This is a genomic window from Novosphingobium sp. KA1 (genome assembly GCF_017309955.1).
GTDB lineage: Bacteria > Pseudomonadota > Alphaproteobacteria > Sphingomonadales > Sphingomonadaceae > Novosphingobium.
Genome location: NZ_CP021247.1, coordinates 2,811,481 through 2,926,823, shown reverse-complemented (window position 1 = coordinate 2,926,823; position 115,343 = coordinate 2,811,481). Strand labels below are relative to the sequence as shown.

101 protein-coding genes, 3 tRNA genes and 1 other RNA gene (2 of these 105 only partly in view) are annotated in these 115,343 nt (G+C 64.7%); 46 read left to right on the top strand and 59 right to left on the bottom strand.

The genetic code is table 11. The features are described 5' to 3' along the window. Both dprA and plsY read right to left on the bottom strand, forming a co-directional pair. On the bottom strand, window positions 1-605 hold the 5' portion of the coding sequence (dprA, locus tag CA833_RS13950) for a DNA-processing protein DprA (RefSeq protein ID WP_207078361.1). The gene continues 514 nt to the left of window position 1, outside the view; the window shows 605 of its 1,119 coding nt (coding positions 1-605); it begins with the start codon at window positions 603-605; its stop codon lies off the left edge, out of view. Further along, complete coding sequence (plsY, locus tag CA833_RS13945; RefSeq protein ID WP_207078360.1) at window positions 602-1,189, bottom strand: glycerol-3-phosphate 1-O-acyltransferase PlsY; 588 nt, start codon at window positions 1,187-1,189, stop codon at window positions 602-604. Before plsY ends, dprA begins: the two co-directional genes overlap by 4 nt. A gap of 109 nt (window positions 1,190-1,298) precedes the next feature. Here plsY and murI point away from each other — a divergent pair, with 109 nt between their 5' ends. From murI to CA833_RS13925, 4 genes are all read left to right on the top strand, one after another. After that, window positions 1,299-2,132, top strand: a complete 834-nt coding sequence (gene murI, locus CA833_RS13940) for a glutamate racemase (RefSeq protein WP_142634397.1) — start codon at window positions 1,299-1,301, stop codon at window positions 2,130-2,132. Continuing rightward, the gene (locus CA833_RS13935; protein WP_207078359.1) at window positions 2,129-2,944 is read left to right on the top strand and encodes a hypothetical protein; all 816 of its coding nucleotides are present in this window, start codon (window positions 2,129-2,131) and stop codon (window positions 2,942-2,944) included. Before murI ends, CA833_RS13935 begins: the two co-directional genes overlap by 4 nt. A 173-nt stretch (window positions 2,945-3,117) precedes the next feature. Then, the gene (hemA, locus tag CA833_RS13930; protein ID WP_142634401.1) at window positions 3,118-4,332 is read left to right on the top strand and encodes a 5-aminolevulinate synthase; all 1,215 of its coding nucleotides are present in this window, start codon (window positions 3,118-3,120) and stop codon (window positions 4,330-4,332) included. Window positions 4,333-4,491: 159 nt separating this feature from the next. Continuing rightward, window positions 4,492-5,595 (top strand): NADH:flavin oxidoreductase/NADH oxidase, encoded by a 1,104-nt coding sequence (locus tag CA833_RS13925; RefSeq protein WP_207078358.1) that lies wholly within the window; start codon window positions 4,492-4,494, stop codon window positions 5,593-5,595. 75 nt (window positions 5,596-5,670) lie between these two features. Here CA833_RS13925 and CA833_RS13920 read toward each other — a convergent pair whose 3' ends face one another. From CA833_RS13920 to CA833_RS13900, 5 genes are all read right to left on the bottom strand, one after another. After that, on the bottom strand, window positions 5,671-6,882 hold the full coding sequence (locus CA833_RS13920) for a type III PLP-dependent enzyme (protein WP_142634405.1): 1,212 nt from the start codon (window positions 6,880-6,882) through the stop codon (window positions 5,671-5,673). Window positions 6,883-7,266: 384 nt separating this feature from the next. After that, entirely contained in the window at window positions 7,267-8,445 is a 1,179-nt protein-coding gene (locus CA833_RS13915) for a carboxynorspermidine decarboxylase (protein WP_142634407.1), read from the bottom strand. A 31-nt stretch (window positions 8,446-8,476) separates the two neighbouring features. Further along, entirely contained in the window at window positions 8,477-8,827 is a 351-nt protein-coding gene (locus tag CA833_RS13910; RefSeq protein WP_142634409.1) for a DMT family protein, read from the bottom strand. A gap of 10 nt (window positions 8,828-8,837) precedes the next feature. After that, window positions 8,838-9,260, bottom strand: a complete 423-nt coding sequence (locus tag CA833_RS13905; RefSeq protein ID WP_207078357.1) for a hypothetical protein — start codon at window positions 9,258-9,260, stop codon at window positions 8,838-8,840. Further along, window positions 9,260-10,471 (bottom strand): saccharopine dehydrogenase family protein, encoded by a 1,212-nt coding sequence (locus CA833_RS13900; protein WP_207078356.1) that lies wholly within the window; start codon window positions 10,469-10,471, stop codon window positions 9,260-9,262. Before CA833_RS13900 ends, CA833_RS13905 begins: the two co-directional genes overlap by 1 nt. Window positions 10,472-10,796: 325 nt before the next feature. On the opposite strand from CA833_RS13900, the gene CA833_RS13895 reads away from it, so the two are divergent. The 6 genes from CA833_RS13895 to CA833_RS13870 all read left to right on the top strand — a co-directional run bounded on the left by CA833_RS13895 (window position 10,797) and on the right by CA833_RS13870 (window position 14,991). Next, window positions 10,797-12,017 (top strand): DUF3419 family protein, encoded by a 1,221-nt coding sequence (locus CA833_RS13895; RefSeq protein WP_207078355.1) that lies wholly within the window; start codon window positions 10,797-10,799, stop codon window positions 12,015-12,017. A 41-nt stretch (window positions 12,018-12,058) separates the two neighbouring features. Beyond that, window positions 12,059-12,664 (top strand): class I SAM-dependent methyltransferase, encoded by a 606-nt coding sequence (locus tag CA833_RS13890; RefSeq protein WP_207080106.1) that lies wholly within the window; start codon window positions 12,059-12,061, stop codon window positions 12,662-12,664. Window positions 12,665-12,680: 16 nt separating this feature from the next. Beyond that, window positions 12,681-13,658: a threonine/serine dehydratase gene (locus CA833_RS13885; RefSeq protein ID WP_207078354.1), complete on the top strand. Its 978-nt coding sequence runs from the start codon at window positions 12,681-12,683 to the stop codon at window positions 13,656-13,658. A 63-nt stretch (window positions 13,659-13,721) separates the two neighbouring features. After that, entirely contained in the window at window positions 13,722-14,144 is a 423-nt protein-coding gene (locus CA833_RS13880) for an MAPEG family protein (RefSeq protein ID WP_142634419.1), read from the top strand. Window positions 14,145-14,472: 328 nt separating this feature from the next. Then, on the top strand, window positions 14,473-14,709 hold the full coding sequence (locus tag CA833_RS13875) for a hypothetical protein (RefSeq protein WP_142634421.1): 237 nt from the start codon (window positions 14,473-14,475) through the stop codon (window positions 14,707-14,709). An 18-nt stretch (window positions 14,710-14,727) separates the two neighbouring features. After that, complete coding sequence (locus CA833_RS13870; protein WP_142634423.1) at window positions 14,728-14,991, top strand: hypothetical protein; 264 nt, start codon at window positions 14,728-14,730, stop codon at window positions 14,989-14,991. A gap of 24 nt (window positions 14,992-15,015) precedes the next feature. Here the strand turns inward: CA833_RS13870 and CA833_RS13865 are convergent, their stop codons facing one another. From CA833_RS13865 to CA833_RS13855, 3 genes are read right to left on the bottom strand one after another with little or no spacing between them, the layout of a single operon-like run. Further along, window positions 15,016-16,275, bottom strand: a complete 1,260-nt coding sequence (locus CA833_RS13865; protein WP_242526113.1) for a class I SAM-dependent RNA methyltransferase — start codon at window positions 16,273-16,275, stop codon at window positions 15,016-15,018. After that, on the bottom strand, window positions 16,272-17,684 hold the full coding sequence (locus tag CA833_RS13860; RefSeq protein WP_242526112.1) for a bifunctional ADP-dependent NAD(P)H-hydrate dehydratase/NAD(P)H-hydrate epimerase: 1,413 nt from the start codon (window positions 17,682-17,684) through the stop codon (window positions 16,272-16,274). The genes CA833_RS13865 and CA833_RS13860 overlap by 4 nt, the downstream gene beginning before the upstream one ends. Beyond that, the gene (locus tag CA833_RS13855; protein WP_207078353.1) at window positions 17,656-18,033 is read right to left on the bottom strand and encodes a hypothetical protein; all 378 of its coding nucleotides are present in this window, start codon (window positions 18,031-18,033) and stop codon (window positions 17,656-17,658) included. Before CA833_RS13855 ends, CA833_RS13860 begins: the two co-directional genes overlap by 29 nt. A 128-nt stretch (window positions 18,034-18,161) precedes the next feature. Between CA833_RS13855 and CA833_RS13850 the strand changes: the two genes are divergently transcribed. Next, complete coding sequence (locus CA833_RS13850; protein ID WP_142634429.1) at window positions 18,162-18,437, top strand: hypothetical protein; 276 nt, start codon at window positions 18,162-18,164, stop codon at window positions 18,435-18,437. A 61-nt stretch (window positions 18,438-18,498) separates the two neighbouring features. On the opposite strand, the gene ilvD is transcribed toward CA833_RS13850, so the two are convergent. From ilvD to CA833_RS13825, 5 genes are all read right to left on the bottom strand, one after another. After that, window positions 18,499-20,355: a dihydroxy-acid dehydratase gene (gene ilvD / locus CA833_RS13845; RefSeq protein ID WP_207078352.1), complete on the bottom strand. Its 1,857-nt coding sequence runs from the start codon at window positions 20,353-20,355 to the stop codon at window positions 18,499-18,501. 136 nt (window positions 20,356-20,491) lie between these two features. Beyond that, window positions 20,492-21,058 (bottom strand): DUF805 domain-containing protein, encoded by a 567-nt coding sequence (locus CA833_RS13840; RefSeq protein ID WP_207078351.1) that lies wholly within the window; start codon window positions 21,056-21,058, stop codon window positions 20,492-20,494. 53 nt (window positions 21,059-21,111) lie between these two features. Beyond that, window positions 21,112-21,849 carry an N-formylglutamate amidohydrolase gene (locus CA833_RS13835; RefSeq protein WP_207078350.1) on the bottom strand — a complete coding sequence of 246 codons (738 nt, stop codon included), beginning with the start codon at window positions 21,847-21,849 and terminating at the stop codon, window positions 21,112-21,114. Then, entirely contained in the window at window positions 21,846-22,667 is an 822-nt protein-coding gene (locus CA833_RS13830) for a 4-(cytidine 5'-diphospho)-2-C-methyl-D-erythritol kinase (protein WP_207078349.1), read from the bottom strand. Before CA833_RS13830 ends, CA833_RS13835 begins: the two co-directional genes overlap by 4 nt. Before the next feature lie 69 nt (window positions 22,668-22,736). After that, complete coding sequence (locus tag CA833_RS13825; protein WP_207078348.1) at window positions 22,737-24,386, bottom strand: electron transfer flavoprotein-ubiquinone oxidoreductase; 1,650 nt, start codon at window positions 24,384-24,386, stop codon at window positions 22,737-22,739. Between the two features lie 113 nt (window positions 24,387-24,499). Between CA833_RS13825 and CA833_RS13820 the strand changes: the two genes are divergently transcribed. The 3 genes from CA833_RS13820 (at window position 24,500) to moaB (ending at window position 27,641) form a co-directional block, all read left to right on the top strand. Beyond that, a complete protein-coding gene (locus CA833_RS13820; protein ID WP_242526110.1) occupies window positions 24,500-25,273 on the top strand; it encodes a uracil-DNA glycosylase family protein in 774 nt (257 codons plus the stop codon). 99 nt (window positions 25,274-25,372) lie between these two features. Beyond that, window positions 25,373-27,124, top strand: coding sequence for a transglycosylase SLT domain-containing protein (locus CA833_RS13815; protein ID WP_370584581.1), 1,752 nt, complete (start codon window positions 25,373-25,375; stop codon window positions 27,122-27,124). Further along, complete coding sequence (moaB, locus tag CA833_RS13810) at window positions 27,114-27,641, top strand: molybdenum cofactor biosynthesis protein B (RefSeq protein ID WP_142634443.1); 528 nt, start codon at window positions 27,114-27,116, stop codon at window positions 27,639-27,641. The genes CA833_RS13815 and moaB overlap by 11 nt, the downstream gene beginning before the upstream one ends. A 15-nt stretch (window positions 27,642-27,656) precedes the next feature. Here moaB and CA833_RS13805 read toward each other — a convergent pair whose 3' ends face one another. The 7 genes from CA833_RS13805 to CA833_RS13780 all read right to left on the bottom strand — a co-directional run bounded on the left by CA833_RS13805 (window position 27,657) and on the right by CA833_RS13780 (window position 33,686). Then, complete coding sequence (locus CA833_RS13805) at window positions 27,657-28,505, bottom strand: arylamine N-acetyltransferase (RefSeq protein WP_207078346.1); 849 nt, start codon at window positions 28,503-28,505, stop codon at window positions 27,657-27,659. A gap of 184 nt (window positions 28,506-28,689) precedes the next feature. Then, window positions 28,690-29,556 (bottom strand): alpha/beta fold hydrolase, encoded by an 867-nt coding sequence (locus CA833_RS13800; RefSeq protein WP_207078345.1) that lies wholly within the window; start codon window positions 29,554-29,556, stop codon window positions 28,690-28,692. Between the two features lie 106 nt (window positions 29,557-29,662). Further along, window positions 29,663-31,297 (bottom strand): alpha-D-glucose phosphate-specific phosphoglucomutase, encoded by a 1,635-nt coding sequence (locus tag CA833_RS13795; RefSeq protein WP_207078344.1) that lies wholly within the window; start codon window positions 31,295-31,297, stop codon window positions 29,663-29,665. Between the two features lie 226 nt (window positions 31,298-31,523). Beyond that, window positions 31,524-31,970 carry a JAB domain-containing protein gene (locus CA833_RS26965; RefSeq protein ID WP_242526109.1) on the bottom strand — a complete coding sequence of 149 codons (447 nt, stop codon included), beginning with the start codon at window positions 31,968-31,970 and terminating at the stop codon, window positions 31,524-31,526. Between the two features lie 89 nt (window positions 31,971-32,059). After that, window positions 32,060-32,569 (bottom strand): hypothetical protein, encoded by a 510-nt coding sequence (locus tag CA833_RS26960; RefSeq protein WP_242526108.1) that lies wholly within the window; start codon window positions 32,567-32,569, stop codon window positions 32,060-32,062. Between the two features lie 61 nt (window positions 32,570-32,630). Then, complete coding sequence (locus CA833_RS13785; protein ID WP_142634452.1) at window positions 32,631-32,969, bottom strand: hypothetical protein; 339 nt, start codon at window positions 32,967-32,969, stop codon at window positions 32,631-32,633. Between the two features lie 66 nt (window positions 32,970-33,035). Then, a complete protein-coding gene (locus CA833_RS13780) occupies window positions 33,036-33,686 on the bottom strand; it encodes a helix-turn-helix transcriptional regulator (RefSeq protein ID WP_207078342.1) in 651 nt (216 codons plus the stop codon). Window positions 33,687-34,166: 480 nt separating this feature from the next. Here CA833_RS13780 and CA833_RS13775 point away from each other — a divergent pair, with 480 nt between their 5' ends. Beyond that, on the top strand, window positions 34,167-36,992 hold the full coding sequence (locus tag CA833_RS13775) for a TonB-dependent receptor (protein ID WP_207078341.1): 2,826 nt from the start codon (window positions 34,167-34,169) through the stop codon (window positions 36,990-36,992). 119 nt (window positions 36,993-37,111) lie between these two features. Here the strand turns inward: CA833_RS13775 and lepA are convergent, their stop codons facing one another. Further along, window positions 37,112-38,914, bottom strand: a complete 1,803-nt coding sequence (gene lepA / locus CA833_RS13770) for a translation elongation factor 4 (protein WP_142634457.1) — start codon at window positions 38,912-38,914, stop codon at window positions 37,112-37,114. Between the two features lie 66 nt (window positions 38,915-38,980). Then, a complete protein-coding gene (locus CA833_RS13765) occupies window positions 38,981-41,752 on the bottom strand; it encodes an EAL domain-containing protein (protein WP_242526107.1) in 2,772 nt (923 codons plus the stop codon). A gap of 227 nt (window positions 41,753-41,979) precedes the next feature. Here CA833_RS13765 and CA833_RS13760 point away from each other — a divergent pair, with 227 nt between their 5' ends. From CA833_RS13760 to CA833_RS13750, 3 genes are all read left to right on the top strand, one after another. Further along, window positions 41,980-43,299, top strand: a complete 1,320-nt coding sequence (locus CA833_RS13760) for an FAD-dependent oxidoreductase (RefSeq protein WP_207078340.1) — start codon at window positions 41,980-41,982, stop codon at window positions 43,297-43,299. A gap of 47 nt (window positions 43,300-43,346) precedes the next feature. After that, the gene (locus tag CA833_RS13755; protein WP_370584517.1) at window positions 43,347-43,610 is read left to right on the top strand and encodes a TlpA family protein disulfide reductase; all 264 of its coding nucleotides are present in this window, start codon (window positions 43,347-43,349) and stop codon (window positions 43,608-43,610) included. A 168-nt stretch (window positions 43,611-43,778) separates the two neighbouring features. Continuing rightward, complete coding sequence (locus CA833_RS13750) at window positions 43,779-45,848, top strand: bifunctional diguanylate cyclase/phosphodiesterase (RefSeq protein WP_207078339.1); 2,070 nt, start codon at window positions 43,779-43,781, stop codon at window positions 45,846-45,848. Window positions 45,849-45,936: 88 nt separating this feature from the next. Here CA833_RS13750 and dnaN read toward each other — a convergent pair whose 3' ends face one another. Beyond that, complete coding sequence (gene dnaN / locus CA833_RS13745; RefSeq protein WP_142634463.1) at window positions 45,937-47,055, bottom strand: DNA polymerase III subunit beta; 1,119 nt, start codon at window positions 47,053-47,055, stop codon at window positions 45,937-45,939. A gap of 299 nt (window positions 47,056-47,354) precedes the next feature. On the opposite strand from dnaN, the gene CA833_RS13740 reads away from it, so the two are divergent. Next, entirely contained in the window at window positions 47,355-47,720 is a 366-nt protein-coding gene (locus CA833_RS13740) for a hypothetical protein (RefSeq protein ID WP_142634465.1), read from the top strand. Here the strand turns inward: CA833_RS13740 and CA833_RS13735 are convergent. From CA833_RS13735 to CA833_RS13720, 4 genes are all read right to left on the bottom strand, one after another. Further along, complete coding sequence (locus tag CA833_RS13735) at window positions 47,717-48,181, bottom strand: GNAT family N-acetyltransferase (RefSeq protein WP_207078338.1); 465 nt, start codon at window positions 48,179-48,181, stop codon at window positions 47,717-47,719. The genes CA833_RS13740 and CA833_RS13735 overlap by 4 nt on opposite strands. A gap of 4 nt (window positions 48,182-48,185) precedes the next feature. Further along, a complete protein-coding gene (fabG, locus tag CA833_RS13730; protein ID WP_142634469.1) occupies window positions 48,186-48,950 on the bottom strand; it encodes a 3-oxoacyl-[acyl-carrier-protein] reductase in 765 nt (254 codons plus the stop codon). 117 nt (window positions 48,951-49,067) lie between these two features. After that, window positions 49,068-50,003, bottom strand: a complete 936-nt coding sequence (fabD, locus tag CA833_RS13725) for an ACP S-malonyltransferase (RefSeq protein ID WP_207078337.1) — start codon at window positions 50,001-50,003, stop codon at window positions 49,068-49,070. Between the two features lie 77 nt (window positions 50,004-50,080). Next, window positions 50,081-50,908, bottom strand: a complete 828-nt coding sequence (locus tag CA833_RS13720; protein ID WP_207078336.1) for an LD-carboxypeptidase — start codon at window positions 50,906-50,908, stop codon at window positions 50,081-50,083. A 53-nt stretch (window positions 50,909-50,961) separates the two neighbouring features. Here CA833_RS13720 and CA833_RS13715 point away from each other — a divergent pair, with 53 nt between their 5' ends. From CA833_RS13715 to CA833_RS13705, 3 genes are all read left to right on the top strand, one after another. Then, a complete protein-coding gene (locus CA833_RS13715; protein ID WP_207078335.1) occupies window positions 50,962-52,374 on the top strand; it encodes a Mur ligase family protein in 1,413 nt (470 codons plus the stop codon). Between the two features lie 100 nt (window positions 52,375-52,474). After that, the gene (locus tag CA833_RS13710) at window positions 52,475-52,690 is read left to right on the top strand and encodes a hypothetical protein (protein ID WP_142634477.1); all 216 of its coding nucleotides are present in this window, start codon (window positions 52,475-52,477) and stop codon (window positions 52,688-52,690) included. Beyond that, complete coding sequence (locus tag CA833_RS13705; RefSeq protein ID WP_207078334.1) at window positions 52,662-53,681, top strand: hypothetical protein; 1,020 nt, start codon at window positions 52,662-52,664, stop codon at window positions 53,679-53,681. Before CA833_RS13710 ends, CA833_RS13705 begins: the two co-directional genes overlap by 29 nt. Before the next feature lie 89 nt (window positions 53,682-53,770). On the opposite strand, the gene CA833_RS13700 is transcribed toward CA833_RS13705, so the two are convergent. Next, window positions 53,771-54,718, bottom strand: a complete 948-nt coding sequence (locus CA833_RS13700; protein ID WP_207078333.1) for a DUF808 domain-containing protein — start codon at window positions 54,716-54,718, stop codon at window positions 53,771-53,773. A gap of 251 nt (window positions 54,719-54,969) precedes the next feature. On the opposite strand from CA833_RS13700, the gene CA833_RS13695 reads away from it, so the two are divergent. Next, window positions 54,970-55,794 (top strand): flagellin, encoded by an 825-nt coding sequence (locus tag CA833_RS13695; protein WP_142634483.1) that lies wholly within the window; start codon window positions 54,970-54,972, stop codon window positions 55,792-55,794. 82 nt (window positions 55,795-55,876) lie between these two features. Here CA833_RS13695 and CA833_RS13690 read toward each other — a convergent pair whose 3' ends face one another. Beyond that, on the bottom strand, window positions 55,877-56,560 hold the full coding sequence (locus CA833_RS13690) for a glutathione S-transferase (protein ID WP_242526106.1): 684 nt from the start codon (window positions 56,558-56,560) through the stop codon (window positions 55,877-55,879). Between the two features lie 125 nt (window positions 56,561-56,685). Here CA833_RS13690 and CA833_RS13685 point away from each other — a divergent pair, with 125 nt between their 5' ends. Continuing rightward, window positions 56,686-57,921 carry a polyhydroxyalkanoate depolymerase gene (locus CA833_RS13685; RefSeq protein WP_207078332.1) on the top strand — a complete coding sequence of 412 codons (1,236 nt, stop codon included), beginning with the start codon at window positions 56,686-56,688 and terminating at the stop codon, window positions 57,919-57,921. Between the two features lie 3 nt (window positions 57,922-57,924). Here the strand turns inward: CA833_RS13685 and CA833_RS13680 are convergent, their stop codons facing one another. Next, on the bottom strand, window positions 57,925-58,869 hold the full coding sequence (locus CA833_RS13680) for a cupin-like domain-containing protein (protein ID WP_207078331.1): 945 nt from the start codon (window positions 58,867-58,869) through the stop codon (window positions 57,925-57,927). A gap of 159 nt (window positions 58,870-59,028) precedes the next feature. Between CA833_RS13680 and CA833_RS13675 the strand changes: the two genes are divergently transcribed. The 7 genes from CA833_RS13675 (at window position 59,029) to CA833_RS13645 (ending at window position 68,853) form a co-directional block, all read left to right on the top strand. Then, window positions 59,029-61,803, top strand: a complete 2,775-nt coding sequence (locus CA833_RS13675; protein ID WP_207078330.1) for a DUF3857 domain-containing protein — start codon at window positions 59,029-59,031, stop codon at window positions 61,801-61,803. Window positions 61,804-61,964: 161 nt separating this feature from the next. After that, window positions 61,965-62,327 (top strand): 30S ribosomal protein S6, encoded by a 363-nt coding sequence (gene rpsF, locus CA833_RS13670; protein WP_142634491.1) that lies wholly within the window; start codon window positions 61,965-61,967, stop codon window positions 62,325-62,327. Between the two features lie 5 nt (window positions 62,328-62,332). Beyond that, window positions 62,333-62,557, top strand: a complete 225-nt coding sequence (gene rpsR / locus CA833_RS13665) for a 30S ribosomal protein S18 (RefSeq protein ID WP_142634493.1) — start codon at window positions 62,333-62,335, stop codon at window positions 62,555-62,557. A 14-nt stretch (window positions 62,558-62,571) separates the two neighbouring features. Beyond that, the gene (rplI, locus tag CA833_RS13660; RefSeq protein ID WP_207078329.1) at window positions 62,572-63,168 is read left to right on the top strand and encodes a 50S ribosomal protein L9; all 597 of its coding nucleotides are present in this window, start codon (window positions 62,572-62,574) and stop codon (window positions 63,166-63,168) included. Window positions 63,169-63,539: 371 nt separating this feature from the next. Continuing rightward, window positions 63,540-64,970, top strand: coding sequence for an AMP nucleosidase (locus CA833_RS13655; RefSeq protein WP_142634497.1), 1,431 nt, complete (start codon window positions 63,540-63,542; stop codon window positions 64,968-64,970). Window positions 64,971-65,425: 455 nt separating this feature from the next. Next, complete coding sequence (locus CA833_RS13650) at window positions 65,426-68,251, top strand: TonB-dependent receptor (protein ID WP_242526104.1); 2,826 nt, start codon at window positions 65,426-65,428, stop codon at window positions 68,249-68,251. A gap of 200 nt (window positions 68,252-68,451) precedes the next feature. Then, window positions 68,452-68,853 carry a hypothetical protein gene (locus tag CA833_RS13645; RefSeq protein WP_207078327.1) on the top strand — a complete coding sequence of 134 codons (402 nt, stop codon included), beginning with the start codon at window positions 68,452-68,454 and terminating at the stop codon, window positions 68,851-68,853. A gap of 169 nt (window positions 68,854-69,022) precedes the next feature. Here the strand turns inward: CA833_RS13645 and CA833_RS13640 are convergent, their stop codons facing one another. The 9 genes from CA833_RS13640 to lon form a co-directional block, all read right to left on the bottom strand. Further along, the gene (locus CA833_RS13640) at window positions 69,023-70,861 is read right to left on the bottom strand and encodes a M2 family metallopeptidase (RefSeq protein ID WP_207078326.1); all 1,839 of its coding nucleotides are present in this window, start codon (window positions 70,859-70,861) and stop codon (window positions 69,023-69,025) included. A 134-nt stretch (window positions 70,862-70,995) separates the two neighbouring features. Beyond that, window positions 70,996-71,694, bottom strand: coding sequence for an alpha/beta fold hydrolase (locus CA833_RS13635; RefSeq protein ID WP_370584580.1), 699 nt, complete (start codon window positions 71,692-71,694; stop codon window positions 70,996-70,998). A 94-nt stretch (window positions 71,695-71,788) separates the two neighbouring features. Next, window positions 71,789-72,235 (bottom strand): GFA family protein, encoded by a 447-nt coding sequence (locus tag CA833_RS13630; protein WP_142634507.1) that lies wholly within the window; start codon window positions 72,233-72,235, stop codon window positions 71,789-71,791. A gap of 69 nt (window positions 72,236-72,304) precedes the next feature. Next, the gene (locus tag CA833_RS13625; RefSeq protein ID WP_207078325.1) at window positions 72,305-72,868 is read right to left on the bottom strand and encodes a DedA family protein; all 564 of its coding nucleotides are present in this window, start codon (window positions 72,866-72,868) and stop codon (window positions 72,305-72,307) included. Between the two features lie 151 nt (window positions 72,869-73,019). Then, window positions 73,020-74,045, bottom strand: a complete 1,026-nt coding sequence (locus CA833_RS13620) for an aspartate-semialdehyde dehydrogenase (RefSeq protein ID WP_207080101.1) — start codon at window positions 74,043-74,045, stop codon at window positions 73,020-73,022. Between the two features lie 168 nt (window positions 74,046-74,213). Next, entirely contained in the window at window positions 74,214-74,783 is a 570-nt protein-coding gene (locus tag CA833_RS13615; RefSeq protein ID WP_207078324.1) for a DUF418 domain-containing protein, read from the bottom strand. Further along, window positions 74,759-75,628: a DUF418 domain-containing protein gene (locus tag CA833_RS13610; RefSeq protein WP_207078323.1), complete on the bottom strand. Its 870-nt coding sequence runs from the start codon at window positions 75,626-75,628 to the stop codon at window positions 74,759-74,761. Before CA833_RS13610 ends, CA833_RS13615 begins: the two co-directional genes overlap by 25 nt. Before the next feature lie 98 nt (window positions 75,629-75,726). After that, window positions 75,727-76,875 carry a diguanylate cyclase gene (locus tag CA833_RS13605; RefSeq protein ID WP_207078322.1) on the bottom strand — a complete coding sequence of 383 codons (1,149 nt, stop codon included), beginning with the start codon at window positions 76,873-76,875 and terminating at the stop codon, window positions 75,727-75,729. A gap of 198 nt (window positions 76,876-77,073) precedes the next feature. Next, window positions 77,074-79,488 carry an endopeptidase La gene (gene lon, locus CA833_RS13600; RefSeq protein ID WP_142634510.1) on the bottom strand — a complete coding sequence of 805 codons (2,415 nt, stop codon included), beginning with the start codon at window positions 79,486-79,488 and terminating at the stop codon, window positions 77,074-77,076. A gap of 223 nt (window positions 79,489-79,711) precedes the next feature. Between lon and CA833_RS13595 the strand changes: the two genes are divergently transcribed. Then, window positions 79,712-80,239 (top strand): GtrA family protein, encoded by a 528-nt coding sequence (locus CA833_RS13595; protein WP_207078321.1) that lies wholly within the window; start codon window positions 79,712-79,714, stop codon window positions 80,237-80,239. Window positions 80,240-80,446: 207 nt separating this feature from the next. Here the strand turns inward: CA833_RS13595 and CA833_RS13590 are convergent, their stop codons facing one another. The 5 genes from CA833_RS13590 to hrpB form a co-directional block, all read right to left on the bottom strand. Then, entirely contained in the window at window positions 80,447-80,782 is a 336-nt protein-coding gene (locus CA833_RS13590) for a YbaB/EbfC family nucleoid-associated protein (protein WP_142634514.1), read from the bottom strand. A gap of 1 nt (window position 80,783) precedes the next feature. After that, a complete protein-coding gene (locus CA833_RS13585) occupies window positions 80,784-82,751 on the bottom strand; it encodes a DNA polymerase III subunit gamma/tau (protein WP_207078320.1) in 1,968 nt (655 codons plus the stop codon). 142 nt (window positions 82,752-82,893) lie between these two features. Beyond that, window positions 82,894-82,988, bottom strand: an RNA gene (ffs, locus tag CA833_RS13580) — signal recognition particle sRNA small type. A 154-nt stretch (window positions 82,989-83,142) separates the two neighbouring features. After that, window positions 83,143-83,421, bottom strand: coding sequence for an ETC complex I subunit (locus CA833_RS13575; RefSeq protein WP_142634518.1), 279 nt, complete (start codon window positions 83,419-83,421; stop codon window positions 83,143-83,145). Between the two features lie 45 nt (window positions 83,422-83,466). Further along, entirely contained in the window at window positions 83,467-85,923 is a 2,457-nt protein-coding gene (hrpB, locus tag CA833_RS13570) for an ATP-dependent helicase HrpB (RefSeq protein ID WP_207078319.1), read from the bottom strand. Window positions 85,924-86,070: 147 nt separating this feature from the next. Here hrpB and CA833_RS13565 point away from each other — a divergent pair, with 147 nt between their 5' ends. Continuing rightward, window positions 86,071-88,023, top strand: coding sequence for a bifunctional diguanylate cyclase/phosphodiesterase (locus CA833_RS13565; protein WP_207078318.1), 1,953 nt, complete (start codon window positions 86,071-86,073; stop codon window positions 88,021-88,023). Window positions 88,024-88,041: 18 nt separating this feature from the next. On the opposite strand, the gene CA833_RS13560 is transcribed toward CA833_RS13565, so the two are convergent. From CA833_RS13560 to CA833_RS13550, 3 genes are all read right to left on the bottom strand, one after another. Next, window positions 88,042-88,803: a hypothetical protein gene (locus CA833_RS13560; protein ID WP_142634522.1), complete on the bottom strand. Its 762-nt coding sequence runs from the start codon at window positions 88,801-88,803 to the stop codon at window positions 88,042-88,044. A gap of 95 nt (window positions 88,804-88,898) precedes the next feature. Then, complete coding sequence (locus CA833_RS13555) at window positions 88,899-89,999, bottom strand: linear amide C-N hydrolase (protein ID WP_207078317.1); 1,101 nt, start codon at window positions 89,997-89,999, stop codon at window positions 88,899-88,901. Window positions 90,000-90,343: 344 nt separating this feature from the next. After that, complete coding sequence (locus CA833_RS13550; RefSeq protein ID WP_142634524.1) at window positions 90,344-91,360, bottom strand: polyprenyl synthetase family protein; 1,017 nt, start codon at window positions 91,358-91,360, stop codon at window positions 90,344-90,346. A 152-nt stretch (window positions 91,361-91,512) separates the two neighbouring features. Here CA833_RS13550 and CA833_RS13545 point away from each other — a divergent pair, with 152 nt between their 5' ends. Beyond that, on the top strand, window positions 91,513-91,812 hold the full coding sequence (locus tag CA833_RS13545; protein WP_207078316.1) for a chorismate mutase: 300 nt from the start codon (window positions 91,513-91,515) through the stop codon (window positions 91,810-91,812). Between the two features lie 67 nt (window positions 91,813-91,879). On the opposite strand, the gene CA833_RS13540 is transcribed toward CA833_RS13545, so the two are convergent. From CA833_RS13540 to CA833_RS13525, 4 genes are all read right to left on the bottom strand, one after another. Then, window positions 91,880-92,083 (bottom strand): hypothetical protein, encoded by a 204-nt coding sequence (locus CA833_RS13540; protein ID WP_142634528.1) that lies wholly within the window; start codon window positions 92,081-92,083, stop codon window positions 91,880-91,882. 186 nt (window positions 92,084-92,269) lie between these two features. Continuing rightward, window positions 92,270-93,685, bottom strand: coding sequence for a HAMP domain-containing sensor histidine kinase (locus CA833_RS13535; protein ID WP_207078315.1), 1,416 nt, complete (start codon window positions 93,683-93,685; stop codon window positions 92,270-92,272). A gap of 7 nt (window positions 93,686-93,692) precedes the next feature. After that, window positions 93,693-94,370 carry a response regulator transcription factor gene (locus CA833_RS13530; protein WP_142634532.1) on the bottom strand — a complete coding sequence of 226 codons (678 nt, stop codon included), beginning with the start codon at window positions 94,368-94,370 and terminating at the stop codon, window positions 93,693-93,695. Between the two features lie 231 nt (window positions 94,371-94,601). Next, window positions 94,602-94,898, bottom strand: coding sequence for a PepSY domain-containing protein (locus tag CA833_RS13525; RefSeq protein WP_242526103.1), 297 nt, complete (start codon window positions 94,896-94,898; stop codon window positions 94,602-94,604). Window positions 94,899-95,097: 199 nt separating this feature from the next. Here CA833_RS13525 and CA833_RS13520 point away from each other — a divergent pair, with 199 nt between their 5' ends. Beyond that, on the top strand, window positions 95,098-96,891 hold the full coding sequence (locus CA833_RS13520; RefSeq protein WP_207078313.1) for an ABC-F family ATP-binding cassette domain-containing protein: 1,794 nt from the start codon (window positions 95,098-95,100) through the stop codon (window positions 96,889-96,891). Window positions 96,892-96,894: 3 nt separating this feature from the next. Here CA833_RS13520 and CA833_RS13515 read toward each other — a convergent pair whose 3' ends face one another. Together CA833_RS13515 and CA833_RS13510 are read right to left on the bottom strand one after the other, a co-directional pair. Next, window positions 96,895-98,136, bottom strand: a complete 1,242-nt coding sequence (locus CA833_RS13515; protein WP_207078312.1) for a glycosyltransferase — start codon at window positions 98,134-98,136, stop codon at window positions 96,895-96,897. Window positions 98,137-98,159: 23 nt separating this feature from the next. Further along, window positions 98,160-98,732, bottom strand: a complete 573-nt coding sequence (locus CA833_RS13510; RefSeq protein WP_207078311.1) for a helix-turn-helix domain-containing protein — start codon at window positions 98,730-98,732, stop codon at window positions 98,160-98,162. 89 nt (window positions 98,733-98,821) lie between these two features. On the opposite strand from CA833_RS13510, the gene CA833_RS13505 reads away from it, so the two are divergent. Then, the gene (locus CA833_RS13505; protein ID WP_207078310.1) at window positions 98,822-99,292 is read left to right on the top strand and encodes a DUF6456 domain-containing protein; all 471 of its coding nucleotides are present in this window, start codon (window positions 98,822-98,824) and stop codon (window positions 99,290-99,292) included. A gap of 129 nt (window positions 99,293-99,421) precedes the next feature. Then, window positions 99,422-101,263: a DUF885 family protein gene (locus CA833_RS13500; RefSeq protein WP_207078309.1), complete on the top strand. Its 1,842-nt coding sequence runs from the start codon at window positions 99,422-99,424 to the stop codon at window positions 101,261-101,263. 110 nt (window positions 101,264-101,373) lie between these two features. On the opposite strand, the gene secF is transcribed toward CA833_RS13500, so the two are convergent. Genes secF through yajC form a run of 3 tightly spaced genes read right to left on the bottom strand, consistent with a single transcriptional unit; the run spans window position 101,374 to window position 104,379 of the window. Beyond that, a complete protein-coding gene (gene secF, locus CA833_RS13495) occupies window positions 101,374-102,360 on the bottom strand; it encodes a protein translocase subunit SecF (protein ID WP_207078308.1) in 987 nt (328 codons plus the stop codon). A 13-nt stretch (window positions 102,361-102,373) separates the two neighbouring features. Beyond that, window positions 102,374-103,990: a protein translocase subunit SecD gene (secD, locus tag CA833_RS13490; RefSeq protein ID WP_207078307.1), complete on the bottom strand. Its 1,617-nt coding sequence runs from the start codon at window positions 103,988-103,990 to the stop codon at window positions 102,374-102,376. A gap of 53 nt (window positions 103,991-104,043) precedes the next feature. Next, window positions 104,044-104,379 (bottom strand): preprotein translocase subunit YajC, encoded by a 336-nt coding sequence (yajC, locus tag CA833_RS13485; RefSeq protein ID WP_142634549.1) that lies wholly within the window; start codon window positions 104,377-104,379, stop codon window positions 104,044-104,046. A 342-nt stretch (window positions 104,380-104,721) separates the two neighbouring features. Between yajC and CA833_RS13480 the strand changes: the two genes are divergently transcribed. The 3 genes from CA833_RS13480 to aroQ all read left to right on the top strand — a co-directional run bounded on the left by CA833_RS13480 (window position 104,722) and on the right by aroQ (window position 106,029). Continuing rightward, window positions 104,722-104,798: transfer RNA gene (locus CA833_RS13480), tRNA-Pro, on the top strand. Between the two features lie 221 nt (window positions 104,799-105,019). After that, entirely contained in the window at window positions 105,020-105,433 is a 414-nt protein-coding gene (locus CA833_RS13475) for a holin family protein (RefSeq protein WP_207078306.1), read from the top strand. A gap of 158 nt (window positions 105,434-105,591) precedes the next feature. Continuing rightward, a complete protein-coding gene (gene aroQ / locus CA833_RS13470) occupies window positions 105,592-106,029 on the top strand; it encodes a type II 3-dehydroquinate dehydratase (RefSeq protein WP_142634553.1) in 438 nt (145 codons plus the stop codon). Between the two features lie 120 nt (window positions 106,030-106,149). On the opposite strand, the gene CA833_RS13465 is transcribed toward aroQ, so the two are convergent. After that, the gene (locus tag CA833_RS13465; protein WP_142634555.1) at window positions 106,150-106,617 is read right to left on the bottom strand and encodes an Lrp/AsnC family transcriptional regulator; all 468 of its coding nucleotides are present in this window, start codon (window positions 106,615-106,617) and stop codon (window positions 106,150-106,152) included. A 386-nt stretch (window positions 106,618-107,003) separates the two neighbouring features. Here CA833_RS13465 and CA833_RS13460 point away from each other — a divergent pair, with 386 nt between their 5' ends. The 6 genes from CA833_RS13460 to CA833_RS27250 form a co-directional block, all read left to right on the top strand. Continuing rightward, complete coding sequence (locus CA833_RS13460; RefSeq protein ID WP_207078305.1) at window positions 107,004-108,935, top strand: HAMP domain-containing histidine kinase; 1,932 nt, start codon at window positions 107,004-107,006, stop codon at window positions 108,933-108,935. Window positions 108,936-108,980: 45 nt separating this feature from the next. Continuing rightward, a complete protein-coding gene (locus tag CA833_RS13455; RefSeq protein ID WP_142634559.1) occupies window positions 108,981-110,003 on the top strand; it encodes a polysaccharide deacetylase family protein in 1,023 nt (340 codons plus the stop codon). Between the two features lie 45 nt (window positions 110,004-110,048). After that, window positions 110,049-110,124, top strand: a tRNA-Ile gene (locus CA833_RS13450). Between the two features lie 189 nt (window positions 110,125-110,313). Next, a tRNA-Pro gene (locus CA833_RS13445) sits at window positions 110,314-110,390 on the top strand. Window positions 110,391-111,136: 746 nt separating this feature from the next. Further along, window positions 111,137-114,151 (top strand): TonB-dependent siderophore receptor, encoded by a 3,015-nt coding sequence (locus tag CA833_RS13440; protein WP_242526102.1) that lies wholly within the window; start codon window positions 111,137-111,139, stop codon window positions 114,149-114,151. Window positions 114,152-114,900: 749 nt separating this feature from the next. After that, window positions 114,901-115,343, top strand: the 5' portion of a protein-coding gene (locus tag CA833_RS27250; protein WP_207078303.1) for a cold-shock protein. The gene runs 262 nt beyond the window's last position; 443 of the gene's 705 nt are visible here — the first part of the coding sequence; it begins with the start codon at window positions 114,901-114,903; its stop codon lies off the right edge, out of view.

Sequence of the window (115,343 nt, the reverse complement as noted above, 5' to 3'; positions counted from 1 at the left end):
GCCACCAGCAGGCCTTCGCCGGCGACACGCTGCTGCAACTCGGCATGTTCCGGCGGATAAGTCACGTCGATGCCGCTGGCGATCACGCCGATCGTTGCCCCGCCCGCCAGCGCGCCCTGATGTGCTGCGCCGTCAATGCCCCGGGCCAGCCCCGAGACAACGGCATGACCGGCCTCCGCCAACCCCTGGGCGAATTCGCGCGCGATCCGCACCGCGCCTGCCGAGGCGTTGCGCGCGCCGACGATGGCGACGCAGGGTTTGGCAAAAATCGCGAGGTTGCCGCGCACCGTCAGGATCGGCGGCGCGCCTTCACTATGGGCAAGCAGGCGCGGATAGTCCGGCGAATCGTGAAACAGGTAGCTGGCGCCCGCCTTGCGGATCCGCGCGATTTCGGCCTCGACGACCCGTTCCGGCGCCGCCGTGTAGCGCCGTCCGGCGCGGCCGGCCAGTTCCGGCAGAGCCTCCAGCGCCGCCGCCGCGCTGCCGCAGCGCGCCATCAGTTGGCGGTAGGTGACCGGGCCGACATTGGGAGAACGCAGCAAGCGGATGCGCGCAAACGCCTCGTCCTGCGAAAGCGGTGCGGTCTCCCCCCCGGCGCCGCTCACGGCTTCTTGCCGCCCCCGATCCTGGGCTCGGTGCCTGCGCGCAGGCGGGCAATGTTCTCGCGGTGCTGGAACAGCACCACGGCGGCGATCACCGCCAGCACGCCCGCGGCTTCACCGTAGCCCAGCGCCCATGCCGCGAGCGGTGCCGCCACCGCAGCGGTCATGCCCGCAACCGAGCTGATCCGCACGGTGAGCAGCAAGCCGATCCAGGTCAGCGCGTAAATCAGCCCCACCGGCCATGCGAGGCCAAGCGCGATTCCGGCCGTGGTGGCGACCCCCTTGCCGCCCTTGAAGCCGAGCCAGACCGGGAAGCAGTGACCGGCAAAGGCACCAAGCGCCGCCAGCCAGACCCAGTCGGGCAGGAAATGCCGGGCAATCAGCACCGCGGCGAGCCCCTTGAGCAGATCGAGCAGCAGCGTTGCTGCGGCAAGACCCTTGCGACCGGTGCGCAGCACGTTGGTCGCGCCGATATTGCCCGATCCGATCGAGCGCAGGTCGCCCGCCCCGGCGATCCGAGTGATGAGAAGCCCGAACGGCACCGAGCCGAGGGCGTAACCGAGGACAATTGCGAGAATCCAGTTCATGGCATGCCTCTTAGCCGCTCATGCCGGTGAGGCGAAGCGGCTTGCAGCATTCGACATTGCCCTTTGCACATCGGCGCGGTTAACAGTGTGCAAGGTACAGGGAAAAACGATGCCTTCCGAGAATTTTGCCGTGTCGACCGCGCACGACGTCGACCCCGCCGCCCCGATCCTGGTTTTCGATTCGGGCGTGGGCGGACTGTCCGTGCTGGAAGAAGTGCGAAAAGCGCTGCCCGATGCACCGATCATCTACGCCGCCGATACCGCCGGCCTGCCCTATGGCACCAAGACCGAGGCGCAGATCGCCGCCCGCGTCGCCGGGCTGCTCGGCCGGATGACCGAACGTTTTGCGCCGCGCCTTGTCTGCATCGCCTGCAACACCGCCTCGACCATCGCGCTGGGCATGGTGCGTGACGTGCTCGAGGTGCCGATCGTCGGCACCGTGCCCGCCATCAAGCCCGCGGCCGCGCTCACGCGCACCGGCACCATCGGGCTGCTCGGCACCCAGGCGACCATTCGCCAGGCCTATGTCGACCGGCTCGAACACGAATTTGCCGCCGACAAACGCCTGCTGCGCCATGGCGCGCCCGAACTGGTGGAAGCCGCCGAGGCCAAGCTGCGCGGCGAAGCCGTCGATCCCGCCGCGATCCACCGCGCCGCCGATGCCCTGCGCACGATGCCGGGGGGGACGGACATCGACACGGTGGTGCTCGCCTGCACGCATTTTCCGCTGCTGGAAGAGGAACTGCGCGCAGCGTTCGGCCCCGACGTAACCTTCGTTCACGGCGCTGCCGGCATCGCCCGCCAGATCGCCCGGCTCACGCAGGGCCAGGAATATGCTCGCCAGGGCCCCGACCGCGCGCTATTCACCGGAACCAGGGATTTGTCCGCATCCTACGCCGAGACCCTGGCACGATACGGACTCATAGGGGGCGGGCTGTTTTGACGCCGAGATTCAATATCTTCATACTCGTCGTGCTGCTGCTCGCCGGGCTTCCGATCTACTGGTTCCAGTTCGATGCCAGCGCCCGGGATGCACAGGCCAAGCGCCTCGACATAGCGGTGCTGCGCGAGCTTGCTAATGCCGTTCCCGGCGCGCATCCCGCACAGATCCGCCATGAGATCATCGGTTCGCGCATCGCCCTGTACAACCAGCTCGCCGCGGGCTCCGGCCTGCGCCCGATCCACACCGGCGTGCGCGCCTACCAACTGGTTGTTCCCGGCCAGCGCCCGATCCTGATCGATGCCGGCACCTCTGCCGAACTGGCCGAGGAAAACAAGGTCAACGACTTCGACGCCGCCGCGCAGCAGCGCGTGGACCATGTGGCCAGGGAAGCCGGCCTGCGGCTCACCCTGCTCGACCGGCCCGTCCACCGCGGCAATCCCGCCGTTTCCTCGCCCCACGCCGCCCCGCTGCCCGACCTTGGCGACGGCCGCCCCCGCGCCGTCGCGCCGGGTGTGGTTGTCATTCCCCAGGACGACCTGCCCAACCACCCCCGGATGGTCTTCGTGCAACTGGCGAACGGCGCCGAGTTCCTGTTTGCCGGCGACGTCGCCCAGGTGCCGCTGAGCTGGGAAATGACGCGCCCGCCGGCGCGCACCTTTGCCGACCTCGGACACCCGGCGCTGCGGACCGAAATCGTCTCCTGGTTGATGACGATCAATGCGCTCAAGCGCGCGGCGCCCAAGATGGAGGTTGTCGCCGGCCATGACCCGGCGGCGCCCCGGGTCATTCCCTGGGGGTTCGTCCGTAGCTGAAAGCCCCTCGAATGCGAAAAATTCGCCTGTGCGACGATTTATTTCAAGCCAATCCCGAGGCGATATCGATCACTGTATCCGGTACAAGCGACTGGTCATGCCGTCCGCGATACGGTATTGGCCCGCAGCAGAAAGTAGAAGCCGTTTTAAGGCCAGCGCAGGATAACGCCCAGGTGAACTACGAGCATATTTTCGATCAGGCGATCGACCGCCTGCATTCCGAAGGCCGTTACCGGGTCTTCATCGACATCTTGCGCAACAAGGGCGCTTATCCCAACGCACGCTGCTTTGCCGGCCACAACGGGCCCAAGCCGATCACCGTGTGGTGCTCGAACGACTATCTTTCGATGGGCCAGCACCCCAAGGTGATCGAGGCCATGGAAGAGGCGCTGCATGACGTCGGCGCCGGTTCCGGCGGCACCCGCAACATCGGCGGCAACACGCACTATCACATCGAGCTTGAGCGCGAACTGGCCGACCTTCACGGCAAGGAAGGCGCACTGCTGTTCACGTCGGGCTATGTCTCGAACGACGCCACGCTGTCGACACTCGCCAAGCTCCTGCCCGGCTGCGTGATCTTCTCGGACGAGCTCAACCACGCCTCGATGATCGCCGGCATCCGCAATTCGGGCTGCGACAAGAAGGTCTGGCGCCACAACGACCTCGAACACCTCGAGGAACTGCTGGCCGCCACCGATCCGAACCTGCCCAAGCTGATCGCCTTCGAATCGGTCTATTCGATGGACGGCGATATCGCCCCGATCCACGCGGTCTGCGACCTGGCAGAAAAGTACAACGCCCTCACCTACATCGACGAAGTCCACGCGGTCGGCATGTACGGCCCGCGCGGCGGCGGCATTACCGACCGCGACGAAGCCGCGCACCGCATCGACATCATCGAGGGCACGCTGGGCAAGGCGTTCGGCGTCATGGGCGGCTATATCGCCGCCGACCAGCGCGTGATCGACTGCATCCGCAGCTATGCGCCGGGCTTCATCTTCACCACCTCGCTCTCGCCCGTGCTGGTCGCAGGCGTGCTGGCCTCGGTGAAACACCTCAAGAGCTCCAGCGCGGAGCGTGAGGCGCAGCAGAACTCTGCCGCGACGCTCAAGCAGATGTTCCGCGACGCGGGCCTGCCGGTGATGAATTCCACCACGCACATCGTGCCACTGATGGTCGGAGATCCGGTCAAGGCCAAGAAGATCAGCGACATCCTGCTCGCCGAATACGGTGCCTATGTGCAGCCGATCAATTTCCCCACCGTGCCGCGCGGCACCGAACGGCTGCGCTTCACGCCCGGGCCGACGCATACCGAAGCGATGATGCGCGATCTGACCGACGCTCTGGTCGAGATCTGGGAACGGCTGGAGATGCGTCTCGCGGCCTGACGCTATCGCACTTGCAACATATTCTTTTTCGAGAAGGGCTCCACCGCAAGGCCGGAGCCCTTTTCATTTGGCCAAGGCACCCCACGTTGCCTGCCATCGCAGGCGCCGTTCGGCGCGCACTCTCCCCCCAACTGCGACGACATGACCGGAAGGACCCGCATGGCCAAGCTTTTCGAACCGATCTCCCTCGGCAAGCTCCCTCTCGCAAACCGCATCGTCATCGCGCCGATGTGCCAATATTCCGCCGAGGACGGCAAGATGACCGACTGGCACGTCCAGCATCTGGGCAACCTGTCGCAGTCGGGCGCCGCCATCCTCACCATCGAGGCGACTGCCGTCAGCCCCGAAGGTCGCATCTCCTACGCCGACGTCGGCCTTTGGGATGACGAGACCGAGGAGGCCATGGGCAAAGTGCTCGAATCCGTGCGCCGCTGGTCGGATATGCCCGTCGCCATCCAGCTTGCCCATGCCGGCCGCAAGGCCAGCACCGCCAAGCCCTGGGACGGCGGCGCCCAGATCGCCCCTGAGGACGCGAACGGCTGGCAGACGGTCTCCGCATCGGACATTCCCTTCCTTGCGCACGAGAACGCGCCCGAGGCGCTCGACAAGGCAGGGCTCGCCCGCATTCGCGACGCATTCGCCGATGCCGCCCGCCGCGCCGCCCGTCTGGGCATCGATGCGATCCAGATTCACGGCGCCCACGGCTACCTGCTGCACCAGTTCCTCTCGCCGCTTTCGAACACGCGTACCGACGAATACGGCGGCACCCTCGAAAACCGCATGCGCTTCCCGCTGGAAGTCTACGACGCCGTGCGCGCCGCTTTCCCGGCGGACAAGCCGGTTACCATGCGCGTCTCGGGCACCGACTGGACGCCTGGCGGCTGGGACATCGAACAGACCATCGCTTTCGCCAAGGCGCTTGAAACGCGCGGCTGCGACGGTTTCCACGTTTCCAGCGGTGGCCTTCATGCCGAGCAGAAGATCCCGGTCGGCCCGAACTACCAGGTGCCTCTGGCCCGCAAGGTGAAGGAAGCGGTGGAGGCCATGCCGGTGATCGCCGTGGGCCTCATCACCGAGCCCGAACAGGCCGAAGCCATCGTCGCCACCGGCGATGCCGACATGATCGCGATCGCCCGCACCGTGCTCTACGATCCGCGCTGGCCCTGGCATGCCGCCGCCGCCCTCGGTGCGCAGATAAAGACATCGCCGCAGTTCCTGCGCTGCCAACCGCGTGCCCTGAAGGATCTTTTCACCGCCGGCTGACCACCAACAACAAAAAAAGAGCCCCCCGGTCATCGCTGACCGGGGGGCTCTTTTTGTGTTTCTATCGGCGAACGATCAGCGCAGCGAGACGACGTTGTCCGAAACGCGCGGATCCTTGCGCTCGCCCGTGTAAAGGCTCGCCATCGGTTCGTCCGACACGGTCACCACATCGCCGGTTCCGAAGCCGTTGAACGCCGTGCGCATCGCCGCGCCATAGGCGCCCAGCATACCCACTTCGATCCAGTCGCCGGCCTTGATGTCGGCGGGAAGCAGGAACGGGCCTTCCATGAAATCGGCATCGTCGCAGGTCGGACCGTAGAACGAGAACTCCTGAAGGTCCTCCGAACGCTGACCGTCACGCGCGATGCACTTCACCGGGAAGCGCCATGCCACGTGTGCCGCATCGTAGAGCGCGCCATAGGCGCCCTCGTTGATGTAAAGCTCGTCACCGCGACGCTTCTCGACCTTGACGATCATCGAGCTGTATTCGGCGGAGAGCGCACGGCCCGGCTCGCACCACAGTTCGGCGTTGTACGCGATCGGCATCGCTTCGAAGTGGCGGTGGATGACCTGGAAGAAGTCTTCCAGCGGCGGCGGTTCCATGCCCGGATAGACCGAGGGGAAGCCACCACCGACGTCGATCATGTCGATGACCACGCCCGCATCGGCAATCGCCGCACGCGCACGCTCCAGCGCCTGCACATAGGCAAAAGGCGTCATCGCCTGCGAACCGACGTGGAAGCACACGCCCAGCCAGTCGGCAACCTGACGGGTCGCCTGCAGCAGCGGGCCGGCGTCGGCCAGATCGATACCGAACTTCGAGGCGAGGCTCAGTTCCGAATATTCGGAGCTGACACGCAGACGCACGCAGAGACGCAGGTCAGTCGCTTCATTGCCTTCGGCGTCGGTGGTCGCTTCGAGGATCTTCTCGACTTCCTCGATGGTATCGAGGCTGAAAGTGCGAACGCCATGCTCGAAATAGGCTTCGCGGATCGCGCTTGCGGTCTTGACCGGGTGCATGAAGCACAGGGTCGCATCCGGCAGGGTCTGGCGGACCATGCGGACTTCACCGATCGAGGCAACGTCGAAATGCGTGATCCCATTGTCCCACAGGATCTGGATGAGATCCGGCGAGGGGTTCGCCTTCACCGCATAGAGCGACTTGCCCGGAAACTTCGTGGCGAAGAAACGGGCAGCGCGCGCAGCCGCGTGCGGGCGATTGAGAATAACGGGTTCGTCAGGCGCGAGGGTGTGCGCTACGACCGATGCATCAAGATGTTCGAGCAACTCAAGGGACCCCCAAACGGATTGTTAGCGACAAAGCTGCCTTGCGGTTTGGAAGTCCCCATGGGGCAGCGAGGGGCCGGATATAGGGCGGGGCCGATGAATCGCAAGTGAAAAAATCCGGCCTTCATGAAAACGTCACAGAAGTTTCACGAAGGTCCGCGACGCGCGCCCTTGGTCCGAATTTAGCCTTTAAAAAACAGATGGTTAAACTACGCTCGCCACCCTCCGGAAAAACACCCCGAGAGATGCGGAAAAGCATCGCGATACACGGTTAAAACGCAGGCTCGCCCCAGGGGTTCACGCGACTCGTCGCAGCAGGGACCGGCCGGGGCAACGACAGGACGGACCGAGCCGCCCTGCCCCGCTTCATCGGCTGGAGGGCCCTCAACTCAAGCGGGCGCGGAAGTCCTCGTAATCGAAGCGGCGGATGCAATCGAGTGCATCGGTTTCCGAATCCCATAGCCAGATCGATGGCAGCGGCACGCCGTTGAAGGTCGTGGTCTTGACCATCGAATAATGGGCCTGATCGAGAAACGCGAAGCGCATGCCCGGTTCGGGCCGCTCGGGCAGCACGTAATCGCCGATCACGTCCCCCGCGAGGCACGACGGCCCGCCCAGGCGCACCGGCTGGCCATCGCCCTCTTCACGCTCGCCCAGCATCGCCGGACGATAGGGGGCCTCGATCACGTCGGGCATGTGGCACGTGGCGGAAATGTCGACCACGGCAACCGGCATGCCGTTGTGGGTGATGTCGAGCACGCTGCCGACCAGAATGCCTGCGTCGAGCGCCACGGCCTCACCCGGCTCCAGATAGACTTCGGCCCCGGTGTCTTCCTGAAGGTCGATCAGGAATTCGACCAGTTCGTCGCGCTGGTAATCGGCGCGGGTGATGTGGTGGCCGCCGCCGAGGTTGATCCACTTGAACTGGCCGAAATAGGGTTCGAGGTAGTCGAACGCCTTGTCCCAGGTGCGGCGCAGCGGCTCGAAGTCCTGCTCGCACAGGGTGTGCATGTGGATGCCGTCGATCATCTCGACATGCTCTTCGGTGAGCTGGTCGATCGGGAAACCAAGGCGCGAATGCGGCGCGCAAGGGTCGTACTTGGGCACTTCGCCCTCGGGGTGCATCGGATTGACGCGCAGCCCGATGTCGAAGTCCTCGCCGCGGGCACGGGCGGCCTCGATCTGCGACCAGAAGCGCTCGATCTGCATCGGCGAGTTGAAGATCACATGGTCCGACAGACGCAGGATCTCGTCGAGGTCCTCGGCCTTGTAGGCGGCGCAGTAAGTCGCGATCTCACCGTCGTAGAACTCGCTGGCAAGGCGCGCTTCCCACAGCCCCGAAGTGCAGACACCGTCGAGATACTCGCCGACGATCGGCGCGGTGGACCACATCGAGAAGGCCTTGAGCGCGGAGAGCACCTTGGCGCCCGACCGTTCGCCGATGTCGGCCAGCACACGCAGGTTGTCGCGCAGCTTGGCGGCATCGACCACGAAACTGGGGCTGTCGACACGCGACAGGTCGAAGTGAACGAAGGCTCCCGGATCGCCGGCGCGGGTTTCCATCACTGAAGTCCTTTGCGAAAAGGGGACGGCCTCAGCCGAACGGCCCCTTGAAGATAAACCATGCCCCGGCGCCGACCAGCGAAAAACCGATGACTTCGTTGAGCCCCGGCTTCTGGCCGAACAGCGCCCATGCCACCAGCACGAATGCCGTAAGCGAAAACGCCTCCTGAAGCACTTTCAGCTGCCCCAGCGAGTAGACCTGACTGCCGATCCGGTTGGCCGGAACGGCTAGGCAATATTCGAAAAAGGCGATGCCCCAGCTCATCAGAACCGCCACCCACAGCGCCTTGCCCGGCATCTTGAGGTGCAGATACCACGCCGTGTTCATGAACAGGTTGGAGCCCGCCAGAAGAGCAACCGGCGCCACGAAATTCCAGTTCATCGGCGAATTCTCAGTCGACGCAGATCGCGGCGGGCGCCTTGCCGCCCACGACTTCGGCATAACAGCCGTAGAGCTTGTCGTCGGCCTGACACTGTCCGGTAATGGGCCCGGCCGCCGGCTTGTCGGGCGAGACGGCGCCCGCACTGGCCACGCACTTGCCTTCGCACTGCGACGTGTCGGTGCAGGTTTTCCCGGCATCGGCGAAGCGGTGGACGCACTGCTCCATGCCGATCCGGCCGCGCCGCTGCACGGTGCCGCCGGATTGTTCGCAGGCCGCACGGTCAGCCGCGCTCATTTCCCGCGCAAAGCCGCCGGGCTGCGAAGTTTCGCCTGCCGGGGTGGCAGGCGGCTTGACGGGCGGCTGTGGACCGTCCTGCGGCGCGCAGGCGGCAAGCGCCAGTGCGCCCGCAAGAACGGTCCACAGCCCGCGCATCAGAACGCTACGGGTCCGTCGAGTTCCTCGACCGTCCAGGGCAGGCCGTGCTTGTTGAGCATGTCCATGTAGGGATCGGGATCGAACTGCTCCATGTTGAACACGCCCTCACCCGACCATGCGCCGGTCAGCACCATGGCCGCGCCGATCATCGCCGGAACGCCGGTGGTGTAGCTGACGGCCTGGTTGCCGGTCTCGGCATAGGCGTCCTCGTGGTCGCAGATGTTCTTGATGTAGAACGTCTTCTCGCCCGAACCGTCGAGCGCTTCGCCGGTCGCGATGTCGCCGATATTGGTCTTGCCCTTGGTCGTCGAGCCAAGCGAGCTGGGCTCGGGCAGCACGGCCTTCAGGAACTGGAGCGGAATGATTTCCACGCCGTTGTAGACCACCGGATCGATGCGGGTCATGCCCACGTTCTGCAGCACGGTGAGGTGCTTGATGTACTCGTCGCCGAAGGTCATCCAGAAGCGGCCGCGTTCCATCTCGGGGATGAACTTGGCGAGGCTTTCCAGTTCCTCGTGGTACATCATGTACATGTTCTTGGGGCCGACGGCCTCGAAGTCGAACTCCACCTTCTTGCCCATGGCCGGGGTCTCGACGAATTCGCCGTTCTCCCAGTGGCGGGCCGGCGCGGTGACTTCGCGGATGTTGATTTCCGGGTTGAAGTTCGTCGCGAAGGCCTGACCGTGGTCACCGCCGTTGCAGTCGAGGATGTCGAGCGTGCGGATGGTCTTGAGCTTGTGCTTCTTGAGCCACATCGCGAAGACCGAGGTGACGCCCGGATCGAAGCCCGAGCCGAGCAGCGCCATGAGGCCCGCCTGCTTGAAGCGCTCCTGATAGGCCCACTGCCAGTGGTATTCGAACTTGGCCACATCCTTGGGCTCGTAGTTCGCGGTGTCCATGTAGTGGGTGCCGGTGGCCAGGCACGCGTCCATGATCGCGAGATCCTGATAGGGCAGCGCCAGATTGACGACCAGCTTAGGGCCGATCGAGCGGATCAGCGCGGAGGTCGCCTCGACGTCGTCGGCGTCGATCGCATACGTGCTGATCGTGACGCCGGTGCGCTGCTTCACCGATTCGGCGATCGCTTCGCATTTGGAAACCGTGCGGCTGGCGAGATGAATGTCGGAAAAGATATCCGGATTCATCGCCATCTTGTGGACCGCGACCGAACCGACGCCACCTGCGCCGATCACCAGAACCTTGCTCACCAATCTATCTCCTTGAACGCGCAAGCCGCGAAAGGGCCGCATATAGTGCCCCTGTGTGACAACTCAACTCTTGGAGTCGTTTGTCCGGGCTCACGCCCGGAAGCGGCACCAGCCCCCTCCCCCACCCGACCACCCACGAGTGTATCCTGATGGGTGGTCGGGTCGGGGTGTGGGCTGGTCCCGCACAAAACGGCTGGATGGCCGTTTTGCCCGACCGCAAGGTCGGCCAGACTGTCATAAACCGCCATCGTCCCGTCATCACCCGGTCACCCCGCAGAGGCATTGCCGCCACGACACGCCGACCTGGCACCGGGGGACCACTACCATGCCGCACGCACGCCCTGCTTCCGATCTGATCGAGGGAGCGGTCGTCCGCTCGGAATCCTCCCGCGCCGCGCGCTTGCTGGACAAGGCATTCGCGCTCGCGTTCAAGGGCCTCGTCTATGCGCAGATCTGGGAAGATCCGGTGGCGGACATGGCGGCGCTGCAGATAGGGCCGGACAGCCGGGTGCTGACCATCGCCAGCGGCAGCTGCAACGCCCTCTCCTACCTCACCGCCGATCCTGCGGCGATCACTTGCGTCGATCTCAACACCGCGCATATCGCGCTGGGACGCCTGAAAATCGCGGCGATCCGGAACCTCGATTACGCCGACTTGCGCAGCTTCATCGCCGAAGCCGACAAGCCGGAGAACGCCCGCATCTACCGCGAAAAGCTGGCCCCGCATCTCGACGAGGCGACGCGCCGCTATTGGGAAGGGCGCGACCTCGTCGGCCGCCGTCGCATCCAGGGCTTCACGCGCGGCATCTACAAGCGCGGGCTGCTCGGCCACTTCATCGGTGCAGCCCACGTGCTGGCCAAGCTTTACAAGATCGACCCCAGCGAAATTCTGGGCGCGGAAACGCTGGAAGACCAGCGCCGGGTCTTCGACGAGCGTTTTGCCCCGATCTTCGAACGCAAGCTGGTGCGCTGGCTGACCGACCAGCCCGCATCGCTGTTCGGCCTAGGCATTCCGCCCGCCCAGTACGATGCCCTCGCCGGCGGCCAGCGCATGGCCGACGTGCTGCGTGCACGCCTCGAAAAGCTCGCCTGCCACTTCCCGCTCAATGACAACTACTTCGCATGGCAGGCCTTCGGGCGCGGTTATGGCCGCCAGGACAAGGCGCCATTGCCGCCCTACCTTCAGGCAGCCAACGCCGCCTGTGTGCGCGAAAGGCTGGACCGCCTGACGCTGCGCCATGCCAGCTTCACGCAGGTCCTCCAGGAAAGCGCGGAGGCTTCGCTCGACCGTTACATCCTGCTCGATGCACAGGACTGGATGAGCGACGCGCAACTCACCGAGCTGTGGAGCGAGATCACCCGCACCGCCCGCCCCGGATCGCGGGTGCTGTTCCGCACGGCCGCCGAACCCACCCTGCTTCCGGGCCGCGTGCCGGACGAAATCCTGTCGCGCTGGGATTACCGCGAGGAGGAATCCCGCGTCGCCACCGAGGGCGACCGCTCCTCGATCTACGGCGGCGTCCACCTCTATGTGCTGAAGGACTGACGGTGAGCGACACCGCCCTTCCCGCCGATCACGCCGCACTGATGGACCGCGTCTATCGTGGCCAGCGCCATATCTACGACCTGACGCGCAAGTACTACCTGTTCGGCCGAGACCGCCTGATCCGCGAACTCGATGCGGCGCCGGGCATGGCCGTGCTGGAGGTCGGCTGCGGCACGGGCCGCAATCTCGAACGGGTAGGCAAGGCCTGGCCGAGCGTCGCACTCCACGGTTTCGACATCTCCAGCGAGATGCTCAAGAACGCCGGCAAGCGGCTGGGCACCGAGGCTCAGCTTGCCCTCGGCGACGCCACCCGCTTCGATCCGAAAACGCTGTTCGGACGTGAGGGATTCGACCGGATTTTCCTCTCCTACACGCTCTCGATGATCCCCGGCTGGCAGGACGCCCTGTCGGCGGCGATAGCGGCCCTTTCCCCCGGCGGCGCGGTTCACGTCGTCGATTTCGGCGACCTCGCGGGCCTGCCTTCCCCCTTGCGGGCGGGCCTGCGGGGCTGGCTGACGAAGTTCCACGTCACGCCGCGCACGGACTTGCCGGCCGTAGCGGCACGACTTGCCAACGAACGCGGCCTGCCGGTGCGGTTCACCCGCGGGCCACTGGGCTATTACCAGATGGTGCGCATCGGCCACTGAGGCTATGCCCTTGGCCATGAACACGAATCCCCAGCGCCGCCCGACCCGTGAAGGAGTACTCGAAGCCGCCGCCAAGGTCGCCGCGATCCTGCCGCGCACGCCCTTGCTGCCGCTGGAGGTCGATGGCCGCACGATCTGGTGCAAGGCGGAGAGCCTGCAACCGGTGGGCGCCTTCAAGATTCGGGGCGCCTGGCACCGCCTTACCGCGCTTTCCGATGAGGAACGCCGACGCGGCGTCGTCGGCGTGTCCAGCGGCAACCATGCTCAGGGCGTTGCCTGGGCTGCGCGCAGGCTGGGCATCGCCGCCGCCATCGTCATGCCCACCGATGCACCGGAAGTGAAACTGGCCAACACCCGCGCACTCGGCGCCGAAGTCATCCTCTACGACCGCCCCGGCGGCGAGGACCGCGACGCCGTCTCGCAGCGCCTCTGCGCCGAGCGCGGCGCCACGCTGGTCCATGCCTTCGGCGATCCCTGGATCATCGAGGGACAAGGCAGCCTCGGCATCGAGATCGCCGCGCAGATGGCGGAAATCGGCCTTGAAGGCCCCGACCAGATCGTCACGCCCTGCGGCGGCGGCGGGCTCACCGCGGGCCTTGCGCTCGCCCTGCCCGATGCCGCCGTGGTTCCGGTCGAGCCCGAGGGCTGGGACGATGTCGGCCGCAGCCTTGCCAGCGGCGAGATCCAGCGAGTCGCCGCCGATGCGCCGCCGACCGCCTGCGATGCCCTGCAGACGCCCGCAACCTGGCCGATCAATTTCGAGGTGCTGAAGGCGCGCTGCCCCTTCGGCCTTGTTGCAACGCCCGCCGAAGTGCGCGCGGCGCAGCGACTGGCTTTCGCGAAACTGCGCCTCGTGATCGAACCCGGCGGCGCGGCGGCATTGGCAGCAGTACTGGCCGGAAAGGTGGAACTGACCGACCGGACGGCCCTGGTCCTTTCAGGCGGCAATACCGATGCCGAAGCCTTCGCCAAGGTACTGGCCGAAAACGCCTAAATCCCGGATTGACAAGCCGCCTGACCGGGCCGACGCTCCCTTCCATCAGCAAGGGAGCGTCCGATGGTTGGAATGGCAATCCTGCAACCCGTGGTCGCGCTGGCGGCCTGGACCATGGTCATGTGGTTCTGGCTCTACGGCTCGCGCCTATCCTCATTCGGCAAGGCCGATCCCGAGGAACTGATCGACGATCCCCACGTCGCGCTCGACCATATCCTGCCCCCGCAGACCGAGTGGAAAGCCCATAATTACCGGCACTTGCTGCAAGATCCGGTGATCTTTTACGCAATCTCGATCACTCTCGCCATCATCGGCCAGGGCGACGGGCTGAATGCGCAGATCGGCTGGGCCTACGTTGTCCTGCGCGTGCTCCATTCGATCGTGCAGTCCACCTTCAACCAGATGGTGCCGCGCTTCGCGCTCTATGCCCTCTCCAGCTTCTGCCTGATGTTCCTTGTCGCCCGCGCGGCACTGGTGATGTTCTAGGCGGCGTGGACAAATTCCTCGAGGTCACCACCGGAGGTAAAACCCGTCAATTCAAGGAGGCGAGGCGCAGGACTATGTCGATAGTTCAAGCCGAACCGACGCCGAAGTGGCGGGTTTTGGTCCGGCCCCTTCGGGGTAGCCCCCATTTGCCCCCCGGCAGCGTTGCACGGCCTTGAAAGAGGACCACTCTTCCCGCGTCCGCGCGCCTCGCCGGGGGGCAAATGGGGGCTATCGTGACCTCGAGGAATTTATCCACGCCGCCTATACGAACGCCCGCGCCGGGAGTAAGCTATCAGCCTAACATACGCGTGGTTCTGGGAGGTGCTGCGTGAAGACCGTGCAAAGGCAATTGGCCAGCCCGCCGATCCGGTGGTGTGTGCTGGTGCTGGAAGTGGGCTTTGTGGTCCTGACGCTGGCCGCGCTCATCAACATGATGCTTCCGGTCGGCTGGGGACTCAGCTGGTCGATGTTTTTCGTCGGCGTGATCGGCAGCGCATGGGGAGCGGTGATCTACCAGCTGCTGTCCTGCAATGCCGACGACACGGAGAGTGACGGGAACGCCTGATCGCTGTAGAGCGAGCGCATGGATTTCGACGACCAGCTCCGCCGCTATTTCGGCACCGACGACCTTGCGACCATCGCTCCCTCCACGCTGGAAACCGGGCTGGACCGCATGCGCGTGGACCTCGGCATGGAGAAGGACCGCTCCCGCCGTTTTGCGCTGTGGTCGCTGCTCACCATGTTCAACGCCGCGCCTGATCTCGACGTCGCCTTTGACAACGAGGACGACCGCAACGCCGCGCGGGACTTCATGGACATGATGGCAAGGGTACAGGAGGGCGACTGAACGCCCTCCCCTCCTGGGCCCGCTTCAAACGCGCTCGAAATAGCTCGCCAGTTCGACGTGGGTGGACCAGCGGAACTGCCCCACCGGGCGCAATTCCACCAGTCGGAAGCCCGCCTCGATCAGCCGCGCCGCATCGCGCGACCAGCTGGACGGGTTGCATGAGATATAGACCACCCGCCCCACGGTGGAATCGGCGATGCACTCCACCTGCTCTCGCGCACCGGCCCGCGGCGGGTCGAGCACGACGGCCTCGAACTTGCTGAGTTCGTCCGGCTGGAGCGGATTGCGGAACAAGTCGCGATGGGCGGAGAAAACCGGCAATTGCGCGCGGTCTGCGCCTGCCTTGCAGGACAAGTGGGCATCGCGTGCGGCCTCGGCGGCGAGCACCCTCGTCTGCGGTCCGGCCAGCGCGAGCGCAAACGTGCCGAGACCGGAAAACAGGTCCGCCACAATCGCGGCGCCATCCAGCCAACGCTTCGTCGCGCCGACCAGCGCTTCCTCGCCGTCGACCGTCGCCTGCAGGAACGAGCCCGGGGGCAGCGGCACCTGAACGCCACCTAGAGTGACCGTGACCGGCACCGGCTCCCACACGGTCTCGAAACCGTAGCCGCCGTCCATGGTCAGACGGGCGAGCTTATGTTCGCGCGAGAAATCGAGCATCGCCTCGGTTGCGGCGAGCCCCTCGGCGGTAAGCCCCTTCACGCCCAGATCGACGCCCTGATCGGTCAGCGTCATCTCGATATCGGCGGCCATGCGGGTCTGCTGGTGCTTGCTCGGCTTGCCGTGACGGCCCTTTTTCGCCGGCGCTGCCTTGCCCATGGTAATGAGCAGCTTGCGCAGCGGTCCCAGTACGGCGAACAGTTCCGGCGCCATGACCGGGCATTCTTCCAGCTCGACCAGCCGGTGCGACTTCGCCTCACGGAAGCCGATCACGACGCGCCCGCCCGAACTTTCCGCCCGCAGCGATACGCGGCGACGCGCGCCTGGCGGCGAGAGATGCGGCGGCGCGATATTTTCGGCGCCAAGTTCCTGCGAGGCCGAGGCATTGGCAACGCGCGCCTCGACAAAGGCGGTCAGCGTCTCCTCGTCGAGCTGCTGGAGCTGGCAGCCGCCGCAGCGCCCGAAATGGGTACAGGCCGGCCGGACGTGGTGCGGCCCCCATTCGAGGGTGCCGTCTTCATGCAGCAAGTCGCCCGGCGCCGCGCCCCAGGCAAAGCGGCCGGATTCGGTCACGCCATCGCCCTTGGCGGCGATGCGGATAATTTCTTCGGTTCCAATAGTCACAGGCAGGCCGCTAGCGCAGCCGGAACCATTTGTCCAAGCTGACCGGCAGTAAAGGCGGGCGGAGCGTACCGCGCTGCCTCTCCATGCAGCCAGACACCCTCGCAAGCCGCCGCGAAAGCCTCCGTACCGGCAGCAAGGCGGCTGGCGATGCATCCGGCCAGCACGTCCCCCGTTCCAGCAGTCGAGAGCCACGAACTGGCCCGCGGCGCGCAGGCAAGGCGGCCATCGGGCGCGGCAATCACGGTGTCCGGCCCCTTGGCAACCACGACCATACCACTCGCCTCCGCCAGAGCCAGAGCGCGGGCCGGTTTGCTGCCCGTGCCGTCGAGATCGAAAGCACGCTCCAGCGCCATCAGTTCGCCCTCATGCGGGGTTGCCACGGTAGCCGCCGAACGCTCCGCCAGCACGCGCGGTGCCAACAGGATCAGCGCGTCGGCATCGACCACTGCCGGCACCGGATCGGCCAGCGCCACCGCCAGCCGCTCCCGCGCGGCGGCATCGCGGCCAAGCCCCGGCCCAACCAGAACGGCCGTGTTGCGATCATCGGTCAGCACATCGCTCAAGGCGCCCTGTTCGACCACCAGATCGGCAGGCACATTGCGCTTGCTCTCGGCAAAAAGCTTCACATAGCCCGCCCCGGCGCCTTGCGCCGCAAGGCTGGCCAGAACTGCGGCGCCGGGCATCGCCCCGCCGACCACCGCCAGCAGTCCGCGCCGATACTTGTGGGCATCCGCTCCCGGCGCGCCGATCCGGGGTTTCACGACCGCAACAGCCGCTCCTTCGACCGGCGCAACGCCAATCGGAACCTGTCGAAGCGTGCCCATCGTAGCGGCTGCAGGCATCAGGAAATGCGCGAATTTCCACGCTCCCAGCGCCAGCGTCGCACCGTATTGCGGCAGCCCATGATTGAGCAGCATGCCGGTATCCGACTGCACGCCGCTGGGCAGATCGAGCGCGATGCGGTGGTGATGCGCTTTCGCCAGCCGCACCAGCAAGGCAAGATCCTCCGGCGACAACGGCCGCGTAAGGCCGCTGCCATAGAGGCAATCGACAAAGACGTCGCCGTGCACCTCGGCATCGGCTCCCAGCACGGCGCCATGATAGCGGGTCCGTGCATCGCGGGCAGCGTCCGTCTTCGGACTGACCGGAGCCACCACCGTCACCTGCCCGCCGCGTTCGCGAATGGCCTCGGCGATGACATAGCCATCGCCGCCATTGTTGCCGGGGCCGCACAGAATCGTGACGGAACGCCCGGACGAGACCCGCCAGACCCATTCGGCCGCGCCCAGCCCGGCAATCCGCATCAAGGTCTCGACCGACGCCCCCGCCGCGATCAGCACCGCTTCGGCGCAGCGCATCTGGGCAACGGTCAGGATCTGGTCATTTTGCGGCAGCAGCCTGTGGGGCATGGGACTTCCTCGTGGCCGGGAACACGTAGCGGTCGGCCCCGACTGAAACGTCGAGCTTGCCGCCTTCCAGCCTTGTTATCGCCACTTGCGCCCCATCGGCAACCTCAAGCCCGCGCCCGTCGCTGACAACGGCGAAGCGGCGAAAGCCGCCATCCGGGTGGCGAACCAGCAGCGTCAGCCCATTCGCCCCCTGATGCCGCTCCACCGCGCAGATCGGTTTGAGTTCGCCGGAACCGGAAACCGCGCAAGGGATATGGTCCTCCCCCTCGGCAACGTCAGGCGCCTCGTGCTTAGACGAGCAGGCGGCAAGCGCGAGAACAAGGGCAACAGCGGGGAGTGATCGGACCATGTCCCTTGGCTACAAGGACTTTCTCGCCGACCGCAAGCGCCCGTCTGGCGCAGACCGAGAATGGGACACTTACACAAGGCCCTGCGCGGTGTTACGCTGCCTGGATTCTGTCGAGGGAGAGCATAACGATGCCGCTTATCGAACGCGCCGCCCGGGCTCTGGCAAAAGCCGAACACGGTACCGACGACTGGAATACCCTGACCCCGCAAGATCGCGAGCAATTGAAGGAAACCGCGCGCGAAGTCGTAAAGGCGCTGCGGGTGCCGACGCCGGGCATGTGCCTCGCCGGTGAGCATCTGCTCAAGAAGGACCGCGGCCTTACTGTCAGCATCAGCGATGTGCACGACGCATGGCAAAACATGGTGGACGAGGCCGTACGCATGGCGCCTGCCGCGGACGGCTGATCCGGCCCGCAAACGGCCACGGGATGCAGGGGCACCTGCCCCTGCATTACCCCCTTGAACCTTACTTGCGCTTGAGCTGCGTGACGTCGCGCACGGCGCCCTTGGCAGCGCTGGTGGTCATCGCCGCATAGGCCTGGAGCGCGGCCGAAACCTTGCGCGGACGCGGGTGGACCGGCGACCATGCGTCGGCGCCGCGCGCCTCTTGGCTAGCGCGGCGGTGAGCCAGCACTTCATCCGAAACCATCAGATTGATGGTTCGGCCGGGGATGTCGATCTCGATGGTGTCGCCGTTCTCGACAAGTCCGATGGCGCCGCCCTCTGCTGCTTCCGGCGAAGCGTGACCGATCGAGAGGCCCGAAGTGCCGCCCGAGAAACGGCCGTCGGTCAGCAGCGCGCAGGCCTTTCCGAGCCCCTTCGACTTCAGGTAGCTGGTCGGATAGAGCATTTCCTGCATGCCCGGCCCGCCACGCGGTCCTTCATAGCGGATGACCACGACGTCACCCGCACCGACCTGTCCGCCGAGAATGCCGGCAACGGCGGCATCCTGCGATTCGTAGACGCGCGCGGTGCCGGTGAACTTCAGGATGGAATCGTCCACGCCCGCCGTCTTCACGATGCAGCCATCCTGCGCGATATTGCCGTAAAGCACAGCAAGGCCGCCGTCCTGGCTGAACGCGTGTTCCTTGCTGCGGATGACCCCGTTCTCGCGGTCGAGATCGAGTTCCTCCCAGCGGCGCGACTGGCTGAAGGCGGTCTGCGTCGGCACGCCGCCCGGGGCAGCCTTGAAGAATTCCTGCACCGAAGGCGCATTGGTACGCGAAATGTCCCAGTGGTTCAGCGCATCGCCCAGCGTCTTGGCATGGACGGTCGGCAAATCGGTGTGCAGCAGGCCCGCACGGTCGAGCTGACCGAGGATCGCCATGATGCCGCCAGCCCGGTGAACGTCTTCCATGTGCACGTCGGCCTTGGCCGGGGCGACCTTGGAGAGGCACGGAACCTTGCGGCTGAGGCGGTCGATGTCCTCCATCGTGAAGTTCACGCCCGCCTCGGCGGCCGCGGCCAGCAGGTGCAGCACGGTGTTGGTGGAGCCACCCATGGCGATGTCGAGGCTCATGGCGTTCTCGAACGCCTCGAAGCTGGCGATATTGCGCGGCAGGACACTCTCGTCTTCCTGCTCGTAATAGCGGCGGCAGAGGTCGACCGCGAGACGGCCCGCTTCAAGGAACAGGCGCTGACGGTCGGAGTGAGTCGCCAGCGTCGAACCGTTGCCCGGCAGCGAAAGCCCCAGAGCCTCGGTCAGGCAGTTCATCGAGTTGGCGGTGAACATGCCCGAGCACGAACCGCAGGTCGGGCACGCCGAACGCTCGATCGCCTTCACTTCCTCGTCGGTATAGCTCTCGTCCGCAGCCGCGACCATCGCATCGACCAGATCGAGCGCATGTTCCTTGCCGCGCAGCACGACCTTGCCCGCTTCCATCGGCCCGCCCGAGACGAAGACCACCGGAATGTTGATGCGCAGCGCGGCCATCAGCATGCCCGGCGTGATCTTGTCGCAGTTGGAGATGCAGACCATGGCGTCGGCGCAGTGGGCGTTGACCATGTATTCCACGCTGTCCGCGATCAGGTCGCGGCTGGGCAGCGAATAGAGCATGCCGTCGTGGCCCATGGCGATGCCGTCATCGACCGCGATGGTGTTGAATTCCTTGGCGACGCCGCCCGCCGCCTCGATCTCGCGCGCAACCATCTGGCCCAGGTCCTTGAGATGGACGTGGCCGGGCACGAACTGGGTGAACGAATTCACCACCGCAATGATCGGCTTGCCGAAGTCCGCATCCTTCATGCCCGTCGCGCGCCAGAGGCCACGCGCGCCCGCCATGTTGCGGCCGTGGGTGGAAGTGCGTGAACGATAGGCGGGCATTGTGCGAACTCCGGGATTGGTCATGGGCGCGGTGCGCGATGGCGACCGTCTTGCCGCGCCCCTACGCCATGTCCATGGCTTTTGCGAGGCATAAAATTTCCAGAAAGGCGGTTTTTGCTTTTCGGATCGTGCGAGATCAATCTTGCGACGCCGGCCCGTACCGGTTGTTGCCCCGGGACCCTTCCCTTGCAAGCAGCAACACCAATAGGCCGAGCGCACCCAGATAACACAGGTTGTTGAGGAACAGCAGGCCGAACAACTGCATGTCAGGCACCGCCGAAGCAAACAGCTTCGGAGTCTGGGTCAGGCCGATCGCCAGGAACGGCAAGGGCAGCAGCCCCCATGCGCCGGTGAGGCCGGTATCGTGAAGGCGCCGCGCGACGGCGGCGGAAAGCAGCACGACGGCCAACGCCGCGACAATCGCCATCGCCCCCGAAAATGCCGCAAAATCGGGCATGAGTTCAGGATGATGCCCCTCGATACTGATCTCGTAATGACCTGGCCCGGCATTCACCCTGGCCTGATCGGGATGTTCGCGCGCGAATTGCTGCATCTTGACCATGGTGTCCGCGATCATCGGACCGACCAGCACGAAACTGCACAGCAAGATCAGCCCGACCACGCCCCCGGCCCAGGGCCAGAACTGCGCCCGCGCTTCCCTTCCGGAGAATTTCACCAATCCTGCAAGATGATAACCGAACATCACACCCCGCTTCCAGGGGCCGAAGACTATCCCGGCCACGCCTGCTTCACAAGTCAGCCGAGCGCAGCGGCAACCTCGCGGCAGATGCGCGCCATGCGTTCGGCCCAGACCGTCTGACCTGCGGCATCACCGATCAGATCCTGCCGGATCTCGATGCCAAGGTAAGGGCGGCCATGCGCCTCCGCATGGCGGTTCATCGTCGCATTGAGGACCTTGCCCGAATAGGGAAGCTGGTCGCCGACCACGAGCCCCTCAGCCTGCAGCAAGGGGATCGCGATGCGGGCGGCGCGCTCATCCTCGTTGTAGAGCACACCGACATGCCAGGGACGCGGCTTGTCGCATGTCGCCAGCGCCGGGGTAAAACTGTGGAGCGAGAGGATCAAAGCCGGTTCGGCGGCCTTGAGCTGTGCTTCCAGATCGTCGTGATAGGCATGGAAGAACTGCTCCAGCCGCGCCGAACGCCCCTGCGCGCAGAGCGTGTTGCCGGGAATTTCGTGGCCGTCGGACACTTCGGGCAACAGGCCCGGCGCATCGAGGTCACGGTTGAAATCGCAGACGAGGCGGCTGACATTCGCCAGCCAAGCGGCGATTTCGCCTTGCTTGCTGGTCTCGGCCACCATCCGCTCGGCGACAGCAGCAACGCCGATGTCGATGGCGATATGCCGGTTCAGCAATTCGGGATCGATACCAAGGTCCACGCCGTCCGGTACGCGGTTGGAAGCATGATCGGCAATAATCAGGATTCCTCCGGCGGCTGGGGTTCCGAGTACTTGATAGGCTTCGGTAATCAACGCAGGCTCCCGGACAATTGCCACCAGTCGGGGTGGGATGCAGCGATCCTTGCCGCAGCCTCGCTTAAGGCTTGCTGACTTTCGTAAAGCGCAAAGCACGTCGCGCCGGAACCGGACATGCGCGCCAGGAACGGCGAAGTCTCGCCAAGCGCAGCCAGAACGTCCGCCACCACCGGGCAGATGGCAATGGCCGGCGCTTCAAGATCGTTGCGGCCATGGAGGGCGATTTCGCGCAAGCTTCCACCGGGCATGCCCCCCCGGTCGATCCGGTCCCATGCCTGGAACACGGGCCCCGTGGGCACCGGCACGCGCGGGTTGACCAGCAGAACCGGACACCCGGCCAGATCGTTCTCCGCCACTTCGGCAAGATCGGTGCCAGTGCCGGTGCCGATGCAGGGGCGCGAGAGCACGCAGGCCGGGACGTCCGCACCGAGTTTCGCCGCACGGGCGTGCCAGTCATCCGGCAAGCCGTGCGTACGCTCCACCATGCGGAACACGGCGCCCGCATCTGCAGAGCCTCCACCCAGCCCCGCCGCTACCGGCAGGCGCTTCTCGAGGTCAACTGCCCAGCCCTGACCGTGCGGCAGCGCGCCAAGCGCCTTGGCGACGATATTGCCGAAGGGATCATCGATCTTCGCGGCGAACTCGCCGTGCGTCGTCAGGCGATCCGCGTCGGCAGGGGTCGCCGCCAGTTCGTCCCCCGCATCAACGAAGGCGAACAGCGTTTCCAGTTCATGATACCCATCCTCGCGCCGACGGCGGACATGAAGCGCGAGGTTGATCTTGGCGTAGGCGGTTTCCGAAATCATCGCCGTCATCCCTGAAACGAGCGAGGCGTCGGAGCAACCCCCGACGCCTCGTCTTTTTGCTTAAATGACCGCCCGCGATCACATGTTTGGATAGTTCGGACCGCCGCCGCCTTCGGGCGTGACCCATTCGATGTTCTGGGTCGGATCCTTGATGTCGCAGGTCTTGCAGTGGACGCAGTTCTGCGCGTTGATCTGCAGCTTCATGCCCGAACCGTCCGGATCGACGAATTCGTAGACACCCGCCGGGCAATAGCGCGCCTCGGGCCCGGCATAGAGCGGCAGGTTGACCTCGGTCGGGATCTTGGGATCCTTGAGACGCAAGTGGACCGGCTGGTCTTCCTCGTGATTGGTGAACGAGTAGGACACGCTGGTCAGGCGGTCGAAACTGATCACGCCGTCCGGCTTGGGATAGGCGATCGGCTTGTAGAGATCGGCGCGCTGGGTGCACGAGGCATCGGTGTGATGCTTCATCGGCTTGGCGAGGCCGAAACCGAACAGCGTGCGGAGCCACATGTCGGCCCCTGCCAGGATCGTACCCAGCTCGCCGCCCCACTTCGCCACCATCGGCTCGGCGTTCTGCACGAGCTTCAGTTCCTTCGCGATCCAGCTTTCACGCACGGCGCTGTCGTATTCGGTCAGCGCGTCCTGCTCGCGCCCAGCCTTGATCGCAGCAGCAATCGCCTCGGCTGCCAGCATGCCGCTCTTCATTGCCGTATGCGTGCCCTTGATGCGCGGGACGTTGACGAAACCGGCCGAGCAACCCGCCAGCACGCCGCCCGGGAAGGCCAGTTGCGGCACCGACTGCCAGCCACCTTCGTTGATCGCGCGGGCACCGTAGGCGACGCGCTTGCCGCCTTCCAGAATTGCGCGGATTTCCGGGTGCTGCTTCCAGCGCTGGAATTCCTCGAACGGATAGACGTAGGGGTTCTTGTAATCGAGCGCGGTAACGAAGCCGAGCGCCACCTGGTTGTTCGCCTGATGGTAGAGGAAACCGCCGCCCCAGGCGTTGTTCTCGCTGAGCGGCCAGCCCTGCGTGTGGATCACGCGGCCGGGAACATGCTTGGCGGGATCGATGTCCCACAGTTCCTTGATGCCGAGGCCATAGATCTGCGGCTGGCAGTTCGCTTCAAGGTCGTACTTGGCCTTCAGACGCTTGGTCAGGTGGCCGCGCGCGCCTTCACAGAACACGGTGTACTTGCCCAGCAGGTTCATGCCCGGCTGGAAATCGCCCTTCGGATTGCCCTCGCGGTCGACGCCCATGTCGCCGGTCTGCACGCCGATCACGGCGCCGTTGTCGTCGTAGAGGATCTCGGCAGCGGGGAAGCCCGGGAAGATCTCGATCTCCAGCGCCTCGGCCTGTTCGGCCAGCCAGCGGCAGAGGTTGCCCAGCGATCCGGTGTAATTGCCGTCGTTCGACATGAAAGGCGGCTGGATGAAGTGCGGCAACGCGAACTTCTTCTTTTTGGTGAGGTGCCAGTGCAGGTTGTCCGTCACCGGCGTTTCCGCCAGCGGGCAACCGTCTTCGCGCCAGGTGGGCAGCAGTTCGTCGAGCGCCTTGGGATCGATGGTCGCACCCGAGAGGATGTGGGCGCCGACTTCCGAGCCTTTTTCCAGCACGCAGACCGAGAGTTCGGGATCGACCTGCTTGAGCCGGATCGCCGTGGACAGGCCCGCAGGGCCACCACCGACGATGACGACGTCATAAGGCATCTCTTCACGTTCAATCATGGCAGTCCCGACTCCTGGCCCCGTCTTTGACCCTGTTGGGTCTTTTCGCCCCAAAAATTGCGATTCACACACTTAAGCGTGCGATTAATTCGTGTTGTGCCTTGATTGGTGGAATGCGACAGGTCAAGACCCACGCGATGGATCAGGCTCCAAATCGGCAATTTCTGGACGATATCACAGCTGCGCTCGATTGGTGGCGCGGCGCCGGCGTCGACCATGACTACCTCGACGAACCGCGCGAGTGGATCGTGCCCGAGGAGGAGCAGGACGAGAACGGCGATCGCCTGCCCCCGCGCCGGGCGCCGGTGGCGGTGCAGGACGTGGTCGTGCCCACCCGCATCGATCCAGCCCTGCTGCCCGCCGACCTCCCCGCCTTCCGCGACTGGTGGCTGAGCGAGACCCTGCTCGACGACGGCGGCCCGGCCGGCCGCCTGATGCCGGAAGGCGAGGCAGGCGCCAGGCTGATGATCGTGGTCGAAACTCCGGAAGCCGAAGACCGCGACCGCCTTTTGTCGGGTCCGCAGGGCCGCTTGCTCGATGCAATGCTGGCCGCCTTCGGAACACGGCGCGAGGACATCTACCTCGCCAGCGCCCTCCCCCGCCCCGACCCGGTACCGAACTGGCGCGCCGCAGCCGAACGGGGAGTGGGCGAGGCGCTTGCCCGGCACGTCGCCCTGGCCGCTCCGGAGCGGCTGATCGTGCTCGGCGGCAACGCCCTGCCGCTGATCGGCCACGAATCACCGCAACGCGCTGCCGTTTTAAGACAATTTCAGCATGAAGGAGGAACGATACCTCTTTTGGCTGGCTGGGGGCTTGCCGCGCTGCTGCAGAATCCGCGCGCGAAGGCAAGCGTCTGGAGAGCCTGGCTGGAGTGGACAAGGCCCTAGAATGCGGGCGTCTGCCCCGGCAAAAGGATCAGGGATCAGGTCGCACGATGCGGGGATTTTGACGTGAACAAGTTTGCCAAGGCAGCGCGCGCCGCGGGGGTGGCTGCGCTCGCCGTAACAACGCTGACAGCAACGCCGGCCTTCGCCAACAGCGCCGCGGTGGACTACTTCCGCAGCCGGGCCGACAACACCTCGGTCCCATCGCTGCTGAGCCAGGACGACCGGGCCTTTTACAAGCAGGCCTTTGCCGCGGTCAACGCCAAGGACTGGGCCGCCGTCCAGAAGATGCTGGCAGACCGCCCCGACGGCCCGCTGCACCAGCAACTGCGTGCGGAATATTTCCTCGCCGCAGGTTCGCCGAAGATCGAACTGACCGACCTGCAGACCTGGCTGGCACAGGGCACAGAACTTCCCGGAGCCGACCAGATCAGCCGCCTCGCCCTGAAGCGCGGCGCCATGTCGGTCCCCAGCGTCCCCAGCGAACAGCCTTTCGCGCGCCTGCCGACGATGGCCAAGCGCGTGCGCCCGGCGTCGATCGGCGACGGCACGATGCCCGCCGCCATCGCCTCGGGCATCAACGAGCGCATCAAGAACGACGATCCCACTGGCGCGCGCCTGCTGCTGGACGGCATCGACGCCGGCCTCAGCCCTTCGGCGCAGGCCGAATGGCGCCAGAAGATCGCCTGGGCCTACTACATCGGCAACCAGGACACCTCGGCCTACCAGATGGCCCAACTCGGCGCGATGGGCAGCGGCCCATGGGTCGGCGAAGCCTGGTGGACCGCCGGCCTCGCCGCATGGCGACTGGGCGACTGTGACGGCGCTGCCGACGCTTTCGACAAGACCGCCAAGTCCTCCGAAAACGCCGAACTGTCTAGCGCGGCGCACTACTGGCGCAGCCGCGCCCTGGTTCGCTGCCGCAAGCCCGAAGCCGCTTCGGCCGAACTGCGCCTGGCCGCAGCACGCGATGAGACACTTTACGGCATGCTGGCCGCCGAACAGCTGGGCATGAAGCTGCCCGAACAACATGCCGCCGCCGACTTCACCTCGTCCGACTGGCAATCGCTGCGCAACACGCCCAACATCCGCGCCGCCGTGGAACTGGCCGAAATCGGCGAGGACGGCCTGGCCGACGAGGTGCTGCGCCATCAGGCCCGCATCGGCGATGCCTCGCAATACGCCTCGATCAGCCGCCTCGCCCGCGATCTCGGCCTGCCTTCGACGCAGTTGTGGATGGCCTACAATGCGCCCGCCGGTGGCCGCCCCGAACCGGCCAGTCGCTTCCCGACGCCCAAGTGGACCCCGGCCGGCGGCTGGAAGGTCGACCCGGCACTGGTCTATGCTCACACGCTTCAGGAATCGATCTTCCAGACCAGCGTCGTCAGCCCCGCCGGAGCGCGCGGCCTGATGCAGATCATGCCCTCCGCCGCCCGCGACCATGCCTCGCTGCTGGGCGTTTCGGGCACGGCCAGCGACCTCAACAAGCCGGAAGTGAACCTTGCCTTCGGCCAGCAGCACTTGCAGACCTTGCGCAATGCGCCGGGCACGCAGGGCCTGCTGCTCAAGGTCATGGCGGCCTACAACGCCGGACTGGTGCCGGTCACCCGCTGGAACACCCAGGTCAATTGCGACGGCGACCCGCTGCTGTGGATGGAATCGCTGCCCTACTGGGAAACCCGCGGTTATGTGAACATAGTGCTGCGCAACTACTGGATGTATGAGCGTCAGGCTGGCGGCCCTTCGGAAAGTCGCATGGCGCTTGCACAGGACATGTGGCCGACCTTCCCGGGGCTTTCCGGATCGCAGGGTGTTCACATGGCCGCAAGCGGAGCGATAATGCGTGGCCATTGATCATGAACGTCAATTCAAGCCCATCAACATCGCGCTCCTGACAGTTTCCGACACCCGCACCGCCGAGAACGACACCTCGGGCGACATTCTGGAAGGTCGCATCCGCAAGGCGGGACACCGCCTTGTTGCCCGCGCGATCGAAAAGGACGATGCCACCCGCCTGACCGTCCGCTTCAACAACTGGATCGACGACCGCGAGGTCGATGCGATCGTGGTGACCGGCGGCACCGGCCTCACCGGCCGCGACGTCACCCCCGAGGCGATCGACCGGGTGAAGGACAAGGACATTCCCGGCTTCGGCGAACTGTTCCGCTGGATCTCCTACAAGACCATCGGCACCTCCACCGTCCAGTCGCGCGCTTGCGCGGCGGTGGCGCGAGGCACCTACATCTTTGCCCTGCCCGGCTCGAACGGCGCGGTGCAGGACGGCTGGGACGGCATCCTGGCCGAGCAGCTCGACAGTCGCAATCGTCCCTGCAACTTCGTGGAACTGATGCCGCGGCTCAGGGAAGTCTGAGCGCGGCGCCGCAGATCAGCCGGCGTTCCACAGCGGCAACCCGGCCGCTTGCTCGTCCGAAAGATCGATGCCCATGACCTCACGCAAGGTTCGGGCATAATCGCCGGCGTCAGCGACTTCCCGCACCTCGGCCACGCCGTCACGGTGGATGGTAAGCTGGCGGTCGGTCATGGCTGCAAAGCCGTTTTCCAGCACGACACTGGCCACGCAAAGTGTCGTGAAGCGGGTGCCGGGACGAGTGGCGGTCCAATGGTTGCCCATTTCCAGATCGTCCTGCGCCACTTCGGCCAGATCAAACACGTATTGCGGTTGCCAGTCGCCATGGTCGGCGCTGCGCCCATCGGTGGCGCTGGCAGGTCCCGCGCGCTCCAGCCGCCATTCACCGCCAAGCGCACCACGCTCGCCGCTACGCAGCAGGCGGTGCCAGGCGCCGTCCGGGGTCTGCGCCTGAGCGCCATCCTCGAGCGGCAACGGCGGCACGTAACTGCCGCCAAAGCCCGCATCGGCAATCCACGCTGCTCCGCCGAGATTGACCAGTACCAGAGTATGCGTGCGCGGCGGCGCAGCCAGTTCGGGCAAGCCCAGCAGCACCCGCGCCAGCAGCGGCCGGTTCACCAGCCCGAGGGCCGACAACACATCGGACAGGAGCCGGTTCTGTTCAAAACAATATCCCCCGCGCCGATGCAGCACCAGCTTCTCGAACACGCTGGCACTATCGATGCGAATGCCCTCGCCCAGCGGAATGGACAGGTTCTCGAACCCGATCGCGCGGCGATGGGCACGCTGGAGAAGGGCCAGTCCCTCGGCATCCCGAGACGGCGCAGCGGTGAGGCCGATACGGGCGAAATAGCGTTCGATTTCCATGAAACGCTCTAGAGCACCCTTGGCCCGCAGCCGGCAAGACTGTGGATAACTTTGCGCATATTCTCGGGACAGACTTGGGCAAAACGAGTGAATATAGGGAGCAAAACGTGCAGGCAGTGGGAACAAGCCTGTTCATAACCACGACATATACGGAGCATAATCGGTGGAGGAACGGCGGATATCCTCAGCCCGCCGCAAACGACAGGATCGGCTCGACCAGCCGTGGCCAGGACCGGAACAGCGTATGCCCAGCCTGTCCGCCATGGGTCTCCACCGAGCGCTCGTTCCACTCGTCGTTGCCCCATGGCGGATCGATGAAGTGCGAATGCGGGATCAACCGGTGGACCCACTCCGAGGTCGCCCGCGTGTGCGACAGATCGCTGGTGCCCGACCGGAACACCAGGACCGGCATCGTCAGCCGCGCAAAATCGCGCTGGGTCATGCCGGGAACCGGGCTCAACGGCGACGGCCCATAAGCCGCGGCCCATTTCTGCATGACCGCGATGAACCTGTCCGGATCCTGGGCCAGGATGAATTCCCGAGCCTGCGGACTCTTCGCAAGGTTTTCCGCCCAACTCGTCGCCTGAAGCACGGCCTCCATGCCGCCCCGGCTGGCCAGCATCGCGGCCTCGCCGCAATAGTAGGTGGCAAGCTGCATGAGGCCGATCGGATCGCCCGAAATCCACCAGAGCACGAGGTGCGAGCAGATTTCGGGATCCCGCGCTGCCGCCAGCATCGAGACGCGGCTGCCGCCCGAACCGCCCGCGATCAGCGCCGGCCCGAGGTCCAGCCTGCGGATCAGCCCGGAGAGAGCCTCGGCCTGCATTTCCGATTCGCTCTCCCCCAAAAGGCTGGCATCCGAGGCGCCGCAATTGGGCCGGTCGTAAAGGAGTACACGCCGCCCCGCAGCAACCAGGCCTTCCGCCATTTCGCGCAGGCCCGGCACATCCATGGCGAAACGTCCGCCGGGCGTCAGCACCACGGCGGGATCACCCGCGCGCCCCAGCAATTCATAGGCAATGCCGATTCCGCCCACGTCGATCCGAGGCATCCGCTCTCCCCCGAGGCGCCATTCAGGCGTCGCGGGGAAAGGGTCGGATGCAGGGCCGCACGAAGCAAGGCGGCACCGGCGATAACGCCCGGGCGTTGGAGCCGGGTCAGGTCACCACATCAGGCGCAGTGCGCCCGGTATGGCGCACGATGCCGGCGGCCGCTTCTGCCGCAGCCACTTGCGCTTCCAGCATGACGCCGGTGTCGGCATCAAGATGCCCAGAAGGCGCCTCGTAGCGTTCGAGATAGACCCGCAGCGTCGCCCCTTGTGTGCCGGTGCCCGAGAGGCGGAACACCACGCGGCTGCCGTCCTCGAACAGAACGCGCACGCCCTGGTTGGCGCTGACCGAATGGTCGACCGGGTCGGTGTAGGCAAAGCTGTCCGCATGGGCGACCACCAGCGGGCCGAAAACCGTGCCTGGCAGGCTCGGCAGCGCAGCCAGCAGTTCGGCCATCAGCGTGTCGGCGCCCGCCTTGTCGACACCCTCGTAATCGTGCCGCGCGTAGTAATTGCGGCCGAACCGCGCCCAATGCGACTTTGCCAGTTCGTCGACGCTGATCCCGCGCACGGCCAGAATGTTGAGCCAGAGCAGCACGGCCCAGAGCCCGTCCTTCTCGCGCACATGGTCCGAACCGGTACCGGCGCTTTCTTCCCCACAGATCGTCACCTTTCCGGCATCCAGCAGGTTGCCGAAGAACTTCCAGCCAGTCGGCGTCTCGTAGCACGGCACTCCGAATGCCTCGGCCACCCGGTCGGCAGCGCCGCTGGTCGGCATCGAGCGGGCAATTCCGGCCAGTCGCCCGCGATAGGCCGGTGCGATTTCGATATTGGCCGCCAGCATGGCCAGCGAATCCGAAGGCGTTACAAAGCGTCCGCGCCCGATGATCAGGTTGCGGTCGCCATCGCCGTCCGAAGCCGCGCCGAGATCGGGCGCTTGCGGCCCCATCATGAGGTCATGGAGTTCCTTGGCGTGGATCAGGTTGGGATCGGGATGATGCCCCCCAAAATCCTCCAGCGGGGTGCCGTTGACCACCGTCCCCGGCGCAAAGCCCAGTCGCCGTTCAAGGATTTCGTGCGCATATGGCCCGGTCACCGCGCTCATCGCGTCGAAACGCATGGTGAATCCGCTGGCGACGATCCCGCGAATCCGATCGAAATCGAACAGCGTCTCCATCAGGTCGGCATAGTCCGCCACCGGGTCGATGACCTGAACGCTCATCTCGCCCACCAAGACTTCACCGGTCCGGTCAAGATCGACGTCCGCAGCCTCGACAGTCAGCCAGCGGTCGATCTCGGCAGTGCGCGCATGGATCGCCGATGTCACGCTTTCCGGTGCCGGTCCGCCATTGGCAATGTTGTACTTGATCCCGAAGTCCTCATCCGGACCGCCGGGATTATGGCTGGCCGAGAGCACCAGTCCGCCGCTGGCGCCATACTTGCGGATCACGTGGCTGGCCGCCGGGGTCGACAGGATCCCGCCCTGCCCCACCAGAACCCGGCCATATCCATTGGCCGCCGCCATGCGGATCGCCTGCTGGATCACCGTGCGGTTGTGAAAGCGCCCGTCACCGCCAATCACCAACACCGCCCCCGGTGCCGGCCTGACGACGTCGAACACCGACTGAATGAAATTCTCGGCATAACCGGGCTGCTGGAACACCCGGACTTTCTTGCGCAAACCGGAAGTTCCCGGCGCCTGACCTTCATAGGGAGTAGTGGGAACAGTTACGATCCGGGTCAAGCGCGGGTCTCCATAAACAGAATGCCGATAGTTCCCGAACAGGAAGTCGGCCAACAAGAAAGCGGTGGTCGGGAAGTTTCCACCAAGAACTGACTGTGCCTGCAAAGAAGTTGCTTGGCAGCATTGAGTGACAGTCTGGCGGCATCGCCAGCAATATCAAGCCCATCCATGGCAAATGTTGCGCCCAAGCAAAAGGGCCGCGCGACCGGCCGAGTTTCGCGCAGGATCAAATAAGCCCGCGATCCCGCAGACTTACCGCGCGATTGCCGCCAACTACGAAGTGATCGTCGACAAGGATGTCCAGGGCACCGGCCACATCGATGAAATGGCGGGTAGCACGAATGTCGGCGGCGCTGGGCTCGGGATTTCCCGAGGGGTGGTTGTGCGCGATCACCAGCCGCCGGGCATCCAATTCAAACGCCCGCCGCACGGCCCGGCGCAGCGGCAGGATTGCCGTGCTGCCGTGGACGCCTTCGTGAAAGTCCTCGGCGATGAACAGCCCCTCGGCGGACAGGTAAAGCACCACGACACATTCCTCGCGGCAGAACCCGAGGCGGCGCACAAGGTATTGACGAAGGCGCGGACTGTTGGGCTCGGTCGGCTCGCCGACAACCGCTTCGCGCGCGGCCAGAACCGAAAGTTCACGAGCCGCCGCGATGGCTGCGGTCAGCAACCTGAAACCCGGCGTCGTCTCACCGATGGTTTCTGCGAGGCTGGCCGCAGATGCGGCATGGATCCCCCGTAGCGAACCGAAGCGCTGAATCAGGCGGCAGGCAATCTCCTGCGTCCGTTCCCCGGCGAAAGGAGCCAGGACTTGCGCCAGGACGGATAGCTGCCCAGTCGCTTCTGCCGCCGCATGTGAGCGAGCAGGCCAAGCGCCAAGGCGATCATCTGCACGTAGGAAGGCATGATGTTCATCGCCACGTAGGCCTGCCCCGAGACCATCTTCGCCATTGCGGGATAGACGTGGCTCAGCAGTGCGATGAGCTGAGAACCCGCTATCCACAGCGGGTAGACCCGGTTGGCGCCCAGCGCCACCATGAGGAAGACGGCAAACCCGATGACGTCGATCGCCAGATGGGCAAAGTTCACTCCCAGCACCAGCATGGGTTGAATACCGACGAACAAGTGGAACATGCGATCGACAACCAGCATCCCCAGGATGGTGGCCGAAATGATCCGCTCCGGTGCGGCCCCACGCCGCATCGCCAGCACGAACAGCAAGGCAAGCACGCCATGCTGGAGATAGGCCCGCGCGCTCAGGAGAAACATGGCAGCCCCCCAGCCCCATGCCGCTTCGAGCGCGCGGAACCCATCGTCGACCCGCTTGTGGTCAGGCCGACTGCAACTGCGGCATCGCCTCTACAAGGACAGCGCTTTGCGGGCAGGCTTCCGGCTCGTCGACGATCGCCTTCACCTGGCGACCGGCATCGAGCAGCGCGCGGTGGACACGGATCATGTCGTTCTGACTTTCCAGAAGCGCGCGCTGCGAACGGGCGAGGCGCAGCAGCGCATTCTGCCCGGTGAAGTTGGCGACACCATCGGCGCCGCGCGCCAGCACCATCGTTTCCATCAACCGCGCCGACGCCAGCAGTGCGGTATCGAGCGAAAGCTCGGCTTCGGGAAGCTGGCGCGAAAGACGTGCGGCAGCGGCGGAAATCGACATACCCATAAAAACCCTCCATCGACGCCCGCCACTCGCTACGGGCCCCCCACAAGATCGTGATACGAGGCTGGCTCACAGATGTCGGCTCAGCGCCGTGGCAAGATCCAGTCCAAACACCGCCACCAGCAGTAAGCCGCCGGCGATGAGGACCATGGCTGCCACACGGTTGACACCGGCATCAGGGCCATCGAGCACCTCGGGGACGACCCGTTCGATCCGTTCGTCATGCCACGGTGCCTCGACCTTGAAGGTCACGCCATCCGAAAGCGTGAGGCGGTTGCCCGGCTCGTCCCGAAGCCACCCATCGGCGATGATGTGACGTGCGGGAACCTGAGGATTCTTCTCTGGTAGAGGATTACAGGGGGCCTGCCTGTCAGCCATTGCGGAAACGGCGACCTCGCCAGGAAGACGTGCAGCATCCGCCGCAGCAACAGGCGCGGCCGCTTGCAGCGCAGGCGCTACATGATCCTTTCGCTGATAATACCGATAGGCCCGGGCCAGCTCCGCGCGCGGCGGTGATCCGGTCCGCGCACGCACGCCCTCAATGCGCTGGTTCACGGCACTTTCCGAAATGCCGAGTTCCCAGGCGATCTCCTTGCTGGTGCGATTTTCCGCAACCAGTCTTAGAACTTCATGTTGCTTATCTGTCAGCCTCGGAAGTGTTTCAAGGATGCCCTGAAACTGTCCTGAGTCTAGTTCGCGCGCCCCGAATTCGAAATCCATATCCCCCGGCTTCCCGATCCGGCGGGCTATCCCCCTCCCGCCGGTTCTCCCTTACGTATATCGCGGTAACCAATTCAGGATCAATCGGTAGTTGGGCGGATTTCGCTGCAAGACGCCTGGAAACCGCCATTACGAACGGATTTCGCGCGACCGTTCTGTCTATCTTAACCGAACCCTCAAGGTTTGTTGTTAACTATACACAGGAATTCAATCGTTTGCAGAAAATGCCGTGCACAGACGACGCCTGCACCGCCCGGTCGTGCAAATGTCACAAGAACCGGCACGGCCAATACAATTTCTTACCATTCGAGGATTTGCCCGCCGCACTGCGGCATCTAGCCCAGAGTGATGAGCAGCCCGCGCCTACTCCTTGCACCATTCCGCGCCACCTCCCGTGCGCCATCCCCCGCAACGTCGCCTGCCCCGGCCCGCATCCTCGCCCCTGCAGCCCTGAGAAGAACCCGGGGCCGATGCGGCGCCATGTATCTGCTGCTTTCCTCTAGCGGGTTCGTTCTGCCGGCAGCTGTTTTTGCTCAACAAGCGAGCCCGGCCATCTCCGCCGGGAAAGGCACCAAAGGCAGTGCGACAACTTCCAGCAACGGCGCGGCGGCGGACTCCGGTTCCGCCGACGAGATCATCGTCACCGGACAAGCCGTTCCCGGCGCGGTGATCGGCGACATTCCTCCGGAGAACCGCATCGGCCAGGGCGAAATCGCCTCCTACGGCGTCGATTCCATCAGCGACCTGCTCGACGAAATCGCCGACCAGACCACCAGCATCGCCGGGCGGGATTCATCGAGCGGACCGGTCGTTCTGGTCAACGGCAAGCGTGTCTCGGGCGTCAACGAAGTCGGCGACCTGCCGGTGGAATCGGTGCTGCGGGTCGACATCCTGCCCGAGGAAGTGGCGATCAAATACGGCTACGACGCGCAGCAGAAGGTGGTCAACATCATCCTCAAACGGCGCTTCCAGTCGCGCGTAGCCAATCTGGAGGGCGGCATGTCCACCAAGGGCGGGGGCGGCCAGGGCAACGGCGCCTTCACCTACACCAGGATCCACGACAACGACCGGCTCAACCTGACCGGCAAGATCACCTCGCAGGCCGCGATCCTGGAAAGTGATCGCAACATCACCGCCGATCCCGACAGCGAAGTGACCGCCGCCGGCGGCCTTTCCGACGAGCGCCCCTATCGTACCTTGCAGGCATCCACCCGCAACTACGCGATGGCGGCCAGCCTTGCGCACGATCTGGGCGGCTCGGCCAACATCTCGTTCAACGTCAAGGGCACCTACAAGACCAGCCGTTCGCTGGGCGGCCTTGCCGACGGGGAACTCACGGTTCCGGCGAGCAATCCCTATTCCGGCGGCTCGGATTCGAGCTTCACGCGCTATCTGTCGAACGATCCGCTCAACCGGGCGAGCAATTCCGGCGATGTCTCGGCCGGGACGACGCTCAACGTGGACCTGTCCAGCCGCTGGAAGCTCTCGGTCATCGGCAGCTACGACCACAGCGAGTCGGACACGCGCAACGAGACCGGCTACGATCTCGACACGCTTCAGGCCGCGCTCGATGCGGGCGACCCCGATGTCGATCCCTATGGCACGCTCTCGCCCACTCTTCTCGGCTCGATGCTGACCACCCGCGCCAAGTCCAACACCGACACCGGCAGCGCCAGCGCGCTGATCTTCGGCAAGCTGCTCAAGCTGCCCGCCGGCGACATGGGCGTGAGCCTGAAACTGGGCGGCGACTTCACCTCGCAATCCTCCAGCACGATCCAGAACGGCGCGGCGACCGACAGTGACGCCAACCGCACCAACGGCAGCGCCAAACTCTCGGTCGATATTCCGCTGACCAGCCGCAGCAAAGGCGTACTCGGCGCCATCGGCACGCTGAGCCTCAACCTGAACGGCGGCATCACCCAGGTGTCGGACTACGGCACCCTCGGCACCTTCGGTTACGGGCTCAACTGGACGCCCGTGACCGGCGTTACCGTGATCGCCGCCGTGAACGAGGACCGCAGCGCGCCGACCGTCGCCCAGCTCAGCGGCCCGGTGATCACCACCACCAACCAGCGCGTCTACGACTATGTGACCGGAGAGTCGGTGCTGGTCACCTCGGTCACCGGCGGCAATCCGAACCTCAAGGCCGACGACCGTCACAGCTTCAAGCTGGGCGTCACGGCCAAGATCCTCGACGAGCCCAAGCTCAATTTCAGCGCCAGCTACGTCAACAGCCGCAACCGCAATGCCATCATGAGCGTGGGCGGCGTGACCGAAGACCTTGAGGACGCCTTCCCCGATCGCTTCATCCGCGACGCCTCGGGCACGCTGGTGAGCGTCGATTCGCGCCCGGTGAACGTCTACATGCAGCGCACCGAGCAGGTGCGCTGGGGCTTCAACTTCTCCACCCAGCTACGCAAGCCAAAGCGCCCGGAACGACCGGCATGGGCTCGCCCCGGCGAAAACGGCCAGTGGGGCGGGCGCCGCAATGGCGAGCAGAACGGCCAAACCGGCGGACAACGTCCCACGAACGAAACCTCCGGCCAGCCGCCGCAGGGCGAAGGCCAACCGGGCCAGCCCGGCGGCGAAAACGAGATCACCGTCAACGGCCAGCGCGAACAGGAAGGCCCCGGTGGCTTCGGACCGCCCCCCGGCGGTTTCCCGCCCGATGGCCCGCCGCCGGACGGTTTCCGCGACGGACCTCCGCCAGACGGCTTCGGCCCGCCTCCCGGTGGTGGCCCCGGCGGTCCTGGAGGACCGGGAGGCCCCGGCGGGTTCGGTGGTCCGGGTGGACGCGGCGGACGCGGGTTCTCAGGCGGCAGCGACAATGGCGCGCGCCTGCTGGCCTCGGTCTACCATACCTGGGTGCTGCGCTCGGACGTACAGCTCACCGAGGACGGCGAGACCATCGACCTGCTGCATGGCGGCACCGTGACCGGCAGTTCGACACCGCAGCACAAGGTCACCGCCAGCCTGGGCGTGGTCGACAACGGCCTTGGCATGCGCCTGGAAGGCAACTGGCAAAGCGCGACCAGGGTCAACGGCGACAGCCTGTCCTCCTCGACCGGCGATCTCCACTTCTCGTCGTTGGCGACGCTGGACCTGCGCCTTTTCGCGAACCTGCAGAACCGCTTCCGCGGCAAGGCCTGGGCGCGCGGCACGCGCGTCAGCCTGTCGATCGAGAACCTGTTCGACACGCGCCAGACCGTGACCGACGCCACCGGCGCGACGCCCTATGCCTACCAGAAGGACTATCTCGACCCGATGGGCCGGACGGTACTGCTGTCGGTGCGACGCATTTTCTGAAGCAAGGAGAAACGGGATCCCCGCTTCCTTCTTCAACGTCGGAAGCAATGAAAAAGGGCAGGAGAGCCGCGCTCCCCTGCCCTTTTCTCAATCTGCCCGAAAGCAGCGAGGCTGAAACCTCACTCCTCGCCCATGCGAAGGGCGGCGATGAAGGCTTCCTGCGGGATCTGCACGTTGCCGTACTCACGCATGCGCTTCTTGCCTTCCTTCTGCTTTTCCAGAAGCTTCTTCTTGCGCGTGATGTCGCCGCCATAGCACTTGGCGGTCACGTCCTTGCGCATCGCCGAAATCGTCTCGCGCGCGATCACCTTTGCGCCGATGGCAGCCTGGATCGGGATCTTGAACATGTGGCGCGGGATCAGTTCCTTCAGACGCTCCACCAGCGCACGGCCGCGCGGTTCGGCCTGGCCGCGGTGCACGATCATCGAAAGCGCGTCGACCGGCTCGTTGTTCACGAGGATGTTCATCATCACGAGGTCACCCTCCTGAAGACCGATCTGCTCGTAGTCGAAGCTGGCATAGCCGCGGCTGATCGACTTCAGGCGGTCGTAGAAGTCGAACACCACTTCGTTGAGCGGCAGTTCGTAGGTAACCTGGGCGCGGCCGCCGACGTAAGTCAAGTCCTTCTGGATACCGCGACGGTCCTGACAGAGCTTCAGGATCGAGCCGAGGTATTCGTCTGGCGTATAGATCACCGCCTTGATCCACGGCTCTTCCATGAAGTCGATCTTCACCGGATCGGGCATGTCGGCCGGGTTGTGCAGTTCCTTCACGGTGCCGTCGGTCATCGTCAGGCGGTAGACCACCGAAGGCGCGGTGGTGATGAGGTCGAGGTCGTACTCGCGGCTGAGGCGCTCCTGGATAATCTCCAGGTGCAGCAGGCCGAGGAAGCCGCAGCGGAAGCCGAAGCCCAGCGCCGCGCTCGATTCCATCTCGAAGCTGAACGAGGCATCGTTCAGGCGCAGCTTGCCGATCGATTCGCGCAGCTTCTCGAAGTCGTTGGCGTCGACCGGGAAGAGCCCGCAGAACACCACGGGCTGCACTTCCTTGTAGCCCGGCAGCGCCTGCGTGGCGCCCTGCTTCACGGTGGTGATGGTGTCACCGACCTTGGCCTGCTCCACTTCCTTGATCTGCGCGGTGATGAAACCGATCTCGCCAGGGCCGAGCTCAGGCAGGTCGATGCGCTTGGGCGTGAAGCAGCCCACGCGGTCGATCAGATGCTCGGTGCCGCCCTGCATGAACTTGACGTTCAGGCCCTTCTTGATGACGCCGTCGATCACGCGCACCAGAATGACGACACCAAGATAAGGATCGTACCAGGAATCGACCAGCATGGCCTTGAGCGGCGCTGCGCGATCACCCTTGGGTGCCGGGATCTTGGCGACCACGGCTTCGAGGATCTCGTCGATGCCGATGCCCGACTTGGCGGAAGCCAGCACGGCTTCGGAAGCATCGATGCCGATGACTTCCTCGATTTCGCTCCGCACCTTTTCCGGCTCGGCGGCAGGCAGGTCGATCTTGTTGATGACGGGCACGATCTCGTGGTCGTGCTCGATCGACTGGTAGACGTTCGCCAGCGTCTGCGCTTCCACGCCCTGCGCGGCGTCCACCACCAGCAGCGCGCCTTCGCAGGCGGCAAGGCTGCGGCTGACTTCGTAAGCGAAGTCGACGTGGCCCGGCGTGTCCATCAGGTTCAGCTCATAGGTGATCCCGTCGGAAGCCGTGTAGTTCAGGCGCACGGTCTGCGCCTTGATGGTGATGCCGCGCTCCTTCTCGATATCCATGTTGTCGAGCACCTGCGCGCTCATCTCGCGGTCGGAGAGGCCCCCGGTGCGCTGGATCAGGCGGTCGGCAAGCGTCGACTTGCCGTGGTCGATATGGGCAATGATCGAGAAATTACGGATCTGGGCGAGTTCGGTCATGGTTGCGCCGTTAGCAGCGCTTGGACCATTTGAAAATGCGTCTCTGCGCGCATTTTCGAGCGCCCGTCAGCTGACCTTGCGCAGCGGCCCCACCTCGGCCGGCTCGAAGCGCGTGCGCGAGGGCGTGAACTGCACGGCACCGTGCGGGTCAAGCTCCAGCGGGGTGCCGAATTCGACCCCCATGTGATCCTCCCGGCACCAGCGCGCCGTGGCGAGAACGACGTTGTCCTCGGCCAGATGAAGCGCAAAGCAGGTATCCACCGGCACGTTCCACAGGCCTTCCACCAGCGCGCCAGTCTGCGAGACGTTGCGGATCGTGGCATGGTAGATATGGCCGCCGTGCTCGAGCACGACCTTGCGCAGCATCGTCTGTCGCGGCGCCCGCGCCGAGCGTGGCCCCGTGGCAACCGCTCCCATCCCGTGTCCGAGGCGGTTGATGACGCCTTCCGCATTGAGCGGCTTCTCGTAGATGTAGCCCTGGATATGGCTGCATCCCAGCAGTCGGACGAGATCGAGTTCGTCGAGCGTCTCGACACCTTCGGCGGTCGTCTCCATGCCCAGCGCTTCGGCCAGGCTGACGATCGAGGCGATGATCGCGCCGTTGCGGCTGCCCTCGATGGTGGCGCCGCGCACGAAGCTCTGGTCGATCTTGATCTTGTCGAACGGCGCCTTCTTCAGATAGCCGAGCGAGGAATAGCCGGTCCCGAAATCGTCGAGCGCCAGCCGCACGCCCACGCCCTTGAGCGCGGCGAACATGTCCTCGGTGGACTTGTCCTCGCCCAGGAACACGCTTTCGGTGATCTCCAGTTCCAGCCGCGAGGACGAGATGCCGGCGTCGGCGATCGCCCGCTTGACGATCTTGGGCAGATCCGGGTTCGAAAACTGCAACGGCGAGACGTTGACCGCGACCCGCACCTCACCCGGCCAGCCCGCCATGTCGCGGCAGGCGCGGCGCAGCGCCCATTCGCCGATCTCGGCGACCAGCCCGGTCTCCTCGGCCACCGGCACGAACTTGGCCGGGGACAGATAGCCGTGGCGCGGATGCTTCCAGCGCAGCAAGGCCTCGAAGCCGGTGATGCGCTCGGTGGTGGTGTGCACTTGTGGCTGGTAGTGCAGTTCCAGCGCGCCCGCCGCGATGGCGTCGCGCAGATCCTGCTCCAGTTGCTGGCGCTCCTTGGCATCGGAATGCAGGTCGTCGTCGTAGAAGTAATAGCGTCCGCGCCCGCCACCCTTGGCCGCATAGAGGGCAAGATCCGCGTTGCGCACGATTTCCTCGGCAGTGACGCCGTGATCGGGACAGAGCGAGATGCCCACCGAAGCTCCGATGGTCACCCGCACGCCGTCGATCGTGTAGGACTGCGAGAGGTTCTCGATCACCCGGCGCGCAAGATGGGCAAGGCCTTCGTGCTGGTGATGGCCGGGCAGCAGGACCTGGAACTCGTCACCGCCGAGACGCCCCACGCGCCCCATCGCCCCCACGGTATGGGTCAGCCGCTCGGCAACCTGCTTGAGCAGTTCGTCGCCGGCCGGGTGCCCCATGGTGTCGTTGACTTGCTTGAAACGATCGAGATCGAGCAGGAACAGCGCGCAGGCCCGGCTTTCGAGGCGCGGCGAGGTGAGGATCTTCTCCAGCCATTCCGCCATCTGGAAACGGTTGGCCAGCCCGGTCAGCGAATCGAAACGCGCCAGTTGGGTTACGTGCTGCTGCGACTTGCGGGATTCGGTAAGGTCGGTACCCGAGCCGCGAAAACCCAGGAAATTGTGGAACTGGTCGAGCACCGGACGGCCCGAGATCGACCACCAGCGCTCTTCCTCCTCCGCCGTCGCGGCGCGCACGGTAAGGTCCTGGAACGAAGAGCGGGTGGCAAGATGGAAAGCCAGCGTGCGTTCGCTTTCCTGGCCGCCGATCTCGAGATGGAAGAGGCTGTTGAACGGCCGCCCCACCACTTCGGACTGGGCCGCCCCCAGCAGCCCGGCGATCGGCGCCGAAACGTATGTGATGGCACCGCGCCGGTCAGTCTCCCAGAACCAGCCCTGCCCGGTTTCCTCATATTCGCCGAGCAGTTCCTCGGCCCGGTGCTGACGCATCTCCTGCTCGCCCCGGCGCACCGATTCGGCGGCGGCCAGGCGCACCTGCCGCATCGCGACGACAAGGCCGATGCCGCTGCCGCACGCCAACAGGACAAGCGATTCGATCCACGCACTTGCCATCGAGGCACCGCACCAGAGCGCCACCGTCGCCGCCACCGTGGCGGTCAGCCGACCTTCGAGCAGCACCGTGGCGAGCAGGACCAGCAACACCAGTCCCTGCACCGTCAAGGCACCTTCGAGCGCCGGGGCCCAGGTGCCGATGGCATGGCCGAACAGTACCATCGGCACCGCGATCGCCAGGAGCATGATCGGATAGCGCAGCCAGCTCGCCGGATCGCAGCGCTCCTCGAATCGGGAGAGCCAAGGTGCGGCGAGGCAACCGATAGCCGCCAGCAGCACCAGTGCGGTGACCAGCAGGCCGGGCGCCTGGGCGGACACCGCGCCGATCACCGCCATGACGCCGATCATCGCCGGAGCCATCAGCTCCCAGCGGCGCGGCACAAAATAGAACAGAGGATCGCTGGCCCCGCCCATGGGGCGCAGGAAGGCAAAGTTATCAGCAAAACCACGCGGACGGGCGGCCGTGTCCCCGGAATCCCGGTCGCCGAAACTCCTTTCGGGCGCGGCCGTTTCGGGATCGCAATGGGGCTCACGGGGGCTGCCGACACGCGCACGCTCGGTTGCGCCCGCGCCCGGCACACCCTTGCGAACGGTATGCCGTTGCCGCCTGGAACCCATATCCACCATGCGTCCGCTATGGCCTGCCGGCCATTTCAAAAGGGTTAACCCCCGCATGGTCCCTTACCGCAGAAACACTGAATTTGCGGGGACCGACAAACCCTAACAACACCACTCTCTAAACGCCGAACACGACGGACCGACACCGTTTTTGCTTGCCGAACGGGCTGCCGCATGTTTGCCTGAGACATGACGGGGTTCACGCCCGGTGCACCCCATCGAGGGAGAGCAAGTCCATGCGACATATCGCAATCGTGGGATCGGGTCCGGCCGGCTACTACACGGCGGAAGCGGCGCTCAGGCAGTGGCGCGACGATGTGCGGGTCGACATCTTCGATGCCATGCCGGTACCCTTCGGACTGATCCGCAACGGCGTCGCCCCCGACCACCAGTCGATCAAGGGCGTCTCCCGCCGCTACGAGGCCACCGCGCTCACCGACAACGTACGCTTTGTCGGCAACGTGATGATCGGCCGCGACGTCACCATCGGCGAACTCCAGGACCTCTACGATGCCGTCGTACTGGCCACCGGCGCGCCGGGCGACCGCAAGCTCGGCGTGCCGGGCGACGGCCTCGCCAACGTTTTCGGGTCCGCCGCCTTTGTCGGCTGGTACAACGGCCATCCCAACTTCTCCTCGCTGGCACCCGACCTTTCCGGTGAAACCGCCGTGGTGATCGGCAACGGCAATGTCGCACTCGACGTCGCGCGAATCCTTGCCAAGTCGCAGACGGAGTTCGAGGGGTCCGACATCGTCACCCATGCACTTGAAACGCTAACGGCATCGCGGGTGCGCCGCATCGTCATCCTCGGTCGGCGCGGACCACATCAGATCACCATGACGGCCAAGGAACTGGGTGAGATCGCCCACCTCTCGCGCGCGTGCCCGCATGTCGATGCCGCCGACCTGCCGCCCGAACGTGCCGATGCCGCACTCGAGGCCGGACAACGCAAGGCGGTCGACCATCTGCGCGCCTTTAGCAAGATACCCGAACCCGGCACCGCCCCTTGCACAGAGCGCGAGGTCGAGATCGACTTCGACTTCTTTGCCGCTCCCCGCGCCATCCTTGGCGAAGGCAAAGTCGAGGCGGTCGAGGTCGAGCGTACGCGGCTGGAAGATGGCAAGGCCATCGGCACCGGCGAAACCTACCGCATCCCCGCAGGTCTCGTGGTCTCCTGCATCGGCTACCAGACCTCGCCGATCCCCGATGTGCCCTACGACCACGACCTCGGCCGCTTCGCCAACACAGAGGGGCGGATCGCACCGGGCCTCTACTGCGTGGGATGGGCGCGGCGCGGCCCCACCGGGACCATCGGCACCAACCGGCCGGACGGCTTCGCCATCGCCGAAAAGATCGCAGCCGACCTCACCGGCGATTCCGGGAAGCCCGGCCGTCCCGGTTTCGACGCCCTCGCCGCCCGGCGCGGGATAGACTACGTCAAATTCGCGGACTGGCTGAAGATCGACGAAGCCGAGATCGCCAATGCACGCACCGGCTCTCCGCGCGAAAAGTTCGTGGAAGTCGAACGCATGATCGAGGCTGCCGGAAAACAGTAACGCGGCCCTGCCGCACCGAACTGCCGGCTCTGGACAAGTATTACGCCTTGCAGCGCAAGCACGGCCTGCGCGTCTTCGCGATCACCACCGAAGGCTCGCTTCCGGCCTACCGCCTCAAGACCCTGTTCAACACCATGGCGATCCCGGCCGTGAAGCGCATCAGAGGCCCCTACGGACCGCTCACCGGCGTACCCACCAATTTCATCATCGATCGCACCGGCAAGGTTCGCTATGCCAAGGCCGGCGCATTCGACCTCGACGACCTTAACGCCGTGCTGGTGCTGCCGCTCAACGAACCAGCACCGAACTGACGCAGTCTCAACTCCAAAAATTATTACATCTTCATGACAGTTTCGGAAAATAAATTTCTCCAATTCTTCTAGTTTATTAGAAGTTTTAGCCTAGGCACCCGCTCGATTCAGATTAGGCACCGGAAGATAAACACCATGTCCGGGCCTGCAAGGAATACGGGTGCTTAGATGTCCTCCTTCAAACCGGCGATAGGCCGGCTCTTCGCGTCGCTGGAAACGCGCCTGGTCGGCGCGCTCGCACTCATCGTCGTGGCCAGCGTGCTTCTGCAGGTGGTGACCCAGCGTGAGGCCTTCGGACTGCGACACGATGGTGACGCGCTTGTCCACGCCTCGGCGATTGCCGAAAACGCCGACCAGTTTGCCGAAGCGGTCGGCAAGCTGCGCATGGCCACCAACCGCGGCCTTGCCGCCAACGACGATACCGGCAACGAACTGACAGATGCTGCCATGGCCATCGGCGACCGGTTGGGCAAGCTGCGCAACAGCGGCATGGCACTCTACGATCTGCCGGAAGCGGCCGATCCATTTGCCGATCTCGATCGCCATGTCGCCGCGATCATGCAGGTCCAATCGGGCACCAACAATGGGGGGGCGCTCGTCGCCCGCATCGAATCGCGCAACGACGCGATGGCCACACTGGCCAAGCGTATCGTCGAGCGGGCCCACGCCGACCGCGAGGCCGCGCAGCAGCGCCTCGTCTCATCGGCCGCACGCTGGCAATTGCTGGTGCTCTGCGCCGGCCTGGTGACGATCCTGATCGTTTCGCTGGTGCTGCTCGACATGCTCCGCAACATCCTTCCCGCGATCCGGCGCATGCACCGATCCCTGCAAGCCCTTGCGGACGGCGACCTCGACATCGCCATCGGTTCGTTCCGCCTCAAGGAATTGCAGGACCTTTCCGGCCCGCTGGAAACATTCCGGCGCAATGCCAAGGCCGTGAAGAACCTTGCCTTCAGCGACCCAGCAACCGGCCTGCCCAATCGCCGCGCCTTCCAGGAAGACGTTGCCTGGCTGTTCAGTGCCGCGCCGCACCGCCGTTTCGCCTGCATGGTCGTCGATATCGACCGCTTCAAGCATATCAACGACGACTACGGCCACGCCGCCGGTGACGATCTGGTTCGCCTGATCGGCGCGCGCCTCAAGGCAGCACTGGGCGAGACCGGCATCGTTGCACGCGTGGGCGGCGACGAGTTTGCCATCTGCATCGAGCCGGAGGACGACGAAACCGCCTATTCGCTCGCCGCGCGCCTCACGGGCGCCATGCGTACACCCTTCAGTCTCGGCGAATATTCAGTGGCAATCACGGTTTCGATTGGTGTTGCCGAAGCAGGAGGCGACACCCCCACGGTCGATATCGACGAACTGCTCCGTCAGGCGGACATGGCGCTTTATGTCTCCAAGAAAAGCGGCCGCAACGCAGCCACCTGCTTCGCCCCGCAAATGGCCGAGGAGCGTGCCGTCGACCGGGCGCTGGAAAAGGATCTCGAAGGCGCCTTCGAACAGGGCCAGTTGCGCATGGTGTACCAGCCGATCCACGCCGTAGCCGGCACGGCGGGCGGCGGCGAAGTGGAGGCACTGGTGCGCTGGCACCACCCGGATCTGGGCGAAGTGCCGCCCTCGACCTTCATTCCCGCCGCCGAACGCAGCGGACAGATGGTGCGCCTGGGCGAATGGATCATCCGGCGTGCGCTGGCCGACTTCGCCCACTGGCCAGGCATGACGATGAGCCTGAACCTCTCGCCGCTGCAACTCCAGCATGACGGTTTCAGTGCTTTCCTGCTCGATGCCTGCAGCCGCCATGGCATCGCCCCGCAGCGACTGTTCCTCGAAGTCACCGAATCACTCTCGATCGAACGAAACACACGTGCGCTGCTGACGCTGAACCTCTTGCGCAACCTCGGCTTCCGCATCGCGCTCGACGATTTCGGCACCGGCTATTCGTCGCTCTCGATGGTCAAGAGCTTCAAGTTCGACCGCATGAAGCTGGATCGTAGCCTCGTCATGGATCTCGACCAGGACCCGGCCTCGATGGCCGTGCTGGAAGCAGCCGTGACCATGGCTCGCCATGTCGGCGCCGAAGTGGTGGCCGAAGGGATCAGCGAGGAGCACCTGATCGACGCCACCCTCGACGCTGGCTGCACCCACCTCCAGGGCTACTACTACAGCAAGCCGATCGAGGCAGACGACGTTCCGGCCTACTTCGCGCAGCCGGGTGATGGGCGCAGCGCGGTCGCCTGACCCCGCGCCGACGCGAACAATCCCCCGGAACAAAAAAGGGCCGAGACTTACGTCCCGGCCCGTTTTGTTCGTGTGCGGTTCAGCGAAGTCAGACGCGCATCGGCATCAGCACGTAGAGCGCCGGACTCTTGTCGTCCTGACGGATCAGCGTCGGCGCACCGGCATCAGCAAGGTGCAGTTCGACCGTGTCGCCGTCGATCTGACCGAGGATGTCCTTGAGATAATTGGCATTGAAGCCGATCTCGAAGCCATCGGCCGAATAGTCCGCGGGAACTTCTTCCGCAGCCGTACCGTTGTCGGGCGAAGTGACCGACAGTGTCACGCGGTCCTGCTCCAGCGCCATCTTGACGGCGCGAGTCTTCTCGGTGGCGATGGTCGCCACGCGGTCGACTCCTTCGAAGAAGCTCTTGGGATCGATGCGCAACAGCTTGTCGTTGCCGGTCGGGATCACCCGGGTATAGTCCGGGAACGTGCCGTCGATCAGCTTGCTGGTCAGCACCACACCGTGCTCGCCGCCCAGCGTGAAGCGCACCTTGCTGGCAGAGAGATCCACCAGAACGTTGGTGTCCAGCGCTTCTTCCAGAAGCTTGCGCAGTTCGCCCACGCACTTACGCGGCACGATCACGTCGGGCATCCCCTGTGCACCGTCGGGACGGGGCAGCGTAAAGCGGGCCAGGCGGTGACCGTCGGTCGCGGCGGCCTTCAGTTCCTCGTCGGTGACGTGGAGGAAAATGCCGTTGAGGTAGTAGCGCGTTTCCTCGGTCGAGATCGCGAAACGGGTACGGTCGATCAGCTGGCCCAGCACGGCGGCTGGGATCTCGAAGCTGGTCGGCAGCTCACCCTCGGCGATGACCGGGAAATCGTCGCGCGGCAGCGTTGGCAACTGGAAGCGGCTGCGACCGGCCTTTACCACCATGCGGTTGTCGGCGGCATCAAGGCTGACCTGACTGCCATCGGGCAGCTTGCGCGCGATGTCGAACAGGAGGTGCGCCGAAACGGTGATGGCGCCGGCCTGCTCGACCGAAACCGCGCCGAGGGTTTCGACGACCTGCAAGTCGAGGTCAGTCGCCATGATGCGCAGGGAGCCGGTGCCCGATGCCTCGATCAGCACGTTCGAGAGGATGGGAATGGTGTTGCGCCGCTCGACGACGGACTGCACGTGACTAAGGCAGCGCAGGAGCGTGGAACGTTCGATGGTGGCCTTCATGTCAGCCTCAGGTCCCCCTTAGGTCGGGCTTGGGACGCCCGGATGACACGGACAATCCCGAATTTCAGGACGAATATCTCTAACGAACGTAAGGCTTGCGGCAAGCGAGTAATGGCCTGGAACCGGCGAATCTGGGGATAAATCGGGGGTTTCTCGCGCGATTTCCGCTCGTTCGCCCGCCTTGCCGCACGAAGAAGGCCCGATATCGCCTTCGCAGCACCTTCCGCTTGCCCTGAGCGTCAGTGCAGAGCATGCTGCACTGCACCTCCAATCCCCCGAAATCGTGGGAGGCTAACGACTTGTCTTACGGTCTGCGCATTGAACGCAAGGATGAGAGCGGCGAAATCAAGCCGATAACCCTGCCCGAATGGAGGCAGGCAGTCACGGGCATGGACGGTGTCAGACTGGCCGAGGGCGACGCCAATGCACTCAATCCGGTCACGCAGGAATGGGTGGTGATGCCCAATCGCGGCGGCGACGTGGAAGTGTGGCGTGACGGCTATGACGGCTGGCTGCGGGCACTCTGGTGGTCGCCCAACGGCACCATCAGCTTCAGCGCGCCGGATCCCGAGCCGGACGGACACTCGATCCTCGCCGTCGCGCGGGACATCGCCGGAAAGCTGGGCGCCAGGATCGTCGACGCCGACGGCGCCGTTCGCGACTAGGGCCTGAGCATCTTCCCGAGACAGATCGATTGCGGCCGATCCGCATAACGGCCGTAAGGCGCGATTTCGCTGTAGCCATGCCGTTCGTAAAACGAGACCGCACGCGCGTTCACCCGCCGGGTGGAAAGTGACGCTGCCCGGTAGCCATCGGCAAGCGCCGCCGCTTCGAGATGGGCGAGGATCGCCCCGCCGCAACCCTGCTCGGCATACATGCGCTTGATTTCGGCCACATCGCCTTCAAGCGGCCGATAGGCACCGCAGCCGATCACCGCGCCCTGCCCCACCCGCGCGATGACGAACAGCGCGCGGGGGACGAGAACATCCGTCGGATCGAACGACGACGTACCACCGTCGCCGGTGAGGGTGACGAGCGCCCCGGAGAGGCGCTCTATCACTGAGGCGGCATCGGGACCGCGCGGATCGCAGGCTTCGACCTTCACGATCCCCACGGCACCCGACATGGCCTCAGATCATCACCATGCCGCCGTTGACGTGGATCGTCTGGCCGGTGACGTAGCCCGCTTCCTTCGAGGCCAGGAACACGGCGGCGGCGGCGATATCCTCGCCCTCGCCCATGCGGCCCATCGGGATGCGGCCGTTCAGCGCGTCCTTCTGCGCATCGGGCAGCACATCGGTCATCGCGGTGCGGATGAAGCCCGGCGCAATGCAGTTCACGGTGACGTTACGGCTGGCGAGTTCCTGCGCGAGGCTCTTCGACATGGCAGTGATGCCGCCCTTCGCCGCGCAGTAGTTCATCTGGCCGGGATTGCCGGTGGTGCCGACGACCGAGGTGACGTTGATGATGCGGCCGAAGCGCGCCTTCATCATCGGCTTGGTCACGGCGCGCATCAGGCGGAAGGTCGATTCGAGGTTGATCTTGATGACCTGATCCCACTCCTCGTCCTTCATGCGCATGGCGAGGTTGTCGCGGGTGATACCGGCGTTGTTGATCAGGATGTCGATCTTGCCCAGCGATTCGAGCGCGGCGGGAACCAGCTTCTCCACCTGATCGGCATCGCCCAGGTTGCAGGCGATGGCGACGTGGTCGACGTCCTGCAGATGCTGCGGGGTGTGCTCGTCCAGTTCGTCGCGGAAGGCGCGCAGCTTGTCCGCGTTCGAGCCCGAGATGGCAAGGCGCGCACCCTGCGCGGCCAGCGCGCGGGCAACGGCGGAGCCGATGCCGCCCGAGGCGCCAGTGACGAGGGCGGTCATTCCATTGAGGTTGAACATCTTTTCAAATCTCCGTGAATCGCCTGCCTGAACGGCGGCGACGGCCCGCTGGACGGGGCCTTTCTTCAAACCTTAGAGGGCTCCGGGTCAAGCCCGGCACGCCGATCAGGGCCCCGATCAGAGGCCCTTTGCCAGTTCCTCGATCTCGGCCATGGTCACGGCGGAGATCACCTCCACCTCACCGGCCGAACGCTTGATCATCGGGCCGAGCACCTTGCCGCCCAGTTCCACGAACGTCTCGACGCCCGCCTCGCGCATGGCGATCGCGCTTTCGCGCCAGCGGACGCGGCCGGTGACCTGCTCGACCAGCAGGCGCTGGACTTCGGCGGGATCGGTAACGACCGAGGCGGTGACATTGGCGAACAGCGGCACGTGCAGACTGCCCGGAGGGGTCTTGGCCAGCGCCTCGGCCATGGCATCGGCAGCGGGCTGCATCAGCGGGCAGTGGAACGGGGCCGAGACCGGCAGCAGCACGCCGCGCTTGATCCCGTGGTCCTTCACCAGCGCGACGGCACGCTCGATGGCTTCCTTGTGTCCGGAGATCACGACCTGCGTGGGGTCGTTGTCGTTGGCGACGGTGCAGACCTGACCTTCGGCTGTAGCCTCGGCCAGCGCGGTCGCCTTTTCGATATCGGCGCCGAGCAGCGCGGCCATGGCGCCAAGGCCGACCGGAACGGCCGCCTGCATCGACTGCCCGCGCAGCTTCAGCAGGCGCGCGGTGTCGGCAAGGCTGAAGGCACCGGCGGCGCAAAGCGCGGTATATTCACCCAGCGAGTGACCGGCGACGAAGTCCGCCTTGTCGGCGAGCGAGATGCCGCCTTCCTTCTCCAGCACGCGCAGGACGGCGATGGCATTGGCCATGATCGCCGGCTGCGCATTTTCGGTAAGGGTCAGCTCCTCTTCGGGGCCCTGCGTCATCACGCGGAAGAGGTTCTGGCCGAGCGCCTCGTCCACTTCCTGGAAGACCTCACGCGCGACGGCGCTGGCTTCGGCGAGTTCGGCACCCATGCCGACCTTCTGGCTGCCCTGTCCGGGAAAAACGAATGCACGCATCTTGGCGGCTCCTTTTGTCCGGCGCGCTTGCAACTGCGCCCTGCCGGTTTGTGAATCTCTGTATGTGGCGCGGCGCGTTATTGACCTTGAGGCCGCTCGGCAAGTCCGAAGGAAACAATCCGGTTCATCGCGTCATGTCCGATGTCTGCGCTACCTAGATAGGGGATCGAGTGATGCGCGCACCAGTGGCGGGCGATTTCCTCAGCCTCCACACCGAACGGCCGGTCATTCTCGGGTACGTCGCTGACCCTGCCAAGACGCAGGCCAGCCACGCCCCCAAGGTGCGCGGTGAGGTGGAAAAACAGCCGGTCCACCGCATAAAGGTACTCCGACACCTCCTCCACAAGCACGACATGCTTGGCCAGCCCCGGCATCAGCGGGGTGCCGCAGAGCATCGCCAGCGTCATCAGGTTGAAGGCCACGCGCGGGTGATCGTCGCCCGAGGGTTCGACGCCCGAGGCATCGCCGGTCATCCAGCGCAGCGCGCGGCGCACCGCTTCCGCGCCGCCCTCGCGCCGGATATCGGCCAGCATCGGACCATGCACAGGCTTGCCGATCCGCGCACGATAGAGGCCGCCCAGCAGATAGCCGGCGTCGGAATAGCCAAGGAAAGTTTTCGCCTGCGCATCGTGCGTGAACTTGCCGATAGCCGCTTCCGCCACCCGGCACGCACCATAGCCACCGCGCGCGAACCACACCGCATCCACCGAGGGATCGTTCGCGCATTCCACCAGCGCCGCGATCCGCCGCGCGTCGCTGCCGGCGAAATGGCCTTCCACTTCGAAGCACTGGTCGTGGATCACAAGCTCCACATCGGGGAACTCGGCAGTGGCCAGGAGGGCGACGGCCTCCGCATCCTCGCGGGTGATCGGGGTGGACGGTGCACAAACTGCGATACGGGTCATGGCTCCTTCCTATCGAGGTTGTCAGGACGAACAAGGCCGCATACCGAAGCGTCATGACTTCCGATCACGATCTCACTTCACACCCCTGGTTCTTCTGCGGCATCGGCGGATCGGGTATGCTGCCGCTCGCACTGATCCTGAAGGGACATGGCGCGCAGGTCGCCGGATCGGACCGCAGCCGCGATCAGGGTCGCACGCCTGAAAAATTCGCATGGCTGGAAAGTCTTGGCTTCGAACTACACCCGCAGGACGGCAGCGGCATCACCGACACCGAGCAGACACTGGTTGCCTCGGCCGCCGTGGAAGACACGGTGCCGGAAGTGGTGCGCGCAAAAGAGTTCGGCTGCCCGCGCATGAGCCGTGCGCAGCTTCTTGCCACTCTATTCAACGCCGCCCCTTTCGGAATTGCCATAGGCGGCACTTCGGGCAAATCGACCGTCACCGGCATGACCGGCTGGATCATGACCCACGCGGGCCGCGATCCCACGATCATGAACGGCGCGGTGATGAAGAACTTCGCCAGCCCCGATGCGCCTTTCGCCAGCGCCCGAGTCGGTCAGGGCGAGGTCTTCGTGTCGGAAGTGGACGAGAGCGATGGCTCCATCGCGCTCTATCGCCCCAAGGTGGCGGTGCTGGGCAACGTCAGCCTCGACCACAAGAGCCTTGAGGAACTACGCCAGCTTTTCGGCGATTTCCTTGGCCGCGCGGACGTGTCCGCGATCAATCTGGACGATGCGGAGACCGCCGCCCTCGCCCCGCACGCCAGCGCGCTGGTGACCTTCGGCATTGCCTCGGCGGATGCGCAGATCGGTGCGAGCGATGTGGTCGAAGGGCCGACTTCGCTGACCGCCACGGTACTGGATCGCCGCGACGGGACTTCGCATGCGCTGGCGCTGAAGGTGCCGGGTCGCCACAACCTCTACAACGCCCTGGCAGCAATCGCCGCGGCCAATGCTGCCGGAGTTTCGGTGGCCGAGGCGGTCGAGGCGCTGGGCAGCTTCGTCGGGCTGGCGCGCCGGTTCGACATCGTCGGCACCTCGCCCTCCGGCGTGACGGTGATCGACGATTTCGGCCACAACCCGGACAAGGTTTCGGCCACGCTGGCGACGCTCAAGGCCCATCCCGGCCGGGTGATCGCGTTCTTTCAGCCGCATGGTTACGGCCCGCTCAAGCAAATGGGCCAAGAACTGGCCGAGGTGCTCGCCAGCAAGCTGGGGCCGGACGACATGACGATCCTGTGCGATCCGGTCTATTTCGGCGGCACGGTTGACCGTTCCGAAGGCAGCGAACGGATCGTGCGCCTGATCGAGGAGGACGGCGGGAAAGCCGAACACGTGCCCTCGCGCGCGGACTGTGCGGAGCGCATCGTCCAGATCGCCCGGCCAGGAGACCGTATCGTGGTGATGGGTGCGCGCGACGACACGCTGACGGTCTTCGCGAAGGACCTGCTTGCGCGCCTGCCGTGAACTGACCGCCAAGCTCCGCACAAGTCCCGATCCAGCCCGAACCCGCGGTTAGCAACCGCCGGGTTACCAATCGTGCCGCAACCAACGATCGGGAGCGGTCATGTCACTACCTGCGTCGAATTCTCCGGTCTGGGCGCGCCTGGCCAGTGGAGGGCTGTCGCGCATTCAGACGAGCCACCTTGGCACCCAGATGCTGATCAAGCGGCTGGAACTCAGCAAGGATCCACCCGCCACCAAAGCCACCGAGATCTACAGCTATTTCCAGAAGTGGGAGCGTTCGCTTGCAAATGAAGTCGCCCAGCTCGCTCGTCTGTGACGGAATGCCCGTCAACGGCCTGATGCCTCTCGATACCGTCGCCGACATGATCCGCGCCGGTGCCCGCCTCAGCCTTGCCGGCCGCAAGGCCGCGCTCGACGCCCTACCGCAAGGCAACTGGATCGGAGGCACGTCTCCTTACTTCATGACAGAGTCCGGCGGCCGGGTGATTTCCGACAAGGAAGTCTTCGTCACCGATCTCGCCGCGATCGGCGATGTCTCGATCGGCACTTACAGCGCCCACGAACTCGCCTGCATCTCGGGCGAGGCACCGGACCAGGGATTTGCCCTCGCCGTCATCCCCGCCGGATCGAGTTGCCATACCGAATTCGCGAAGAACGCAGCCTCGTATCCGATGGCGTTCATGCGCCCGACGATCGGCTGGATTGCGGGCTTCGACCTGGCCGAGCCCGGCGCTCAGGCCTTCGTCTACGATGGGCGCACCGGCAAGGCGCTCAGCGACGCGGTTGCCGTTGCCCATGTCACCTTCACCGACGATACCGACGCCTTGCTCGAGATCGTCAATATCTTCGGGCCGGACGGCGGCGACGTCATCCATTTCGAGGAAACCGGCTTCACGCCCGAATGGTGCCAGGTGAACGGACAGCGCAAACGCTTCTGCGACTACGTGGTCGAACGCGGCCGCGAGGGCGGCGACCTTCCACTGGTCGGCGACTTCGGAGGCGCAAAAGTGAACGCCTCGCTCAAGTCCGTCGACACGGCAAAAGGGCGTGTCGAACTCTACGCCCCGGTCTTTCCGGGCGTCGACTATGCCTTTGCCGGTCCGGTCGGCGACTATGCCCAGGCATTCCGTCAGGCTCTGGCGACACGCGCCACCGACGACGCGCTGTGGTCATGCAACTGCATTCTCAATTTTCTGTTCGGAAAACTGGAGGGGGTCGCCATCGGAGGCGCCGCAGGTCCGGTTACCTTCGGCGAAATTGCCTATCAGTTACTCAACCAGACGATGGTTCTGGTCCGCAAGGCCTGAGCGCCTTGCCGGGAGCCACACGGTAAAGCAAATATAGCACCGGCCCGCAGGTCCTGCGGGCCGGTGCGCTGTGCCCGAGCGCTTCCCGATCAGTGCGAAGGCGCTCCGCGCAGCTTGCCTATGGCGTGCACCAGCACCGCGATCACCGTGCCCAGCACCAGGCCCACAACGGCCGAAGCCAGCGCGTAGCCGATCCATCCCACAACGCTTCCCAGCGGTCCGGTCAGTGCGGCAAGCCAATGCTCGAAACCATGCGCCAGATGCGCCGGGGCGGGAACGCCGAGTTCTTCCAAACCGTGCAGGATGATGCCGCCGCCAACCCACAGCATCGCCAGCGTCCCCACCGAGGCCAGCACCGTCAGCACCTTGGGCATGCCGTTAACCAGCATGCGCCCAAAGGCCTGCGTGCCCCTGCCCTCCTTCTTCGCGAGGTGCAGGCCGATGTCATCCATCTTCACGATCAGGGCCACCGCACCGTAGACGCCGACGGTTATCAGGATACCGACCAGCGCCAGCGCCACCGCTCGGGTGAGCAAACCGCTGTCGGCGACTTGCGAGAGGGCGATAGCCATGATCTCGGCCGAGAGGATCAGGTCGGTACGGATCGCGCCGGAAACGCGGGCCTGCTCGAAGACAGCCACGTCGCTCACCGGGTCTTCCAGCGTTTCGCCGTGGTGGGCGCCCCCGAACTTCTCGATCACCTTCTCGGCGCCCTCAAAGGCCAGGTAGCTGCCGCCCAGCATCAGGATCGGCGTGATCAGCCAGGGCAGGAACGCGCTCAGCACCAGCGCGATCGGCAGCAGGATGACCAGCTTGTTGAACAGGCTGCCCTTGGTGATCTTCCAGATGATCGGCAGTTCGCGCTCAGGCGTAAAGTCGGTGACATAGCCGGGCGTCACCGCGGCATCGTCGATCACCACGCCGGCAGCCTTGCTACCGGCCTTGGCGACCCCCATGCCGACATCATCGAGCGAAGCGGCTGCGGCACGCGCGATCACCGCAACGTCATCAAGCAGGGCGACGAGGCCGGAAGGCATCGGAAATACTATCCTTTGATCATGGAAACGAATTGCCCAAGCCATGCGGGGGAATTTTTCGGCGATCAAGCAATTCCCGCAAAATCCTCATGAACAAAGGAACTTGTAGCGGTTCCCCGGCTGGATTTCCGGTCACTGCGACCAGCCTTCAAGCCCCTCCCCTTAATGCCCCGGCATGCCAACCGTTCTGAGCCCTGTCCGGAGGATGCCACGATCGGAACCCTCCAAATTATTGAAACTGGGGAATTATCATGGCTGTCATCAACACCAACATCAGCGCCATCCGCGCCTCGAACGCCTCCATTGCCGCCAACAAGACGCTTGGCATTGCCATGGAACGCCTTTCCACCGGCAAGCGCATCAACTCCGCCAAGGACGATGCGGCAGGTCTCGCCATCTCCACCTCGATGAGCTCGCAGATCCGCGGCATGAGCCAGGGCATCCGCAACGCCAACGACGGCATTTCGCTCGCCCAGACCGCCGATGGCGCTCTCGACGAAGTCTCCAACATGCTGCAGCGGGTTCGCGAACTGGCGATCCAGTCGGCTTCCGGCACCTATCAGAACGCCGACCGCGATGCGATGCAGCAGGAAGTCACCGCGCTGACCGACCAGATCGACGCCATACTCACCAACACCACCTTCAACGGCAACGCACTGTTCTCGACCACGTCGGGATCGGACGTCAGCTTCGACATCCAGACCGGTGCGAACTCCGGTGAAAAGGTCACGCTGACCTCGATCGCCATTGACGGCACCAACATCGATGCCACCGCGCTCGACGTATCGACCAGCACCGCCGCCTCGACTACGCTCGACAACGTCGACGACGCCCTGGTCGAAGTGAATGCCTGCCGCGCCTCGCTCGGCGCAGGACAGAACCGGCTGGAATCGGCGGTGAACAACCTTACCAGCAACGTCACCAACCTGTCCGACGCCCGCTCGCGGATCGAAGACGCCGACTACTCGTACGAAACGACGCAAATGGCGAAGGCACAGATCCTTTCGCAAGCGTCGACGGCGATGATCGCCCAAGCCAATCAGGCCCAGCAGAATGTCCTGACCCTGCTGCGCTGAACCATCCCCAGCGAGGCCTCACGAGGTCCCGAAAGCACCCGGCGGGCGCCATGCCCGCCGGGTCAATTTCATGCCGGGCCGCTCAGAACTCGACGTCGAGTTCCTCGATGTCCTCGGGTTCCTCAAGCGCTGCAGCGAGCCATTCCGCCATCGGCGCCCAGGCCGCGATGGCCTGGCAATAGGCCCGGATCTTCTCGTTCATCGGCACGGCATAGCTGAGAAAACGCCGGGTGACCGGCGCATACATGGCATCGGCCACCGTCGGCCGGGTGCCGAACAGGTAAGGTCCGCCATAAGTATCGAGGCATTCCGTCCAGATCGCCTCGATCCGCTCGATGTCCGGCCGCGCGCCCGAAAAGATCGGAAAGCTCTCATGCGTGACCTTGAGGTTCATCGGCAGCGCGGAGCGCAAGTTCGTGAAGCCGGAGTGGATTTCCCCCGAAACCGACCGGCAGTGCGCCCGCGCGATGGGATCGGCAGGCAACATTCCCGCCTCAGGGAACTTCTCGTTGAGATATTCGGCAATGGCCAGCGTATCCCAGACACTGGCGCCGTCGTGATCGAGCCGCGGCACCAGCACCGAGGGTGACAGCAACAGCAGTTCCCGCCGGTTTGCCGCATCGTTGACGACGGCCTGTTCCTCGACGTCGAGCCCGGCCAGACGACACAGCAGCCATCCCCGCAGCGACCAGGCCGAGTAAGTCTTGCTCGAAATCGTCAGCCTGGCTCCGCCCGCCTTCGACTTGTCCACCGCCGACTCGCTCACTGCCGTCTCCGCATTAAGTGTGCTTTTGCTTGCATCAGCTTATGATGCAGCGCAGCATGAATCCAGCGCCGAATGAGCCGCTCCGGCGAATCGCGCATCGGATTGCCGCAGGGAACAGATCGCGCATGCTCTACCAGGCGTACCAGGCTTTTTCGGACCTGCTGGAACTACCGCGCTGGGCCGCTCGCAAGACCGTGGCCATGCGGGACGATTATTTCGGCGGCGCCCACGAAATGCCCTGGATGCGTCGCTTCTTCGCGCTTGCCGAAACGTTCGAGAAAGCCACGATCACACACAAGCGCCCGGCTTACGGCATCACCTCGGTGATGACCGGAAACCGCGAGGTCCCGGTGCGCGAGGAAATCGTGGTCGACATGCCTTTCGGCAATCTTCTGCACTTCGCGAAAGACGATGTTGCAGTGCCGCAACCCAAGATGCTGGTCGTGGCGCCCTTGTCCGGTCACTACTCGACCTTGCTGCGCGACACCGTAGTCACGCTGCTGCGCGATCACGACGTCTACATCACCGACTGGAAGAACGCCCGCGACATTCCGCTCAGCGCCGGCGATTTCGGGTTTGACGATTTCATCGACTACGTGATCCATTTCCTGCAGGATCTCGGCGATCCAGCGGAACGGCGCGGCGCCCACGTGCTTGCGGTCTGCCAGCCCTGCGTGCCGGTGCTGGCGGCCGTGGCGCTGATGGCGCAGGACGACGATCCCTGCCAGCCACGCTCCATGACACTCATGGGCGGCCCGATCGACACCCGTGAAAGCCCGACGACCGTCAACGAACTGGCGACCGAGCATCCCTTCGCCTGGTTCGAGGACCAGATGATTCACGAAGTGCCGTGGCGCCACAAGGGCGGCGGCCGCAAGGTCTATCCCGGCTTCATCCAGCTCACCGCCTTCATGTCGATGAACATGGGCCGCCACTTCGGCCAGTTCCGCAAGCTCTACCAATCGCTTGCGGACGACCGGAAGGCCGATGCCGAAAAGATCGAGACGTTCTACGAGGAATATCTCGCCGTGCTCGACCTCACCGCCGAATTCTATCTCGAAACCATCGACAAAGTGTTCCAGCGCGCGCTGCTGGCCAAGGGCGAGCTCGAACACCGGGGCCGCAAGGTGGACTGCGGCGCGATCCGCAAGACCGCGCTGCTCACCGTCGAGGGCGAACGCGACGATATCTGCGCCGTCGGCCAGACGGCCGCAGCCCACTTCCTCTGCTCCAGCCTGCGCCCGCACCTGAAACGCCACCATCTGCAACCCGGTGTAGGCCATTACGGGCTGTTCGCCGGATCACGCTGGGAAAACCAGGTCTATCCGCAAGTCCACAACCTGGTCCTCGCGGTGAACTGAACGCTATCCTTCCGGAAACTCCTCGTGCCCCAGGTTCGGCCAGAGGAAGTTCGTGCAAGTCATCATCACGCTGAACTCCAGCGAACGCACCTGATGCCACCAGCCGATCGGGATGTAGAGCATGTCCCCCGGCTCCAACGTCACGTCATAGCTCGCCACCTGCTGCGCCAGTGGATAGGCAGCAAGGCGCGCAGGATCGTCGAGGTCGTGCACCGCGCTGAACACGTGACGGTGGTTGTACAGCAGCCGTGTCTGTGACGGCGGCACCATGCGCACATGCTTGCGCCCGGTGATCTGGATCAGCAGGTTGTTGGTCAGATCGAAGTGAAGCGGGGTGAACGTGCCGGCCGGCCCGACCCAGAGCATTCCGGGCGCTGGGGTCAGATAGGCCGAGACCGGCGCCACATCGGCCATCAGCGGCGCAAAGGCCGAGGCATTGGTCGCGCTGTTATATGCCGTGATGTAGGCATCGTTGCCCGCGCCATCGGCGATCATCGCCATGAAAGCATCGAATGCCATGCGCCGCTTGTGGCGATCCTTGGCGAGTTCGAAGTCCTCCGCGCCTTCCCGCCCGCCCTGATACTCGACCTGCGCGCTGCCGACCTTGCGGACGAGATAGTCCGGCGTCCAACTGGCCAAAGCCGGCCAGTCGGCTATCGCCCCCTCGATCACCACCGGACGCGACGGGGCATAGAAATGGTCGAGGAAGGCCTGCCCAGGCAGATCGCGGCAACGCATCAGCGCGCTCGCCTGCATGGATAGACCGCGCTGGCGCTCCTGCACCTGCAGGATCCAGTCCCGGCGCGCCGCCGTCACCGCGTCGGGCAGGCCAACAGGCGGCGCGGACGCACATGGCCCGCCGGTGTAAGGGCGCGGTGCATCAAGCCCTCCCAGGCCCATGGCTCGCAGCGCCGCATCCAGCTTTTCGTTCCCACCTGCCACAGTCATGCTCCCAAGGCTCCGAATGGCCGGATTAAAAGACCTGTCACCTTGCAGAGCGCTATTGCACCGCGATGGCAATGGCTTAACACTCTTGGCATTCGAACCGGGGGAATTCAGGTGTATCTGGGCAAAGTCTCGCGGGCCACACTGGCCTGCGCCATCGTCATGTCTGTTCCGCATCCGGCTTTCGCCGGCGAGACGATCCTGTACCAACCCTCGCCAGCGTGGGTGAAGATCGCCGCGCTTCCCCCTGTCACGGGCGCTTCGCCCGCCACCGACGCGCCGCCGTTCTCCGTGTTCGATTCGCAGCAGAAGGTCGAGGGCGGGCAGGTCTGGCGCTATCTCGACACCGCCATGCGGATCACCTCGGCGGAAATGCTGGCCCAGTTCTCGACCGTGGGCGCACAGTGGTCTCCCGATCAGGGCGATCTCATCATCCACGAGATTGCCATCATCCGCGACGGCGAGACGATCGACCTCGTCAAGGGCGGCATGAAGCTGGACGTGCTGCGGCGCGAGGAAATGCTGGAACAGCGCCAGCTCAACGGCGTGCTGAGCGCAACCGCGGCGATTCAGGGCCTGCGCGTGGGGGATACCTTCCGCCTGCGCTATTCGATCACCCAGCACGACAAGGTGCTGGGCGAAAGGGTGCAGAGCGTCGTCGGCCTGCCCGCGCGGCCGCTGCGAATCGGCTCGGCCCGCCTGCGTGCGATCTGGCCGGTTGCCGAAAATGCAAAGTGGCAGGTGCTGGCCAAGGACGTTTCCGCCACCCCGGTGCGCCGGGGCGACACGATGGAACTCGAACTGCCCCTGCCGCTCGCCAAGCAGCCGGAAATGCCCGCTGACGCGCCCGCCCGCTTCCGCCCGCTGACCGTGTTCGAATTCTCCACCTTCAAGGACTGGGCCGACGTTTCGCGCACTTTCGCCCCGCTCTACGCAGCCAGGGGCCTGATCGCGGACGGCACCCCGCTCGCGGCAGAGGCAGACCGCATCGCCGCCGCTTCCACCGATCCGCTCACCCGCACGCAAGCTGCGCTGCAACTGGTGCAGGACAAGGTGCGCTATCTCGCCGTGTCGATGAACGGCGGCAACTATACGCCGCAGAAGCCAGAGGAAACCTGGCAACTGCGGTATGGCGACTGCAAGGCCAAGACCCTGTTGCTGCTGGCCCTGCTGGACCGGCTGGGAATCGAAGCCGAAGCGGTCACCGCCAATGCCAGCGGCGGTGCCTTCGACCTGCCGCGCCACCTCCCCAGCGCCGCCGTGTTCGACCATGTGCTGGTCCGCGCAAAACTGGCCGGGCAGAACCTCTGGCTCGACGGCACCGGCATCGGCGCGCGGATCGAGGACATCCATGACACGCCCGACCTCGGCTACGTCCTGCCGCTGCGCAGCGGCGGCGCCGAACCGGAACTGATCGAGACACACGCCAACGCCCGCCCGACGCTGGAAATGGCCATCGATTACGACGAAAGCACCAGCCTCGACCTGCCGGCAGTGATCACCGCCAGGATCACCATGCACGGGCCGAGCGCACTCGGCACCGGCCTTGCGGTCAATACACTCGACGCCGAGCAACGCAACGAGATGGTGCGCGGACAACTCACGAACCTGCTCGGTGAAGGTCTGTACACCGACGTCGCCATCGAAACCTCGACCGAGACGGCCACCACCGTACTGAAAGGCCGCGGCATCCTCACCACGGGATGGAGCCCGCGCGACCGCTTGATGCAGCGCCGGGTGCGAAGCCTGCTTGGGAACTTCGCTTTTGCGCCGGACCGCGCCCGCGCCGAGTGGCGCGAGATCCCGGTCGCCACGCAGCAACCGTTCAGCGTCGTCTACCACGTGACGGTCAAGCTGCCCGACGCCGGCAAGGGGTACACGCTGGAAGGCACGCCGAGTTTCGACACCTCCGTCGGCGGGGCGCACTTCGCCGGCAAGGCCAGTCTTGCCGGCGGTGTGTTCACTTATGACGAGCGGCAGGACGCCACCGGCATGGAAGTGCCTGCCGCCCGCATCAGTGCCGACCGCGCCCTGCTTGCCAAGGCACAGGCGCAGATACCGCAAGTGCTCGCCCCCGCCGAAGCCACGCGCCGGTGGGATCTTTCAAGCGCCGCCAGCAGCTCCACGCAAATGGCCGGGATCAACGCCGTTTTCGCCAAGACCATGGCCGTCATGGAACCCGAAGCGCAGCCGTGGCTCGCCAGGGCCAGCCTGAGGCGCGGCATCGGTGACTATAAGGGCGCCCGCGACGACCTGACCCGCGCGATCACGCTTTCCGACGACGCCGATTCCTACTTCGACCGCGCCCGCACCAACCGGGCGCTTGGCGACCGGGTCGCGGCGATGGCCGATGCCCGCAAGGCACAAGAACTCGATCCTTCCTCGGATCCGGCAGCCGATCTCGTCGCAACCCTGCTGATCGAGGACGGCAAGACCGACGACGCCCGCAGCCTGCTGGATGAAAAGATCGCGCTCGGCGGCGACGGGAAGCGTTTCTGGGAAATGGCCAAGGTCGAGAAGATCGGCCTTTACGCCGATCCGACCGAAGCGCTGTCGATGCTCGACACACTCATGACCCAGCGACCCCAGAGCCCGGACCTGCTCAACCTCGCCTGCTGGATCAGAGGCATGCGCGGGATCGACGTGGAAGCCGCCGTGCGCCAGTGCTCAAGCGCGGTGGAACTTGCAGCCAGTCCGACAGGCCCGCTCGACAGCCGCGCCGTCGTATGGTTCCGCCTCGGCCGCTTTGACGATGCCCTCCACGATCTCGACGCGGTCATTCGTGAAGCGCCTACTCAGGCAGAAAGCCGCTACATGCGCGGCGTTGTCCTTGCTCACCTCGGCCGCGCCTCGGAAAGCAAGAGCGAGATCGCCCTCGCCCGCCGTCTCGACCCGGGGGTCGACGCCCTCTACACGAAGCTCGGCATCACGCCCTGACGGATACAATGATCCAGTTCATGCTTGCAATTGCGGCACGCCGGGCATAAGGGCGCGCCTTCCGTCTTCACGCAAGTAAGCCGGAAAGGACGAAAGCCGGAGGGGCCCCGCAATCCCGCGGACAAGCCAGCGATCGGTTAGATTGAGAAAAGGAAGCTGCCGTGGCTCTTTATGAGCACGTGTTCCTGGCACGCCAGGACCTCAGCCAGGCGCAAGTCGACGCGCTTGCCGCCGCCGCCACCGAGATCGTCGAGTCGAACCAGGGCAAGGTCACCAAGACCGAGACCTGGGGCCTCAAGAATCTCGCGTACAAGATCAAGCGCAACCGCAAGGCGCACTTCGTGATGCTGAACATCGAAGCTTCGGGCGACGTCGTCGCCGAGCTCGAGCGTCAGACCCAGATCAACGAAGACATCATCCGCTATGTGACCATTCGCGTCGACGAGCACGAAGCTGGTCCGTCGGTCATGATGCGCAAGACCGACCGCGAGCGTAGCCGCCGTCGCGAACGTGAAGGGAACTGATTTCCATGGCACGTGCATTCTTCCGTCGCCGCAAGTCGTGCCCCTTCTCGGGCAAGAACGCCCCGGTCATCGACTACAAGGACGTCCGTCTGCTCCAGGGCTTCATGTCCGAGCGTGGCAAGATCGTTCCGAGCCGCATCACCGCGGTTTCCGCAAAGAAGCAGCGTGAGCTGAGCCAGGCGATCAAGCGCGCCCGGCACATCGGCCTCCTGCCCTTCATCGTCAAGTAAGGGGGACGAACCTCATGGATATCATCCTCCTCGAACGCGTCGAGAAGCTCGGCAACATCGGTGACGTCGTTTCCGTCAAGGACGGTTTCGCACGCAACTACCTGCTGCCGAACAAGAAGGCGCTGCGCGCCAACGAAAAGAACAAGCAGGTCTTCGAAGCCAACCGCGCGAAGATCGAAGCTGACAACGCCGAGCGTCGCTCTTCGGCCGAAGCCCAGTCGGGCAACGTCGAAGGCAAGCAGGTCGTCCTGATCCGCGCCTCGTCGAACTCGGGCCAGCTTTACGGTTCGGTTTCGGTTCGCGACATCGTCGACGCCCTCAACGAACAGGGCGCTGGCGTTGCCAAGAACATGATCGTGCTCGAACGCCCGATCAAGACCATCGGCGTGTTCGACGTTCGCGTGAACCTGCACCCCGAAGTCGCCGTCACCGTCAAGGTGAACGTGGCGCGCTCGGCTGACGAAGCCGACCTGCAGTCGCAGGGCGTCGACGTCATGGCCGCGATGTTCGAACAGGACGTCTCGGGCTTCACCGAAGCTTACGACCCGAATGCCGAACCCGGCGAAATCGCGGTTGAAGAAGCTGAAGTGGAAGGCGAAGAGGAAGCCTGAGCTTCCCCTCCCGCTTGACCAAAGCGTTTCGGAAAAGCCCTCGCTCCCCTGTGGAGCGGGGGCTTTTCTCTTGCCTGCACGCTCGATGATGACCAACACCCGGAGCGACTGGCGCCAGGGATATGCCAAGGACGCCCGGCTCCGCGCGGCCGTGTCGAGGTCCATGCCGCCGAGCTTTCACTGGCTGAAGCGGCCTGCATGGGCATGCTGGTGGAACGCGCCTTATCAACGCCGACCGTGTCGCCAGCGCGCCCTCCGTTTCCTGCAGATGGACGAAGCCCGGCCTGGCAATGGCAAGACGTTCTCTTAACTCGCCCGCGAACGTGCGCTGTGACTATTGCACTGCAACACGAATCGCGTAAGTGTGGGAGATGGAAACGATAGAAAGCACCGTCGCGGAACTGGTCCGCGTCTACGAAACCGCCGTCACCACCCTGAAGGCCGACATTGCCGCCTTTGTCGAGCACGGCACCCTTCCCCCGCCCGAACGCCGAGAGACGCACGCATGGTGCTATCCGGAACTGCGCATCACCTACAAAGGTGTCGAGCGCGGCTCGCTTTACAGCCGCTCGTTCGGCCGCCTGAACGACGCAGGCACTTACGTCACCACGATCACCCGCCCGCGCCTCTTCGCGGATTACCTCAACGAACAGCTCGGCCTGCTCCACGAGGATTACGAGGTCGAGATCGAGGTCAGCCGCTCCGCGCAGGAGATTCCCTTCCCCTACGTGCTTGACGGCATCGGCATGGGTAGCGTGACTCCGCAGGAACTGGCAGCGCACTTCCCGACCACCGAACTCGCCATGATCGGTGACGAAATCGCCGACGGCGTGTTCCTGCAGCCCCAGGACGAACCGCTGCCGCTGGCCCTGTTCGACGGCCTTCGCACCGACTTCAGCCTGGCCCGCCTCCAGCACTACACCGGCACCAGCGTCGAGCACTGCCAGCGCTTCATCCTCTTCACCAACTACCACCGCTACGTGGACGAGTTCGTGGACTGGGCCGGCAAACAGATCGGCACGGACGGGTACACCGCACTTTCCGGCGCCGGGGGCCTCTACCTCGACGCGCCAGTCGACAATGCCCGCGAGCGCCTGTCCGACACCGCATGGCGCCGCCACCAGATGCCTGCCTACCACCTGATCCGTCCGGACAAGTCGGGCATCACCCTGGTCAACATCGGCGTCGGCCCGTCCAACGCCAAGACCATCACCGACCACCTCGCGGTGATCCGTCCGGAAGTCTGGCTGATGATCGGCCACTGCGGCGGGCTGCGCGAAGGCCAGCGCATCGGCGACTACGTGCTCGCCCATGCCTATCTGCGCGACGACCACGTGCTCGATCACGTGCTGCCGCCCGAGATCCCGCTGCCGGCAATTGCCGAAGTGCAGCAGGCCCTCGCCAGTGCAGCCGAAACCGTCAGCGGCGAAGGCGGCGCAAACCTCAAGAAGCGCATGCGCACCGGCACCATCGTCACCACCGACGATCGCAACTGGGAACTGCGCTACACCGAATCCGCGCACCGCTTCAGCCTCAGCCGTGCCATCGGCATCGACATGGAAAGCGCCACGATCAGCGCGCAGGGCTATCGCTTCCGCGTCCCCTACGGCACGCTGCTCTGCGTCTCGGACAAGCCGATCCACGGCGAGTTGAAGCTGCCGGGGCAGGCCAACCGCTTCTACGAGGAGGCGATCGCCAGCCACCTCAAGATCGGCCTTCAGGCCTGTGACCTGCTGCGTGCGGAAGGCGAGCGCCTGCACAGCCGTAAGCTGCGCGCCTTCAACGAACCGCCGTTCCGCTGATCCACTGCGCGCCGCCGGCGCGGCGCATCGACACCTTCCAGAACCGCCACTTCCCCTTGGAAGTGGCGGTTTTTTGACGCCCTGCGCAGATACCGCACACATCCAACCCATAAATACGCGCAGAATTGTAATTATATTCCAAAATATACGATATTTTGAGCAATTTTATCTTGAAATCTTAAATTGAGTTCAATATCCGAACCAACATCAATAGTAAAAATTAGACATACGCATAATTTCATTAAAATTTCATGATGTTTCAAACTCATTTCATATTCTTTTCTATGATTGAAATAGTTGTGGCAGTTCTACAACTGAACCAGAATCAATCATCAATAACTATTAAACCCGCATGACAAATGCAGGACTCCCTCGCACATCTGCGGCCTGATTTCGACGCGCACACCCTCTCCCGCGTCGGAATCCGCAATAGGGAGTAATCAATGCAAACCGAGATGAAGCGCCTTCTGCTGGCGTCCACGCTCCTCATGGGTCTGCCGGTCGCAGCTCAGGCCCAGGAAACCGCCCCGGATTCCACCTCCGACTCTTCCGCCGACAGTTCTGGCGGTGCAGCGATCGTCGTCACGGGCTCGCGTCTGCACAATGCCAATCTCGAACAGGCCGCGCCGATCATGGCGATGAGCAAGGAAGAGATCGCCCTCACCGGCCAGCAGAACATCGAAGCGATCCTGAAGGATCTGCCGCAGGTTCTCCCCGGTTCCGGTGGCGCCTCGAACAACCCGGGCGGCGGCGTTGCCACGGCAGACCTTCGCGGCCTTGGCGCCCAGCGCACGCTGGTGCTGGTCAACGGCCGCCGCTACGTCTCGTATGACACCAACCAGATCGTCGACCTCAACACCATCCCGACCGCGCTGATCGAGCGCGCCGACGTGGTGACCGGCGGCAAGTCTGCCGTCTACGGTTCCGACGCGATCAGCGGTGTCATCAACTTCGTCACCAAGCAGGACTTCGAAGGCGTCCAGGCCAATGCCGACTACCGCCTGACTGATTCCGGCGACGGTGCGCAGTGGACGGGCGGCTTGCTCGTCGGCAAGAACTTCGCCGATGGCCGCGGCAACATCACGCTTTACGGCGAATACAGCAAGCGCAAGGCGATCAAGCAGTCCGCCCGGTCGTACACGGCCACGACGCAGACCGACGCCAGCGATGATGACATCAACTACTACCTCACGAATGGTGGATCGGCCAGTATCCCCTCGACCCGCCTCAACATCGGCGGCAAGAACTACAAGTTCGACGAGAGCGGCAGCTATTCAGACTATACGTCGTCCGACGCCTACAACTACGCCTCCGAGAATTATCTGCAGGTCCCCCAGACCCGCAAGCTGTTCTTCGGACAGGCCCATTTTGACGTCAGCAATGCGCTGACCTTCTACACCGAAGGCCAGTACGTCCATAACCGCGTCAAGAACCAGCTCGCACCGACCCCGGTTACCGGCAGCTTCGAGATCGACAACGATTCCTCGTTCCTCTCGGCCGACAGCCAGGCGCTGCTGCAAAGCTACGACACCGATGGCGACGGCTACACCACCGCCAACATCTACCGCCGCCTTTCGGAAGTGGGCGACCGCATCTCGGTGATGGACAGCAAGGCCCTGCGCGGCGTGTTCGGTGCCCGCGGCGACATCGGAAGCGGCTGGAGCTATGACGTCTACGGCAGCTACGCCCGCACCCGCCAGACCGAACACCAATACGGCAACATCTCGCGCAGCCGCCTCGAACAGGCGCTCAAGACCACCTACGATGCCGATGGCAACCTGGTGTGCAGCGACACCAGCAACGGCTGCGTCCCCGCCAACATCTTCGGCGCAGGCAATCTGAGCCAGGCGGCGGTGGACTTCCTGGAAGTCGACACGGTCAACCGCTCGACGATCACCGAAAAGGTGGTTTCCGGCGTCATCACGAACAACAACCTGTTCGATCTCGGTGCCGGCCCAGCGGGTATCGTGTTCGGCGGAGAATACCGTAACGAACACGGCAGCTACGATCCCGATGAACTTCTCTCCTCGGGTGACGTTGTCGGCTTCAACGGCAGCGAGCCGACCTCGGGCGGCTACAACGTGAAGGAACTCTTCACCGAAATCGACGTGCCGCTGCTCGCCGACAAGCCCTTCGTCAACCGCCTCGAATTCAACGGTGCAGCCCGCTACTCGTACTACTCGACGGCGGCAAAGTCGGTCGGTACCTTCTCGGCAGGCCTGGTCTATGCGCCGATCAAGGACATCAGCCTGCGTGCGCAGTATTCGCGCGCGGTGCGTGCACCGACGGTCAGCGATCTCTACGCCGGGCAATCGGAGGGCTATCCCAGCGCAACCGACCCGTGCTCGACCAAGTACGCGAATTCGAGCTCTTCGGACTTCAGCCAGAACCTTTACAACGCCTGCGTCCGCGATGGCGTTCCGGCTGCCTCCGTCGGCAGCGGGGACTACAACGCCAGCGCCAGCCAGATCCAGACCTACAGCGGCGGCAATCCGGACCTGCGCGAGGAAACCGCGAACACCTACACCTTCGGTGCGGTGCTCCAGCCCTCGTTCCTTCCCCGCCTGTCGATCACCGTCGACTATTACCACATCAAGATCGACAACTACATCACCTCGGCCGGTGTCGGCAGCATCCTGACGGCATGCTACGGCGACGAGAACAATGGCTGGACCTCGTACGACAGCAACGCCTGCTCGCTGCTTCCGCGTGACAGTTCAGGCACGATCACCGGTGCCATCGACACGCTGGCCAACTCGGGCGGCGTGAAGACGGACGGCATCGACTTCGACGCCCAGTACTCGATCCCGCTGGCATTCGGTGCGAACAATGCGAGCAAGCTGAACCTGCGTCTCGCCGGCACGTACCTGATGAACTGGACGTTCCACCCGCTCGCATCGATCCCGGACATTGTCTACAATTGCGCGGGCAAGTTCGGCCTGAACTGCGGCAACGTCTACGCATCGTGGCGTCTCAATGGCCGTGCCACCTGGCAAACCGATGGCTACGGTCTCTCGCTGGCCTGGCGCCATCTCTCGTCGGTCAAGGACGACGACGACTCGACGCCTTACGCAGTCGAGAGGATCAAGGCCTACGACTACTTCGACCTGACCGCGACGATCGACGTCGCCAAGCGGTTCACCTGGTCGATCGGCATGAACAACATGTTCGACAAGAAGCCGCCGATCCTCGGCGACAACCAGGAACAGTCGAACACTTACCCCACGACCTACGACGTCTATGGCCGCACGTTCTTCACGAGCATCAAGATGGACTTCTGATCGAAACACCGTTTCGTCACGGGGAAGGGAGCCGGGTCAAACCGGCTCCCTTTTTCGTCTGCCGTATCCGACACTGCGTTTCGGATAGTTCGGCACCGGCCCACTCCCCGGTTGCAAGACCGGCAAATGCAAGTCATCCTCGTCGCAAGAAGAAGGCCGCGAAAGTCGGCCGGTAAGTTGGGAAGAGGACAAGACTGCTTATGAAAGCTGCCCGTGCCGGATTTTCTCTTGCAAGCCTGCTTCTGCTGACAGCCACAGGCTGCTCGGAACTGAAGCCCGCCGCCGATCTCGGTTCCTGCTGGAACGTCAACAGTTCCTCATTTGGCCCCGTGCAAGGCCAGGCGGTGCTCGTCTCCAGCGTGGATGGTTTCTCCCTCCAGGCGCCGGGATGTGACGATCACACCGGCCGCAACCACTTCGAGCTTTCGCGCGATGCCAACGATGCGCTGACCCGGGTACTCGCCGGAAATCCGCGCTTCGTGACCTTCCGCTTCTCGGGCCACATCCTGCCGCGCTCCGGCCATCCGTCCCTCTGGATCGGCAATCTCACCAATGCCGCCCCCAGCGATACCGGGCCTTCGTGGATGCCCAAGCTTCGATAGACACGAAAAAGGGGCTCTCCACCCCACGGCGGAGAGCCCCCTTCCCTTTTCAGGCCAGAGCGTTTTCTAATCAGGTGAAATCACCTGATGACTCGGAAAACGCGGAAAACCAAAATCTTAGAGCAGTTGATCCGATGCAATCGGATCGGGAACTGCTCTAAGACCGCCGTTACCAGCCGGCCTTCTCGCCCTTGTTCTGCTCGTCGAGCCACTTCTTGAGCGGCGCGAAGTAGGCGAGCATCGGCTTGGCGCTCAGCTTGTCGCTGCCGGTGAAGGCCTTCAGCGCTTCCGGCCAGGGCTTCGACATGCCCATCTTCAGCATGCGGTCGAGGTTCTCGCCCACCTTCTTGTTGCCGTAGAAGCTGCAACGGTGAAGCGGGCCCTTCCAGCCGGCCTGCTTGCACGCGGCCTCGTAAAACTGGAACTGGAAGATGCGCGCCAGGAAGTAGCGCGTGTAGGGCGTGTTGCCCGGCACGTGGAACTTGGCGCCGGCGTCGAAGCCGTCATCCGGGCGGGCCGAAGGCGGAACGATGCCCTGATAATCCGTGCGCATCTTGGTCCAGGCCTTGTTGTAGTCGGCAGGCTGGATAGACCCGTCGAAGATGCCCCAGCGATAGCGGTCGATCAGCAGGCCGAACGGCAGGAACGCCACCTTGTCCATCGCCTGACGCAGCAGCAGGCCGATGTCCTTGTCGGCGCTGGGCACCTTGTCCTTGTCGAGCAGGCCGATCTGCACGAGGTACTGCGGCGTGATCGACAGCGCGATGAAGTCGCCGATCGCCTCGTGGAACCCGTCGTTGGCGCCGTTGAGGTAGAGGTAGGGCTGCTGGTTGTAGGCGCGCTGGTAGTAGTTGTGGCCCAGCTCATGGTGAATGGTGACGAAGTCTTCCGAATTCACCTTGGTGCACATCTTGATGCGCACATCGTCCTTGTTGTCGACATCCCAGGCCGACGCGTGGCAGATCACCTCGCGGTCGGCGGGCTTCACGAACATCGAGCGCTTCCAGAACGTCTCCGGCAGCGGCGCGAAGCCAAGCGAGGAGTAGAAGCCCTCGCCATATTTCACCATGTCGAGCGGGGTCTTGCCCTTGGCCTTCAGCAGCGCGCCGATGTCATAGCCCAGATCGCCCGCGCCGGAGGGAGCCACCAGCGGGTAGATGTTGCCCCACTCCTGAGACCACATGTTGCCCAGCAGGTCGGCGCGGATCGGGCCGGTCTTGGGCTGCACGGCATCGCCGTACTTCTCGTTCAGCTTGTGGCGGACGTAGGTGTGGAGCGCGAGGTAAAGCGGCTTCACTTCTTCCCACAGGCGCTGCGTTTCGGCCGAGAACTGCTCCGGCGTCATGTCATAGCCCGAACGCCACATGGCGCCGACGTCGGCATAGCCGAGTTCCTTGGCGCCCTCGTTGGCGATGCCGACCATCTTCACATAGTCGTTCTTCATCGGCGCGCCGACGTTGTTGTGCCAGCTGGTCCACATCTCGGCGAATTCGGCCGGCGTGTGCGCAAGGTTGCCCATCTCCGCCTCGATATCGGAGCCGTTGATCTCCTTGCCGTCCAGCGTGCCGCGACCCTTGCCGTACGTGGAGGCAAGGCGGGTAGAGATGGTGCTCAGTTCGTCCGCCGCGCCGGGCTTGGTCGGCGCCGGCAGGACAATGCCCTGACGCAGGATGGAGAGCTTGCGCGCGACATCGGGATCAAGGCCCGGAATGTTCGCAAACTTGGCCGCCTCGACCGCGTAGGCCACCTGCTTCTCGGTAATCGCCGCGTTCGACTGCGCCGCCAGCGCGTCGGTATCGTCGGTGATGTAGGTGTAATTCACCCAGTTGATGCGGGCATTGTCCACCGAGGCGGGGAACAGCTCCTTTTCGGCATCGGCAATGAACTGCGCGGCGCCGGCGGCGGTCACGGGATAGTCTGCCTTGGCTTCCTCGGCAAAAGCTGGAACCGCAAGGCCGAAGCAAAGCCCGGCGGCCAGCGCTGCACGCGCGGTGGATGCGAATTTCATGGGGGTGCCCTCTTGGTATGTTCTGATGGCGCCGGAGACTAGCCGGGCCTGCCGTCAGATCAACCGTTTCGGGGCGGGCGGTGCCGGATTATTTCGCATCCGGCACACAATTGCACAAGCTTGCGCAATCCCCCTCAATCCAGCAGAAACGCCGCCATGGCCCGGCCCATGTCCTTGAACGTCACCGAGGACATGTGATTGCCCGGCGTCTCCACATAGTGCCCATCGGGCAGCGCCGCCGCCAGTTCCGGCGCGGAGCCGTTGTCATGGTCGTCCTTGCCGCAGACGCAGAGCGTGGGCATGGCGATCTGCGCGATGGCGTCCGCCGAGGTATCGTCCACCGACTGAAGCAGCAGACGCGCCGCCACCCGGTCGATGTTCATGGACTTCATGAAAGCCTGCGCCACGAAGGCCTTGTCACCGCGCTCGATCGTGCCGAAACGGTCGATGGCATCCACAAAATGTGCCGAACGCCGCGCCCAGCCGGACAGGCCGGTGAGGCCCATGCCGCCCAGGATCAGCTTGCGCGGCATGAGCCCCGCCAGCACGCCGCGCACCGAAGTGCGTGCACCCAGCGAAAAGCCGCCAAGGTCGAAGTCGGAAAGGCCAAGCTGATCGACCGTCGCCTGAAGATCGCGCACCAGCACGTCGCCCGGGTAGTCCTCGGCATCATGCGGTGCGCCGCTCTGCCCGTGGGCGCGCAAGTCCGGCATGAACACCTCGAACCCGGCATCGGCCAGGATCTTGGCATTGCCGTACTTGATCCAGTTCACGTCCGCGCTGGAAAACAGCCCGTGCAGCAGCAGCAGCGGCCGCGCGCCGTGATCGCCCATGACATGCACCGCCAGCCGCGTGCCGGCATAACCTTCGAGATATTCGGTCTTCGCTTCGCTCACTGCACATTCGCCTGCGTTTGGGGAGGATCGATCACTCAGGCGGCTCCATGCCGGCCGCCTTCCAGCGATCGATCACATTGGGATTCTCCGCGCTCGTGTAGCCGGGCAGATGCCTTACGTCAGCCCATGCCGGAAGCATGGATTCGGTGGCATAGTTGTGCTCCGGCCGGAACGGCGTGGGATCGTCGAAACTGCCGACGGTAAGATCGATGGCCTTCGCGCCTTCCAGAAACTCGAACCCCAGCGGCGTGCCGCAATGCGAACAGAACGGCCGCCGCGCGATGGCGGAGGATTGATACCAGTCCGGCTCGCTGTGCCAGGTCACCTTCTCGCGCGGCGGGTTGATGAAGGCGATGGAGACACCCCCGGTCGCCTTGCGGCACATCTTGCAGTGGCAAAGGTAGGCCTTTTCCGGCTCCACTTCGGCCGTGAAGCGAACGCGTCCACACTGGCAGCCGCCAGCCATCGGAACCGTCATATACCCTCTTCCGACTGCAGTTGGCTGGATAGGCTCTGAATGCTCTCCACAAGCAGCCTGGACAAGTATTCAGGCATCCTTGCCCCGCGTGTGCAGTAAATGAACCGCCAGACCGATCAGCACCGCCGCCCCGACCACCCCGCCGATCAGCGGCGCCAGCGCATGGATACGCCCGAACAGCGCCTCCACCGCCTGCCCGCAGAAGTAGCCGAGCGAAACGAAGACCAACCCCCACACCGCCGCCGCCAAGGCATTGATGGCAAGGAAGGTTGTCGTCCGCAGCCGCGTGGTGCCGATGGCTATGGGGCTGACGGTACGCAGGCCGTAGAGAAAGCGGAACGCGAACGTGAAAATCACCGGATGCCGCTCGAACGCCGCCAGCGCCTTGGCGAAGGCGGGTTTCGCCTGTGCATTGCGCACCAGCCCATGCCCACGAAAGCGCCGCCCGATCAGGAAGAACAATTGATCCGCCACGAACGATCCGGCCGCAGCCGCCAGCACGGCAGGCCAATAGGAAAGCAGCCCATGATGGGCCATCAACCCGCCGATCACGGTAACGGTCTCGCCTTCGAACCCCGCGCCGAGAAACAGGCCCGCAAGGCCGTACTGCGCGATCAGATGCTCGACCGACAACAAAAATGGCTCCTTTCAGGACTACCGCGATAGAGCCTCAAAACGCGCCGAAATCCAATACGTTTCAAGCCGCGCCGCACACGAAAAGGGCCCGCGAAGCCAATGCCTCGCGGACCCTTTCGTGTTCGGTTCGGGCGCAAGGCCCGCCGCGTCAGCCCTTCTTGAGGTGACGACGACCCAGCAGTTCGGCGATCTGCACCGCGTTCAGGGCAGCGCCCTTGCGCAGGTTGTCCGAAACGCACCACAGCGCCAGACCGTTCTCGACGGTCGGGTCTTCGCGCACGCGGCTGACGTAAGTGGCGCTGTCGCCCACGCTTTCGATCGGGGTGACGTAACCACCGTCCTCGCGCTTGTCGACGAGCATGATGCCCGGCGCTTCACGCAGAATGTTCTGAGCTTCCTCGGCCGAGATCTCGTTCTCGAACTCGATGTTCAGCGATTCCGAGTGGCCGACGAAGACCGGCACGCGTACGCAAGTGGCCTGCAGCTTGATCTTGGGATCGAGGATCTTCTTGGTCTCGACCACCATCTTCCACTCTTCCTTGGTCGAACCGTCGTCCAGGAAGCTGTCGATGTGCGGAATCACGTTGAAGGCGATCTGCTTGGTGAACTTGCGCTTCTCGACCTGATCGCCGACAAAGATCGCGCGGCTCTGTTCGAACAGCTCGTCCAGGCCCGCCTTGCCCGCGCCGGAAACCGACTGGTAGGTCGAAACGACGACGCGCTTGATCGTAGCCTTGTCGTGCAGCGGCTTCAGCGCCACGACCATCTGCGCGGTCGAACAGTTGGGGTTGGCGATGATGTTGCGCGCCTTGTAGCCGTCGATGGCGTCCGGGTTCACTTCCGGCACGATCAGCGGCACGTCCGGGTCCATGCGGTAGAGCGACGAGTTGTCGATCACCACGCAGCCGGCGGCAGCGGCCTTGGGCGCATAAATCTTCGTGGGCTCCGAGCCTGCGGCGAAGAGCGCAATATCCCAGCCGGCGAAATCGAAGTGCTCGATGTTCTTTACTTTGAGCATTTTGCCGGTTTCGCCGAATTCAATCTCGGTCCCGGTCGAACGCGACGAAGCCACCGCTGCGATCTCGTCGCAGGGGAACTCACGCTCGGCAAGGATGTTGAGCATTTCGCGGCCGACATTTCCGGTCGCGCCGACGACGGCAACCCGGTAACCCATTTCAAGATCCTTCATGCAAATCCCGCGCGGCAAGGTCGCGGCGCGGGAAGCGGCCCGTTACAGGCTGAGCGCAAGCATGGCAAGAGACTGCGCAAACCGCTTGCGCAAAGAGATTGTATTTCGACCGAAAATTACCGTTTCAACACCCATCATGAAACAGAATAAGCATTACACTGGCAGCACCACCTCGCCTGCACCGCCGGGCGCAGCCGGTGTCAACGCCCCTGCCCTCCGGCGTACGAAGGGCTGGCGTTTCCAATAGGAAAGCGAGCGCCAGACCCACTCCAGCGGACCACAGACGAAGAAGCGCATCCAGAGGTTCGCGGCGATCAGCATCAGCAAATTGAACAGGCTCGCCGCCACCATCAACTGGAACCAGCCGTAGCGTTCCCACAGCCCCAGCCCCCAAGGGGCAAAGACGATCCAGATCATCACCGTACTGGTGGTAATGTAGACGGTGAAGGCCATGCGCCCCACCGCCTTGAACGGCGCGAGCAGGAACCGCCCCGACCGGGTGAGCAGCAGCAGGTTGAACAGCCCCACATGCCCAAGCGTCACGCAGAGGCGCGCGAACTCGTCCGTGATCCAGCCGATCTTGGGCTCGAGCGAGAAGCGGAAAATTTCATGTACGCTCCACGCCCGCAGTCCGCAGCCCACCCCATAGGCACAGATCGCCAGCACCAGATAGAACCGTACAGACCGCCCACCCTGGATCACGCCCCACTTGAACAGGGCCATGCCGACAAACATCGCTCAAACCGCTTCCAACACCCCGAAGAACGTGCCGTTGCCCGCACCGAATACTTGTTCCAGGTACTCCAGTTGAACAGCGCCATGTCCAGCGGCGTACCGTTGAAGGCCTTGCGCTCTTCCCCGATCTTCTCCTGCCGGTCCTGTGGCAGCGGCTTGGAAAGGTCGAGGGCATCCCGCCTTGTCCGAAACTCCTTGATCGCCGCGCTCTCCTCCTGGGTGAGCCGGCCGCCTGACTGTACTTTAGCCTCGATCCGGGCGGCCTCCCTCAGCATGTCGACCCGTTCGCCATAGCCCACCAGGCCGCCGCCTCCAGGCCAGCCAATGGCGCAAACCAGCGCGAACAGTAGCCCCATCGCCAGTAGCGCGCGCGGTGGCAACTTGCGGAACGGGAAAAGGAACAAGGCCGAGATGCCGTAAACCAGAAGGATATCCCCGACCCACAGCACCAAAAAGATGTCGATGAGGCCAAACAGCATCAGCCAGAGGTTGCGGCGCAAGAACAAGTCCGCAACGGCCACCGGATCGTCCGGCTTCATCGCTTTCGCCGTAAAGACCAGCACCCCCGCCCCGAACAGGAATTCGAACAGGCCGCGCTGCGTCCCGTCCCAGAAAATGCGAATAGCCGCCCATATCAGCTGATCGGCAGGCTCCCACGAGAGGCGCCGTGGATCCGGCAGCCATGCCGCGAGGTTGGTCCCCATGTAGGGAATGTTCATGTAGAAAATGCCAAGGATCGCAATGCCGCGCAGGACATCGAGACTCTCGATCCGCTGTCTCCCCCGCACGGGAGCCAGATCCAAGGGAACATGCGTGTCCACCATCGCCGCCATGGGACCCCTCACACCGCTGCTGGCGGAAGAATGCGCCCTCTTATGGCTTGTCGTCAATTCGTGAGAATCGGGATGCATCGGGGCCGGCAAACGGCCGACTATGCGGGCTCCACCCGGTTCCGACCGCTGCCCTTGGCCCGGTAGAGCGCCGCGTCGGCTGCCGTCAGCAGTTCGGCCAGCGTATCCCCGTCGCAGCCCAGTTCGGCGATACCGATACTGACCGTCGCCTTGACGTCCTCACCATACTCGCGGCCGATGTCGATCGCGGCAAAGCCGTTAACCACTTGCTGGGCAATCGCCGCCGCCTCGGCATCCGATCTGCAAGGCAAAAGGGCTACGAACTCCTCTCCCCCGATGCGGGCGAGGATTGCGGAAGGCCCGACGCTGCGGCGGACAAAACCGGCAAAACGCTTGAGCACCTCATCCCCTATCGCGTGGCCGAAACGGTCATTGATGCTCTTGAAATGGTCAAGATCGAACGCCAGCATGAAAGTCCGCCCGTCGGCCCCCATGCTGCCTATGCGGCGCTCAGCCTCCTTGAAGAACCACCGGCGGTTCCCCAGCCCCGTCAGATAGTCGGTGTGCGAAGCCTGAAGCAACTGATCGTGCGTCTCTTCTCGCACCAGTGCCAGCAATGCCATGGGCAATCCGACAGAATAGAGCACGCCTTCGTACATCGTCGCGAAGCTCGACAGCGCCAGCAGCCCCGCCCCGCCCTGCGGCTCCAGCACGGGCAGGACAATGGCGCGGAGCAGATAAGTGAAGCAATGCATGGCTGCAAAGGCCACCGCGATCCGGTGCGAGCGCAAGACGCGCAAACGGCCATTGCGCTGCAATTCCCACGCCGTCAGGCCGCTAACCAACCCGATCGGGAAGGCACTGGCGTATGTCCAGATCACCGTTTGCCAGCGCGCGCCGCCGACTGCCCATACCAGCACCTGGAACCCCAGAATGACACCGGCCATGGGGACATACGAGCGCCCGGCAAGTCGCGCGGCTGCCTGGAGCACCAGAAGATAACCGCTGAGCATCACAATGTTGGCCAGGCCTGCGCCAATGGCACCAGGGAACAGCGATCGCCCCAAGGCCAACGCGCAACCGGCTGCGAGCGTCGCGTATCCGCCCGCAAGCATCCCCAGTTCGCGCCTGCGTAGCGGACGCGCGTGTCGCTCCCAGAACGTCATGAGCGAACTGAGCACGAGCGTGCCGATAGCCAGGAAGTACAAAGTGGGGAGATCAAACCGCATCGCAGGCACCGAAGGTTTCCGGCCCTTTAACCACAATATGGAATTTTCCCAGCCGTTATCGTCGGTAATTCGCCCGAGCCGAAATCTTCAGCGCTGCCGGCGCACCGTTACGCCGATGGTTCCGTCAGCCGTGCGACCTAAAGAAAAGGGCGCCGGATAGCCCGGCGCCCCTCCTATTTTGCGAATTGCAACCGCGCCTCAGTGCGCCGTGGCCGACGGAGCGGGCGTTTGCGGCGGAGCCGCCGCCAGTTCGTCCGCTTCGGTCCACTCGATCGCAGTGAGCGGGTCGACCAGGGCCTTGGCCAGAACTTCGTCGACATGGCTGACCGGAATGATGTCCAGCCCCTGCTTCACGTTATCCGGGATCTCGGCAAGATCCTTGCGGTTCTCTTCCGGAATCAACACGGTGGTGATGCCGCCGCGCAGCGCCGCCAGCAGCTTCTCCTTAAGACCGCCGATCGGCAGTACGCGGCCCCGCAGCGTGACTTCACCGGTCATCGCAACGTCCTTGCGCACCGGCACGCCGGTAAGCGTCGAGACGATCGAGGTGACCATGCCGATACCCGCCGACGGACCATCCTTGGGTACCGCACCCTCGGGTAGGTGAATGTGGATGTCCTTCTTGTTGAAGATCGAAGGCTTGATGCCATAGGCGGGCGAACGCGCGCGCACGAAACTGAACGCGGTCTGGATCGACTCGTTCATCACTTCGCCCAGCTTGCCGGTCGCCTTGATGGCGCCCTTACCGGGCACGGTGACGCTTTCGATCGTCAGCAGTTCACCGCCGACCTCGGTCCAGGCGAGACCGGTGACCGCGCCGACCTGATGCTCTTCCTCGCCCACGCCATGGCGGAACTTGCGTACACCGGCGAAGTCGGCCAGGTTTTCGGGCGTGATGACCACTTCCTTGGCCTTGCCTTCAAGGATCTGGCGCAGGGACTTGCGCGCCAGCCGGGCAATCTCGCGCTCCAGCGTACGCACGCCCGCTTCGCGGGTGTAATAGCGAATGAGGTCGCGCAGGCCGTCCTGCGTCAGCGTGAACTCACCCTTCTTCAGGCCATGCGCCTCGATCTGCTTGCGGATCAGGTGCCGCTCGGCGATCTCGACCTTCTCGTCTTCGGTATAACCTTCGAGACGGATGATCTCCATGCGGTCCAGCAGCGGCTGGGGCAGATTCAGGCTGTTCGCGGTGCAGACGAACATCACGTCCGACAGGTCAATGTCGAGTTCCAGATAGTGATCCTGGAACTTGGCGTTCTGTTCGGGATCCAGCACTTCGAGCAGTGCCGAGGCCGGATCGCCACGGAAATCCTGGCCCAGCTTGTCGATCTCGTCCAGCAGGAAGAGCGGGTTGGACTTGCCCGACTTGCGCAGGTTGGTGACGATCTTGCCCGGCAGCGAGCCGATGTAGGTGCGGCGGTGACCGCGGATCTCAGCCTCGTCTCGCACACCGCCCAGCGACTGGCGGATAAACTCGCGCCCCGTCGCCTTCGCGATCGACTTGCCGAGCGACGTCTTGCCGACGCCCGGAGGCCCCACGAGGCACAGGATCGGCCCCTTGAGCTTGTTGGTGCGTGCCTGCACGGCCAGATACTCGACAATGCGGTCCTTGACCTTGTCGAGCGCGTAATGGTCGGAATCGAGCACCGTCTGCGCTTCGGAAATGTCGCGCTTCAACTTGCTCTTCTTGCCCCAGGGTAGGCCCAGCAGCACATCGAGGTAGTTGCGGATGACGGTCGCTTCCGCGCTCATCGGCTGCATCGACTTGAGCTTCTTCAGTTCGGCGGTCGCCTTCTCGCGCGCTTCCTTGGAGAGCTTGGTCTTTTCGATCTTGTCCTGGAGTTCAGCCAGTTCGTTGGCTTCCTCGCCGTCACCGCCGCCCAGCTCCGACTGGATCGCCTTGAGCTGTTCATTCAGGTAATATTCGCGCTGGGTCTTTTCCATCTGGCGCTTCACGCGGCCACGGATCTTGCGCTCGACCTGCAGAACGCCGAGCTCGCCCTCCATGAAGGAATAGACCATTTCAAGCCGCTTGAGCGGATCGGGTTCGGACAGCACGGCCTGTTTGTCGGCCACCTTGGCCGAAAGCTGTGCGGCCACGGTATCGGCGAGGCGCGCCGCATCATCGATGTCACCCAGTTGTTCACCGGCATCCTGCGACAGCTTCTTGTTGAGCTTGGCGTATTCGCCGAACTGCTCGACCACCGTGCGCATCATCGCGGCCACTTCGGTGCCTTCGGCCTCACTCGATTCAATGCGCTCAACCTGCGCCACGAGCATCTCGCCCTCGGCCCCGGTTTCCGTCTGCAGCATTTCGAGGCGGGCACGGTCCTGGCCTTCCACCAGCACACGCACGGTTCCATCGGGCAGCTTGAGCAATTGCAGGACACTGGCAATCACGCCGGTATCATAGAGATCGTCACGCTCGGGATCGTCGCAGCCGGGATCAAGCTGGGCGAGCAGGAAAATATCCTTCTCACCGGCCATGGCCGCTTCGAGCGCGGCCACCGATTTCTCGCGTCCCACGAAAAGTGGCACAACCATGCCGGGGAACACGACGATATCGCGCAAAGGCAGCAACGGAAGCAGGTTCAAGAGCTTTTCCAATTCCATACTTGCCAGGCGCCTAACGGAAATCCCGGCCATTGCCCGTAGATATGGTGTCATCCAGCGCGGACGCAATGCACTAACCGCGAAAGGCTGTGGAAGCGATTGTCATAACGCTCCCGCCTTGTCCTTACAAACCGCCTTCTCTCCACTCTGGAGGCAATTCCGGACGACCCCACCTCTTTTGGTCCTTACCTTATAGAGGAACAACGGGATATCAGGAGGAAGCATGCCGGCTGCCGGCCCACCGCCAGGCGCGAAAGAGGAGTTGCATTCCGCCAGGCAGGCCAGTTCCGCTACGGGCGCGTTGTCCCCCGCGGCGACCGGCTCGTCTTGGCGGATCGCCGCACCGGAAAGATGTGAGGCCCTGGCCAGGCTGGCCCGGTTCTACGTTACAGGCGGGATCAATACGGCCTTCGGCTATGGCCTATATGCTATGATGATCGCGCTGGGGCTGCATCCACAAGCTGCACAATTGCTCAGCCGCGTAGCCGGCATCATGTTCAACTTCTTCACATACCGAAGCCTGGTCTTCAGCAATTCGGGCTTCCCCCTGAACCGGTTTCTCCTTGCCTATGGCCTCAACTATCTGGCCAGTGTCGCATTTCTAGAGATCGCACTGACATTACAGCACGATCCGTACATTGCCGGTGTGGCGACGACCGTGTTTTCCACGCTGCTGCAGTTCTTTGTCCTCAGCCGCTTCGTGGCCATTCCATCAAGGAAGTCCGGCGCAGGGAGCAAAAACCCAGCCTAGTCAGGCCAGCGCCCCGGCCAAACCGGATCGGCAGAAACACGCTTTCCTCCAGAGGACTTTCAGAGTTTTAACCCGCAACAATCCGGCACGGCACCCGAGAAAACGACAAAGCCGCCCGAAAGGCCGTCGCGGAACCTCCGCAACACGCCCCTCGAGCGGCTCGCGTTCGTCTTTACGACAATGCGCCGCCTTGGCGGCGGCCCGTCGTCAGAACGGCATCTTGAAGCCCGGCGGCAAACCCATGCCCTGCTGGGCCTTGGCAAGTTCCTCTCCTGCCACCGAGTCCGCTTTCACGCGCGCGTCGTTGTAGGCAGCGGCCACGAGATCTTCGAGGATCTGCTTTTCGCCAGGCTGCAGCAGGCTGTCGTCGATGGCCACGCCGATCACACGGCCCTTGGCCGAGCAGCGGATCTTGACCAGACCGCCCCCCGAAAGCCCTTCGACTTCCAGCGTGTCCAACTTGGCCTGCGTGTCGTTCATCTGCTTCTGGATGGTCTCTGCGGCCTGCTGCGCCGCCTGGATCATCTCTTCCATGGACTTCATCTCAACGTCTCCAATTTCGCCCGCCACCGCCAACGGCGAGCGGACGGTCATCCTCGATCACTTGGGCCTCTGGAAAGGCCGCCTTGGTCGCCAGCACGAGCGGGTGCTGGCTGACGGCATTGCTGGCCGCCGTCTTTTCCGCCTCAGCCAGTTCGACGAGCGTCGGCGCCCCCCCTTCATCGACCTTGAACACCTCCCAGCGCTCGCCCGTCGCCTTGCCCAGAGCGTTGCGCAGGATCGCGGTGATGTCCTCGCTAAACCCCGGCGGCTGCGTATAACGAAGCAAGCTCGTTCCGAGTTCGACGACGCGGACTTGCATGCGCATGGTGTTGGCGGTGGAAAGTTCGCCGGCGTGCTCGACATCGTCGACCAGCTCTTCCCAGCGCCGCGCCGTCACGACTGGCCTCGCCACGGCAACAGGTGCCGGACCGACGGCGCCGGAACTGTCGCCAGCCGGAACAGCAACCGGTGCACGGGCCGCCAACTCCTCCAGCTTTTTCACCAATGAGCCGGGATCGGGCATGTCCGCCGCATGCATGATCCGCAGGAGCGCCATCTGCGTGGCCACCAACGGGTCGGGCGCAGACTTCACTTCGTCATGGCCCTTGAGAAGAAGCTGCCAAAGCCGATGAACCTGCCCGGCCTTGAGCGCCCTCGCCCAGCCCTCGATCGCCTCCCGCTCCTCCGCCGAATGGGCATCGTGCGCGCCCCCGGCAACCTGGGCGACAGCGATACGATGGGTCAGTGCCATCAAGCCCCGCAGGATCGAGATCGGTTCGACACCGAGCGCGAATTGATGGGCAACCAGTTCGAGCAGATCGCCGCCCTTGCCGTCTAGGATCGCGGTGATCAGGCGGCGCTGCGCGCTCTTGTCGGAAAGACCCAACATGTCGCGCACCTTTTCGGCACGGACCTGACCTTCGCCGTCAAGGTCGGCATGGGCAATTGCCTGGTCGAGAATCGACAAGCCGTCGCGCACCGACCCTTCGGCCGCAGCAGCAACCATCGCCAGCGCCTCGGCTTCCGCCTCGACACCCTCGAGTCCGCAGACCTTGGCAAAGTGTTCCGCCAGCATCGGCGCCGGGATTCGGCGCAAGTCGAACCGCTGGCAGCGCGACAGCACCGTCACCGGCAGCTTATCGACCTCGGTCGTCGCGAAAAGGAACTTCACATGCGCCGGAGGCTCCTCAAGTGTCTTCAGCAAGGCATTGAATGCATTGCGCGACAGCATGTGAACTTCGTCGATGATGTAGATCTTGTAGCGCGCCGAAACGGCGGCATAGCGCACCGCCTCGATGATCTCGCGCACGTCGTCGACACCGGTATGCGAGGCGGCGTCCATCTCGATCACGTCGATATGACGGCCCTCGGCAATCGCCTGACAGGGCTCGCAAACGCCGCAAGGATCGATGGTCGGGCCGCCCTGCCCGTCCGGGCCGATGCAGTTGAGGGCCTTGGCAATGAGGCGCGCGGTCGAGGTCTTGCCGACACCGCGCACGCCGGTCATCAGGAAAGCATGCGCCAGCCGATCGCGCTTGATGGCGTTGGCCAGCGTCTGGACCATCGCTTCCTGTCCAATCAGTTCGCCGAAGCTCTGCGGACGATACTTGCGCGCCAGCACGCGATAGGGCTGAACTGCAGCGCTCGCCGGGGCGGCAGCCTTGACGGCGACAAGCGCCGCTGAGGGTGCGGGAACGGGAGCCGCTGCGACCGGCACTATGGCGGAAACAGGCACCGGCTCGGGCGCGACTTCGGCCTCAACCACAGACTCCAGCTCTACCGCAACGGGCTCGGGCTTTGATCCGGCCTCCGGCTGAGCCGCGGGTTCCGGCTTTGGCTCCGCTTCCGGCTCGCCGAACAGCGAGACCTGACCGGCCGCTTCCAGTTCCGCCGAAGTCGCTGCGGCCTCTTCCTCGCCCCCGTCGTTCCAGGGTGGGCTGTCGCCGAACATGTCAGGTGAATCGTCCATCGCCTGCCAAACTAGGCGCTGGGGGCCGAATTGTCAGGAGGAAAGCGATTTGCTCCACAGCCGCGCACAAAAAATGCCGCACTGAGGCGGCATTTCTAACCCCCAGTGGGGTAACATCTGTGGGGGTAATCTCTCAAACTTGAGAGAAGGAGCCGGGCGACCCGCCGCAATCCGTTGTGGCTGCTTCCTTCCGGACCTGACCAAGTTGGCGAACGCAAACGTCCACCCGACTCCCGGGCGGGCATATGGCGGGGCGATGCCGGTTTGTCCAGCCCCGAAGCGGAGGAAATTCGCACGGCAAATCGCCGCTCCCGAAACGGCATCGGCCCGCGCCTCCCTACAGGAGATGCGGGCCGATTGCTGAACTAAACCGCGCGTCCAGCGCGAAGGATCAACGGAAGTTGTCGGCGTAAGCCTGGATCTTCAGACGGCGCGGCGGAGTGGCGTGAACTTCCGCTTCGATGCCGTAACGATCGGCATAGGCCTTGGCCTCCTCCACCGTCGGGAACTTCAGGGTAACCTGCTGCTGGGTATCTCCCGAGCCGGCCCAACCCATCAACGGGTCGGGCTTCTTCGCCTCCGCCGGGACGAATTCGAGGATCCACTGATCCAGCAGTGCCTTGCCGGACTGCATGGCGTTCTTCGGGCGCTGATAGATGCGTGCACTCATGATGAAGCGCTTTGGCGCCGAATCGGGGAGAGAATCAAGCGCAAATCATTTGCCTTTGGATGCTTCGAACGCATTTCTTGTCTTGAGGCTGGGATCTTCGGTCCACGGCTCGTCCGGCCAGCGGTGCCTGGGGTAGCGCCCCTTCATGTCGCGCTGCACGTCGCGCCAGGATCCACGCCAGAATCCAGGGAGATCGCGCGTGGTCTGGATCGGCCGTCCGGCCGGCGAGGTCAGCTTGAGCAGGAGCGGCTGCGGCGGTTGCCCGAACGTGGGATGGCGGTCGAGCCCGAACAGCGCCTGCACCCGCACTTCGACGCTGGGGCCTCCGTCATCCTCGTAATCGATGACATGGCTGGTGCCTGCGGGACTGCGAAATTCGGGCGGCGCCAGCTTTTCCAGCTTCTGCTGGTCGTCCCATGTCATGCGATTGCGCAGAGCCTCGGCAAGCGCGCCCTTGTCCACCGCATCCAGCCGCCGGCCGAGCAGCGGCCCCAGCCAGTCGTCGAGGTCTGCCTGCAAGGCTGTATCGGACAGCGCCTCGATCCCGGCATAGCGGGCGCGCCGCAGCAGGGCGAGTGCGCCCTTGCCGAAAGGCACCAGATCGAGCCCTTTCTCGCGCACCCGTTCAAGCAGGAATGCCGAAATCGCCGCCGGGTCCGGCGAAGGATCAGGGCCGCTCGCCAGGGTGATCGCGCCGATCCGCCGCTCCAGCCGTGCCTCGACACGCCCTTCCGATTCGTTCCAGCGCAGGAGCGAACGGCGTTCGATCCGCTCCTCCAGCCATTGTTCCACTTCGGCAGGTTCCAGCGTCGCGCCAGAGAGGATACGGGCGCCACGCGCCTGCCCCTGGGCATCCCCGATCACCATCCACTCGCGCGCCGCCAAGGCGGAAGCCGGATCAAGCACATACCCCCTGCCCCCGGCCGAGAGCCAGTTCTCGCCGCTGGAATCACGGCGCCGGGCCAGCATGTCCGGACGCCCAAGCGCCAGCAGAACGCCGGCGGGAACATCTTCGTCGTCGTGCCCGTCCGTTCCGAGCAGTACCCGCGCCCGCTTCGCCCAGCCTGCGGCGAGCTTGCGCGAGGCATCGGCGCGCGGCGCACGATCGCCGTTCCAGCGCGCGAGGCGCTGCGACAGGTCTTCGCTGCGGCCACCGAGGCCGCGTTCCTGCAAGAGCAGCGCCAGCCTGGCAGCCGAGCCCCCCGCGCCGATTTCGGTGCCATGAAGGATCATCGCCGCCTGCGCCGGGTCCATCGGCAAACTGGCCACTTTGCGCCCGAAGCCGGTGATCCGCCCCTCTGCATCCAGCGCCCCAAGTCCCTCAAGCTGGCGCCGTGCCGCATCGAGCGCGGGCACCGGCGGCGCATCAAGCCAGGCCATCGCGGCGGGATCGCCCGCCCCCCATTGGGCCAGCGTCAGCGTCAGCGGGGCAAGATCGCTGGTCAGCATTTCCGGCGGATCGAATTCCGGCCGTCCCGGGTGGGCGGCCTCTTCCCACAAGCGATAGGCCACACCCGGCCCCTGTCTTGCCGCACGCCCCGCCCGCTGCGCCGCGGAGGCGCGGCTGGCCCGGTGGGTGACGAGCCGGGTGACGCCCGCAGCCTTGTCGAACTCCGCTCTTCGCGAAAGCCCTGCGTCGACCACCACCGATACACCGTCGAGCGTCAGCGAGGTTTCGGCAATCGCCGTCGCCAGCACGATGCGACGACGGCCCTCGCCGTCGCGGCGAATCGCTGCGCGCTGGGCAGCCGGTTCGCATTGTCCGTGCAACGGCAGGACAAGAGCCTTGGGCAGCTTCTCCGCCAGCCGTTCCGTCACGCGATCGATCTCGCGGACGCCAGGCAGAAACGCGAGCACATCCCCCACTTGCTCGCGCCAGGCCGTGAGGATGGCAGAGGCCATGGCGTCCTCGATGCGCGCGCCTGGGGCACTGCCGAGCCAGCGAATGGCGAGAGGCCAGGCCTTGCCCTCGCTCTCGATCACCGGCGTGTCCGCGCCCAGCAGACGTGCGAAACGCGCGCCGTCGATGGTGGCCGACATCACGACGATGCGCAGGTCCTCGCGCAAGACTTCCCCAGCCTCGACCGCCAGCGCCAGCCCGAGATCGCTGTCGAGGTGCCGTTCATGCGCCTCGTCGAAGAGGACTGCCGAAACCCCCGATAGCTCCGGATCGGCGAGAATCGTCGCAACAAAGATCGCCTCAGTCATCACCACGACCCGGGTTCGGGCCGACCGCTTGACGTCGAGACGGGTCACGTAACCGATCGTCTCGCCAGCCTGTTCGCCCAGCCCGGCGGCCATGCGCTCGGCCGCAGCGCGCGCGGCGACGCGCCGGGGCGAAAGCAGGATGACCGTGCCGGTGCACCAGGGTTCGCCCAGCAATGCGGGCGCCAGGGCGGTTGTCTTGCCGGCGCCCGGCGGTGCGATCAGCACGGCACGCGGCTCTGCCCGCAGCGCGGCAAGAAGATCGGGCAGGACGGCATGGATCGGAAGCTGGCTCACGCGGGGCTCCTTAGAGACGCTTTGGAAATTCGCCTAAGATGAATTTCGCCGCGATCCGCAAGTTCACTCCAGAACGGATGCAGTTCGCGGCGCCATCCATTCTTCTTCAAGAATTGCAGGCTATGTCAGGTTCCGGAGTTCAGGACCTTGCACGAAACCGCTCACCCTCTCAGCAAGACCTATCGCGCCGGGCAGTTTCCATTGCCGGTAGCCCAGTTCCTGCGCCTGAGGGAAAGGATTCCCCCGCTTTACGGACTACTCTCGGTCAACGCCGCCATCCTGGGCTACACGCATTGGACGATCGCGCCGGTCTCGCTGACGCTGATTGTCCCTTCGGTGCTGATCGCAGCCTGCCTGATGCGCATGTTCGCCTGGCTGCGGGTTCCCAATGCTTCCGATTTCGATCCGGAGCTAGCCCTGCGCCGCATGCAGCGCACCACCGTTATCGCCGTGTTCATGGCGCTCGCTTTCGTGGCTTGGGCGCTATGGCTGGACCAGTATGGCGGTCCCTACGAACACGGCCATGTCGCCATCTTCGTGGCCGTCACGGTGCTGGGCTGCACCTTCTGCCTGACCTTCCTGCCCACTGCGGCGACCCTCGTCTGCGTAACCGTGCTCAGCACTTTCCTGTGCTACAGCATGATAAAAGGGCCCTTCGTACAAGTCGCGATCGCAATCAACATCGCGCTGGTCGCGATCGTGATCCTCAAGATCCTGCGCGATACCTACGATTCGTTCATCGCACTGGAGAACACGCAGCACGCCCTCGCCAACGAACGCCGTCAGGCCCAGGCGCTGAGCGAGGAAAACGCCCGGCTGGCCGAGACTGATGCGCTCACCGGACTGCCGAACCGGCGCTACTTCTTCGCCCGCCTTGAAGGCCTGCTGGCGAACGCCGGGAGCGAGGACGTGTTCTGCGTCGGCCTGATCGACCTCGATCGTTTCAAGCCGGTCAACGACACCTACGGGCACGCCCAAGGAGACCGCCTGCTCCACGTACTGGGCGAAAGGATCCTGGCCGCCATTCCTGACGATGCGGTGATGGCGCGCCTCGGCGGCGACGAATTCGGCATCATCGTGCAGGGCCCGCTGGAAGAAGCCGAAGCCGTCACCCAGGCGCTTTGCGCCGAGATCCGCCGCCCGGCCCGCATTGCAGACATCGTGGTCTCGGTCGGCTGTTCAGCAGGCCTTGCCGATTATCCCGCCAGCGGCCGCAACGCGCACGACCTGTTCGACCGGGCCGATTTTGCGCTCTATCACGCCAAGAACGAAAAGCGCGGCCAATGCGTTCGTTTCTCGAGCAAGCTGGAACAGATGATCCGCACCGAGCAGGCGCTCGATGCTGCCCTCCAGACTGCCGATCTCACCCGCGAACTTTCGGTCGTCTTCCAGCCGATCGTGGCCACCGAAACGCGTACGCCGATCGGCGTCGAGTGTCTCGCCCGCTGGCATTCCGCATCTCTGGGTTCGGTCAATCCAGAATTGCTGATCGCTACCGCCGAGCGATTGGGCCGGGCCCGGGAAGTGACACTGGCCCTGTTCGGCAGGGCGCTCGACGCCCTGGCCCAGCTACCCCAGCCGATGACGGTCTGCTTCAACCTTTCAGGCCAGGACATTTCCGACGCGGAGACGATCGCCGCCTTGATCGCGCTGATCGAACGATCCGGCATTTCCGCCAGCCGGCTGGTTTTCGAGATCACCGAAACATCGCTCATCTCGAAATTCGACAGTGCCAGCGAGGCGCTCGAAGGCCTGCGCGAGATCGGCGCCCGGATTGCGCTCGACGATTTCGGCACCGGCTACTCCAGCCTTTCCGCATTGCACCAGTTGCCCCTCGACATGGTGAAAATCGACCGCAGCTTTGCGCCGCGTCTCGACGAGACGCGCGGCCGCCGGCTGATCGCGGCCATCCGCAATCTCGCCCGTTCACTTTCGCTTGATTGCGTGATCGAGGGCATTGAGACCGAGGACCAGTTGCTCAGCGCACGCATTGCCGGTTTCACGCTCGCACAGGGCTACTACATGGCCATGCCGATGCCGCTGCCAGAACTGTTGGAGCGCTATGCCGGCATCCCGAACAGTTCCTTCAACGCCGCCTGAGCGGCGCGGAAAACCGAATCAGATCGAGGCGCCCCGCACCCCGTAAGAGATATGGATGCGCACCCAGGTACCGATCTGTGGTTTGCCGTTGACGCGGGGCGGCTGCACCTGGAACTGCCAGGCCGCATTGAGCACGGCGCGGCCGAAGCCCGATCCCCGAGGAGATTCACCGAGAATCTGGCAATTGTCGACTTTGTAGTGCGGCTGGGTCTGACACGCGATCTCGCCCCAACCGCTATCCGGACGCCGCTCGGGAAGATAGCCACCCAATTGCGCATCCGTCGGTTCGCGGAACCAGGCAGCGTTATAGAGTACGACGCCACCCGGCCCTTCCCCCGGTCCATATGTGCCGCCCGAACCACCCGGCGCCTCATCCCCCGAGGCCGAGGACTGCCCCTTCATCTTGCCGATGTCGGCCGCCGCAAATTCGCTGCTCGACATGCGCAGGAACGTGAATGCCTGCTTCGGCGCAGCGGCAGGCTGCTCCACCGGCTTGTCGGGCGCAACCACCGGCACCGTCGTCTTGTGCTCGACATGCTTGGCCTGTTGCTGCTTGGGCTTTTCCGGCGCTTCGCCGCCCTGCTCCTTGTCGTGATCGACGACGTCGAAGGTCGTGAGCGAAGAGGTCTTCTTGACAAGATCGGGCACGAGGCCGGTCTGGGTGATGACAAGCAGCATCGCAGCCAGAATAATGGCCGCGGACAGCACGGAAGAGACGATGCGCTGGCGCGGCGACCCGGGCTGGTAACCCGTGGCAGCCAGCTCGGATTCGGGGTGCATGGCGGGCACTGGATAGACTCACGACCGGCGCGCCGCAATTGCAGCATTGTTGCCATTTCATTGCAGCGCACAACTGTGGCGCTTTTGGCGCAGCGTCAGCCCGGCAGACCGAGGAAACGGAACGGCGCATGGCCGGCGAACTGGCCTGAGGCCTCGCCCGAGAAGGTGTGATCCTGATTGGGGCCGAGATCGAGCATCTTCACCTTGCCGGTCTCCCGCGTAAAATCGATCTTCTTCAGATCGACCCAGAAGGTGTTGGGCGTCAGCGCCGACTCGAAGAAATAAAGTTGACGCTTGTGATCGAACACCGTGCGCCAACGGGTCGAGGAAATGTTCGGCTCGCCTGGCGTGGTGATGCCATATGGCACCGAGGCATTGCGAATGACGCTGAATACGGCGGCGAGCGCCTTGTCCGGATCCTCGGACTTCGGAATCGCGTTGATATAGAAAGCAGCGCGAGTGAAGCGATCCGACGCCCGATTGGTGCCTGGCAACATCACCGTACCGCCAATCTGCTTCCAGTAGGCATTGAGCGCCAGTTGCTGGTCGAAGGTCGGCGAATTCGTCATCACCTGAAAATCGCGCGAGTGGTGGATGACCTGCTTGCCGTTGATATACTCGATGATCGCGCTGTCGCCGCTCGCATCGGAGAGCGAAAGGTGCACGGTCGTCAGCCGATCCTCCCCCGGCACATTATCCGTTACGATGGTGAAAGGCTCACCCCGCAGCGCGGCCACCGCTTCATCGACGGTGGCGAAATTGTCGAGCACATACTGCGCCCATGCGGCGATCGTGAGGCCGGGCTTTCCCTTCCCATCGAAGGGCGGGTACTTGGATTCGACCAGCCACAGCAGGTTCGCTTCCAAGCCCTTTTCGTTGACCCCGTCCGTCGTCGAGACGTCATAACCGCTGACAACCACGCTGCCGTATTTTGAGGTCCACTTGATCGAGTTCGGCCCCACTTCACCGCTGCGCGCCATCCCGCGTGGCAGGATCCACAAGTTGGACAGGATATCGCTCTTCCAGTCCATCGACCTTGCGGTGATCACGTTGCCGTTCGGGCCGAGATAGACCGCACGGGTGCAGGCCTCGGCTGCGCCCCCCACCGCAAGCAGCGCGGACAGCGCCAAGACGGAGGCACGCAGACGAAAACCGTGCCTCGCGAAAGGCGTCTTGGCGAATTTCAGGGTCAGCATGTGAGCTCTCCTCGTGCCGGAACGGTCAAGCGCCATCCGCAAGCAGTCGCCGCCTCCGCAGGGAACCGCCAACTTGTTCGCGGAAAACAGATGCCAATCGCACCATGCCTGCAGCACCATTCGCGATACTTTCGCAATCCGACCAGTTTATTCAACCTAAATTATAATACAGATCAAATAAATCACTCAATCACCGGAGATCTCGGACCAGCGCGACACGATTATGATTCTTTTATCCAAGACAACGAGCAATCCCGGAATCGCCGCCTCAAGAGTTCCGGGCAAACAAAAAGCGCGCCGGTATCCGGCGCGCTTTCATTGTGTCCGACGATGCAACAGCCGGTTCAGTAGCGGCGCGCGATCGCGAACTCGACCGCTTCGCACATCGCATCACGCGCGGCGCCAGCCGGGAAGATCGACAGCGCATCAATCGCCCGCTGGCCGTAAAGGCGGGCCCGCTCGCGGGTTGCCTCGACGCAGCCGTGGCGATTGATCAGTTCGACGGCATGAGCAAGATCCTCGTCCTCGGTTCGGAAGCCGGCAATGGCATCCTCCCAGAACTTGCGCTCCTCGGCAGTGCCGCGCGCATAGGCCAGGATGACCGGCAAGGTCATCTTGCCCTCACGGAAATCGTCACCCTTGTCCTTGCCGGACTCCGACGCTTCCGAATCGTAATCGATCGCATCGTCGACAAGCTGGAAGGCGATGCCGAGATTGCGACCGAAGGTATCGAGCGCCTGCTCCTCCGCATCGCTCTTTTCAGCCACCGCAGCAGCGATGCGGGTCGCGGCCGAGAACAGCGCAGCCGTCTTCGAACCGATGATGCCGAGGTAATGTTCCTCGCTCGTCTCGATCTTGCGCTGGGCGGTCAGTTGGTCGACCTCGCCCTCGACAATGATCGAACTGGCGCGCGAAAGGATCTTGAGGACGCGGATGCTGCCATCCTCGACCATCAGTTCGAAGGCGCGGGTGAACAGGAAGTCACCGACCAGCACCGTGGCCGGATTGCCGAAAACGATGTTGGCTGCCGCCTTGCCGCGGCGCATGTCCGAACCGTCGACAACGTCGTCATGCAGCAGCGTGGCGGTATGAATGAACTCAAGTGCCGCCGCCAGCTTGTAATGCCGGGTCCCCTGATAGCCGCACAGCTCCGCCGCGGCCACCGTCAGCATCGGGCGCATGCGCTTGCCGCCGCCCGAGATCAGGTGCCCGGCCAGCGCCGGAATGAGGGGAATCTCGCTCTGCATGCGGTCAAGAATGACCGCATTGACACTGTTCATGCCGGACGCGGTGAGCGCCAGCATGGGAGCGAGGGAAGGTTGCGATCCGCGCGTGCGCAGGGGTATGACATCGGCACTCATCGTTCCGGCGCATTGCGCGTTCGCAGGCGTTTAGGCAAGAGCCAATGCCACCGGCCGGTCAAACTTCGGGATTGCTTAAGCATGCAGGCATCGCCGCCAAGACCGCAGGCGGGCTGGAACCGGCAGGCAAGCCGTGCTAGCGGACCGATCCGATGACCGAGACCACGCCCTCTTCCGATCCGGTTCTGGCCGCATTCCGCTCCAGCATCGACAATATCGACGCCGCGCTGATCCACATGCTGGCCGAGCGCTTTCGCATCACCCAGGCCGTGGGCACGTACAAGGCGGAAAAGAACCTGCCCGCCTCGGATCCGGGCCGGGAGGAACGCCAGATCGTGCGCCTGCGCAAGCTGGCCGAGGACGCACACCTCGATCCCGATTTCGGCGAAAAGTTCATCCGCTTCATCATTGACGAAGTGATCCGCCATCACGAGCGCGCCAAGGCAGGTTGAACCTGCCGTTATCCGGCAGCAAATAAGGAAGAAGGCGGCACGCCGCCTCCCCCCCTTTTCAGTCTTTTCAGCCCTCGACGAGGTCCTGCAGACGGGTCAGCAGGCCCTGGATGCGCGTGGCCGCTTCCGCAAAGGTTTCCAGGTCTTCCTTGTTGCCGTCCTCGCGCGCTTCCTTGGCGGCTTCGACGTAGCCTTCAAGATCGGCTTCGAGTGCATCGACGAGCATTTCGACTTCGTCGGGCGACAGGGTCAGGGAGATGGAATCGGTCATGGGGGTTTCCTTGGATAGGGTCGCGAATCTGGAGCGCCGGCCATGGGGACGAATGACGGGGTCCGCAAGGCGCGGCACACGGCTTCCCCCCGCTTTCAGCTCACCTTTGAACAGCGTGTAGCATGCCGGGCACTCGCGCAGAAGCCTTGGCGGCAGCCCGCCACTCCTTGGTTAGATATCGCCGGGTCAGCTGTTGGCGCGCGGCACCGCCAGCTTGACCAGCAGGCCGCCCAGGTCCTCGCTTTCGTCGAGCATCACGGTGCCGCCGTAGATTTCCACCACGTCGCGCACGATCGCCAGGCCCAGGCCAGTGCCGGGCTTGCCGGTGTCGAGCCGGGCACCGCGATCAAAGATTCGGATCCTCTCGGCTTCGGGAATGCCCATGCCGTCGTCCTCGATCCATATCTCGCAAAGGGACGAATCGCGCACGGCGTCGACCGTGACAAAAACACTGCCGCCGCCATATTTAGCCGCATTCTCGATCAGGTTGCCGAGGATTTCCTCAAGATCCTGCTTTTCCAGCGCCACCACCGCATCGTGATTGCCGTCAAGGTCGAAACGGGTCTGGTCATAGAGCCGCTCCACCGCCCGCAGCACCGCCTCGAGGCTCGGCCAGACGTCGGCGCGCGACTGCCCCACCGCACGCCGGCCCACCGCCCTCGCCCGCGCAAGGTGATGGTCGACCTGGCGGCGCATCACCGCCGCTTCGCGAATCACCGTGTCGGCCAGATCGGGCGCCTTGGCGGTAGCCGCGTTCATCACCACCGTCAGCGGCGTCTTGAGCGCATGGGCGAGATTGCCCGCATGGGTGCGCGCCTCTTCCGCCTGCCGCTCGTTATGGGCCAGCAGTGCGTTCAATTCCTCGACCAGCGGCTCCACCTCGCGCGGGAGCGGGCCGCTGACCCGCGCCGAACCGGTCGTCCGCAGCCGCTGGATCGCCCGGCGGATATGGCGAAGCGGGAACAGGCCGTACCAGGTCTGCATGCCCGCCATCAGCAGCAGCCCGAAACCCAGCGCGACGAAGCTGTAGAGCAGGATCGCGCGGTTCATCTTGATCTGTTCATTGTTCTCGGCACGGCTCGCCGCCACCGTGAACATCCACTTGGTATTGCTGCCCGGCAGGATGATGGAGCGCTCCATCACGCGCAGTGGCTCACCGGGGAACTGGTTCGAATCGTAGACGTGCAACTGCGCGTCGAAGTGATCGTCCGGCACCGCCAGGCTGCGATCCCACAACGAGCGGGAGGGGAAGTCCTCGTGTCCCTTGCCGCGAATCTGCCAGTAGAGGCCCGAGTTCGGTTCGAGGAAGCGCTGGTCGCCGAGCGGGCGGTTGAAAAACACCTCGCCGTCGGGGCCGATTTCGGCCGACCCGATCATGCCGGTAAGCATGTAGCCCAGCTGCTCGTCGAAATTGCGCGTGACGATGCCGCTCAGCGCATGGTCGAGCGCCAGTCCGCCAACCAGCAGGAGGATCGAGATCCAGCCTGCCGCGATCAGCATCATGCGCCGGGCCAGCGAGCCGGTCGACCGCTCGTGCGCAAAACCCGCTCCCCGCTTTTCGGGTGCGGGTTCTGCGGCGCCGCTGGTCGGCGCTTGTGTCATGGAAACCTCAGCCGCGGCCAGGCTCGGCCGGGTCGTCGAGACTATAGCCAAGTCCGCGGATCGTGGTGATGACGTCGGCGCCCAGCTTCTTGCGGATACGCGTGACAAAGACCTCGATCGTGTTCGAATCGCGGTCGAAATCCTGATCGTAGATATGCTCGATCAATTCGGTGCGGCTGACCACCTTGCCCTTGTGGTGCATGAGGTAGGACAACAGCTTGTATTCCTGCGCGGTCATCTTGACCGGCTCGCCGGCCAGCGTAACGCGGCCGGAGCGCGTATCGAGACGCACGTCGCCCGCAGTCAGCTCGCTGGAAGTATTGCCCGAGGCGCGGCGGATCAGCGCGCGCAGACGGGCGATCAGTTCCTCGGTCTGGAACGGCTTGGCGAGATAGTCGTCGGCACCGGCATCGAGCCCGGCGACCTTGTCCGACCAGGAATCGCGGGCAGTAAGCACCAGCACCGGGAACGTACGCCCCTCGCGGCGCCACATGCCGAGCACGGTCAGCCCATCGATTTCAGGCAGGCCCAGGTCAAGGATCACGGCATCGTATTCTTCGGTCGAGCCGAGAAAGTGCCCGTCCTCACCGTCGGTCGACAGGTCCACGGCATAGCCGTTCTGTTCGAGCGTGGTCTTCAGCTGGTTGCCGAGCGTGGGTTCATCCTCGACGATCAGGATGCGCAATTCGGTCTCTCCCTCGGGGGCGCCCAGGAACGGGCGGCGAAATCAGGGTTGGAAATGGGGCGAAAGCCCCGGTGCGTCAAGCAAGGCAGGATGACTGACCAACAGCTGCGCACAGAGGTGAAACGCACGGGCCCGGGTTGTGATCCCGATGGGCCTGGCAGGCCGGGCCAAACACCCGTCTTGCCACGCATTTTCCGGTCATTGGTCAATCCGTGCCGGGCGCCGGGCGGCCTAATGCGATTGCCCGATCACGCGCCCGGTCCGGGCATCGACATCGACAAAAAAGATCTTGCCGTTCTGGATGAACTTGAGGCGGTAGGCCATCGCCGCCGGATCGTAATCGGGGCCGAGATACTGCATGCCGTTCATGCGCGGCAGGACCATCTGCTCGATCTGACGGATCGACAGGATGTTGCCTGCCTTGCGCTCGCGGCGTGCCTCACCCTGATCCCCGCCGGGATCGGCAGCCTGCGCAACGACCGAAGGAGCGACGAACGCGACCGCTGCGCCGAAAAGTGCGCCAGTCATCGCGAGAGAGGAGACGAGCCGTTTCATAATGACTTGGGTGCCTAAGCGACGGGGCTTGAACAAGTCCTGAATGTGGCAGGAAGGTGGCACTGACTGAAATGTGTTGCAGGAATCCCACGCAGTTAACCGGAGCTGCGAGACTCTGCACAGCCCTACCCCCGCTTGCCGCCCGTCGCCACTGCCTGTAGGGCGCGCAGCTATGGCAATCGCACCTATCCTCAGCTGGGAAGGCCTCGGCCTGATCCAGGGCTCCGGCTGGCTCTTCCAGGACCTCGACATCAACATCGCCCCGCGCGACCGGCTGGCGCTGATCGGCCGCAATGGTGCGGGCAAGAGCACCTTGCTCAAGCTGATCGCGGGCACCGTCGACGCAGACAAGGGTACCCGCTCGGTCCAGCCGGGCATGCGCGTGGTTACGCTGGAGCAGGACCCGTTCTTCACCGGTTTCGACACCCTGCTCGACTTCGCGATCCATGGTGACGATGCGCCCCAGCAGCACGAAGTGGAAGCGATTGCCGACCAGCTCGGCATCGACCTCTCGCGCGAGGCCAAGAGCGCCTCGGGCGGTGAGCGCCGCCGCGCCGCCCTGTGCCGGGCGCTCGCCTCCGAGCCAGACCTGCTGCTGCTCGACGAACCGACCAACCACCTCGACCTTGCCGCGATCGACTGGCTGGAATCCTGGCTGCAGCGCTACAACGGCGCCTTCGTGGTGATCAGCCACGACCGGACCTTCCTGACCCGGCTCACCAACGCCACGCTCTGGCTCGACAGGGGCGGCCTGCGCCGCCGCGACATCGGTTTCGGCGGCTACGAGGCATGGGAAGACGAAGTCTACGCCGAGGAAGCCCGCGCTGCGCAGAAGCTCGACGCCAAACTCAAGATCGAGGCCCACTGGCTGGAACGCGGCGTCACCGCGCGGCGCAAGCGCAACCAGGGCCGCCTTGCCAAGCTTTGGGAAATGCGCGCCCAGCGGGCGTCGATGATGGGCCCCCAAGGCGCCGCGAAGCTGGCCGTGGTGGCGGACGACAGCAAGACCAAATCGGTCATCGTCGCCGAACACGTGACCAAGAAATTCGGCGAGGGCGAGGCCCAGCGCACGATCATCAAGGATTTCAACTTGCGCATCCAGCGCGGCGACCGCATCGGCGTGGTCGGCGCGAATGGCTCCGGCAAGACCACCCTGCTCAAGATCCTGATGGGCGAGTTGCAGCCCGATTCCGGCACGGTGACACGGGCCGCCACGCTCGATGCCACGGTGATCGACCAGCAGCGCAGCCGCATGAGCCCGGAACTGCGCATCCGCGACGTGCTGGCCGAAGGCGGCGACTGGATCGACGTGGTCGGCGTGCGTAAACACATCCAGGGTTATCTCAAGGACTTCCTGTTCGATCCCGGCCTCGTCGAGGCGAAAGTCGGCACGCTTTCGGGCGGCGAACGTTCGCGTCTGCTGTTCGCGCGCGAATTCGCCCGCACCTCCAACCTGCTGGTGCTCGACGAGCCGACCAACGACCTCGACCTCGAAACGCTCGACCTGCTGCAGGAAGTGATCGCCGACTACAACGGCACCGTGCTGATCGTCAGCCACGACCGCGACTTCCTCGACCGCACCGTCAACGTCACGCTCGGGCTAGACGGCTCCGGCCATATCGACGTCATCGCCGGCGGCTATGCCGACTGGGAAGCCAAGCGCCGCGAGCGCACCAGCGCGGGCAAAGCCAAGGCCAAGGAAAGCACCAATGCGGCCCCGCCGCCGCCGCCGAAAAAGGGCAAGCTCTCCTACAAGGACCAGCGTGACTACGAGTTGCTGCCCAAGAAGATCGAAGAGCTGGAGGCCCAGATCACCCGCGACGAGGAGACGCTGGCCGATCCTGCGCTCTACACCCGCGATCCCGCGAAATTCGCCAGCCTCAGCGCCGCCATCGAAAAGGCGCGCCGCGACAAGGACACCGCCGAAGAACGCTGGCTCGAACTCGCCGAGCAGGTAGAGGGCTGAGCGTCAGGACGCCGCCGGGGCGTCCTGCACTGCCACGTCCGGCCCTTGCCCAAGCGGATCGCCATCCAGAACCGCGCGCCAGAAGCGCACGAGGTTCGCGGCGTTGACGCCCCAGGAGAACCGCGTCACGTTGGCCGAGACCTGCTCCTGCCCGGGCGGATCGGCAAGAATGTCGCGCACCGCCTCGGCAATGGCCGCCGGCGTGCGCTGGGCAAGGCGGCCCGCGCTGGGGTCCTGCACCACTTCGCGGGCACCGCCGATATCGGGGATGACGATGGGCGTGCCGCAGGCCAGCCCCTCGATCCAGACATTGGCCAGCCCCTCGCTTGCCGAAGGCAGTACCAGCACATCGGCGGCACAGAGCAGATGAGGCAGCAGGTCATGCCCGACCTGCCCGAGGAAATGCACGCGCTCATCCACGCCGAGCGACGCCGCCAGCGCCCGCAAGGCCCGCTCGTCCTCGCCCACCCCGGCAAGCGCAAGGCGCACATCGGGAAGCTGCGCCAGCGCCTCGATCACCAGCCGCTGGCCCTTGCGGGGAATCAGTGAGCCGGGCGTCACGATCAGCGGTCCCTGCGACCAGATGCCCAGTTCCGGCACCGCCGAAACCAGCGCCCGCGCGGCGCCGCGTTCGACGGGATGGAAACGCTCCCGGTCAAGGCCGGTATAATGCACGGTGATCCGGTCGGCCGGCATGCCCAGTGCGATCATGTCCGCCCGCAGCGCCTCGCTCACCGCCAGCAATCCCGCAGCCTGCTGCGCGGCGCCAAGCATCTGCACCAGGGCCGCCGGTCGCTTGCCCCAATAGTGGATGTCCGCCCCGCGCGACTTGATGGTCAGCGGCAGACCCAGTGCACGCGCAACAATGGCGGCCGCCGGCCCGTCCGGGAAAAAGAACTGGGCGTCCACCAGATCGAACGGCTGTTCGCCGTGAAGACGGCGGGCGAGCGGCAGCACCGCTCTTGCGATCCGGGCAGGATTGCTGTCGCCGCCGAGCTTGGGGATCAGGGTGAACTGGGGATAGTGAACCGCGATCCCCGATGCGTCACTTTCCTCAGGCAATGCCGAGAGGGCATCGTAAGGCTTGCGCCGCGACAGCGGCCAGGGCGGCACCCCGATCGGGCTCACCATCGTGAGATCGACGGCGCCATCGGCGACCACCGCGCGCATCTGGTTGCCGACAAAGATCCCGAAGGACGGCTTGGCGGGATTGGGAAACAGCGTGGCTATCGACAGGATGCGCATGAAGGCCCTCTACGCGGCAGAAGTTAGAGCTTTCTGACCAGCATTTCGGCAACGGCCAGCCACTGCGGATGTTCCACCCTGGCCTGCTGCCGCCCGGTCGCCGGGGGTGAAAGCACGATGCCGCTCTCCTCGCAGCCGATCAGACGCCCGAATGCGAAACGCCCGGCCGGACGCGGCACCAGCACGTCGCGGTTGAGCAGCCGCGCCGCATGCCCGGGCGGATGCTGGCGCAGCCACACCTGATCGCCCGCCCGGTAGTCTCCGGCGGAACTTTCCACCTCCAGCACCAGCCAGGGCGCTTCGGCTGCAAGCTCGCTGGGCAGTACGGCCTCGCGCTGCATGTGCGGCGCCTCCACGCCATCCTCGGTGAGAACCGCGACGATCATCGCCGGTTCGCGGCTTTCGCTGCGCAGCAGAAGTTCCGGCGCGACATCGAGCGCCGCGGCGATGCGGTTCATCCAGCCCAGCGAAAGCGTGCGCATCCCGGTCTCGAGCCGCCCGATGGTCTGGGCCGTGGTTGCCGGGCGGCAGGCAGCGGCGACATCGGCCAATGTCAGCCCCTTCTGCTGGCGGATGTCACGGATGCGGTTGATCACGGGCGGCCTTCGAATAACCAAACAGGTTATCGCTTTCCTACAAGCAATCCGTTTTGGCAAGTTGCGCCTACGTTATCAGGAGGCACCCGATGAAACAGCAGCTTGTCGAACGCGAAGTCACCAGCGAGGGGCCGGTCCGGACCAGCGCAGCCCGCAAGCGCCGCAGCGTGACCGTGAACCTCGCCGAATCCTCGCTCACCTGGCTGCACGCCCGCGGCCACTTGTGCGACCGCCGCTTCGCTGCCGGCGAACTGCTGCGCAGCGACTGGGAGCGCGCCCAGCTCAATCCGCGCACGACCATGCGATGGGAACCGGTTCGATATGGCGGCGGGTCAGCCGGCCTCACCGATGGAGAGCGGCAACTGGCGGCCAAGGCCCGGTTCGACGGCGCCATCGCTGCCGCGGGAACCAGCCTCTGCGACGTGCTGTGGCGGGTGGTCTGCGCAAACGAAGCCTTGCCTGCTGCGGAAAAGGCACTGGGCTGGCCGATCCGCAGCGGCAAGCTGGTGCTCGGCATCGCGCTCGACCGGGTGGCGGATTATTATAAAATCGCGAAATAGACCGCGCAGATTGTGACTCTCCTGTTGCAGCCCCGGGAAACGAACGGCAACTTGCCGCCATCCGGCAGGGCGGTCCGAAAGGGCACGTCCGACAAGGCCGTCCGACAGGGGTGCATCCAGGAGATCACAATGCTTCGTAGAGAATTCATGGCCAGCGCAGCGACGGGGCTGGCCTGGGGGCTGCTGACATCGCGCAGCGCGATCGCCGCCGCCACGGCCTCATCCGCCGCCCCCACACTCAATGCCGCCGACAAGGCGCTCTACGCCCGGCTCGACACCCTGTTCTACGAATCGCTCGCACAGAGCCCCGAGATGGCGAGCTCACTCGGCCTCGACAAAGGGCAGTACGCGCCGCTCAAGTTCAAGCTGTCCGATGATAGCGCCAAGGGCCGTGCCGCCAGCCTGGCGATGGGACACAAGGCGATCGCCGCCGTCGAGGCCGTCGATGCCGCCCCGCTCAGCGCCACCGGCAAGCGCAACCGCGAACTGGCACTCTATCAGCTTCGCCAGCGCACCGTCTCGCAGGACAAGTTCCAGATCGACAGCGCCCAGCGGCCCTACCTGATCTCGCAGCAGGGCGGCGCCTATTTCTCGCTGCCGGACTTCCTCGACAGCCGCCACACCATCGAGACCAAGAACGACGCCGAGGCCTATCTTTCGCGCCTTGCCGCCTTCAGGACCGCGCTCGACGACGAGACGCAGCAGCAGAAGGACTACGGCGCGCGCGGCATCGTCGCACCGGGCTGGTCGCTCGACCTCGCGCTCGGACAGATGGAGAAGCTGCGCGGCACGCCTGCGGCACAGAACGGCCTCGTCGCCTCGCTGGTCAAGCGCACCAAGGCCAAGGGGCTCGACGGTGACTGGGCGGCCCGCGCTGCCGCCATCGTCGAGAAGGACGTCTATCCCGCGCTCGACCGCCAGATCGCGCTCGTCAAGGCGCAGCGCCAGACCACGCCCGCCGGTGACGGTGCATGGCGCATCGCGCGCGGCGACGAGATCTACGCCGAAGCCCTGAAGCAGGCGATCACCACCGACGACACGCCCGAACAGGTCCACCAGATCGGCCTCGACCAGGTGGCAGACCTGAGCGCGCAGCTCGACACGATCCTCAAGACTGCCGGGCTCACCACCGGATCGGTCGGCGCCCGTCTCGACGCGCTCAACAAGCGGCCGGACCAGCTTTACGCCAATACCGATGCCGGGCGCAGCGAATTGATCGCGGCGCTCAACGAAGGCATCCGGCAGATGTACACGAAGCTGCCGCAGGCCTTCGACAATCCGCCGCAGCAGCCGCTCGAAATCCGCCGCGTTCCGCCCGAGATCCAGGACGGCGCTCCCAACGGCTATTATTACCGCGCCCCGCTCGATGGCTCGCGCCCGGCGATCTACTGGATCAACCTCAAGGACGTGGCCGACTGGCCGAAATATACCCTGCCCTCCCTCACCTACCACGAAGGCGTCCCGGGCCACCACCTGCAGGGCGGCTTCGCGCAGAGCGGCGGCGAACTGCCGATGATGCTGAAGAACAGCTTCATCTCGGCCTATGGCGAAGGCTGGGCGCTCTATGCCGAGCAGCTGGCCGACGAACTGGGCGCCTACAGCGGCCTCGAACGCGCGGGCTATCTTCAGAGCTACCTGTTCCGCGCCGCCCGCCTGGTGATCGACACCGGCATCCACCACTACAAATGGAGCCGCGAGAAGGCGACCGACTACATGGTCGAGACAGTCGGCTTCGCCCGGCCGCGCTCGCAGCGCGAGGTTGAGCGTTACTGCACGATGATCGGCCAGGCCTGCTCGTACAAGATGGGCCACACCGCCTGGATGCGCGCCCGCGCCAGGTCGCAAAAGGCGCTGGGCGACAAGTTCACCCTGCCCTGGTTCCACGCGATCCTGGCCGAAGGGGTGATGCCGCTTTCGATGCTCGACAAGCGCGTGGACGAGCGCATCGCCGAACGCCTCAAGCAGGCCTGAGGCACATCTGAAACGCACCTGGCAGGGGTTGAACCCGGGGTAGCCGACAAAAAAGGGGCCGTTCCCTCGCGGGAGCGGCCCCTTCGTCATGGTGGCGTGCGAGATACGCCTCAAGGGCGCGCGCCGCGCTCCCGCGCGAGGCGGTCCTGACGGTCGATCTCGCTCTCGGTCTTGACGAAGCTTTCGCTGTTCACGCCAAGCCAGATAAGGATCGGTGCCGCCATGTAGATCGAGCTGTAGGTGCCGACAAAGATGCCCAGCACGATCGCCGCGGTGAAGCCGAAGATCACGTCCGGACCCATCAGCAGCAGCGCCAGCAGCGTGATCAGCATCGACAGCGAGGTCACGATGGTGCGCGCCAGCGTCTCGTTGACCGAAAGGTCGAGCAGCTCGGGCATCGGCATCTTGCGATACTTCTTCATGTTCTCGCGGATGCGGTCGTAGACGACGATCGTGTCGTTCAGCGAATAACCGATCAGCGTGAGCAATGCGGCAACGATGTTGAGGTCGAACTCCATCTGCGTCAGCGCGAACATGCCCAGCGTCAGCGTCACGTCGTGGACAAGGCTGAACAGCGCGCCGACACCGAACTGCCACTCGAAGCGGATCCAGATGTAGGCGGCGACCGCCAGGGCCGCGAGGCCGAGCGCCAGCATGGCGCTGTGACCGAGTTCGCCCGAGACCTTGCCCGAGACCGAATCGACCCCGTCGATCCGCGCGCCGCTGTGGTGCGCGCGGATGTCGGTGGTGATCTTGCCCGCCATCGCGTCCGAAAGCTTGGGATTCTTGTCCGCGCCTTCGGGCAGCTTCATGCGGATCGAGATCTCGTTCGGCTTGCCGAAGCGCTGGATGATCGGCTCGCCGAAGCCCAGCTTCTCGATCTCGGTGCGCAGCGGCGCCACCGGTGCATCGGTGCCTTCCGCGAAGGTCACGCGGATCACCTGGCCGCCGACAAAGTCGACGCCCAGGTTCAGGCCCTTGGTCGCGATCAGGCCGATCGACGCCGCCATCAGCAGGAAGCTCATGACGTAGAACGGCACCCGCCAGCGCAGGAAGTGGATGTTGGTGTGGTCGGGAACGAGCTTGAGGAGCTTCATCTGTCCTCTCCTCTTACAGGTTCAGGTCCGCCGGCCGCGCCTTGCGCAGCCAGCCGGCGACCCACATGCGGGTCATGGTCACGGCGGTGAACACCGAAGTGGCGATACCGATCAGCAGCACGATCGCGAAGCCGCGCACCGGACCCGTGCCGAAGCCCGCCATCAGCACGGCCGCGATCACGTTGGTCAGGTTCGCGTCGAAGATCGCGCGGCTGGCTTCCTTGTAGCCCAGTTCCACCGCCTGCACGACACGGCGGCCGCGATGGCGTTCCTCGCGGATGCGCTCGTTGATCAGCACGTTGGCGTCAACCGCCGCGCCGATGGTCAGCACGAAGCCGGCGATGCCCGGCAGCGTCAGCGTGGTGCCGGCAAGGCCCATGACGCCCAGGATCATCAGCACGTTCACCACCAGCGCGACATTGGCGTAGACGCCGAAGCGGCCGTAGGTGACGAGGATGAAGATCATCAGCAGGCCGGTGCCGACGCCCATGGCGACGATGCCCTTCTGGATCGAATCGGCGCCAAGGTCGGGACCGACTGTGCGTTCCTCGACCACGGTGAGGTCGACCGGCAGCGCGCCCGAACGCAGCGCGATGGCCAGCTGGGTGGCCGACTGCACGGTGAAGCTGCCCGAGATCTGCGCACCGCCGCCCAGGATCGGCTCGCGGATGCTGGGCGCCGAGAGCACCTTGCCGTCGAGGATGATGGCAAAGCGCTTGCCGACATTGTCGGTGGTCAGCTTGGCGAACTTCTCGCCGCCCTGCTGGTTGAAGGTGATCGAGACGACCGCGGCGTTGGTCTTCTGCTCGAACTGCTGCTTGGCGTCGGTCAGTTCGTCGCCCTTGATGCCGCCGAGACGCTTGACCGCCAGCACCGGCACGCCCTGCGCGGCCGCATCCTTGGGATCGGCCCAGGGAACGATCTCGTCGCCCGGCGGGATCGCGCCCTTGGCAAGGTCGCTCGGCAAGGCGGTCTCGTCGACCATCTTGAACTCGAGCTTGGCGGTCTGGCCGAGCAGGTTCTTCAGGGCCTGCGGGTCCTGGAGACCGGGCACCTGCACGTCGATGCGGGTGCCGCCGAGACGGCGGATGTCGGGCTCCTTGGTGCCCAGCGCGTCGATACGCTTGCGCACCACCTCGACCGCGGTCTCCATCGCGCTGCTGATCGCCAGGTCGATGCCGGCCTGCGTCGGCACGAGGACAAAGCGGTTGCCGTCCTCCACGGTGATGTCCCAGTCGCGCTGGCCGGAAAGGCCTGCGCCCGAAGTCAGCGGCAGGATAGCCTCACGCGCGGCGTCGACCTGCGAGGCATCGCGCACGGTGAAGGCAAGCTTGCCGCCCGAGCTGGAGACATCGCCGATGGCGATCACCGGCTGGGCCTGGCCGAGACGGGTACGGACCGACTCTTCCATGGCTTCCAGACGCTGCTGGGTAACCTGGTCGCGGTTGGCTTCGAGCAGCAGGCGGCTGCCGCCGGCAAGGTCGAGGCCAAGGTTGATCTTGTGATCGGGAAGAGCGCTGGGCCAGCGCACGTTCGGCGCCAGCGCAACCAGCGAAGGCAGGGCGCAGGCGCAGAAGAACAGCGTCAGCGCCCAGTACCAGGCCTTCTTCCAGGTGGAAAATTCGAGCATAGCCTCAGGCTTCTCTCAATTGGATGCAGGATCGAGACGTCTCGATCCACGCCTCAGTCGTTGGCGGGCTTCGAGCCGGCGGGCGGGATGACGTCGACGATGGTCGACTTCACGGCCTTGACGACCAGGCCCTGTGCCAGCTGGACGTCGGCATAGTTGTCGTCGACCTTGACGATCTTGCCGACAAAACCGCCGCCGGTCAGCACTTCGTCGCCCTTCTTGAGGTCGGCGAGCTTGGCGCGGTGTTCCTTCTGCTGCTTCATCTGCGGACGCATGATGAGGAACCAGAAGATCGCCGCCATCGCCACGAAGGGCAGGTACTGGATCCACGCGGGCGGAGCACCCGCGGGCGCGGCGGCGGCAAGCAGGTTGATGATCGAGCTTTGCATTGAGATGGAAGGCCTTCTGTCGTTTTGTCCCGGCGAGGAATCGCGCCTTCGTCGATAAATCCGCATGGACCGGATTTGCGGCGCGCCCCGCCCGAAACACCGTCGCCGGATTTCATCGGATGGGCGCGGTTAGCAATAAAGCGTAAGGCTGGCAACGCAGGCAGATACGCGCCCCGCCCCGGATCACCGGCAAATGGCATTCCTCGCCGCCACTTCAAGACGCCCCGCGCCGCAAGCGGCATTTTGCCATTTCATCCACAGCCTAGTGTCAGGGGCGGCGCAAAAAGTCGCAAAAGGGTGCTTGCGCAATCGAAAAGCCCTGCCTATAGGCCGCGCTCCGGTCGGGACGTAGCGCAGCCTGGTAGCGCATCACACTGGGGGTGTGGGGGTCGGAGGTTCGAATCCTCTCGTCCCGACCAATGAAAACCGCCGCTTCCTGCTTCGCGCAGGAGGCGGCGTTTTCGTATCGGCCTCGTATCAGCCTCGTATCAGCCTCGCATCGACCGGGCCGGCACGATCGGCGCCCCTCCCGCACACACGCCGCGCGCAGCATGCAGCCCGCGCGCCGGAGCGCATTTTCCTACATCGGCCGATTTGGCTATCTGGTTTCGGGCCTCAATCCGAAACGGAGTGCCTGCCCATGCCACTGCTCGATTCGATCCTCGGTCCCGTCACCCGCATCATCGACAAGGTCATCCCCGACCCCGAAGCCCGCGACCGCGCGAAGCTCGAACTGCTCAGGATGGAAAACACCCAGGAACTGCAGATGCTTCAGGCGAGCCTCTCGGCCATCGTCGCGGAGGCCGGCTCATCCGACCCCTGGACCAGCCGCGCCCGCCCGAGCTTCCTCTACGTCATCTACGTCATGCTGCTGTGGTCCCTGCCGATGGGCCTGATCGGCGCTTTCAGCCCGCAGGCCGCCCATGCCATCGCCGCCAGCATGACCGGCTATCTCGGCGGCATTCCCGAACCGCTCTACGCGCTCTTCGGGACCGGCTATCTGGGCTATTCGGCGATGCGCCAGTGGGGCAAGGCCAGGGGCTCCGATCGCTGATCGCTCGCCGATCCCGCGACAGACCACCCGGCTCCCGGCAAGCCCGCCTTGGCGGGAGCCTCCCCCTCCCGCGCTTGGCAGCAGCGGCGCACCTGCGCTAGACGGCCTGTGCCCGGCCGCATTCCCGCGCGCCGCAGATGTGAGGGATTGACGGAACAATGGCAGCCAGGCTGGTCTACGTGCTCAACGGCCCCAACCTCAACCGGCTGGGCCTGCGCGAGCCCGGCATCTACGGATCGCAGACGCTCGACGATATCGGCGCCATGCTCGTCGAACGCGGCGAGACGCTGGGCTTCGAGATCGACCTGCGCCAGTCCAACCATGAAGGCCACCTTGTCGACTGGCTCCACGAAGCCGAGGACAACGGCGCCCACGCCGTCCTGCTCAATGCCGGCGCCTATACGCACACCTCGATCGCGCTGCACGACGCGATCCGCTCGATCAAGGTTCCGGTGATCGAGGTCCACCTCTCCAACCCGCACCTGCGCGAGGAATTCCGCCACAAGTCGTGGGTCGGCATGGCCGCCAAGGGCACCGTCGCCGGCTTCGGCGCCCAGAGCTATCTGGTCGCGCTCGAAGCGGCCGCGACGCTCTGATCGCGGCTCCGGCCCCATGAAAACAACGCCGCGCCTCCATCCCGGAGGCGCGGCGTTGTTGCAGGCGAGCGTTCGCCGACGGACCCTGAAAAACGCGAGCCGCGCCCGACCGCGGGAAACTCAGCCCTCCAGCGGCACGCCGGGCACGCTCTTGGCGGTGCGGATCGTCAGCGAGGTCTTGACGCTGTCCACGTTCGGCGCGGGCGTCAGCTTGCTGGTGAGGAATTCCTGGAAGCTCTGGAGGTCGCGGCTGACGATCTTCAGGATGAAGTCGATCTCGCCATTGAGCATGTGGCATTCGCGCACTTCGGGCAGACCCTTCATGTGGTCCTCGAACGCGCGGAGCGATTCTTCGGCCTGGCTCTTGAGGCTGACCAGCGCAAAGACGGTGATGGTGAAGCCGAGCTTCGAGGCATCGAGGTCGGCATGGTAGCCCTGGATGATGCCCGATTCTTCAAGGCTGCGGACACGTCGCAGGCACGGCGGCGCGGTCAGCCCCACGCGCTGCGCCAGTTCGACGTTGGTAATTCGACCTTCGCTCTGAAGCTCCGCCAGCAGGCGACGGTCGATTTCATCGAGATTGATCATGCGAATCTTTCCTTGCGGGACGCCTCGGCGTGCGGGCCAGCCTCCATGGCTGTAACTTACACTCGAAAACGCCTGCGCCCCTGTAATTTTATTATCCCATAACGTAATCGTCAGGCATTGCAACGCCTAGAAACAACCATCCGGCGCTAAGCGGCACTTAGCGGGGTGCCATCGCCATCCCGGTAGGGCAGGAGCGCGCCACGCGCGGGGGCGGAACGGGCCGGGGAACGGGGCGCGAGAAAAAGATGCCCCCCGGTGAGGTCTCCTTAAGTGGTTTGCCTTAGGACAGTCCCGGGGCAGGAACGGTTGACAGTCTTGAGTATCGGCGGTGCATTGGTTCGTGCGGAAGCACGCATGCGGCACGGCCGGACGATTTTGGAGCGGTAATGCATTTCGACGATCGCCTTGCAACGGTGTTGCAGCTGCCGAATTCGAGCGCGGCGCTGGCGCGCATCCAGTATCGGCAGCTGGTCGACATCCTCGGCCGGTTGCCGGGAAATGCCCGCTCCTGGGCGGTGGCGGCCGGCTTTGCGCAACTCGCCCAGCTCGACAGGACGATTCCCGCCGCCGACCGTGCCCGTCTGGTCAGCCAGCCACTCCAGCCGCTGACCAACCCGCGCCTGCTGGCCCATCTGGCCGAAACCGAACCCGCCGTCGCCACCGCCGCCGTGCGCTGCGCACAATTGACGGAGGAGGCCTGGCTCGCGCTCGTTCCCGCTCTCCCCGTGCGTGCGCGCGGGATCCTTCGCCACCGCAGCGACCTTGGGGTACGGGTCGATGCCCTGCTCGAACAACTGGGCGTGCAGGATCGCGCCCTGCCTCCCGCCGAGGCGCTTGAGCTGGACGCGCTGCTCGAAAGTCCGCCAGCAGAAGCCCCGCCCGTCACCGCCCCCCCTGCTCCGGCGATGATCCGGCCGATCCCGCGCATGCCCTCGGCCGCGCCTCCCCCCGTTCAGGCCCCGGCCCCGCGCCCTGCCCCCGCTTCGCCGGCCACACGCCCCGGGGCACCGGCTGGGGCAACACCGACTGGCGCGACACCGGCTGGCACGACACCGGCGCCTTTTGCCGAGTTCGAGCAGGCCGCCGCGTCGCTCGGCACCCCGCCGCCGCCAACCAACACCGAAGCCGGGATCGGTGCCATCGTCCGCCGCATCGAGGAGTTCCGCAAGGCCCGCGAAGCGCAAGTAAACGGCGTCCACCACGCCGCCAACGATGCCGGATACGACGCCCCGCGCCTCCCGCTGGGCGATACCGCCGCCGGCTTGCCGCGCATTCCTGCCGCGATCGACTTTGCCACCGATTCCGAAGGCCGGGTTTCCTGGGCGGACGGCGTTCATGCCCCCTCGCTGATCGGGATGGACCTCACCGCCGCCGACGCCGCAGTCAAGGCCTCCGCCGGCATCGCCTCGTCCCTTCGCCACCGCGTGCCGCTGCGCGGCGCACAGATCGAGATTTCCGGCGCTCCGGCCGTTCAGGGCACCTGGCAGGTCGATGCGGTGCCCCGCTTCGAACCGGCGAGCGGCCGCTTCACCGGCTATTGCGGCCGCTTGCGCCGCCCCGCCGCGCTGGCCGCCGTCGGCGCCGCCATGCAAGGCCACGGTGAAGCCGATCGCCTGCGCCAGATCCTGCATGAGCTGCGCACCCCCGCCAACGCCATCCAGGTCGCGGCCGAGATCATCCAGCAGCAGCTCTATGGCCCTGCCCCGCACGAATATCGCGCGCTGGCCGCGGCGATCGCCGGCGACTGCGCGCACATCCTTGCCGGCTTCGAGGAGCTCGACCGGCTGGTCCGGCTCGAGACCGGCGCGCTCAACATCGAGGCGGGCGAATGCGACCTGGCCCCGGTCCTGACCGAGACGGTCAACCGCCTCAAGGCCTGGACCCAGCCGCGCCGCAGCGGCTTCGCACTGCAGCCGCCCGCCGACGGCGCCGCGCTGATGCTGCCGCTCGATCGCGCCGAAACCGAACGCCTGCTGTGGCGCCTGCTCGCCGCGCTGGCCGGCTCGACCGCGCCCGACGAGATGCTCCCGCTCGCGTGGAGCGGCCAGGACGGCCGGATCACGCTGAGCGTCGGACTGCCCGCCGCGCTGGCGGCGCTGAACGAAAGCGGCCTTCCCGAAAACGCGCCGGGCGAGCGGGGACACGCGCTCTCCACCGGCATGTTCGGGCTGGGTTTCACGCTGCGACTGGCTGCCGCCGAAGCCTCTGCTGCAGGTGGCGGCCTGCAGCGCGAAGGCGGCACGATCAGGCTGTGGCTTCCCGGCTTGACCGCCGCCAGTGCGGGCCATAGCCAAGGCCTGAACAATCTGATGTTCTGAACTTCGTCGCCCGCCGGATGCGACCCGATCGGGGGAATTACCACTTTGCCGGGGCCCAATATTCTGATTCCGCCCGGACCGGGTGCGACCGCGCGATTTGGCGAGGGGTTCGGCCCGCGCTTCATTGTCACGGTCGACACCGAGGAGGAGTTCGACTGGGACGCCCCGCTGAGGCGTGACGGTCACAGCACCGCGACGGTCTCGGCGCTGCGCCAGTTCCAGCACTTCTGCGAGGGATTCGGGGTCAAGCCGATCTATCTGATCGACTATCCGGTCGCCGATTCGCCGCATACCCCCAAGGCGATCGGCGACGCCGTCGCGGCCGGCCGCGCGGAAATCGGCGTGCAGCTCCATCCCTGGGTCAGCCCGCCGTTCGACGAGGAGGTGAACGAGTTCAACTCCTTCGCCGGAAACCTCCCGTTCGAACTGGAGCGCGAGAAGTTCGCCCGGCTTCACGCCCGCATCGTCGAGGCGTTCGGCACGGCCCCGCGCATCTATCGGGCGGGACGTTACGGCCTCGGCCCGCGCACCGCGGAGATCCTCGCGGATTTCGGCATCGCCATCGACTCGTCGGTGCGCGCCCGGTTCGACTACAGCAGCACCGGCGGCCCCAACTATCGCGAGCATCCGCTGAAGCCCTACTGGATCGACGCGGAACGCCGCCTGCTCGAACTGCCGCTGACCACCGTCTATTGGGGGCCGCTGCGGCAGATGGGCAACGTGATCTATCCCCATCTCTGGCGCACGCCGCAGATGCGCGGGGTGCTGGCGCGCGCGGGGCTGCTGGAGCGTATCGCCCTGACCCCGGAAGGCATCAGCACCGAGGAAGCGCTGCGCGGCGTCGACATCGCGCTCGACGATGGCTTGCCGCTGCTGGTGTTCTCCTTCCACAGCCCCTCGCTGGCCCCCGGACACACCCCTTACGTCCAGACCGAGGCGGATCTCGAAGGGCTCTACGACTGGTGGCGGCAACTCTTCGCCCACCTCGAACGCCGGGGCGTCCGCCCGACCAGCGTTGCCGAAATCATGGACAGCGTGGCGCTTGCACCGAGCGACACTCCAAGCTAACGCGCTTGCGACTTGGGCTTGATCGCATGCCCTTGGCGACGGTGGGGGCCCGTAGCTCAGTGGTTAGAGCTGGCCGCTCATAACGGCTAGGTCGCGGGTTCAAATCCTGCCGGGCCTACCACCCCACCGTCAAAACTGCGCCTCCGCCCTGCCACCATAACGATACGGACCCGGCACCGGATGCCCGTGCCGCAGCCCAGCCGGCTGGCAGAAATGCCTCTCCACGATCTTCGCAAACTTTCAGCGTGCGTCAAACGGTGGAAAAGGGGCTTGCGCAGGAAAGGCGCGGAACCTAAGGGCTCTCGTGCGTCGGGGAGTGGCGCAGCCCGGTAGCGCGCCTGCTTTGGGAGCAGGATGTCGCAGGTTCGAATCCTGTCTCCCCGACCATCTTCCTCCATTTCGCTGATTTTGCAGCCCGGCCTCGCAGGTCGGGCAAGGCTGCGCGCGGCGGCACGTTTCTCTGTCCAGCTTTGCGGCGGCGGAATGCGGAGCCCCGTTCGCTGCAGAAATGAGCTTCATTTCAGGTAGATACCTGATTCTGGCGTTACCGCCGTACAACCCCTGCTCCGTGCAGTCGGGAGCGAGCACGGCGGTATTCGCCGCACCTCAGCGCCATTTCCAGACGCCGCGCAGATCGTAGATCCACCCAAAAAAGCGACGTACACTTCCTAAAAGATGCGTATACTACCTTATTTGTGGAAGCCATGTGGCGCCCGAGCAAAAGGCAAACCCTAAATAGTTCCACCGAACATCGGTCGGCCCGCGGCGCTTCTGCGGATTTTGACGCAGTCCCTGCACAACATCTTGCCCCCTCCGTCCATCGAAGCGCGAATGCTGCAAATGCCGATGCCGGCACAAGGCTGCTGCTTGTCCAAAAATCATCCTAAAGGATGAATATTCTTATATTACTCAATTTTATTACAAAACGTTGCAATTTTGCAACATTTGCGAACCTTAATTGAAATCTCCCTGAAATATTTTTTGAAACTCCGCGGGAATGGCCGCAATGGCCACCGCGTTGGCGCTCTGCGTGAGCACCAACGAGCGCGACATCGATCGCCGCTCTGCCCTGCCGGCCCCCCGACTCCGGCTGCACCAAATGGACAAGGAAACACATTTTGAAAGCACTTCCCATGAAGGCTGCATTGTGCGTTGCAACAAGCCTCACAGCCTTCGCACTGCTGTGCAGCACTGCCAATGCCCAGGAAGCCCCGGCGCCGACGGCTGCGGACAACGGTGACGACGGCAGCACCATCGTCGTCACCGGTTCGATCACCCGCAATCCGGCAGCGGCGACGGCTTCGCCGGTCGTTTCCATCACGTCCGACGACCTCGAGAAGCGCGGCATCAAGACGGTCGCCGACACGCTGCAGACCCTGACGGCCAACAACGCGGGCACCATTCCGGCCAGCTGGTCGGGCAACGGCTTCACCACCGGCGCCACCGCCCCCTCGCTGCGCGGCTTCAACAACGCCTACACGCTCACGCTGTTCGACGGCATGCGCACGGCGTACTACCCCCTTGCCGATGACGGTCAGCGCAACATCGTCGACATCAACTCGATGCCGGGCTCGATCGTGTCGCGCGTCGACACCCTGCTCGACGGTGCTTCGGCCACCTACGGTTCGGACGCCATCGCCGGTGTGGTCAACGTCATCACCAAGCGCGAAATCCAGGGTCTCCACCTTGATGTCTCGACGGGTATCTCGCAGCGCGGCGACGGCGGCGAGCAGCGCATCAACGGCACTTACGGCTACGGCGACCTCAACGACCAGGGCTTCAACGTCTACGCGAACTTCGAATACCAGAAGAACGCGGCGATGGACCTCTCGGCCCGCAAGGGTCCGTGGAGCACGGCCGACCAGTCCTCGATCTGCGGCACCGCGACCGACGGCTGCCTGACCAACAACGTGCGCAACGGCATCCAGGCCGACGGCAGCTTCAACGGCATCCAGTCGACCATCGTGCCCTTCGTGCAGCCCTATGCGCAGGACGCCGACGGCAACTGGGTCTCGCAGGGCAACTACCAGATGCTCAACCCCGGCGCGGGTTGCGGCAACCTGACCGCGGTCACCCTGACCCCGGCACAGCAGGCCGGCGGCGTTGCCGGCACCCCCTCGGTGGTGTGCCAGCAGGACCTCGTCAACGACTATCAGGCCTATACCGCGCGCACCAAGCGCATCGGTGGCACGCTGCGCGGTACGGTTCGTCTGAACGACCAGACCGAAGCCTACCTGATGTTCAACTACTACAACGTGACGACGGCCAACCGCGCCGCGCCGATCGGCTGGACCGGCCGCACCGCCGCCGGCGGTGAGCGCGTGACGGTCAGCCAGATCCTGCTGCCGGCCTACGTCTGCGCGGACGGCGTCGGCGGTGTCTCGGGCAACATCCTGACGGCCACCGGCTGCGATGCCTCGAACGGCGTTCTCAACCCGAACAATCCGTTTGCCGCCCAGGGCCAGTCCGCCCGACTGCTGGGCATGCCGGACATGCCGACCTACACCTATACCAACGCCAAGACCTACCGCGTCTCGGGCGGTGTCAACGGTTCGTTCGGCGATGGCTGGGACTACACCGTCGGCGCGACCGCTTCGGAAGTGACGCTCGACGTCACCAACACCGGCTACATCAACGCCCAGGGCCTGATGGACGCCATCGCGCAGGGCACCTACAACTTCGTCGATCCCTCGCAGAACTCGGCCGCAGCGACCCAGGGTGTTTTCCCCGACCAGCACAAGCGGGCGACCTCGAAGCTGGCACAGATCATCGGCACGCTCAGCAAGGACGTTGTCGAGCTTCCGGGCGGCATGCTGAACGTCGCTGTTGCCGGCCAGTATCGCTACGAATCGATCAACAACCCCAGCTCGAACCCGGCCAACGACGTCAATCCGGCGGATCGCTACTACAGCATCAACGGGATCGGCGTGAAGGGTCACCGCAACGTGTGGTCGGCCTCGTATGAAATCTCGATGCCGATCGTGGACGGCTTCCGCGTCAAGGCTGACGGTTCGTACGACCACTACTCGACCGGCCAGCAGAACTTCGCGCCGAAGTTCGAAGCCGAGTTCCAGCCGATCAGGCAGGTCAAGCTGCGCGGTACGTTCTCGAAGGGCTTCCGTGCCCCGAACCTGAACGAATCGTTCCAGGATCCCTCGACCGGCTACATCACCTCGACCATCAACTGCTCGAACGCGGCTTATGCCGACTTCTGCGCAGCGCACGCCAGCAACCCGGCGTACTACGAGGGCGGTTACAGCCTCGGCGTCACCTCTTCGGGCAATCCGAAGCTGAAGTCGGAAAAGTCGACCTCCTACACCTTCGGCACGGTGATCCAGCCGACCCGCAACATCACGCTGACCGTCGACTACTGGCGCACCAAGATCAAGAACCTGATCACCTCGGTCACCCCGACGGCCGATGTCTACGCCCAGTATTACGGCAACAACGGCGTCGTGAACATTCCGGGCTTCACGGTGACGCAGGGCGCCCCCGATCCGGAAAACCTCTCGGCCCTGCCGCTGCTGGGTGAAATCGTTGCTCCGTTCCAGAACGCGAACTCGATGATGGGCAAGGGTATCGACGTCTCGGCTTCGGGCGTCTTCAACCTGACCGACAGCCTCTCGTTCAGCACCAATGCCACGGCTTCGTACCTGATCCGCCTGGAACAGAACATCGACGGCCTGATCAACCGCTTCGACGGTTCGCTGGGCGGCTGCAACTGGACCTCGTGCTCGGGCGCCCCGCGCTTCCGTGCCTCGTGGCAGAACACGCTGACGGTCAACGACAAGACCAGCCTTACGCTCACCGCGTACTACACCAGCGGCTATTCGAGCACCTCGTCGGATGCCGGCGGCACCTACAAGGACTGCGCGGCCAGCGCCGAGGCCGGCCAGCTGGTGACCTACCCGGACAGCGGCAACCCCGTGCAGTGCCATGGCCACAGCACCTTCGACCTCGACGGCCACGTCGAAACGAAGATCGCCGACGGCAAGTTCACGCTTTACGCCGATGTTCTCAACATCCTCGACGGCAAGCCGAACTATGACCCCAACGCCGCCTACGGCGTCTACCAGTTCAACGCCGCATGGCAGGACCGCCTGTTCATGGGTCGTTACATGCGCATCGGCGCAAAGGTGGACTTCTAAGGCCGCTTAAGAGGTGACCGCTGCTGTCCGCCCTCGCAATGACGGGCGGCCAGCAGCGCGAGGCGGGATCAGGGAGGAGTGTCCCTTGTTTCTGGTCCCGCCTTGCATCCGGCGCGTGCATTCACCAAGGACACCGCGGCGAGACAACACCCGTGTCCCGGCGCTTCCTGACGAGGCTATATCCCCTTCCGGCCAGCGGTGATGGCATCCATCACCAGACCCCGCAGGCCCGCGTTGGCGATCCCTGCGGCAATCCGATTCTCGCTGCCCGTGAAATTGCGGCAGCGCATCGCTGGAATCACGGCTGGACGCCGCCGGATCGCCCGGTCGATATTGCCGGGGCAGCCGCTCTCTCCCCTCCCCATCTCCATACCCCTCGCCGCGCAAACAGTCTCTGACCGCCCGGCACATGATCCGTTCGGACGGAAACGGCACATGGGCCGGAACTTCCGTGCTTTCCGCGCTTTTCCAGCCGTCAGGAATGTCCTCCCGCCAGGAAACGGGCTTGGAAACGCGGCCTGCCGCACGCGCCGAATCGTTGACAGGACGCTTTGGAAATGCGTGCCTCATGCCCGGAGCAATTGAGGATCGCGACGGCTTCGCGCCGTCCGCAGAACTTTGGTCGCCAAAGCCTCGCTTTGGTGCTATCGTCGTATGTCCTGCAACCTGAAATGGGCTCTGCGGCCTTGCGTGCTACGTTCACTCGCGAGGATTGGGATTCGTCGGACGTAGCTTAAGGTATTTGAAAGATGACATTCGATAGGGGTAATCGCGGCCAGGGACGCGACCGGTTTGGCGGTGGTGATGATCGTTGGGGCGGCGGCAACGATCGCTTTGGCGGCGGTGATCGCTACGGCGGTGGTGATCGTTTTGGTGGTGGTGACCGCTTCGGCGGCTCGCGCGGCGGCGGCTTCGGCGGCTCGCGTGGCGGTGGTTTTGGCGGCGGCTCGCGCGGCGGCCAGGGCATCGTCGTTGGCCAGGGCAGCGGCACGGTCAAGTTCTTCAACCCGGACAAGGGTTTCGGCTTCATCCAGCTTGAGAGCGGCGGCGACGACGCCTTCGTGCACATCAGCGCGGTGCAGGCTGCCGGCCTCGAGACGCTGGCCGAAGGCCAGCAGCTGGAATTCCAGCTGGTAGAGCGTAACGGCAAGGTTTCCGCGTCCGAGCTGGTGATCGTCGGCGAAGTGATCGT

Bases quoted from the DNA above. Each gene is read 5' to 3' on its own strand.
- CA833_RS13640 (WP_207078326.1), bottom strand. From the start codon at position 70,861: ATGAAATTCGCATCCACCGCGCGTGCAGCGCTGGCCGCCGGGCTTTGC.
- murI (WP_142634397.1), top strand. From the start codon at position 1,299: ATGCCTTCCGAGAATTTTGCCGTGTCGACCGCGCACGACGTCGACCCC.
- CA833_RS13880 (WP_142634419.1), top strand. From the start codon at position 13,722: ATGGTTGGAATGGCAATCCTGCAACCCGTGGTCGCGCTGGCGGCCTGG.
- CA833_RS13785 (WP_142634452.1), bottom strand. From the start codon at position 32,969: ATGGGTATGTCGATTTCCGCCGCTGCCGCACGTCTTTCGCGCCAGCTT.
- CA833_RS13605 (WP_207078322.1), bottom strand. From the start codon at position 76,875: ATGCGGTTTGATCTCCCCACTTTGTACTTCCTGGCTATCGGCACGCTC.
- CA833_RS13705 (WP_207078334.1), top strand. From the start codon at position 52,662: ATGAAGTCGCCCAGCTCGCTCGTCTGTGACGGAATGCCCGTCAACGGC.
- CA833_RS13780 (WP_207078342.1), bottom strand. From the start codon at position 33,686: ATGGATTTCGAATTCGGGGCGCGCGAACTAGACTCAGGACAGTTTCAG.
- CA833_RS13440 (WP_242526102.1), top strand. From the start codon at position 111,137: ATGAAGGCTGCATTGTGCGTTGCAACAAGCCTCACAGCCTTCGCACTG.
- ilvD (WP_207078352.1), bottom strand. From the start codon at position 20,355: ATGCCCGCCTATCGTTCACGCACTTCCACCCACGGCCGCAACATGGCG.
- CA833_RS13675 (WP_207078330.1), top strand. From the start codon at position 59,029: ATGTCTGTTCCGCATCCGGCTTTCGCCGGCGAGACGATCCTGTACCAA.
- CA833_RS13825 (WP_207078348.1), bottom strand. From the start codon at position 24,386: ATGATTGAACGTGAAGAGATGCCTTATGACGTCGTCATCGTCGGTGGT.
- CA833_RS13685 (WP_207078332.1), top strand. From the start codon at position 56,686: ATGCTCTACCAGGCGTACCAGGCTTTTTCGGACCTGCTGGAACTACCG.
- secD (WP_207078307.1), bottom strand. From the start codon at position 103,990: ATGCTCGAATTTTCCACCTGGAAGAAGGCCTGGTACTGGGCGCTGACG.
- CA833_RS13540 (WP_142634528.1), bottom strand. From the start codon at position 92,083: ATGACCGATTCCATCTCCCTGACCCTGTCGCCCGACGAAGTCGAAATG.
- CA833_RS13465 (WP_142634555.1), bottom strand. From the start codon at position 106,617: ATGATCAATCTCGATGAAATCGACCGTCGCCTGCTGGCGGAGCTTCAG.
- CA833_RS13555 (WP_207078317.1), bottom strand. From the start codon at position 89,999: ATGCTGACCCTGAAATTCGCCAAGACGCCTTTCGCGAGGCACGGTTTT.
- secF (WP_207078308.1), bottom strand. From the start codon at position 102,360: ATGAAGCTCCTCAAGCTCGTTCCCGACCACACCAACATCCACTTCCTG.
- CA833_RS13680 (WP_207078331.1), bottom strand. From the start codon at position 58,869: ATGACTGTGGCAGGTGGGAACGAAAAGCTGGATGCGGCGCTGCGAGCC.
- CA833_RS13610 (WP_207078323.1), bottom strand. From the start codon at position 75,628: ATGGCGGCGATGGTGGACACGCATGTTCCCTTGGATCTGGCTCCCGTG.
- CA833_RS13515 (WP_207078312.1), bottom strand. From the start codon at position 98,136: ATGCGCATCCTGTCGATAGCCACGCTGTTTCCCAATCCCGCCAAGCCG.
- aroQ (WP_142634553.1), top strand. From the start codon at position 105,592: ATGGCAGCCAGGCTGGTCTACGTGCTCAACGGCCCCAACCTCAACCGG.
- CA833_RS13720 (WP_207078336.1), bottom strand. From the start codon at position 50,908: ATGACCCGTATCGCAGTTTGTGCACCGTCCACCCCGATCACCCGCGAG.
- CA833_RS13545 (WP_207078316.1), top strand. From the start codon at position 91,513: ATGACCGAGACCACGCCCTCTTCCGATCCGGTTCTGGCCGCATTCCGC.
- CA833_RS13645 (WP_207078327.1), top strand. From the start codon at position 68,452: ATGAAAGCTGCCCGTGCCGGATTTTCTCTTGCAAGCCTGCTTCTGCTG.
- plsY (WP_207078360.1), bottom strand. From the start codon at position 1,189: ATGAACTGGATTCTCGCAATTGTCCTCGGTTACGCCCTCGGCTCGGTG.
- CA833_RS13505 (WP_207078310.1), top strand. From the start codon at position 98,822: ATGAAACAGCAGCTTGTCGAACGCGAAGTCACCAGCGAGGGGCCGGTC.
- CA833_RS13860 (WP_242526112.1), bottom strand. From the start codon at position 17,684: ATGCCCCACAGGCTGCTGCCGCAAAATGACCAGATCCTGACCGTTGCC.
- fabD (WP_207078337.1), bottom strand. From the start codon at position 50,003: ATGCGTGCATTCGTTTTTCCCGGACAGGGCAGCCAGAAGGTCGGCATG.
- CA833_RS13775 (WP_207078341.1), top strand. From the start codon at position 34,167: ATGTATCTGCTGCTTTCCTCTAGCGGGTTCGTTCTGCCGGCAGCTGTT.
- CA833_RS13850 (WP_142634429.1), top strand. From the start codon at position 18,162: ATGCCGCTTATCGAACGCGCCGCCCGGGCTCTGGCAAAAGCCGAACAC.
- CA833_RS13710 (WP_142634477.1), top strand. From the start codon at position 52,475: ATGTCACTACCTGCGTCGAATTCTCCGGTCTGGGCGCGCCTGGCCAGT.
- dnaN (WP_142634463.1), bottom strand. From the start codon at position 47,055: ATGAAGGCCACCATCGAACGTTCCACGCTCCTGCGCTGCCTTAGTCAC.
- rpsR (WP_142634493.1), top strand. From the start codon at position 62,333: ATGGCACGTGCATTCTTCCGTCGCCGCAAGTCGTGCCCCTTCTCGGGC.
- CA833_RS13630 (WP_142634507.1), bottom strand. From the start codon at position 72,235: ATGACGGTTCCGATGGCTGGCGGCTGCCAGTGTGGACGCGTTCGCTTC.
- fabG (WP_142634469.1), bottom strand. From the start codon at position 48,950: ATGTTCAACCTCAATGGAATGACCGCCCTCGTCACTGGCGCCTCGGGC.
- CA833_RS13475 (WP_207078306.1), top strand. From the start codon at position 105,020: ATGCCACTGCTCGATTCGATCCTCGGTCCCGTCACCCGCATCATCGAC.
- CA833_RS13550 (WP_142634524.1), bottom strand. From the start codon at position 91,360: ATGAGTGCCGATGTCATACCCCTGCGCACGCGCGGATCGCAACCTTCC.
- CA833_RS13615 (WP_207078324.1), bottom strand. From the start codon at position 74,783: ATGGCCCTGTTCAAGTGGGGCGTGATCCAGGGTGGGCGGTCTGTACGG.
- CA833_RS13635 (WP_370584580.1), bottom strand. From the start codon at position 71,694: ATGGGCGATCACGGCGCGCGGCCGCTGCTGCTGCTGCACGGGCTGTTT.
- CA833_RS26960 (WP_242526108.1), bottom strand. From the start codon at position 32,569: ATGTTTCTCCTGAGCGCGCGGGCCTATCTCCAGCATGGCGTGCTTGCC.
- CA833_RS13870 (WP_142634423.1), top strand. From the start codon at position 14,728: ATGGATTTCGACGACCAGCTCCGCCGCTATTTCGGCACCGACGACCTT.
- yajC (WP_142634549.1), bottom strand. From the start codon at position 104,379: ATGCAAAGCTCGATCATCAACCTGCTTGCCGCCGCCGCGCCCGCGGGT.
- CA833_RS13585 (WP_207078320.1), bottom strand. From the start codon at position 82,751: ATGGACGATTCACCTGACATGTTCGGCGACAGCCCACCCTGGAACGAC.
- CA833_RS13750 (WP_207078339.1), top strand. From the start codon at position 43,779: ATGTCCTCCTTCAAACCGGCGATAGGCCGGCTCTTCGCGTCGCTGGAA.
- CA833_RS13695 (WP_142634483.1), top strand. From the start codon at position 54,970: ATGGCTGTCATCAACACCAACATCAGCGCCATCCGCGCCTCGAACGCC.
- lepA (WP_142634457.1), bottom strand. From the start codon at position 38,914: ATGACCGAACTCGCCCAGATCCGTAATTTCTCGATCATTGCCCATATC.
- CA833_RS13820 (WP_242526110.1), top strand. From the start codon at position 24,500: ATGCGACAGGTCAAGACCCACGCGATGGATCAGGCTCCAAATCGGCAA.
- CA833_RS13520 (WP_207078313.1), top strand. From the start codon at position 95,098: ATGGCAATCGCACCTATCCTCAGCTGGGAAGGCCTCGGCCTGATCCAG.
- CA833_RS13855 (WP_207078353.1), bottom strand. From the start codon at position 18,033: ATGGTCCGATCACTCCCCGCTGTTGCCCTTGTTCTCGCGCTTGCCGCC.
- CA833_RS13760 (WP_207078340.1), top strand. From the start codon at position 41,980: ATGCGACATATCGCAATCGTGGGATCGGGTCCGGCCGGCTACTACACG.
- CA833_RS13650 (WP_242526104.1), top strand. From the start codon at position 65,426: ATGAAGCGCCTTCTGCTGGCGTCCACGCTCCTCATGGGTCTGCCGGTC.
- CA833_RS13620 (WP_207080101.1), bottom strand. From the start codon at position 74,045: ATGGGTTACCGGGTTGCCGTCGTCGGCGCGACCGGAAATGTCGGCCGC.
- CA833_RS13700 (WP_207078333.1), bottom strand. From the start codon at position 54,718: ATGCCTTCCGGCCTCGTCGCCCTGCTTGATGACGTTGCGGTGATCGCG.
- CA833_RS13560 (WP_142634522.1), bottom strand. From the start codon at position 88,803: ATGCACCCCGAATCCGAGCTGGCTGCCACGGGTTACCAGCCCGGGTCG.
- CA833_RS13595 (WP_207078321.1), top strand. From the start codon at position 79,712: ATGCCGGCTGCCGGCCCACCGCCAGGCGCGAAAGAGGAGTTGCATTCC.
- CA833_RS13715 (WP_207078335.1), top strand. From the start codon at position 50,962: ATGACTTCCGATCACGATCTCACTTCACACCCCTGGTTCTTCTGCGGC.
- CA833_RS13915 (WP_142634407.1), bottom strand. From the start codon at position 8,445: ATGGAAACCCGCGCCGGCGATCCGGGAGCCTTCGTTCACTTCGACCTG.
- CA833_RS13460 (WP_207078305.1), top strand. From the start codon at position 107,004: ATGCATTTCGACGATCGCCTTGCAACGGTGTTGCAGCTGCCGAATTCG.
- CA833_RS13535 (WP_207078315.1), bottom strand. From the start codon at position 93,685: ATGACACAAGCGCCGACCAGCGGCGCCGCAGAACCCGCACCCGAAAAG.
- lon (WP_142634510.1), bottom strand. From the start codon at position 79,488: ATGGAATTGGAAAAGCTCTTGAACCTGCTTCCGTTGCTGCCTTTGCGC.
- CA833_RS13910 (WP_142634409.1), bottom strand. From the start codon at position 8,827: ATGAACTGGAATTTCGTGGCGCCGGTTGCTCTTCTGGCGGGCTCCAAC.
- rplI (WP_207078329.1), top strand. From the start codon at position 62,572: ATGGATATCATCCTCCTCGAACGCGTCGAGAAGCTCGGCAACATCGGT.
- CA833_RS13925 (WP_207078358.1), top strand. From the start codon at position 4,492: ATGGCCAAGCTTTTCGAACCGATCTCCCTCGGCAAGCTCCCTCTCGCA.
- CA833_RS13735 (WP_207078338.1), bottom strand. From the start codon at position 48,181: ATGTCGGGTGCCGTGGGGATCGTGAAGGTCGAAGCCTGCGATCCGCGC.
- CA833_RS13905 (WP_207078357.1), bottom strand. From the start codon at position 9,260: ATGCGCGGGCTGTGGACCGTTCTTGCGGGCGCACTGGCGCTTGCCGCC.
- CA833_RS13840 (WP_207078351.1), bottom strand. From the start codon at position 21,058: ATGTTCGGTTATCATCTTGCAGGATTGGTGAAATTCTCCGGAAGGGAA.
- CA833_RS13655 (WP_142634497.1), top strand. From the start codon at position 63,540: ATGGAAACGATAGAAAGCACCGTCGCGGAACTGGTCCGCGTCTACGAA.
- CA833_RS13500 (WP_207078309.1), top strand. From the start codon at position 99,422: ATGCTTCGTAGAGAATTCATGGCCAGCGCAGCGACGGGGCTGGCCTGG.
- CA833_RS13885 (WP_207078354.1), top strand. From the start codon at position 12,681: ATGAACACGAATCCCCAGCGCCGCCCGACCCGTGAAGGAGTACTCGAA.
- CA833_RS13800 (WP_207078345.1), bottom strand. From the start codon at position 29,556: ATGCCTCGGATCGACGTGGGCGGAATCGGCATTGCCTATGAATTGCTG.
- CA833_RS13765 (WP_242526107.1), bottom strand. From the start codon at position 41,752: ATGGTGGATATGGGTTCCAGGCGGCAACGGCATACCGTTCGCAAGGGT.
- CA833_RS13525 (WP_242526103.1), bottom strand. From the start codon at position 94,898: ATGACTGGCGCACTTTTCGGCGCAGCGGTCGCGTTCGTCGCTCCTTCG.
- CA833_RS13830 (WP_207078349.1), bottom strand. From the start codon at position 22,667: ATGACGGCGATGATTTCGGAAACCGCCTACGCCAAGATCAACCTCGCG.
- CA833_RS13575 (WP_142634518.1), bottom strand. From the start codon at position 83,421: ATGAGTGCACGCATCTATCAGCGCCCGAAGAACGCCATGCAGTCCGGC.
- CA833_RS13890 (WP_207080106.1), top strand. From the start codon at position 12,059: ATGGACCGCGTCTATCGTGGCCAGCGCCATATCTACGACCTGACGCGC.
- CA833_RS13590 (WP_142634514.1), bottom strand. From the start codon at position 80,782: ATGAAGTCCATGGAAGAGATGATCCAGGCGGCGCAGCAGGCCGCAGAG.
- CA833_RS13805 (WP_207078346.1), bottom strand. From the start codon at position 28,505: ATGGAAATCGAACGCTATTTCGCCCGTATCGGCCTCACCGCTGCGCCG.
- CA833_RS13895 (WP_207078355.1), top strand. From the start codon at position 10,797: ATGCCGCACGCACGCCCTGCTTCCGATCTGATCGAGGGAGCGGTCGTC.